Annotated in this window: 101 protein-coding genes and 2 tRNA genes (1 of these 103 cut by a window edge); 68 read left to right on the forward strand and 35 right to left on the reverse strand. The window is 75.5% G+C overall.

The window, feature by feature from the left end; translation table 11 throughout:
* The 3 genes from epsC to GY42_RS02015 form a co-directional block, all read right to left on the reverse strand.
* Positions 1 to 87 carry the start of a serine O-acetyltransferase EpsC gene (gene epsC, locus GY42_RS02005; protein ID WP_046528042.1) on the reverse strand. The gene continues 498 nt to the left of window position 1, outside the view, so only the first 87 of its 585 coding nucleotides appear in the window; it begins with the start codon at positions 85 to 87; the stop codon falls past the left edge of the window.
* Between the two features lie 88 nt (positions 88 to 175).
* The gene (gene cysK / locus GY42_RS02010) at positions 176 to 1,111 is read right to left on the reverse strand and encodes a cysteine synthase A (RefSeq protein WP_046528043.1); all 936 of its coding nucleotides are present in this window, start codon (positions 1,109 to 1,111) and stop codon (positions 176 to 178) included.
* A gap of 514 nt (positions 1,112 to 1,625) precedes the next feature.
* Positions 1,626 to 2,279 (reverse strand): SGNH/GDSL hydrolase family protein, encoded by a 654-nt coding sequence (locus GY42_RS02015; protein ID WP_175578554.1) that lies wholly within the window; start codon positions 2,277 to 2,279, stop codon positions 1,626 to 1,628.
* Between the two features lie 272 nt (positions 2,280 to 2,551).
* Here GY42_RS02015 and GY42_RS02020 point away from each other — a divergent pair.
* Together GY42_RS02020 and GY42_RS02025 are read left to right on the forward strand one after the other, a co-directional pair.
* Positions 2,552 to 2,625 (forward strand) — tRNA-Pro (locus GY42_RS02020).
* A 136-nt stretch (positions 2,626 to 2,761) separates the two neighbouring features.
* Positions 2,762 to 3,217, forward strand: coding sequence for an iron chaperone (locus GY42_RS02025; RefSeq protein WP_046528044.1), 456 nt, complete (start codon positions 2,762 to 2,764; stop codon positions 3,215 to 3,217).
* A 70-nt stretch (positions 3,218 to 3,287) separates the two neighbouring features.
* Here GY42_RS02025 and GY42_RS02030 read toward each other — a convergent pair whose 3' ends face one another.
* Both GY42_RS02030 and GY42_RS02035 read right to left on the reverse strand, forming a co-directional pair.
* Positions 3,288 to 3,761: a hypothetical protein gene (locus tag GY42_RS02030; RefSeq protein ID WP_046528045.1), complete on the reverse strand. Its 474-nt coding sequence runs from the start codon at positions 3,759 to 3,761 to the stop codon at positions 3,288 to 3,290.
* A gap of 148 nt (positions 3,762 to 3,909) precedes the next feature.
* A tRNA-Gly gene (locus GY42_RS02035) sits at positions 3,910 to 3,980 on the reverse strand.
* Positions 3,981 to 4,288: 308 nt separating this feature from the next.
* Here GY42_RS02035 and tig point away from each other — a divergent pair.
* The 6 genes from tig (at position 4,289) to GY42_RS02065 (ending at position 10,455) form a co-directional block, all read left to right on the forward strand.
* Positions 4,289 to 5,641 (forward strand): trigger factor, encoded by a 1,353-nt coding sequence (tig, locus tag GY42_RS02040; protein WP_046528046.1) that lies wholly within the window; start codon positions 4,289 to 4,291, stop codon positions 5,639 to 5,641.
* A 279-nt stretch (positions 5,642 to 5,920) separates the two neighbouring features.
* The gene (locus tag GY42_RS02045) at positions 5,921 to 6,541 is read left to right on the forward strand and encodes an ATP-dependent Clp protease proteolytic subunit (RefSeq protein ID WP_046528047.1); all 621 of its coding nucleotides are present in this window, start codon (positions 5,921 to 5,923) and stop codon (positions 6,539 to 6,541) included.
* 41 nt (positions 6,542 to 6,582) lie between these two features.
* Entirely contained in the window at positions 6,583 to 7,281 is a 699-nt protein-coding gene (locus GY42_RS02050; RefSeq protein WP_046528048.1) for an ATP-dependent Clp protease proteolytic subunit, read from the forward strand.
* A 260-nt stretch (positions 7,282 to 7,541) separates the two neighbouring features.
* Positions 7,542 to 8,819 (forward strand): ATP-dependent Clp protease ATP-binding subunit ClpX, encoded by a 1,278-nt coding sequence (clpX, locus tag GY42_RS02055; protein WP_046528049.1) that lies wholly within the window; start codon positions 7,542 to 7,544, stop codon positions 8,817 to 8,819.
* Positions 8,816 to 9,130: a chorismate mutase gene (locus GY42_RS02060; RefSeq protein WP_046528050.1), complete on the forward strand. Its 315-nt coding sequence runs from the start codon at positions 8,816 to 8,818 to the stop codon at positions 9,128 to 9,130. Before clpX ends, GY42_RS02060 begins: the two co-directional genes overlap by 4 nt.
* A 128-nt stretch (positions 9,131 to 9,258) precedes the next feature.
* Positions 9,259 to 10,455: a baeRF2 domain-containing protein gene (locus GY42_RS02065; RefSeq protein WP_046528051.1), complete on the forward strand. Its 1,197-nt coding sequence runs from the start codon at positions 9,259 to 9,261 to the stop codon at positions 10,453 to 10,455.
* A 59-nt stretch (positions 10,456 to 10,514) separates the two neighbouring features.
* Here GY42_RS02065 and GY42_RS02070 read toward each other — a convergent pair whose 3' ends face one another.
* The 6 genes from GY42_RS02070 to valS all read right to left on the reverse strand — a co-directional run bounded on the left by GY42_RS02070 (position 10,515) and on the right by valS (position 20,669).
* Complete coding sequence (locus tag GY42_RS02070; protein WP_052748172.1) at positions 10,515 to 13,499, reverse strand: glycoside hydrolase family 2 TIM barrel-domain containing protein; 2,985 nt, start codon at positions 13,497 to 13,499, stop codon at positions 10,515 to 10,517.
* A gap of 8 nt (positions 13,500 to 13,507) precedes the next feature.
* Positions 13,508 to 15,328, reverse strand: a complete 1,821-nt coding sequence (locus GY42_RS02075) for an AMP-dependent synthetase/ligase (protein WP_046528052.1) — start codon at positions 15,326 to 15,328, stop codon at positions 13,508 to 13,510.
* A gap of 67 nt (positions 15,329 to 15,395) precedes the next feature.
* Positions 15,396 to 16,172, reverse strand: a complete 777-nt coding sequence (locus tag GY42_RS02080) for an amino acid ABC transporter ATP-binding protein (protein WP_046528053.1) — start codon at positions 16,170 to 16,172, stop codon at positions 15,396 to 15,398.
* Positions 16,169 to 17,008 carry an amino acid ABC transporter permease gene (locus tag GY42_RS02085; protein ID WP_082131323.1) on the reverse strand — a complete coding sequence of 280 codons (840 nt, stop codon included), beginning with the start codon at positions 17,006 to 17,008 and terminating at the stop codon, positions 16,169 to 16,171. Before GY42_RS02085 ends, GY42_RS02080 begins: the two co-directional genes overlap by 4 nt.
* Positions 17,009 to 17,077: 69 nt before the next feature.
* Complete coding sequence (locus tag GY42_RS02090) at positions 17,078 to 17,878, reverse strand: basic amino acid ABC transporter substrate-binding protein (RefSeq protein ID WP_046528054.1); 801 nt, start codon at positions 17,876 to 17,878, stop codon at positions 17,078 to 17,080.
* Between the two features lie 130 nt (positions 17,879 to 18,008).
* On the reverse strand, positions 18,009 to 20,669 hold the full coding sequence (gene valS / locus GY42_RS02095) for a valine--tRNA ligase (RefSeq protein ID WP_046530440.1): 2,661 nt from the start codon (positions 20,667 to 20,669) through the stop codon (positions 18,009 to 18,011).
* A gap of 99 nt (positions 20,670 to 20,768) precedes the next feature.
* Between valS and GY42_RS02100 the strand changes: the two genes are divergently transcribed.
* From GY42_RS02100 to GY42_RS02125, 6 genes are all read left to right on the forward strand, one after another.
* Positions 20,769 to 21,380, forward strand: coding sequence for a uridine kinase (locus GY42_RS02100; RefSeq protein ID WP_046530441.1), 612 nt, complete (start codon positions 20,769 to 20,771; stop codon positions 21,378 to 21,380).
* 169 nt (positions 21,381 to 21,549) lie between these two features.
* Positions 21,550 to 22,566: a TIGR03557 family F420-dependent LLM class oxidoreductase gene (locus tag GY42_RS02105; protein ID WP_046528055.1), complete on the forward strand. Its 1,017-nt coding sequence runs from the start codon at positions 21,550 to 21,552 to the stop codon at positions 22,564 to 22,566.
* Positions 22,563 to 23,366 carry a coenzyme F420-0:L-glutamate ligase gene (locus GY42_RS02110; protein WP_046528056.1) on the forward strand — a complete coding sequence of 268 codons (804 nt, stop codon included), beginning with the start codon at positions 22,563 to 22,565 and terminating at the stop codon, positions 23,364 to 23,366. Before GY42_RS02105 ends, GY42_RS02110 begins: the two co-directional genes overlap by 4 nt.
* Positions 23,363 to 24,883 (forward strand): MFS transporter, encoded by a 1,521-nt coding sequence (locus GY42_RS02115; RefSeq protein ID WP_152667205.1) that lies wholly within the window; start codon positions 23,363 to 23,365, stop codon positions 24,881 to 24,883. The genes GY42_RS02110 and GY42_RS02115 overlap by 4 nt, the downstream gene beginning before the upstream one ends.
* Positions 24,884 to 24,978: 95 nt before the next feature.
* Positions 24,979 to 25,389, forward strand: a complete 411-nt coding sequence (locus GY42_RS02120) for a hypothetical protein (protein ID WP_046530442.1) — start codon at positions 24,979 to 24,981, stop codon at positions 25,387 to 25,389.
* A 131-nt stretch (positions 25,390 to 25,520) separates the two neighbouring features.
* Positions 25,521 to 26,375, forward strand: a complete 855-nt coding sequence (locus GY42_RS02125) for a dienelactone hydrolase family protein (protein WP_046528058.1) — start codon at positions 25,521 to 25,523, stop codon at positions 26,373 to 26,375.
* Between the two features lie 19 nt (positions 26,376 to 26,394).
* Here GY42_RS02125 and GY42_RS02130 read toward each other — a convergent pair whose 3' ends face one another.
* The 9 genes from GY42_RS02130 to GY42_RS19735 form a co-directional block, all read right to left on the reverse strand.
* The gene (locus GY42_RS02130) at positions 26,395 to 27,684 is read right to left on the reverse strand and encodes a DUF418 domain-containing protein (protein WP_046528059.1); all 1,290 of its coding nucleotides are present in this window, start codon (positions 27,682 to 27,684) and stop codon (positions 26,395 to 26,397) included.
* Between the two features lie 105 nt (positions 27,685 to 27,789).
* Positions 27,790 to 28,359, reverse strand: a complete 570-nt coding sequence (locus GY42_RS02135) for an HhH-GPD-type base excision DNA repair protein (protein ID WP_046528060.1) — start codon at positions 28,357 to 28,359, stop codon at positions 27,790 to 27,792.
* Between the two features lie 48 nt (positions 28,360 to 28,407).
* Positions 28,408 to 29,082, reverse strand: a complete 675-nt coding sequence (gene cofC / locus GY42_RS02140) for a 2-phospho-L-lactate guanylyltransferase (RefSeq protein WP_160309388.1) — start codon at positions 29,080 to 29,082, stop codon at positions 28,408 to 28,410.
* A complete protein-coding gene (cofD, locus tag GY42_RS02145) occupies positions 29,079 to 30,062 on the reverse strand; it encodes a 2-phospho-L-lactate transferase (RefSeq protein ID WP_046528061.1) in 984 nt (327 codons plus the stop codon). The genes cofC and cofD overlap by 4 nt, the downstream gene beginning before the upstream one ends.
* Before the next feature lie 25 nt (positions 30,063 to 30,087).
* Positions 30,088 to 30,837: an ATP-binding cassette domain-containing protein gene (locus GY42_RS02150; protein ID WP_046528062.1), complete on the reverse strand. Its 750-nt coding sequence runs from the start codon at positions 30,835 to 30,837 to the stop codon at positions 30,088 to 30,090.
* Positions 30,792 to 31,928: a putative F420-0 ABC transporter permease subunit gene (locus GY42_RS02155; protein ID WP_442856783.1), complete on the reverse strand. Its 1,137-nt coding sequence runs from the start codon at positions 31,926 to 31,928 to the stop codon at positions 30,792 to 30,794. Before GY42_RS02155 ends, GY42_RS02150 begins: the two co-directional genes overlap by 46 nt.
* Positions 31,909 to 32,946, reverse strand: a complete 1,038-nt coding sequence (locus GY42_RS02160) for a putative F420-0 ABC transporter substrate-binding protein (RefSeq protein WP_046528063.1) — start codon at positions 32,944 to 32,946, stop codon at positions 31,909 to 31,911. The genes GY42_RS02155 and GY42_RS02160 overlap by 20 nt, the downstream gene beginning before the upstream one ends.
* A gap of 206 nt (positions 32,947 to 33,152) precedes the next feature.
* The gene (locus tag GY42_RS02165; protein ID WP_046528064.1) at positions 33,153 to 34,493 is read right to left on the reverse strand and encodes an aminotransferase class I/II-fold pyridoxal phosphate-dependent enzyme; all 1,341 of its coding nucleotides are present in this window, start codon (positions 34,491 to 34,493) and stop codon (positions 33,153 to 33,155) included.
* 135 nt (positions 34,494 to 34,628) lie between these two features.
* Positions 34,629 to 36,029: a cellulose binding domain-containing protein gene (locus tag GY42_RS19735; RefSeq protein WP_052748174.1), complete on the reverse strand. Its 1,401-nt coding sequence runs from the start codon at positions 36,027 to 36,029 to the stop codon at positions 34,629 to 34,631.
* A 138-nt stretch (positions 36,030 to 36,167) separates the two neighbouring features.
* Between GY42_RS19735 and GY42_RS02175 the strand changes: the two genes are divergently transcribed.
* The 4 genes from GY42_RS02175 to GY42_RS02190 all read left to right on the forward strand — a co-directional run bounded on the left by GY42_RS02175 (position 36,168) and on the right by GY42_RS02190 (position 41,723).
* A complete protein-coding gene (locus GY42_RS02175) occupies positions 36,168 to 37,124 on the forward strand; it encodes a cyclase family protein (protein ID WP_046528065.1) in 957 nt (318 codons plus the stop codon).
* Between the two features lie 51 nt (positions 37,125 to 37,175).
* Positions 37,176 to 37,940: an SDR family oxidoreductase gene (locus GY42_RS02180; RefSeq protein WP_046528066.1), complete on the forward strand. Its 765-nt coding sequence runs from the start codon at positions 37,176 to 37,178 to the stop codon at positions 37,938 to 37,940.
* Positions 37,941 to 38,028: 88 nt separating this feature from the next.
* Positions 38,029 to 39,912 (forward strand): ABC transporter ATP-binding protein, encoded by a 1,884-nt coding sequence (locus GY42_RS02185; RefSeq protein WP_236686689.1) that lies wholly within the window; start codon positions 38,029 to 38,031, stop codon positions 39,910 to 39,912.
* Complete coding sequence (locus tag GY42_RS02190) at positions 39,909 to 41,723, forward strand: ABC transporter ATP-binding protein (protein WP_046528067.1); 1,815 nt, start codon at positions 39,909 to 39,911, stop codon at positions 41,721 to 41,723. Before GY42_RS02185 ends, GY42_RS02190 begins: the two co-directional genes overlap by 4 nt.
* A 92-nt stretch (positions 41,724 to 41,815) precedes the next feature.
* Here the strand turns inward: GY42_RS02190 and GY42_RS02195 are convergent, their stop codons facing one another.
* From GY42_RS02195 to GY42_RS02210, 4 genes are all read right to left on the reverse strand, one after another.
* Positions 41,816 to 42,574 carry a MerR family transcriptional regulator gene (locus GY42_RS02195; protein WP_046528068.1) on the reverse strand — a complete coding sequence of 253 codons (759 nt, stop codon included), beginning with the start codon at positions 42,572 to 42,574 and terminating at the stop codon, positions 41,816 to 41,818.
* Between the two features lie 78 nt (positions 42,575 to 42,652).
* Positions 42,653 to 43,519 carry a formate/nitrite transporter family protein gene (locus GY42_RS02200; RefSeq protein WP_046528069.1) on the reverse strand — a complete coding sequence of 289 codons (867 nt, stop codon included), beginning with the start codon at positions 43,517 to 43,519 and terminating at the stop codon, positions 42,653 to 42,655.
* An 18-nt stretch (positions 43,520 to 43,537) separates the two neighbouring features.
* On the reverse strand, positions 43,538 to 45,892 hold the full coding sequence (locus GY42_RS02205) for an HAD-IC family P-type ATPase (RefSeq protein ID WP_201775251.1): 2,355 nt from the start codon (positions 45,890 to 45,892) through the stop codon (positions 43,538 to 43,540).
* A 74-nt stretch (positions 45,893 to 45,966) separates the two neighbouring features.
* Positions 45,967 to 46,611, reverse strand: a complete 645-nt coding sequence (locus GY42_RS02210; RefSeq protein WP_046528071.1) for a hypothetical protein — start codon at positions 46,609 to 46,611, stop codon at positions 45,967 to 45,969.
* Between the two features lie 197 nt (positions 46,612 to 46,808).
* Between GY42_RS02210 and GY42_RS02215 the strand changes: the two genes are divergently transcribed.
* On the forward strand, positions 46,809 to 47,321 hold the full coding sequence (locus GY42_RS02215; protein WP_046528072.1) for a phosphoribosyltransferase: 513 nt from the start codon (positions 46,809 to 46,811) through the stop codon (positions 47,319 to 47,321).
* On the opposite strand, the gene GY42_RS02220 is transcribed toward GY42_RS02215, so the two are convergent.
* Both GY42_RS02220 and GY42_RS02225 read right to left on the reverse strand, forming a co-directional pair.
* Positions 47,275 to 48,009, reverse strand: coding sequence for an HAD hydrolase-like protein (locus tag GY42_RS02220; RefSeq protein WP_046528073.1), 735 nt, complete (start codon positions 48,007 to 48,009; stop codon positions 47,275 to 47,277). The two genes, GY42_RS02215 and GY42_RS02220, sit on opposite strands and share 47 nt — an antisense overlap.
* Positions 48,006 to 48,686 carry an HAD family hydrolase gene (locus GY42_RS02225; RefSeq protein ID WP_046528074.1) on the reverse strand — a complete coding sequence of 227 codons (681 nt, stop codon included), beginning with the start codon at positions 48,684 to 48,686 and terminating at the stop codon, positions 48,006 to 48,008. The genes GY42_RS02220 and GY42_RS02225 overlap by 4 nt, the downstream gene beginning before the upstream one ends.
* 312 nt (positions 48,687 to 48,998) lie before the next feature.
* On the opposite strand from GY42_RS02225, the gene ileS reads away from it, so the two are divergent.
* Genes ileS through GY42_RS19570 form a run of 3 tightly spaced genes read left to right on the forward strand, consistent with a single transcriptional unit; the run spans position 48,999 to position 54,296 of the window.
* Positions 48,999 to 52,271 carry an isoleucine--tRNA ligase gene (gene ileS / locus GY42_RS02230; protein WP_046528075.1) on the forward strand — a complete coding sequence of 1,091 codons (3,273 nt, stop codon included), beginning with the start codon at positions 48,999 to 49,001 and terminating at the stop codon, positions 52,269 to 52,271.
* On the forward strand, positions 52,268 to 53,644 hold the full coding sequence (locus tag GY42_RS02235) for a bifunctional folylpolyglutamate synthase/dihydrofolate synthase (protein ID WP_046528076.1): 1,377 nt from the start codon (positions 52,268 to 52,270) through the stop codon (positions 53,642 to 53,644). The genes ileS and GY42_RS02235 overlap by 4 nt, the downstream gene beginning before the upstream one ends.
* Entirely contained in the window at positions 53,637 to 54,296 is a 660-nt protein-coding gene (locus GY42_RS19570; RefSeq protein WP_052748175.1) for a TetR/AcrR family transcriptional regulator, read from the forward strand. The genes GY42_RS02235 and GY42_RS19570 overlap by 8 nt, the downstream gene beginning before the upstream one ends.
* Before the next feature lie 25 nt (positions 54,297 to 54,321).
* Here the strand turns inward: GY42_RS19570 and GY42_RS18025 are convergent, their stop codons facing one another.
* The 4 genes from GY42_RS18025 to GY42_RS18030 are packed head-to-tail and all read right to left on the reverse strand — an operon-like array spanning position 54,322 to position 60,611.
* Positions 54,322 to 55,290: an NAD-dependent epimerase/dehydratase family protein gene (locus GY42_RS18025; RefSeq protein WP_052748176.1), complete on the reverse strand. Its 969-nt coding sequence runs from the start codon at positions 55,288 to 55,290 to the stop codon at positions 54,322 to 54,324.
* Entirely contained in the window at positions 55,287 to 55,931 is a 645-nt protein-coding gene (locus GY42_RS02250; protein ID WP_046528077.1) for a hypothetical protein, read from the reverse strand. The genes GY42_RS18025 and GY42_RS02250 overlap by 4 nt, the downstream gene beginning before the upstream one ends.
* On the reverse strand, positions 55,928 to 59,257 hold the full coding sequence (locus GY42_RS02255; RefSeq protein ID WP_046528078.1) for an aminotransferase class I/II-fold pyridoxal phosphate-dependent enzyme: 3,330 nt from the start codon (positions 59,255 to 59,257) through the stop codon (positions 55,928 to 55,930). Before GY42_RS02255 ends, GY42_RS02250 begins: the two co-directional genes overlap by 4 nt.
* Positions 59,250 to 60,611, reverse strand: coding sequence for a beta-ketoacyl [acyl carrier protein] synthase domain-containing protein (locus GY42_RS18030; protein WP_052748177.1), 1,362 nt, complete (start codon positions 60,609 to 60,611; stop codon positions 59,250 to 59,252). Before GY42_RS18030 ends, GY42_RS02255 begins: the two co-directional genes overlap by 8 nt.
* 380 nt (positions 60,612 to 60,991) lie before the next feature.
* Here GY42_RS18030 and dhaK point away from each other — a divergent pair, with 380 nt between their 5' ends.
* The 27 genes from dhaK to GY42_RS02400 all read left to right on the forward strand — a co-directional run bounded on the left by dhaK (position 60,992) and on the right by GY42_RS02400 (position 87,126).
* Complete coding sequence (dhaK, locus tag GY42_RS02265; RefSeq protein ID WP_046528079.1) at positions 60,992 to 61,987, forward strand: dihydroxyacetone kinase subunit DhaK; 996 nt, start codon at positions 60,992 to 60,994, stop codon at positions 61,985 to 61,987.
* Positions 61,988 to 62,018: 31 nt separating this feature from the next.
* On the forward strand, positions 62,019 to 62,660 hold the full coding sequence (gene dhaL, locus GY42_RS02270; protein ID WP_046528080.1) for a dihydroxyacetone kinase subunit DhaL: 642 nt from the start codon (positions 62,019 to 62,021) through the stop codon (positions 62,658 to 62,660).
* Positions 62,661 to 62,736: 76 nt separating this feature from the next.
* Entirely contained in the window at positions 62,737 to 63,456 is a 720-nt protein-coding gene (gene dhaM / locus GY42_RS02275; protein WP_046528081.1) for a dihydroxyacetone kinase phosphoryl donor subunit DhaM, read from the forward strand.
* Positions 63,457 to 63,496: 40 nt separating this feature from the next.
* Complete coding sequence (locus GY42_RS02280; protein ID WP_046528082.1) at positions 63,497 to 63,895, forward strand: DUF4233 domain-containing protein; 399 nt, start codon at positions 63,497 to 63,499, stop codon at positions 63,893 to 63,895.
* A 47-nt stretch (positions 63,896 to 63,942) separates the two neighbouring features.
* Complete coding sequence (gene ndk / locus GY42_RS02285; RefSeq protein ID WP_046528083.1) at positions 63,943 to 64,377, forward strand: nucleoside-diphosphate kinase; 435 nt, start codon at positions 63,943 to 63,945, stop codon at positions 64,375 to 64,377.
* Positions 64,378 to 64,460: 83 nt separating this feature from the next.
* On the forward strand, positions 64,461 to 68,021 hold the full coding sequence (gene smc, locus GY42_RS02290) for a chromosome segregation protein SMC (RefSeq protein WP_046528084.1): 3,561 nt from the start codon (positions 64,461 to 64,463) through the stop codon (positions 68,019 to 68,021).
* A 150-nt stretch (positions 68,022 to 68,171) separates the two neighbouring features.
* The gene (locus GY42_RS02295; RefSeq protein ID WP_226235952.1) at positions 68,172 to 68,522 is read left to right on the forward strand and encodes a hypothetical protein; all 351 of its coding nucleotides are present in this window, start codon (positions 68,172 to 68,174) and stop codon (positions 68,520 to 68,522) included.
* Positions 68,523 to 68,587: 65 nt separating this feature from the next.
* Complete coding sequence (gene ftsY / locus GY42_RS02300) at positions 68,588 to 69,805, forward strand: signal recognition particle-docking protein FtsY (RefSeq protein ID WP_046528085.1); 1,218 nt, start codon at positions 68,588 to 68,590, stop codon at positions 69,803 to 69,805.
* 182 nt (positions 69,806 to 69,987) lie between these two features.
* Positions 69,988 to 71,295 (forward strand): ammonium transporter, encoded by a 1,308-nt coding sequence (locus GY42_RS02305; RefSeq protein WP_046528086.1) that lies wholly within the window; start codon positions 69,988 to 69,990, stop codon positions 71,293 to 71,295.
* Positions 71,295 to 71,636: a P-II family nitrogen regulator gene (locus GY42_RS02310; protein ID WP_046528087.1), complete on the forward strand. Its 342-nt coding sequence runs from the start codon at positions 71,295 to 71,297 to the stop codon at positions 71,634 to 71,636. The genes GY42_RS02305 and GY42_RS02310 overlap by 1 nt, the downstream gene beginning before the upstream one ends.
* Before the next feature lie 34 nt (positions 71,637 to 71,670).
* Positions 71,671 to 73,467: a [protein-PII] uridylyltransferase gene (locus tag GY42_RS02315; protein ID WP_046528088.1), complete on the forward strand. Its 1,797-nt coding sequence runs from the start codon at positions 71,671 to 71,673 to the stop codon at positions 73,465 to 73,467.
* A gap of 28 nt (positions 73,468 to 73,495) precedes the next feature.
* Positions 73,496 to 75,112, forward strand: a complete 1,617-nt coding sequence (gene ffh, locus GY42_RS02320) for a signal recognition particle protein (protein WP_046528089.1) — start codon at positions 73,496 to 73,498, stop codon at positions 75,110 to 75,112.
* A 7-nt stretch (positions 75,113 to 75,119) separates the two neighbouring features.
* Positions 75,120 to 76,208 (forward strand): amidohydrolase family protein, encoded by a 1,089-nt coding sequence (locus tag GY42_RS02325; protein WP_046528090.1) that lies wholly within the window; start codon positions 75,120 to 75,122, stop codon positions 76,206 to 76,208.
* Between the two features lie 162 nt (positions 76,209 to 76,370).
* Positions 76,371 to 76,721, forward strand: coding sequence for a hypothetical protein (locus tag GY42_RS02330; protein WP_046528091.1), 351 nt, complete (start codon positions 76,371 to 76,373; stop codon positions 76,719 to 76,721).
* A 189-nt stretch (positions 76,722 to 76,910) separates the two neighbouring features.
* Positions 76,911 to 77,342 carry a 30S ribosomal protein S16 gene (gene rpsP, locus GY42_RS02335; RefSeq protein ID WP_046528092.1) on the forward strand — a complete coding sequence of 144 codons (432 nt, stop codon included), beginning with the start codon at positions 76,911 to 76,913 and terminating at the stop codon, positions 77,340 to 77,342.
* The gene (locus GY42_RS02340; RefSeq protein ID WP_046528093.1) at positions 77,342 to 77,581 is read left to right on the forward strand and encodes an RNA-binding protein; all 240 of its coding nucleotides are present in this window, start codon (positions 77,342 to 77,344) and stop codon (positions 77,579 to 77,581) included. Before rpsP ends, GY42_RS02340 begins: the two co-directional genes overlap by 1 nt.
* An 82-nt stretch (positions 77,582 to 77,663) precedes the next feature.
* Positions 77,664 to 78,224 (forward strand): ribosome maturation factor RimM, encoded by a 561-nt coding sequence (rimM, locus tag GY42_RS02345; RefSeq protein WP_046530450.1) that lies wholly within the window; start codon positions 77,664 to 77,666, stop codon positions 78,222 to 78,224.
* A 3-nt stretch (positions 78,225 to 78,227) separates the two neighbouring features.
* Entirely contained in the window at positions 78,228 to 79,007 is a 780-nt protein-coding gene (trmD, locus tag GY42_RS02350) for a tRNA (guanosine(37)-N1)-methyltransferase TrmD (protein ID WP_046528094.1), read from the forward strand.
* Between the two features lie 252 nt (positions 79,008 to 79,259).
* Entirely contained in the window at positions 79,260 to 79,625 is a 366-nt protein-coding gene (gene rplS / locus GY42_RS02355) for a 50S ribosomal protein L19 (protein ID WP_046528095.1), read from the forward strand.
* A gap of 167 nt (positions 79,626 to 79,792) precedes the next feature.
* Positions 79,793 to 80,662, forward strand: a complete 870-nt coding sequence (lepB, locus tag GY42_RS02365) for a signal peptidase I (RefSeq protein ID WP_052748511.1) — start codon at positions 79,793 to 79,795, stop codon at positions 80,660 to 80,662.
* The gene (locus GY42_RS02370) at positions 80,659 to 81,474 is read left to right on the forward strand and encodes a ribonuclease HII (protein WP_046528098.1); all 816 of its coding nucleotides are present in this window, start codon (positions 80,659 to 80,661) and stop codon (positions 81,472 to 81,474) included. The genes lepB and GY42_RS02370 overlap by 4 nt, the downstream gene beginning before the upstream one ends.
* A 25-nt stretch (positions 81,475 to 81,499) precedes the next feature.
* On the forward strand, positions 81,500 to 81,823 hold the full coding sequence (locus tag GY42_RS02375; protein ID WP_046528099.1) for a DUF2469 domain-containing protein: 324 nt from the start codon (positions 81,500 to 81,502) through the stop codon (positions 81,821 to 81,823).
* 123 nt (positions 81,824 to 81,946) lie between these two features.
* A complete protein-coding gene (locus tag GY42_RS02380; protein WP_046530451.1) occupies positions 81,947 to 82,303 on the forward strand; it encodes a YraN family protein in 357 nt (118 codons plus the stop codon).
* Positions 82,304 to 83,821, forward strand: coding sequence for a YifB family Mg chelatase-like AAA ATPase (locus GY42_RS02385; protein ID WP_046528100.1), 1,518 nt, complete (start codon positions 82,304 to 82,306; stop codon positions 83,819 to 83,821).
* Positions 83,818 to 85,080, forward strand: a complete 1,263-nt coding sequence (dprA, locus tag GY42_RS02390; RefSeq protein WP_046528101.1) for a DNA-processing protein DprA — start codon at positions 83,818 to 83,820, stop codon at positions 85,078 to 85,080. Before GY42_RS02385 ends, dprA begins: the two co-directional genes overlap by 4 nt.
* Before the next feature lie 131 nt (positions 85,081 to 85,211).
* Positions 85,212 to 86,138, forward strand: coding sequence for a tyrosine recombinase XerC (locus GY42_RS02395; RefSeq protein ID WP_046528102.1), 927 nt, complete (start codon positions 85,212 to 85,214; stop codon positions 86,136 to 86,138).
* A gap of 73 nt (positions 86,139 to 86,211) precedes the next feature.
* A complete protein-coding gene (locus GY42_RS02400) occupies positions 86,212 to 87,126 on the forward strand; it encodes a FliA/WhiG family RNA polymerase sigma factor (RefSeq protein WP_082131326.1) in 915 nt (304 codons plus the stop codon).
* 8 nt (positions 87,127 to 87,134) lie between these two features.
* On the opposite strand, the gene GY42_RS02405 is transcribed toward GY42_RS02400, so the two are convergent.
* Positions 87,135 to 87,698 carry a M23 family metallopeptidase gene (locus GY42_RS02405; RefSeq protein ID WP_046528103.1) on the reverse strand — a complete coding sequence of 188 codons (564 nt, stop codon included), beginning with the start codon at positions 87,696 to 87,698 and terminating at the stop codon, positions 87,135 to 87,137.
* A gap of 454 nt (positions 87,699 to 88,152) precedes the next feature.
* On the opposite strand from GY42_RS02405, the gene rpsB reads away from it, so the two are divergent.
* From rpsB to dxr, 8 genes are all read left to right on the forward strand, one after another.
* Complete coding sequence (gene rpsB / locus GY42_RS02410; protein ID WP_046528104.1) at positions 88,153 to 89,112, forward strand: 30S ribosomal protein S2; 960 nt, start codon at positions 88,153 to 88,155, stop codon at positions 89,110 to 89,112.
* A gap of 120 nt (positions 89,113 to 89,232) precedes the next feature.
* A complete protein-coding gene (tsf, locus tag GY42_RS02415) occupies positions 89,233 to 90,078 on the forward strand; it encodes a translation elongation factor Ts (protein ID WP_046528105.1) in 846 nt (281 codons plus the stop codon).
* Between the two features lie 138 nt (positions 90,079 to 90,216).
* Complete coding sequence (pyrH, locus tag GY42_RS02420) at positions 90,217 to 90,975, forward strand: UMP kinase (RefSeq protein WP_046528106.1); 759 nt, start codon at positions 90,217 to 90,219, stop codon at positions 90,973 to 90,975.
* A gap of 60 nt (positions 90,976 to 91,035) precedes the next feature.
* Positions 91,036 to 91,593, forward strand: a complete 558-nt coding sequence (frr, locus tag GY42_RS02425; RefSeq protein WP_046528107.1) for a ribosome recycling factor — start codon at positions 91,036 to 91,038, stop codon at positions 91,591 to 91,593.
* A complete protein-coding gene (locus tag GY42_RS02430; RefSeq protein WP_046528108.1) occupies positions 91,593 to 92,435 on the forward strand; it encodes a phosphatidate cytidylyltransferase in 843 nt (280 codons plus the stop codon). Before frr ends, GY42_RS02430 begins: the two co-directional genes overlap by 1 nt.
* A gap of 32 nt (positions 92,436 to 92,467) precedes the next feature.
* Entirely contained in the window at positions 92,468 to 93,598 is a 1,131-nt protein-coding gene (gene rlmN / locus GY42_RS02435; protein WP_046528109.1) for a 23S rRNA (adenine(2503)-C(2))-methyltransferase RlmN, read from the forward strand.
* Complete coding sequence (locus tag GY42_RS02440; protein WP_046528110.1) at positions 93,595 to 94,149, forward strand: DivIVA domain-containing protein; 555 nt, start codon at positions 93,595 to 93,597, stop codon at positions 94,147 to 94,149. The genes rlmN and GY42_RS02440 overlap by 4 nt, the downstream gene beginning before the upstream one ends.
* 31 nt (positions 94,150 to 94,180) lie before the next feature.
* Positions 94,181 to 95,335, forward strand: a complete 1,155-nt coding sequence (gene dxr, locus GY42_RS02445; RefSeq protein ID WP_046528111.1) for a 1-deoxy-D-xylulose-5-phosphate reductoisomerase — start codon at positions 94,181 to 94,183, stop codon at positions 95,333 to 95,335.
* A 36-nt stretch (positions 95,336 to 95,371) separates the two neighbouring features.
* Here dxr and GY42_RS02450 read toward each other — a convergent pair whose 3' ends face one another.
* Positions 95,372 to 96,697 (reverse strand): NAD(P)/FAD-dependent oxidoreductase, encoded by a 1,326-nt coding sequence (locus GY42_RS02450; protein WP_046528112.1) that lies wholly within the window; start codon positions 96,695 to 96,697, stop codon positions 95,372 to 95,374.
* A 252-nt stretch (positions 96,698 to 96,949) separates the two neighbouring features.
* Between GY42_RS02450 and GY42_RS02455 the strand changes: the two genes are divergently transcribed.
* From GY42_RS02455 to GY42_RS02465, 3 genes are all read left to right on the forward strand, one after another.
* Positions 96,950 to 98,263: a M50 family metallopeptidase gene (locus tag GY42_RS02455; protein ID WP_046528113.1), complete on the forward strand. Its 1,314-nt coding sequence runs from the start codon at positions 96,950 to 96,952 to the stop codon at positions 98,261 to 98,263.
* Positions 98,264 to 98,408: 145 nt separating this feature from the next.
* A complete protein-coding gene (gene ispG, locus GY42_RS02460) occupies positions 98,409 to 99,545 on the forward strand; it encodes a flavodoxin-dependent (E)-4-hydroxy-3-methylbut-2-enyl-diphosphate synthase (protein WP_174524314.1) in 1,137 nt (378 codons plus the stop codon).
* Between the two features lie 82 nt (positions 99,546 to 99,627).
* Entirely contained in the window at positions 99,628 to 100,527 is a 900-nt protein-coding gene (locus tag GY42_RS02465) for a GNAT family N-acetyltransferase (protein ID WP_046530453.1), read from the forward strand.
* Here the strand turns inward: GY42_RS02465 and GY42_RS02470 are convergent.
* Complete coding sequence (locus GY42_RS02470) at positions 100,506 to 100,982, reverse strand: hypothetical protein (RefSeq protein ID WP_152667206.1); 477 nt, start codon at positions 100,980 to 100,982, stop codon at positions 100,506 to 100,508. The genes GY42_RS02465 and GY42_RS02470 overlap by 22 nt on opposite strands.
* A gap of 91 nt (positions 100,983 to 101,073) precedes the next feature.
* On the reverse strand, positions 101,074 to 101,964 hold the full coding sequence (locus GY42_RS02475; RefSeq protein ID WP_046528116.1) for an Fpg/Nei family DNA glycosylase: 891 nt from the start codon (positions 101,962 to 101,964) through the stop codon (positions 101,074 to 101,076).
* A 124-nt stretch (positions 101,965 to 102,088) separates the two neighbouring features.
* Here GY42_RS02475 and GY42_RS02480 point away from each other — a divergent pair, with 124 nt between their 5' ends.
* The gene (locus tag GY42_RS02480) at positions 102,089 to 103,882 is read left to right on the forward strand and encodes a proline--tRNA ligase (protein WP_046528117.1); all 1,794 of its coding nucleotides are present in this window, start codon (positions 102,089 to 102,091) and stop codon (positions 103,880 to 103,882) included.
* A gap of 97 nt (positions 103,883 to 103,979) precedes the next feature.
* Here the strand turns inward: GY42_RS02480 and GY42_RS02485 are convergent, their stop codons facing one another.
* Positions 103,980 to 105,056, reverse strand: coding sequence for a DUF4439 domain-containing protein (locus tag GY42_RS02485; protein ID WP_046528118.1), 1,077 nt, complete (start codon positions 105,054 to 105,056; stop codon positions 103,980 to 103,982).
* 147 nt (positions 105,057 to 105,203) lie between these two features.
* Here GY42_RS02485 and rimP point away from each other — a divergent pair, with 147 nt between their 5' ends.
* The 7 genes from rimP to GY42_RS02520 all read left to right on the forward strand — a co-directional run bounded on the left by rimP (position 105,204) and on the right by GY42_RS02520 (position 115,257).
* Positions 105,204 to 105,773: a ribosome maturation factor RimP gene (rimP, locus tag GY42_RS02490; RefSeq protein WP_046528119.1), complete on the forward strand. Its 570-nt coding sequence runs from the start codon at positions 105,204 to 105,206 to the stop codon at positions 105,771 to 105,773.
* A 1-nt stretch (position 105,774) separates the two neighbouring features.
* Complete coding sequence (gene nusA, locus GY42_RS02495; protein ID WP_046528120.1) at positions 105,775 to 106,821, forward strand: transcription termination factor NusA; 1,047 nt, start codon at positions 105,775 to 105,777, stop codon at positions 106,819 to 106,821.
* A gap of 113 nt (positions 106,822 to 106,934) precedes the next feature.
* Entirely contained in the window at positions 106,935 to 107,291 is a 357-nt protein-coding gene (locus tag GY42_RS02500) for a YlxR family protein (RefSeq protein ID WP_442856791.1), read from the forward strand.
* 70 nt (positions 107,292 to 107,361) lie between these two features.
* Positions 107,362 to 110,241 (forward strand): translation initiation factor IF-2, encoded by a 2,880-nt coding sequence (gene infB / locus GY42_RS02505; RefSeq protein ID WP_046528122.1) that lies wholly within the window; start codon positions 107,362 to 107,364, stop codon positions 110,239 to 110,241.
* Between the two features lie 197 nt (positions 110,242 to 110,438).
* The gene (gene rbfA / locus GY42_RS02510; RefSeq protein ID WP_046528123.1) at positions 110,439 to 110,873 is read left to right on the forward strand and encodes a 30S ribosome-binding factor RbfA; all 435 of its coding nucleotides are present in this window, start codon (positions 110,439 to 110,441) and stop codon (positions 110,871 to 110,873) included.
* Positions 110,870 to 111,829 (forward strand): tRNA pseudouridine(55) synthase TruB, encoded by a 960-nt coding sequence (gene truB, locus GY42_RS02515; RefSeq protein WP_046528124.1) that lies wholly within the window; start codon positions 110,870 to 110,872, stop codon positions 111,827 to 111,829. Before rbfA ends, truB begins: the two co-directional genes overlap by 4 nt.
* Positions 111,830 to 111,996: 167 nt before the next feature.
* Entirely contained in the window at positions 111,997 to 115,257 is a 3,261-nt protein-coding gene (locus tag GY42_RS02520; protein ID WP_236686691.1) for a glycoside hydrolase family 9 protein, read from the forward strand.
* The last annotated feature ends 86 nt before the right edge of the window (positions 115,258 to 115,343 follow it).

Consider the following 115,343-nt stretch of genomic DNA (forward strand, 5'->3'; position numbering starts at 1 on the left):
GAGCAGCGAGCGCGCCGCGGGGTCGTGCCGGTGCGCCGCCTGCAGGTCGTCGCGCAGGACGCGCAGGAAGTCGGCGAGCGGGCGCATGGGGTGCTCCGTGGGGCGGTGGGGACGGGTGGTGGGTCCGACGCCGACGCGCCCGGCCGCGGTGGCGGCCGGGCGCGTCGGACCGGTGTCAGTCGAGCAGGTCGGCGTAGAGCACCGAGGACAGGTAGCGCTCGCCGAACGACGGGATGATCGCGACGATCAGCTTGCCCGCGTTCTCGGGGCGCTGCGCGAGCAGCGTCGCGGCGTGCAGCGCGGCGCCCGACGAGATGCCCACGAGCAGGCCCTCCTCGCGCGCGGCGCGGCGCGCGACCGCGACGGCCGTCTCGGCGTCGACGTCGATGATCTCGTCGTAGACGTTCGTGTCGAGGATCTCGGGCACGAAGTTCGCGCCGATGCCCTGGATCTTGTGCGGGCCGGGTGCGCCGCCGTTGAGGATCGGCGACTCGGCGGGCTCGACGCCGACGATCTGCACGCCCGGCTTGCGCTCCTTGAGCACCTGCCCGACGCCCGTGATCGTGCCGCCCGTGCCGATGCCGGCCACGACGATGTCGACCTCGCCGTCGGTGTCGGCCCAGATCTCCTCGGCCGTCGTGCGGCGGTGCACCTCGGGGTTCGCCTCGTTGGCGAACTGCCGCGCGAGGATCGCGCCCGGACGCTCGGCGACGATCTCGTTGGCGCGGTTGACCGCGCCCTTCATGCCCTCCGAGCCCGGCGTGAGGATGAGCTCGGCGCCGAACGCGCGCAGCAGCGCACGCCGCTCCTTCGACATCGTCTCGGGCATCGTGAGGACGACGTCGTAGCCGCGGGCCGCGCCGACGAACGCGAGCGCGATGCCCGTGTTGCCGCTGGTCGCCTCGACGATCGTGCCGCCCGGCTTGAGCTCGCCCGACCGCTCGGCCGCGTCGATGATCGCGACGCCGATGCGGTCCTTCACCGAGTTGGCCGGGTTGTAGAACTCGAGCTTGCCGACGACGGTCGCGGGAGCGCCGTCCGTGATCTTGTTGATGCGGACCAGCGGGGTGCTGCCGACGAGCGCGGTGGCGTCCTCGTAGATGCGTGCCATGGTTCCTCTTCGGTCGGTGCCGGGCCCGTCGCGGGCCGGCAGGGCGGGGGATGAGGTGCGGGTGCGCCGCGGTCGCCGCGCACCGGTGGTGCTGGAGGGGGAGCAGTCCGGGGGACGTCTCCGGGGCGAGCGCTGGGCGAGGGTGCACCGGTGCGGTGCGCGCACGTCATGCGTGCGCCGAGCGGCCAGCGCTCTACCGACAGCGACAACACGTGCACGCCACGCAGGCGCGCTGGACGGGGGCAACGGCGGCGGTCGGCACGCGCATCGCTCTCCTCGTCCGGGGCCCCGCCGCGCGGCGGGCCGTCTGCACGGGCGTCGGCCCGTGGTCGAGCCGACGCTAGCGTCAACACGCGACGCCGCGCAAAGGTTCCCGTGAGACGTGTGTCCGTGATGCGGACGGCACGACGGCGCCGGTGCGACGGGCCGTCGACCGGCGCCGCGCGTGCGCGCGATCGCCTCCGGTCGGCGCCCGCAGGCCGTCCGGTCTCGCGGCGTCGGCCGCGTTCTTCGCTCAGCGGGCGGCGAGCCCCACGGCGTCGAGCCACGCCTCGGCGAGCAGGCCGTGCCCGGCAGGGGTCGGGTGCACGCCGTCGAACGCCCACCGCTCGGGCGACGTGCGTGCCGCGGCCGCCGCGAACAGCCCGTCGGCGGGCACGAGCGTGGCGCCGACCTCACCCGCGAGCCGCCGCACGACGTGGATGCGCGGGTCGAGGTCCTCGCGCCACGCGTGCTCGACGGGCGGCACGGGCAGCAGGAACGGCTCGATCAGCACGAGCCGCGCGTCGAGCCGTTCACGGGTCGCGTCGAGGATCGCGCGGTAGTGCTCCTCGTACTCGTCGACCGACGTCGGCGTGCCCGCGTCGTAGCGGCGCCACGTGTCGTTGACCCCGACGAGGATCGACACGACCGTCGGCTCCAGGTCGAGCGCGTCGGCGGTCCAGCGCTCGCGCAGCTGCCGCGTGGTGTTGCCGCCGATGCCCCGGTTGAGGAACGTCAGCCCCAGGTCCGGCCGCCGCGCACCGGCCAGCGCCGCGACGATCCCGGCGTACCCGTGCCCGAGGCCCCACGGCGAGTCCGGCTGGTCGCGGTCGCGCCCCCAGTCGGTGATCGAGTCGCCGGTCAGGAGCACGCGGTCGCCGCTGCGCAGCAGTGTCGTCGTCGTCACCGGGCGATCCCACCACGCCGCGCACGCGCCGCGAAAGCGCGCCCCGCCCTGCACGCCACCCGTCGGACCACACCCGCCCGCCCGTGTCCCCTCCCCGCGCACCTCCTCTCACCGCGACGGACAGCGCCGCGGTCGACGGACACCGGCACGCCGCTGTCCGTCGCGCCGTGACGCTGTCCGCCGCGGCGGCGCCCGCCGGGGAAGGTCGGGAGACGGGGGAGCGAGGGGCGCCGGTAGGGTGTGCGTGCCGTGCCGCCCCGTGCGCACGAGCGCGGGGTGTGGCGCAGGTTGGTAGCGCGTCCGCTTTGGGAGCGGAAGGTCGTGGGTTCGAATCCCGCCACCCCGACGGTCGACGTCGGTCGCCACGCCGGTCGCCCCGGCACGTCGGCTGCGCACGGGTCTCGTCAGGATCCGAGAAGCGCGCCCTCGCACGTCGTCCCTAGCCTCGGTGCCGACGACACCCACCGAGCGAGGAGCGCGACATGGTCACGAGGGCGACCGACACGGAGGCCGACGGCTTCACGGCCGAGGAGCGCGCGGCGATGAAGGAGCGCGCGGCCGAGCTGCGCGCGCAGAAGGGCCGCCGTGGCGCCGCCGACAAGGCGGCAGCCGCCGAGGCCGACGCGCTGGAGAAGATCGCGGAGATGCCCGAGGCGGACCGCGTGATCGCCGAGCGCGTGCACGCGATCGTGCGCGAGCACGCGCCGGGGCTCGCGCCGCGGACCTGGTACGGCCAGCCCGCCTACGCCAGGGACGGTCAGGTGGTGTGCTTCTTCCAGGCGGCGTCGAAGTTCGGCACGCGCTACGCGACGCTCGGCTTCAACGAGTCCGCCGCGCTCGACGACGGTGCGATGTGGCCGACGGCGTTCGCGATCGCCGAGCTGACCGACGACGTCGTCGAGCGCGTGACCGAGCTGGTCCGGCGCGCCGCCGGCTGACGGTCGGGGACGGCCGCCGCCGCGCCCGCGTCGCACCGGCTCACGCCGGCCCGGGGCGCGTCGGGCCGGCTCAGGCCGGCTCGCGGACGGGGACCAGCAGCTCGAGCTGGTGGTGCCCCAGCACCCGCGCGGCGGCCGGGGAGGTCGTCACGCGGAAAGCCACGGGGCGTCCGGCGGACTCGTCGAGGTCGAACGGAGACGCCTCGACCCACGTGCGCAGCTCGCGCAGCACCCGCTCTCCGTCGGCGTCGTCGCCGTCGCGCGCGACCCCGGCGGCGTACAGCCCCCCGGCGAACCGCTCGACGGCCCAGCCCGCGTCGGTGACGTCCTCGCCCGGCGCGAGCAGCCAGGACCACACGAGCGCTCCGTCGCCGCCGTCCTGCCACATGAGGTCGCGCGGCGCGAGCGCGAGCGGGTCGGTGCGCGCCGAGAACCACGCGTCGAAGCGCGCGAGGGTCGCACCCGGGGCGAACGGGTCGGGGTCAGGGGTCGGGCCGGTCGTGGCGACGCGGCCCGCGGGCAGCTCGATCACGCGGACGTGCACGGACGCCTCCTCGGTAGCGGGTGCGCCCAGGTTCCCGAGGGGCGGCGGGGAGTGCGAGGATCGGAGGTCCCGGGTGCGTCCTCGCGCCGGGCGCCGGGCGAGGACGCACGACGGGCCGTGGGGAGCCCCCGTCCGGCCCGTGCTGCGGAGCGGACGACGGGAATCGAACCCGCGTAGCCAGTTTGGAAGACTGGGGCTCTACCATTGAGCTACGTCCGCACGCGCCCGGCGCTGACCGGGCGGCGCAGCAAGGTTACCGGGTCCGGCCGGGTCCGCGGCCCGCGACGACGTGCGGCCCCGACGATCGGTGCGGCGCGGCCCGCTTTGGCGGTCCGTCCCGCTGGTGCCGTAGCATCGAGGGTCGCGCGTCCGCGCTCCCGGGTGCCTGCACGACGCCGCCCCCCGGGCGGCCGTCGCGGTGCTGCCGGGGGCCGCCGTGCGCGGACCCCGCGACCCGTCGCGGACCAGATCGTGCCACTCCGTCGGACCAGCCGGCGCCCGGCCATGACCAGTTGGAGACCATCGAAGTGAAGAGCGCCGTCGAGACCCTGGAGCCCACCAAGGTCAAGCTGTCCGTCGAGGTGTCGTACGACGAGCTCAAGCCGAGCATCGAGCACGCGTACCAGCACATCGCCGAGCAGGTGACGGTGCCGGGCTTCCGCAAGGGCAAGGTGCCGCCGCGCATCATCGACCAGCGGGTCGGTCGCCCGGCCGTCATCGAGCACGCCGTCAACGAGGGCCTGTCGGGCTTCTACGCCGACGCGGTGCGCGAGAACGAGCTGCGCCCCATGGGCCAGCCCGAGGTCGAGGTCACCAAGGTCCCCGGACTCGTCGCGGGCGACGAGGGCGAGCTGCACTTCACGGCCGAGGTCGAGGTCCGCCCCGAGATCACGCTGCCCGCGCTCGACGGCCTGACCCTCACGGTCGACGACGTCGAGGTCAGCGACGAGGACGTCGACGCGCGCCTCGACGCGCTGCGCGAGCGCTTCGGCTCGCTCGTGGGTGTCGACCGCCCGGCGCAGGAGGGTGACTTCGTCGTCATCGACCTCGCCGCGACGATCGGCGACGAGCAGGTCGACCAGGTCTCCGGCACGAGCTACCAGATCGGCTCGGGCAACATGCTCGAGGGCCTCGACGAGGCGCTCACGGGCCTGTCGGCCGGCGAGACGACGTCGTTCGAGACCGAGCTCGTGGGCGGCGAGCGTCAGGGCGAGAAGGCGACCGTGACCGTGACGGCCACGGGCGTGAAGGAGCGCCAGCTCCCCGAGGTCGACGACGAGTTCGCGCAGCTCGCGAGCGAGTTCGACACGATCGACGAGCTCAAGGCGGACCTGCGCGAGCAGGCCGCGCGCATCAAGGCGTCGAACCAGGCCGTGCAGGCCCGCGACCTGCTGGTCGAGAAGCTCACGTCCGAGGTCGAGATCCCCGTCCCGGCGGGCGTCGTCGAGGCCGAGGTGCACCGTCACCTCGAGTCCGAGGGTCGCCTCGAGGACGACGAGCACCGCGCCGAGGTCACCGAGCAGGCGCAGACCGCGCTGCGCAACCAGATCCTGCTCGACACGCTCGCCGAGCAGCTCGACGTCAAGGTCAGCCAGAGCGAGCTGCTCGACTACCTCGTGAGCGCGTCGCGCCAGTACGGCATGGACCCGAACACGTTCATCCAGACCGTCGACCAGCAGGGCCAGATCCCCGCGATGGTCGCCGAGGTCGCGCGCTCCAAGGCGCTCGCGCTCTCGCTGCGCCAGGTGTCGGTCGTCGACGGCTCGGGGGCCGCGGTGGACCTCTCGGAGTTCATCGGCTCCGACGAGGAGGACGCCGCCGTCGAGCAGGCCGAGCAGGCCGAGGCCGCGCAGGACGACGCCGCGGACGAGCAGGCCTGACGCTCCGCGCACGCACGGCCGACGGCCCCGCGACACCCCCGGGTGGCGCGGGGCCGTCGCCGTCCCCGCCCGCGGCGACGGCCCGCCGCGGGGTCGGGGCGCGACCTGCGCGCAGCCTGCGCGCACCCGCGGACGGCGGCGCTGCGCCGACAGCGAAACGGCGCGTCGCCAGGACATGGGCGGGTGCGCACGGGCGTTAGGGTCACAGCAACGCGCGGCCGGTGGGGCACCCGACGGGTCCCGCCGCCGCGTCAGACGTAGCCAGACGAGGGAGCCTTCGTGAACGAGCAGGTGCCGGCCCTGGCCCGGGCAGATTCTCCGGGCCTCGGGCTCAACGATTCCATCTACAACCGACTGCTGCGCGAGCGGATCATCTGGCTCGGCTCGGAGGTCCGCGACGAGAACGCCAACGCCATCTGCGCGCAGATGATGCTGCTGGCGGCCGAGGACCCCGACAAGGACATCTGGCTGTACATCAACTCGCCGGGCGGGTCGATCACCGCCGGCATGGCGATCTACGACACGATGCAGTACATCAAGCCGGACGTCGCGACCATCGCGATGGGCATGGCCGCCTCGATGGGGCAGTTCCTGCTCTCGTCGGGCGCCAAGGGCAAGCGCTACGCGACGCCCCACGCCCGCGTGATGATGCACCAGCCCTCGGGCGGCATCGGCGGCACGGCCACCGACGTGCGCATCAACGCTCAGCTGATCCTGCACATGAAGAAGGTGCTGGCCGAGCTGATCGCCGAGCAGACCGGCAAGTCCGTCGAGCAGATCAACGCCGACTCGGACCGCGACCGCTGGTTCACGGCGCCCGAGGCGCTCGAGTACGGCTTCATCGACCACGTGGTCACCAGCAGCCACTCGGTCGCCGGCGGCGGCGGGACCGCGGCCTGACGGCCGCGGCGACGCGCACAGAACCAGCGAGGAGAACCTTCGTGAGCATGGAGTCCCAGTTCATCGCCCGCGCCGGCCGGTTGGCCGGCGGCACGGCGCCCGCCTCGCCGTCCGGCCGCTACGTGCTGCCGCAGTTCGAGGAGCGGACCGCCTACGGCTTCAAGCGCCAGGACCCGTACACCAAGCTGTTCGAGGACCGCATCATCTTCCTCGGCGTGCAGGTCGACGACGCGTCCGCGGACGACGTCATGGCGCAGCTGCTCGTGCTCGAGTCCACGGACCCGGACCGCGACATCACGCTGTACATCAACTCGCCCGGCGGCTCGTTCACGGCCCTCACGGCGATCTACGACACGATGCAGTACATCAAGCCGCACATCGCGACCGTCTGCCTCGGGCAAGCGGCCTCGGCCGCGGCCGTGCTGCTCGCGGCCGGCTCGCCCGGCAAGCGCCTGGCGCTGCCGAACGCGCGCGTGCTGATCCACCAGCCCGCGATGGAGGGCGGCGGCTACGCGCAGGCCTCCGACATCGAGATCCACGCCAACGAGCTCATCCGCATCCGCGAGTGGCTCGAGCAGGCGCTGGCCCAGCACACGGGCCGCTCGGTCGAGCAGGTCGCGCAGGACATCGAGCGCGACAAGATCCTCACCGCGGCGCAGGCCAAGGAGTACGGGATCGTCGACCAGGTGCTCGAGAGCCGCAAGGGCGTGCACCCGACGGTCGTCCAGCCGTCGTCCTGACGTCCGACCCTGTCGGCCCCGGTCCCGTCCGCTCGGGACGGCACCGGGGCCGACGCAACCCGGCGCGACTGCGCCATCCGTGCGAACCGGACGTGCGTCGCGGCGTGTTCGGGGCGACACGCCGCGACCCGCCAGCGGAGTTCGGCTGACACCCGGCCCCCGGTGGTGTGCAATGGGGGGACGTGACTCGCGGATCGCGAGGTCACGACGACGGCGCACCGCCGGAACGGCGGAGGGCGACACGAGGGAAGGGGACGCACATGGCGCGGATCGGGGACGGTGCCGACCTTCTCAAGTGCTCCTTCTGCGGGAAGTCCCAGAAGCAGGTCAAGAAGCTCATCGCCGGGCCGGGCGTGTACATCTGCGACGAGTGCATCGACCTGTGCAACGAGATCATCGAGGAGGAGCTCGCCGAGGCGACCGAGGTCGGCATGGTCGAGCTGCCCAAGCCGCGCGAGATCTTCGACTTCCTCGAGCAGTACATCGTGGGCCAGGAGGGCGCCAAGCGGTCGCTCGCGGTCGCGGTGTACAACCACTACAAGCGGATCCAGGCCGGTGAGGGCGCGCGGACCACGGCGGGCGAGGAGCCCGTGGAGATCGCGAAGTCCAACATCCTGCTGATCGGCCCCACGGGGTGCGGCAAGACGTACCTCGCCCAGACCCTCGCGAAGATGCTCAACGTGCCGTTCGCGATCGCCGACGCCACGGCCCTCACCGAGGCGGGCTACGTCGGCGAGGACGTCGAGAACATCCTGCTCAAGCTCATCCAGGCCGCCGACTACGACGTCAAGAAGGCCGAGACGGGCATCATCTACATCGACGAGATCGACAAGATCGCCCGCAAGAGCGAGAACCCGTCGATCACGCGCGACGTGTCCGGCGAGGGCGTGCAGCAGGCGCTGCTGAAGATCCTCGAGGGCACGACGGCGGCGGTGCCGCCACAGGGCGGGCGCAAGCACCCGCACCAGGAGTTCATCCAGATCGACACGACGAACGTGCTGTTCATCGTCGCGGGCGCGTTCGCGGGCCTGGACGAGATCATCACGTCCCGCGCCGGGCGCCGCGGCATCGGCTTCGGCTCGCCGATCCACTCGGCCGACGACGTCGACGTGTACGGCGAGGTCATGCCCGAGGACCTGCTGAAGTTCGGTCTGATCCCCGAGTTCATCGGCCGCGTGCCGATCATCACGACCGTGTCGCCGCTCGACCGCGCCGCGCTCGTGCGGATCCTCACCGAGCCGCGCAACGCGCTGGTCAAGCAGTACCAGCGGATGTTCCAGATCGACGGCGTCGAGCTGGAGTTCGAGGACGACGCGGTGGCCGCGGTCGCCGAGCAGGCCCTGCTGCGCGGCACCGGCGCGCGCGGACTGCGCGCCATCCTCGAGGAGGTCCTGCAGCAGGTGATGTTCGAGGTGCCGTCGCGCGACGACGTCGCCCGGGTCGTCATCACGCGGGAGGTCGTGCTCGACAACGTCAACCCGACGCTCGTGCCGCGCGACGCTCAGGACAAGCGCACGCCGCGCGAGAAGAGCGCGTGACCGCAGACCGTCCCGCGGTGCCGGCCGAGCTGGCGCGCCTGCGGGGAAGCATCGACAACATCGACGCGGCGCTCGTGCACATCCTCGCCGAGCGGTTCAAGGCGACGCAGCGCGTCGGCGTGCTCAAGGCCGAGCTGGGGCTGCCCGCGTCGGACCCGGGGCGCGAGGCCCAGCAGGTCGAGCGGCTGCGCCGGCTCGCGCGCGAGGCCGACCTCGACCCGGTGTTCGCCGAGAAGTTCCTCTCCTTCGTCGTCGCCGAGGTGATCCGGCACCACGAGGCCATCGCGCAGGACCACGCGCAGCGCTCCTGACGGACGCTCGTCCGGACGCGGCAGGAACCGGGGTGGCGCCCGGGCGCGCGATGTCCGATGGTGGGACGGTCAGCCCGGGTCGTGCCGTGCGCGACCGTGGGACCCACGACGCGCGAGGAGACCTGCTCATGCACCTGCACTGGATCAAGCCGCTGCTCGGCCGTCCGGCGCCCTTCACCACCGTCTACCTGGACGCCACCCGTGACGACGCGACCGGAGCGGCTGACGTGCAGGCGCGCTGGAAGGCGCTGCGCCGTCAGCTCGAGCGCGACGGCGCGCCCGCGGCCGTGCTGGACGAGCTCGACGACCTGCTGCGCCGCCCGACCGGCGTGCCGGGCCCGCACGGGCGGGTCGTGGTCGCCGACGCCGAGGGCGTCGTGCTCGATCGCGTCCTGACCGAGCCCCCGGCGCAGTCGAGCGCGACGTGCGGTCCCGTGCCGGTGCTGCTGCCCGCGGCGCGCGCGGCCGACGAGTCGACGTCGTACCTGCTGGTCGAGGTGGACCGGCAGGGCGCCGACCTCACGTGGTCGGACGGCACGGGACGTCGCGCGGTCGACGAGGAGGGCGTCGAGGGCGACCACGACGTGCTGCACAAGGTGCGCGAGGGCGGCCTGTCGCATCGGCGCATGCAGGCGCGCGTCGAGGACTCCTGGGAGCGCAACGCCGAGACCGTCGCGGCCGACCTCGACCGGCAGGTGGCCGAGCGGCGTCCCGAGCTGGTGCTGCTGACGGGGGACGTGCGCGCCGTCGCGCTCGTCAAGGACGCCGTGGGCCAGGCGGTCCGCGACCTGCTGGTCGAGGTGCCCGGCGGGTCCCGGGCCGAGGGCGTCAACCGGGCGGCGTTCGACGAGCGCGTCCAGCAGGCGCTCGCCGAGCACTGCGAGCGCCGGCGGGAGCAGGTGCTCGCCCGGTTCCGGGAGGAGCTGGGGCGCGGCGAGGAGGCGGTGACGTCGCTCGCCGACGTCGTCGCGGTGCTGCAGCGCGGCCAGGTCGCCGAGCTCGTGCTGGGGGAGCCCGCACCGGGGGCGTCGTGGGCGCTCGACGAGCACGAGGTGTGGGTCGGCGACGGTCCGCTCGAGCTCGCGACGTCGCGCGACGACCTCGACACGATCGGTGCGACGGGCGAGCCGCGGCGCATGCCCGCAGCGGTGGCGCTCGTGCGGGCCGCGGTGGGCCAGGACGCGGGACTCACGTTCGCGCCCGAGGGCGGCGTCGAGCTGGCCGACGGTGTCGGGGCGGTGCTGCGGTGGAGCGACGGCTCGACGCCGCGCGAGTCGGTGCTGTCGCAGTCGGGCGACGCGGCGCGCGTGCACAACGTGCCGTGACGCGGCCCCGGTCCTGACGCGGACGGTCACGGCCGCACCCGGGGGTGCGGCCGTGACCGTCAGGAGTGCAGGCGCAGGTGCAGCGTCGCCGTGGCCGGGTGCAGGACCGCGTCGGGCAGCACGCCCGGTCCGCACGCGGCAGACCCGAGGCCGTGCTGCGCGGCGTCGAGGTGCAGCCACAGCAGACCGTCGGGCGCGAGCTCGTGCGGGTGCGCCGCCGCGGTGAGCGCCGTGTCGGACCACGGGCGGGCCGTGAGCTCGACGCCGGGCGCGGTGTGCGTGCCGTGCCGGACGTCGAGCGCGGTGACGGTCAGGGGGCCCGCCGCCAGGTCGAGCCGGGCGTGCGTGACGCCGCGGCGCGCGCCGTACTCCTGCGGGTGCGTGTACCGCGTGCCGAGCGCGTCCACGGTGTGCCGCCAGCGGCCGGGAAGTGCCGCGCGCGCCGAGTCGGCGTACGACTCGTGCGGGCCGAGGCCCGTCCAGTCGACGACGACGTCGCCCGCGCCGGGCTGCTCGAGCGCCAGCAGCCACCCGAGCCGCGCGACCGACCCGGGCCAACGTCCCTCGGGTGCGATGTGCAGCGTGAGGTCGACCGTGCGGTCGTCGACCGCGCGCCACTCGTAGCGGACGCGCAGCGCGCAGTCCGTCGCCGCTCCCGCGGTGCGACCGGTGACGACGAGCGCGTCGCCGTCGCGCCCGACCGTGTCGAGCCGCTCGTGCAGGCGCGTCAGCCCGGCGCGCTCCCAGGCGTCGCCGTCGCCCAGTTCGGCGGTCCACGCCCGGGCGCGGTCGTTGTCGGTGGGGGCGCGCCACGCGTCGACGCGCGCCAGCCGCACCCGCGTGCCGCCGAGCCGCACGACGCGCCCGGCGGCGTCGAGCTCGACGGGCCCGACGCGGTGGCCGCCTGCGGCGGTCGCGGTGGCGGTCGTGGCCCCCGTGCCGGTCGTCGCGGGCGCAGCGCCCCGACGCAGCAGCACGTGGCCCGCACCGAGGTGCCCGGCGGCCACGTCCCGCCCGTCGCGCGGCACCGCGCGCACCACGAACCACGCGGTCGCGGCGGGGGACAGGCCCGGCAGCACGTCGGGCGCGACGTCGTCGACGCGCACCTCGACCGCACCGCCGGGCGTGAGGACCGTCCCGACCTCGCCGGTCGCGACGACCTCGCCGTCCGCGACGACCTCCCACACGAGCCGCGCGTGCGCGGTGCTGGTGAACGCGTACCGGTTGCGGACGAGCAGCACTCCCGGCCGGCCCGGCACCGGTCGGACGCCGACGGGCGCGTAGACCGCCGCGAGCTCCACGAGACCGGGCGAGGGCGTGCGGTCGGGCAGCAGGAGCCCGTCGGCGATGAACGTGCCGTCGTGCAGCTCCTCGCCGAAGTCGCCGCCGTACGCGTGGAACGGCGTGCCGTCGGGCGTCCGGGTCGCGATCCCGTGGTCGATCCACTCCCACACGAACGCGCCCAGGACCCGCGGGTGCGCGTCGACCAGGTCGACGTACTCGGTGAGCCCGCCGGGGCCGTTGCCCATCGCGTGCGCGTACTCGCACAGCACGAACGGCAGCGTGCGCCGCCGGGCGTCGGCCGCCGCGTCGGGCCACGCCGGCTCGTCGCCACGCCCGATCAGCGCGACCTCCTCGGTCGCCGCGTACATGCGCGAGTACACGTCGACGTGCGCGCTGGACCAGTCGCCCTCGTAGTGCACCGGTCGGGTGGGGTCGAGCGCGCGGACGGCGGCGGCCATGGCCGCGACGTTGACGCCCGCGCCGGCCTCGTTGCCGAGCGACCACATCACCACGCTCGCGTGGTGGGCGTCGCGCCGCACCATGCGCTGCACGCGGTCGACCAGCAGCGGCTCCCACGCGGGGTCGTCGGTGGGGTTGCCGCGCCAGCCGAGCACCTCGAAGCCGTGGGTCTCGAGGTCGTTCTCGTCGACCACGTACAGCCCGTGCTCGTCGCACAGGTCGAGGAAGTGCGGGTGGGGCGGCGCGTGGCTCGTGCGGACCGCGTTGACGTGGTGCCGCTTCATGAGCAGCACGTCCTCGAGCATGGTCGCGCGCGTGACCGCGCGCCCGCGCGTCGGCTCGAACTCGTGCCGGTTGACGCCGTAGAGCTTCACGGGCGCGCCGTTGACGGTGAGCACGCCGTCCGCGACCGCGACCGTGCGGAAGCCCGCGCGCAGCGTGACCGTCTCGCCGCCGGTGGACACGACGACGTCGTACAGGCGCGGGTGCTCGGCGCTCCACGGCTCGACCACGCCCACGTCGACCGTCGCCCCCGCCGCGACCTCGAGGCCCAGCTCGGGGACGCGGACGCGCGCGTCCGAGCCGCCCTCGACGTCGACGCGCAGCGTGCCCGTGCCGGTCACGTGGTCGTAGTCGGCGCGCAGCGTCACGTGCTCGACGCCGCCCGCGGGGCGGTGCGCGAGCGTCACGTCACGGAAGATGCCCGAGAGCCACCACTGGTCCTGGTCCTCGACGTACGTGTGCGCCGACCACTGCGTCACGCGCACCGCGAGCAGGTTCGGCCCGGCGTGCACGGCGTCCGTCACGTCGACCTCGGTGGGCAGGCGCGAGCCGTGCGACTGCGCGAGCACGCGACCGTTGACCGCGACCTCGAACCACGAGTCGACGCCCTCGAACCGCAGCACGACCCGCCCGCCCGCGAGCCACGCCGCCGGGACGTCGACCGTGCGGCGGTACTCGCCCGTGGGGTTCTCGTGCGGCACGCGCGGCGGGTCGACGGGGATCGGGTACAGCACGTTGGTGTACGCCGGCCGCCCGTACGGCCACGCGTCGGGGGCCTCAGCGAGCTGCCAGTGACCCGGCACCTCGAGGTCGGCCCAGCCGGGTCCGGCGCCGTCGTCGGCGGGGTCGAGCCCGGTGCCCGCGGTGGGGCTCAGGCGGAAGCGCCACGTGCCCTCGAGGCGCTGCTCGGGCGCGTCGCTCGCGCCGTCGGCGGGGCGGAAGCGCGCGTCGCGCACGCCGGTGGGCGGCGTGAGCGACTCGTGCGTGGGCCTCGGGTCGGGGACGACGGTGTCCGGCACGACCGCGCTCAGTCGCCGTGCCCGGGGCGCGTGTCGACGTACAGCTCGTCGATCACGGGTGCGAAGTCCTTGAGCACCGCGGCGCGCTTCACCTTGAGCGACGGCGTGAGGTAGCCGTTGGCCTCGGTGAAGTCGGTCGTGAGCACGCGGATCTTGCGGATCGACTCGGCGCGCGAGACTGCCTCGTTGGCGCGCTCGACGGCCCGGTCGAGCGCCTCGAGCACCTGCGGGTGCGTCGACGCCGTCGTGACGTCCATCGCGGGCAGCCCGTGCATCGACAGCCACCCGGGCAGCATCTCGGCGTCGAGCGTGACGAGCGCGCCGATGAACGGGCGCTGGTCGCCCACCGCGACGACCTGGCTGACCAGGGGGTGCCCGCGCAGCCGGTCCTCGAGCACCGCGGGGGCCACGTTCTTGCCGCCCGCGGTGACGATGATCTCCTTGCTGCGCCCCGTGATGCGCAGGTAGCCGTCGTCGTCGAGCGTGCCGAGGTCGCCCGTGCGGAACCAGCCGTCGACCAGCACCTCGGCCGTCTCCTCCGGCATGTGACGGTAGCCGCGGAACACGTGCGGGCCCTTGACCCAGATCTGGCCCTCGTCGTCGACGCGCAGCGACGTGCCGGGGAACGGCGGACCGACCGTCCCGACCTTCGTCAGGCCGGGGCGGTTGACCGACGTCGGCGCGGTGGTCTCGGTGAGGCCGTAGCCCTCGAGGATGCGCACGCCGATGCCGCGGTAGAAGTGCCCCAGCCGCTCGCCGAGCGGCGCACCGCCCGAGATCGCGAACTCGGCGCGGCCGCCCAGCGCCGCGCGCAGCTTGGCGTGCACGAGCCGGCCCGCGACGCGGTGCTGCGCGGTGAGCCCCGCCGAGGGGCCCGCGGGCGTGTCGAGCGCGCGCGAGTACTGGATCGCGACCTTGGCCGCCCAGCGGAACAGCTTGAGCTTCGCGCCCGCCCCGGCCTTCTGCTCGGCCGAGTTGTAGACCTTCTCGAACACGCGCGGCACGGCCAGCACGAACGTCGGCCGGAACGACGCGAGGTCGGGCAGCAGGTTGCGCGTGTCGGGCGTGTGGCCCAGCACGGCGCCCGACGGCACGCACAGCACCTGGATGAACCGCGCGAACACGTGCGCGAGCGGCATGAACAGCAGCGTGCGCGAGTGCGGCTGCGCGCAGATCTCCCCGAGGCCCTCGACGCCGTTGCGGGTCAGCTCGACGAAGTTGCCGTGCGTGAGCTCGACGCCCTTGGGGCGGCCCGTGGTGCCGGACGTGTAGATGATCGTCGCGAGGTCGGCGCCGCGCGCGTGCGTGCTGCGGCGGTCGATCTCGACGTCAGCGACGTCGGCGCCGCGCGTCACGAGCGTGCCGATCGCGTCCTCGTCGAGGACGAGCACCTCGGTCAGGCCGGGCAGGTCGTCGCGGACCTGCGCGACGACGGCCGCGTGCGCCGCGGTCTCGACGACCGCGAGCCGGATGCCGGCGTCGGACGCGATCCACCGCACCTGCTCGGCCGACGACGTCTCGTAGACCGGCACGCCCACGGCGCCCGCGGCCCACACCGCGAAGTCGACGAGCGTCCACTCGTACCGCGTGCGCGACATGATGCCGACGCGGTCGCCGGGCTCGACGCCCGCGGCGACCAGGCCCTTGGCGACCGCACGCACCTCGGCGACGAACGACGCGACCGTGACCTGCTGCCACGCGCCGCCGAGCGCGGTCTGCCGCTCGACGAACACGCCGTCGGGGTCGCGCGCGAGCCGGTCCGCGAGCATCGTGCAGATCGACGCGTCGGGCATCGGCGTGGCGAGGGTGGGCGAGGTGGACTCGGGCATGCGCGGAACTCCTGGAGGCGGGGGACGGGACGACCCTAGTGCCCGCGTCGCGGGCCCTGAGAGGACCTCACGCCCCCGGGTGCTGGTGCGTGGGGTCGAGCACGCGCTGCAGGAACGCGCGCGTGCGCTCCTCGGTCGGCGCACCGATCACCCGGTCGGCCGGGCCGGACTCGACCACGACGCCGTCGTCCATGAACACGACGCGGTCGCCGACCTCGCGCGCGAAGGCCATCTCGTGCGTCACGACGATCATCGTCATGCCGGCGTCCGCGAGGTCGCGCATGACGCCGAGCACGTCGCCGACGAGCTCGGGGTCGAGCGCCGAGGTCGGCTCGTCGAACAGCATGAGCATCGGGTCCATCGACAGCGCGCGCGCGATCGCGACGCGCTGCTGCTGACCGCCCGAGAGCTGCGCGGGCATGGCCTGCGCCCGGTCGGCGAGGCCGACGCGCTCGAGGTTCGCGAGCGCGACGCGCTCGGCCTCGGCACGCGAGCGGCGCAGCACGCCGCGCTGCGCGATCGTGCAGTTGTCGAGCACCGTGCGGTGCGCGAACAGGTTGAACTGCTGGAACACCATGCCGACGTGCGTGCGCACGCGGTCGATGTCGACGTCGGGGTCGGTGACCTCGACGCCGAGCAGGTCGATGCGGCCCGACGTCGGCTGCTCCAGCAGGTTGACGCACCGCAGCAGCGTGGACTTGCCCGAGCCCGACGGGCCGATGACGCACACGACCTCGCCGGCGGCGACGTCGAGGTCGATGCCGCGCAGCACCTCGCGCTCGCCGAAGGACTTGCGGAGCCCGGTGACGGAGACGACGGTCGGGGCGGGGGAGGTCGCGCTCACTTGCCGCGTCCCTTCGTCGAGGTCCGGCGCTCGAGCCAGCGCGTGAGCTGGCCGAGCGGCAGGGTGATGAGCAGGTAGCAGGCGCCGGCGACGAACAGCGCGGTGAGGCCGCCCTGCGCGGAGTTCAGCGCGTCGCGGCCGATCTTGGTGAGGTCGTACTCGGTGACGAGCATGCCGAGCAGGAAGACGAGCGACGTGTCCTTGGTGAGCAGGATGATCTCGTTGGTCATCGGCGGCAGCACGATGCGGAACGCCTGCGGCACCACGACCTGCGCGAGCGTGCGGCCGTGCGACATGCCGAGCGAGCGTGCCGCCTCGACCTGGCCCTTCGGCACGGCCTCGATGCCGGCGCGCAGCGTCTCGGCGATGTACGCGGCCGAGACGACCCCCAGCGCGATGGACGCCTTCGCGAGCATCGAGGGGATGTTGACGCCGAACGCGATCGGCACCGCGAAGCCGACCGACAGCACGACGAGCAGCGCGGGGATGCCGCGGAAGAACTCGATGTACGCGGTCGCGATCCAGCGGTAGGGCGCGACCGACGACAGCTTCATGAGCGCGAGCACCGCGCCGAGCGGCAGCCCGACCGCGAACGCGCCGAGCGTGTAGCGCACCGTGTTCCACAGCCCGCGCGGCATGCGCGACGCGAGGTCGGCCGCCACGGTCGGGTCGAAGAGCTGCTCGCCGACCTTCGACCAGTCGGTGAGGAACGCGACCGCGAGCAGCGCCGCGGCGAGCACGACGTACTGGACGGCGCGCGTGAGGCGCGCGCGCGTGCGCGGGCTCGTGCGGCGACGGCCGGGCGGCATCTGCAGGGTCTGCGGTGCGGTGGTCATGCGGGCTCCGGTGGGGGCGCGGGGCGGGACGGGGTGCGGGGTCGGCCGGGGCCGACCCCGCACCGGACGTCACTTGCTGACGGGTGCCGTGCCGACGCGCTCGGTGTAGATCGCGTCGTACGTGCCGTCCTCGTGGATGCGGTCGAGCGTCGCGTTCACGGCGTCGAGCAGCGCGGTGTTGCCCTTCTTGACGCCCAGGCCGTACTGCTCGCCGGTCGGGAACGTGTTCGCGACCTCGTAGCCCTCGGACGTGTAGGCGCCGAGCACGGCGATGTCGTTGACGACCGCGTCGACCTGGCCGGTCTCGAGCGCCTGGATCTGCAGGCCGAGGTCCTCGAACTGCACGGTGGTCAGGTCGTTCTCCTGCGCCCACTTCTCACCGGTCGTGGCCATCTGCACGGCGACCTTCTTGCCGGCGAGGTCCGCGACGTCCTGGAGGTCCGACCCGGCCGGCACGAGCAGGCCCTGGTCGGCGTCGAAGTACGGCTCGGAGAAGTCGAACTTCTCCTTGCGGTCGTCGGTGATGGTGATGCCCGAGGCGACGACGTCGCACGCGCCGGTGTTGAGCGCGGCGCCGGACTGGATCGTGTCGAACGGCGTGGCGACGACCTGGACGTCGACGCCGAGGTCCTTCGCGACCTCGCGGTTGAGGTCGATGTCGAGGCCGACGATCTCGCCGCTGGCGTCCTCGAACTCGAACGGCTCGAACGGCGGGTTCGAGCAGACGGTGAGCACGCCGTCCTTGACGAGCGCGATCTCGGAGCCGCCGGACGCCTCGCCCGACGGGCTCGAGCCGGTGTCGGACGCGCAGGCGGACAGGGCGAGCAGGGCGGCCGCGGCGAGCGCGCCGACGGGGAGGGTGTGACGCATGGTGGTCCTTCCTGGCGGGGCAGAGCGCGCATAACTATACGGCACTCATCATCCCTATTCGCGCTGGGGTCGCCAGGGACCTCCGTCCCGTCGGGTGCGCACCGCCTCGGTGCGCACCCGACGGCGACGGTCAGCGCGCGACGGCCTCGCCCAGGCGCGCGTCCCGTGCGACGACGGTCTCGCCCTCGCCGGTCACGATCTCGAGCGTCCCGGTCGCGCGGCCCGCGTTGCGGACGTCGTCGATCGCGGCCTCGACACCCGCGCGCAGCGCGGCCGGCACGTCGAGCACCGCGTGCTCCACGGGCGTGCGCATCGAGACCTTGGCCTCGGACTTCACCTTGCGCAGCGCCGCCAGCGCGGCACCCGCGCCGGCCACCAGGCCCGGGTCCGTGCCGCCCGCGGCGGCACGCAGCGCGTCGCTCGTCGGCCACGGCGCGCGGTGCACCGTGCCCTCGCGCCACCACGACCAGACCTCCTCGGTCGCGAACGGCAGCACCGGTGCGAACAGCCGCAGCAGCGTGTCGAGCGCGAGCCCCAGCGCGGCCCGCGCCGAGGCCGTGGCCTCCGTCACGTCCGCCGCCGCGGCGCCCGCGCCGTACGCGCGGTCCTTGACGAGCTCGAGGTAGTCGTCGCAGAACGTCCAGAAGAACGTCTCCGACAGCTCGAGCGCCCGCGTGTGGTCGTACGCCTCCAGCGCCGCGGTCGCCTGGTCCACGACGTCCGCCAGTCCCGCGAGCATCGCGCGGTCCAACGGCTGCGTCACGAGCGACGCGTTGAGCGGCACCGGCTCGTCGGCCGGCCCGAACGACAGCACGAACTTGCTCGCGTTGAGGATCTTGATGGCCAGGCGGCGGCCGATCTTCATCTGCCCGACCTCGAACGCCGCGTCGGTGCCGAGACGCGCGCTCGCCGCCCAGTAGCGCACCGCGTCCGAGCCGTGCTCCTCGAGCAGACCCATGGGCGTGACGACGTTGCCCTTGGACTTGCTCATCTTCTTGCGGTCCGGGTCGAGGATCCAGCCGCTGATCGCGGCGTGCGACCACGGCAGCGACCCGTTCTCGAGGTGCGCGCGCACGACCGTCGAGAACAGCCACGTGCGGATGATGTCCTGGCCCTGCGGGCGCAGGTCCATCGGGAACGTGCGGGCGAACAGGTCGGGGTCGTCGAGCCAGCCGCACACGATCTGCGGCGTCAGCGACGACGTCGCCCACGTGTCCATGACGTCGGGGTCGGCGACGAACCCGCCGGCCTGCCCGCGCTGCGCCTCGGTGTAGCCCGGGGGCACGTCGCTCGTCGGGTCGACCGGCAGCGCGGCCTCGTCGGGCACGATCGGGGCGTCGTAGCGCGGCTCGCCCTGCTCGTCGAGCGGGTACCAGACCGGGAACGGCACGCCGAAGAACCGCTGCCGCGACACGAGCCAGTCGCCGTTGAGGCCGCCGACCCAGTTGTCGTAGCGCACGCGCATGAAGTCCGGGTGGAACGCGAGCTCGCCGCCGCGCGCGAGCAGCGCGTCGCGCAGCTCCTCGTCGCGGCCGCCGTTGCGCAGGTACCACTGCCGGCTCGTGACGATCTCGAGGGGCTTGTCGCCCTTCTCGTAGAAGTTCGCCTTGCGCTGCGTCGCGACCGGCTCGCCCAGCAGGTCGCCGGACTCGCGCAGCCCCGCGACGACCGCCTCGCGCGCGCTGAACGTCGTCTTGCCCGCGAGCTCGCCGTACGTCGCGCGGCCCGCCTCCGACGTGATCCAGTCCGGCGTCTCGCGCAGCACGCGGCCGTCGCGGCCCACCACCGAGCGCGTCGGCAGGCGCAGCTCGCGCCACCACTGCACGTCGGTGAGGTCGCCGAACGTGCAGCACATCGCGATGCCCGCGCCCTTGTCGGGCTCGGCCGCGGGGTGCGCCAGCACGGGCACCTCGACGCCGAACAGCGGCGACACCACGGTCGTGCCGAACAGGTGCCGGTAGCGCTCGTCGTCGGGGTGCGCGATGAGCGCGACGCACGCGGGCAGCAGCTCGGGGCGTGTCGTCTCGATGACGACGGCCTCGCCGTCGGGGCGGTGGAACGCGACCTTGTGGAACGCGCCGGGGTAGTCGCGCGCCTCGAGCTCGGCCTGCGCGACCGCCGTCTGGAACGTCACGTCCCACAGGCCCGGAGCCTCGGCCTGGTACGCCTCGCCGCGCTCGAGGTTGCGCAGGAACGCGCGCTGCGAGACGGCGCGGGCCGTCGCACCGATGGTCTGGTAGGTCATCGACCAGTCGACCGACAGGCCGAGCCGGCGCCACAGCGCCTCGAACTGCAGCTCGTCCTGCGCCGACAGCCGCTCGCACAGCTCGATGAAGTTGCGCCGCGACACCGGGACCTGGTCGCCCGGCTTGACGGCCTTGCCGTCGGTGCCCTCGTGCGGCGGCTCGAAGCCCTCGACGTACGGCAGCGACGGGTCGCAGCGCACGCCGTAGTAGTTCTGCACGCGGCGCTCGGTGGGCAGGCCGTTGTCGTCCCAGCCCATCGGGTAGAACACCTCGCGGCCGCGCATGCGCCAGAACCGCGCCACGACGTCGGTGTGCGTGTAGGAGAACACGTGGCCGACGTGCAGCGAGCCGGACACCGTGGGCGGCGGTGTGTCGATCGAGTACACCTGCTCGCGCGTCGCCGTGCGGTCGAACGCGTACGTGCCGGCCTCGCTCCAGGCGCCCGACCAGCGGTCCTCGAGACCGTCGACCGTGACCTTGTCCGGTACCTGGCGGGCGTCGCGTGCGGCCGTCGGGACGTCGGGACGGGAGGTCAGGTCGCTCATGAGCACACATCTTCCCAGATCGTCACCCGCCGTCGCGCACGCGCCCGGCCCGGCGCCGACGCCACGCGGGGCGGGCCGCAGCGTGATGGGGTGGGCGCCGTGCGCGTGCGACCCCTCAGCCCCGACGCGGTGGTCCGGCACGTCCTCGACGCGGTCGTCGCGGTGCCGGGGCGACGGCGCGTGCTCGTCGACGGCGCCGCGCCCCTGCGGCCCGCCGGCCTCGCCGACGCGCTCGTCGACCCCCTGCGCGCGGCCGGGCGTGCCGTCGTGCGCGTGCACGCCGACGACTTCCTGCGGCCCGCGTCGCTGCGGTACGAGCACGGCCGCCGCGACCCCGACGCGTACCTCGAGGACCGGCTCGACGCGGGGGCGCTCGCGCGCGAGGTGCTCGACCCGTTCGCCGTCGACGGCACGTGGCTGCCGTCGCTGTGGGACGCCGCGCGCGACCGCGCGACGCGCGCCGACCGGCAGCGCGCGCCCGAGGGTGCCGTGCTGCTCGTCGACGGCGAGCTGCTGCTGGGCCGGTGGCTCGACGCCGACCTGACCGTGCACCTCACGGCCCGGCCCGCGACGCTCGCGCGCCGCCTCGGCGACGACGCGTGGCAGCTGCCCGCGTTCGCGCGCTACGAGCAGGAGGTCGCGCCGCAGGACGTCGCCGACGTCGTCGTGCGCGTCGACGACCCGCGGCGGCCGGCCCTCGTCGAGCGGTGACGACGCGCCCCGTCCACGCGGGCCGGAGCGACGCGGGCCGGACGGCTCGCGCCGGAGCGCAGCACCCGCCGACCGCCCCGCCCGGACTGCCGTCCGCGTGCACCGGACTAGGCTCGACGGGGCGGCAGCGGGCGACCCCGCACGCGCGGCGAGAACGACGACGAACGGCATGGAGGCGCACGACGTGGCAGGTCTGACGGTCGGGTACGCGGCGATGCTGGAGCAGTTCCACCCCCGCGAGGCGGTCGAGCTCTCGGCGTACGCCGAGCAGCACGGGTTCTCGGGCGTGATGGCCGCCGACCACTTCGCGCCGTGGGTGCCCGCGCAGGGCCAGTCGTCGTTCGTGTGGAACGTGCTGACCGCCGTCGGCGAGCGCACCACGGGCGACCTGGGCCCGGGCGTCACCGCGCCCACGTTCCGGTGGCACCCGGCGATGGTCGCGCAGGCGTCCGCGACGCTCGCCGCGATGTACCCCGGGCGGCACTGGCTGGGCCTCGGCTCGGGCGAGGCGCTCAACGAGCACGTCGTGGCCGGGTACTGGCCCGAGGCGCCCGAGCGCATCAACCGCATGTTCGAGGCCATCGACATCATCAAGAAGCTGTTCTCGGCGTCGCTCGCGGGCAAGGACGTCAAGCACGCCGGGCCGTTCTACAAGCTCGAGTCGACGCGCCTGTGGACCATGCCGGAGGTCGCGCCCGAGATCCTCGTCGCGACCGCCGGGCCCGTGACCGCCAAGCGCACGGGCCGCCACGCCGACGGCATCATCACGGTCGGCGCACCGCTCGAGAAGATCACCGGCCTGTTCGGCAAGTTCGCCGAGGGCGCGCGCGAGGCGGGCAAGGACCCCGACGCGATGCCTAAGGTCCTGCAGCTGCACCTGTCGTGGGCGCCGACCGACGAGGAGGCGCTCGCGAACGCGATGCACGAGTGGCCCAACGGCGGCATGAAGTTCCCCAAGGCCGACATCCGCTCGCCGTTCGACTTCGAGCAGATGGCCAAGCTCGTGCGCCCCGAGGACTTCGAGGGCCGCATGGTCATCTCGTCCGACCCCGACGTGCACCGCGCCGAGATCCAGAAGTACGTCGACCTCGGGTTCGACCGCATCTACCTGCACAACGTCGGCCGCAACCAGCGCGAGTGGATCGAGGTCTTCGGTCGCGACGTGCTGCCGAAGCTGAGCCGGTGACCGCGCACGAGCTGCGCGCCTGGGCGCCCGACGGCCTCCCCGAGGTCGTCCCGGGCGACGACCTCGTCGCGCTCGTCGTCGCCGCCCTGCGCGCCGACCCCGAGCCGTCGCGCGCGCTCGTGGACGGCGACGTCGTGGTCGTCACCAGCAAGGTCGTCTCCAAGGCGGAGGGCCGCGTGGTCGCCGCCGACGACCGCGAGCAGGCCATCACCGACGAGACCGTGCGCGTCGTCGCGACGCGCGAGCACCCCGGCGGCGTGACGCGCATCGTCGAGAACCGGCTCGGCCTCGTCATGGCCGCCGCGGGCGTCGACGCGTCCAACACGCCCGAGGGCACCGTGCTGCTGCTGCCCGTCGACCCCGACGCGTCGGCCCGCGCGCTGCGCGCGGGGCTGCGGGCGGCGTTCGGCGTGCGCGTCGGCGTGCTCGTGACCGACACCGCGGGCCGGCCCTGGCGGCAGGGCGTCACCGACCTCACGATCGGCGCGGCCGGCGTGCAGGTGCTCGACGACCTGCGCGGGCAGGTCGACACGTTCGGGCGCGCGCTCACCATGACCGTGGCGGCCGTGGCCGACGAGGTCGCGAGCGCGGCCGAGCTCGTGAAGGGCAAGGCGTCCGGGCGCCCCGTCGCGGTCGTGCGCGGCGTCGGGCACCTCGTGACCGACGACGACGGGCCGGGGGCGCGCGTCCTGGTGCGGACCGGGCCCGACGACATGTTCCACCAGGGCTCGGCCGAGGCCTACGCGCAGGGCTGGAAGGACGCGCTCGCGGGCGACGGCGCGCCCGGCGCCGCGCGCTGAGGCCCGCGCACGACGGCGCCGGCGTCGCCGCCCGGGCCGACGCGCCGACGCGCGCCCGCGCCCGTAGATTCGCCGACGTGAGCGCCGACGACACGTACCAGCCCGACCCGCGCCGGTGGCGCGCGCTGTCCGTGTGCCTCGCGGTGGGGTTCATGACCCTGCTCGACGTGAGCATCGTCAACGTCGCGCTGCCGTCGGTCCGTGACGCGCTCGGTGCGTCCGAGGCCGCGCTGCAGTGGGTCGTGTCGGGGTACGCGCTGGCGTTCGGGCTCGTGCTCGTCGGCGCGGGCCGGCTCGGCGACGCGTTCGGGCGGCGCGACGTGCTCATCGCCGGGATCGCGGTGTTCGCGCTCGGCAGCCTGCTGGCCGGCACCGCGCAGGACGGCACGTGGCTGGTAATCGCGCGGCTCGTGCAGGGCGTGGGCGGCGGCATCGTCAACCCGCAGGTGTCCGGGCTCATCCAGCAGCTGTTCCGCGGCGCCGAGCGCGGGCGCGCGTTCGGGCGGCTCGGCACGACGATCGGCATCTCGACCGCCGTCGGGCCGCTGCTCGGGGGCGTGATCCTCGCCGTCGCCGGGCCCGAGCAGGGCTGGCGGTGGGTGTTCCTCGTCAACCTGCCGGTCGCGGTGCTCGCGGTCGTCCTCGCGCTGCGGTACCTCGACCCGCCCGCGCGACGCGAGGGCGTGGCCGACCTCGACGTGGTCGGTGCCGTGCTGCTGGGCGTCGGCGTGGTCGGCGTGCTGTGGCCCACGGTGTCGCGCGCCTGGGCGCCGGGCGACCTCGCGCTCGCGGCCGCGGGCGTGGTCGCGCTCGTCGGGTTCGTGGCGTGGGAGCACCGCGTGACGGCGCGCGGCCGGACGCCCATGGTGCAGCCCTCGCTGTTCCGCCGGCCCGGCTTCAGCCCGGGCGCGCTGCTCGCGCTCACGTACTTCTCGGGGTTCACGGCGATCTTCTTCGTCCTCGCGCTGTTCCTGCAGAACGGCGCGGGCTACTCGCCGCTCGAGGCGGGCGCCGCGATCACGCCGTTCGCGCTCGGCTCGGCGGTGTCGTCGGCCGTCGGCGGGCGGCTGGTCGGCAGCCGCGGGCGGCACGTCGTCGTGGCGGGGCTCGTGCTCGTGCTGGTGGGCGTCACCGCGACCGACGTGCTGCTGGCCGTGCGGGGCGTGTCGCCGGGCATCGGGTGGTGGATCGCGCCGCCGCTGCTCGTCGCGGGCGTCGGCTCGGGGCTGGTCATCGCGCCCAACCAGACCGTGACCCTGTCGCAGGTGCCGGTCGAGCAGGCCGGCGCCGCGGGCGGCGTGCTGCAGACGGGGCAGCGGCTGGGGGCCGCGACCGGGATCGCGGTCGTCGGGAGCCTCTACTTCGCCGGTGCGGCCGGGGGCGACGCGGGCGTCGGCGCCGCGCACGGCCTGCGGGCGACGGTCGCGCTCGTGGCGGTCGCGCTCGCGATCGGCGTCGCCGATCTGGTGCGCTCGGCGCGCCGGGCGCGGACCGGCGCGGACCGTCCGGCGTCGTGACCGGCGACGCGATCGGGCCGGACGCGGCGGGAGGCGACGCGGCGGGACCCGACACGGCCGCCGGAGACACGGTCGGGGACGGCGAGCCTTTGCCGGTGCGGGACGTCGTCCTGCTCGTCGACGCCGCGAACGTCGTCGGCGCGCAGCCCGACGGCTGGTGGCGCGACCGCGCGGGCGCGGCGACGCGCCTGCTCGCGCGGCTGGCGGGGCTGCCGGGGCGCGTCGTCGCGGGGTCGGCGGGGGAGCCGTGGCGGGTCGGGCGGGTCGAGGTGGTGCTGGAGGGCCGCGCGCGGGACGCCGTCGCACCCGAGGGTGGCGGGCTGCGCGTGCACCGTGCGCCGCGGGACGGCGACGCCGAGGTCGTCGAGCGCGCCGCGGAGGCCGGGCCCGGGCTCGTGGTGGTGACGGCCGACCGGGGCCTGCGGGCTCGGCTGCCGGGGGTCGAGGCGGTCGGGCCCGGCTGGCTGCACGCGGTGCTCGACGGCGACCCCGAACCCGGTCAGTGACAGGGCGGGCGCAACGTGTCACGACGGTGCGTGACAACAGCGTCCGTCGGCCTCTAGGGTCGTGACCAGGGGCGGGACCGCCCCTGTGGCGCGCCCGCAGAAGGCCGGGCGCCGACCGAGAGGACGATGACGTGACCGCTCGCACCACCCGGCGTCCCCTGGCCGCCGTGATCCTGGGGCTCGCCCTCACCCTCACCGGGAGCCTGCCCGCGCAGGCCGCCGACCAGCGCGGCCCCGACCCGACCGTCCAGAGCATCGAGGCCGCGCGCGGGCCGTTCGCGACCTCGACGTCGCGCGTGTCGTCCCTCGTGTCCGGGTTCGGCGGCGGGACGATCTACTACCCGACCGACACGTCGCAGGGCCTCTTCGGGGGCGTCGTCGTCGCCCCCGGGTACACCGCGGGCGAGTCGAGCATCGCGTGGCTCGGCCCGCGCCTGGCGTCGCAGGGCTTCGTGGTCTTCACGATCGACACGCTCACGCGCGTCGACCAGCCCGCGTCGCGTGGGCGCCAGCTGCTCGCCGCGGCCGACTACCTCACGCAGCGCAGCGACGTCGCCGACCGCGTCGACCCCGCCCGCCTCGCCGTCATGGGGCACTCGATGGGCGGCGGCGGGACGCTCGAGGCGGCCAAGAGCCGGCCCGGCCTCAAGGCGATCATCCCGCTGACGCCGTGGAACCTCGACAAGACGTGGCCCGAGATCACGACGCCCACGCTGATCTTCGGCGCGCAGAACGACTCGGTGGCCTCGGTGGTCACGCACGCGCGGCCGTTCTACCAGACCCTGCCGGCGACGACGCCGCGTAGCTACCTCGAGCTGCGCGGCGCGTCGCACTTCGCGCCGAACCTGTCGAACACGACGATCGCGAAGTACTCGATCGCGTGGCTCAAGCGGTTCGTCGACGACGACCAGCGCTACACGCAGTTCCTGTGCCCGGCGCCCGCCGACACGGCGCTGTCCGACGTGCGGACGAGCTGCCCGTTCTAACGGCACCCGCCCCGGCGGGTCATGCGGCCGGCGCGGCCCGGTACACGAGGCGGCGGTAGAGCGCCTCGGCCGGGCCGCGCCGGCCCGCGGCCTCGAGCGACACCGCGACGACGACGGTCGCGAGCCACACGCCGACGCCCCACGCGACGACCTGAGCGCTGCCCATGCCGACGCCGAGCCCGCCGGCCCACGGCGCGAGCGGCAGCACGAACAGCACGGACTGCAGCAGGTAGCACGTGAGCGAGCGCGTGCCGACGGCGCGCAGCGCACGGCCCACGGGGCCCAGCGTCGCGAGCGTCAGCCCGCGCGCCGCGACGACCCACCCGACGAGCGCCGCGAACGCGACGCCCCCCGCCGCACCCGTGATCAGGTGCAGCGTCCCGGTGCCGAGCACGTCGAGCGCCGACGGGTCCCGCAGGCCTGCGACGGACGACGCGTGCGGCACCGCGCCGAGCACGCTCACGGCGAGCCCGACGACGACGGTGCGGCGCAGCAGCGGCAGGTGGTCGGCGGGTCGCTCGAGGACCTCGCGCCGCGCCGCCCACAGGCCCAGCAGCAGCAGCGGCAGCGCGACGAGCGCGCCGATGGGAGCGGCGATCACGCCCGCCGAGACGCGCGTGAGCACGCCCGCGAGCACGGTCTGGTCGAGGGGCATGGCGATGGCCTCGCCGCCCTCCCACGACGCGGCCATGACGACGAGGCTCTCCATCGCGCCGTTCACCAGCCCGGCGGCGAGCAGGCTGACGCCCGCGACGACGAGCAGCGTGCGGTCGGACGCGCGCACGAGCGTCACCGCGAGCAGCCCCGCGACCCCGTACGCGGTGAGGATGTCACCGCCGAACAGCAGCAGCACGTGCGCGGCGCCGAACGCGAGCAGCACGCCCGCGCGCCGCAGCAGGTCGGACCGGCACGCGGCCCACGGCACCCACGCGGCGGCGCGGCGGCGGACGACGACGCCGATGCCGTACCCGTACAGCAGCGCGAACATCGGCATGGTGCGCCGGTCCACGAACAGCGACACGACGCCGTCGACCACGCGGTCGAGCGTCGACCCGTCGACGGGCCGCGCGCCGATCCCGACCGAGCCGCCGACGACGTGCGCGGTCGCGTTGGCGATCGCGATGCCCAGCAGCGCGAGGCCGCGCGCGACGTCCGGCGCGACGGCACGCGCCGACGCCGGGACGGGGCCGACGTGCGCGGGCGGCGCGGCCGGGGTGGACGCTGCGCCAGGGGCGGGAGCTGCGGCGGGGACGGGCGGCGCTGCGGGCGGGCCGGCGGGCGCACCGGGGGAGGGGAACGGCGTCGTCATGTCCTCATCGTGGCGGCCGCGCAGACGGTGCGCGTCGGCCGCGCGACGGGTCCTGCGCTCCGTCCCGCGGCCGAGGCGAGCGACGTCGTGGTCCGCACGGCCGCGTCATCGCGCGGCCTTCGCGGCCGCCTTGGCGGCGCGCTTGGTCTCGCGCACGCGCGCGAGCGAGTCGGCGTCGACCACGTCGGCGATCGAGCGCGGCTGGTCGTCGCCGTACGCGCCCGCGGCCTCGCGCCAGCCGGCCGGCTGCACGCCGCGCTGCTTGCCGAGCAGCGCGAGGAAGATGCGGGCCTTCTGGTCGCCGAAGCCCGGCAGCGCCTTCAGCCGGCGCAGCACCGTGCGCCCGTCGGGGTCGCCGTCGGTCCACAGCCGCGTGACGTCGCCGTCGTACGCGTCGACGACCTCGCGCGCGACCGCCTGGATGCGCCCGGCCATCGACCCGGGGTAGCGGTGCACGGCCGGGGGCGTCGCGCACAGCGCCGTGAACTCGTCGGGGTCGGCGTCGGCGATGCGCCGCACGTCCCACCCGCCCATGCGGTCGGCGATCTTCGCCGGGCCCGCGAACGCGGTCTCCATCGCGACCTGCTGGTCGAGCAGCATGCCGACCAGCAGCGCGAACGGGTCCGAGTCGAGCAGGCGGTCGGCGGCCTCGTCACCGGTCATCCAGAGCGTCATGCCCCCATGGTCGCGCACGTGCCGCACGACGCGCCCGAGGGCCCGCGGTCAGGCGTCGGACGGTGTGCCGGGGGACGCGAGGTCGGCCGGCTCGTCGACGTCACGGCGCGCGCCGGACGCCGCGGGGACGTCGAGCGGCACGTGCCCCGCGGCGGCGTGCCGGGCCGACGACCCGGGCCCGAACCGCGGGTGCGGGCGGTGCGGCCAGGTCGCGGTGAGCATGGTCGTGCCGGTGCCCGCGGCGTCGGGCACGTGCGCGCGCGGCACGTCGGCCGCGCGCCGCAGCACGTCGTCGACCTCGGCGGGCAGGAGGTCCGGCAGGTCGCCGAGCACCACGACGACGTGCGCGCCCGGCGCCGTGGCACGCACGTGCTCGACGCCCGCGGTCACGGCCACGTCCAGCCCGGCGGCGGGCACGTCAGGTCGGGCCCCTCCGGCCTCCCGACCGGTCTCCCGACCGGTGCCCTCGCCGACGCGCGCACCGTCGGCTGCGACCGGCTCGGGCAGCAGCACGACGCGCGGGTCGGGCACGCCGAGCGGGTCGGCGGCGGGGGAGACGACGACCACGCCCGCGACGTCGCCCGCGCCGAGCAGCGCCCGCACGGTCGCCGTCGCCATGGTGCGCACGAGCCCGGCGCGCGCGTCGTCGTCGAGCGCACCGGTCAGCCGGGACTTGCCGTGCCGCGGGTCCTTGACGGGCACCACAGCCCACCACGCGCTCACGGCGCGCGGCCCACCAGCGTGAGCGCGGCGGCCGCGATGCGCGCGGTCGTCGGCACGTCGGTCATGAGGGTCGGCGCCGCGGCGGCGCGCCAGCCCTCGGCGACCAGGGACGGCACGGCGTCCGCGTCGGCGTCGTCGACGAGCCACGCATCCAGGACCCCGCCGTCCGCGCGCCGGCCGAGGTGCCGCGCGACGGCGCCCGCCTGCGTCGCGACGCCGATCGCCGCCAGGCACGCGTCGGCCATGCCGCGCACGGGCGCACCACCGACCACGGGGCTGACGCCCACGACCGGCGCGGCGGTCGTGCGCAGCGCGTCGCGGACCCCGGGCACGCCGAGGATCGTGCCGACCGACACCACCGGGTTCGACGGCGGCAGCAGCACGACGTCGGCCTCCGTCAGCGCCTCCAGCACGCCCGGCGCGGGCGTCGCGCGCTCGACGCCGACCTGCACGAACCCGCGCGCGGGCACGGCCGCGCGGTGCCGCACCCACCACTCCTCGAAGTGGATCGTGCCGTCGTCGGTCACGACGTGCGTCTCGACCTCGTCGTCCGACATCGGCAGCAGCCGGACGCCGGGGCGCCAGCGCTCCGCGAGCCGCGCCGTCACGCGCGACAGCGGCTCACCGGCGCGCAGCAGCGACGTGCGGGCCAGGTGCGTCGCGAGGTCGAGGTCCCCGAGCGTGAACCACTCCCAGCCCAGGCCGTAGGCGGCCAGGTCGGTCGCGGTGCGCGTCGACTCCTCACGCCGCCCCCACCCCTGGCCCTCGTGCACCGCACCGCCGAGCGTGTACATCAGCGTGTCGAGGTCCGGGCACACGCGCACGCCGTGCAGCCACAGGTCGTCGCCCGTGTTGGCGACGACCGTGACCTGCGCGGTCGTGCCGCCCGCGCCGTCCGGCAGCCGGTCGCGCAGCAGCGCCAGCAGTCCGCGCGTGAACCGCGCGCCGCCGACCCCGCCCGAGAGCACCGTGACCTTCATGCGCCGATCCTCGTGCGTCCGATCCTCATCCGTCCTCCGCGGGGCCGTACGCGATGACGGGGCGGCCCGTCACCGGGTGGGTCAGCACGTGCGCGGCCACGCCGTACACGTCGTGCACGAGCGCGGGCGTCAGCACCTCGACGGGAGGGCCCGCGGCGACCAGCCGCCCGGCGGACAGCACGAGCACGTGCTCGCAGTACGCGGCCGCCAGGTTGAGGTCGTGCAGCGCCGCGACGGTCGTGACGCCCAGGCGCCGCACGAACCCCAGGAGCGCGAGCTGCGCGCTCACGTCGAGGTGGTTGGTCGGCTCGTCGAGCAGCAGCAGCGCGGGCTCCTGCGCGAGGGCGCGCGCGACGTGCACGCGCTGCCGCTCGCCGCCCGACAGCGTCGCCCACGCGCGGTCCGCGAGGTGCGCGGCGGTCGCGGCGTCGAGCGCGCGGTCGACCGCGCCGGGGTCGGGGTCGGTACCCCACACCGACCGGTAGGGCGTGCGGCCCAGCGCGACGACCTCGCGCACGCTCAGCGGCACGGCCGCGTCCGACGCCTGCTCGAGCAGCGCGACCCGCCGCGCGCGCTCCCGGCGCGGCAGCGTGTGCACGGGCACCGCGGGCCGCGGGTCCGACGCCGCCGGGTCGCTCACGAGCACGGCGCCCGCGTGCGGCTCCAGCAGTCCCGCGACCAGGCGCAGCAGCGTCGTCTTGCCCGCGCCGTTGGGCCCGAGCAGCCCCGTCAGTGCACCCGGCGGGGCGTCGCGTCGACGCCGTCGACCACCCACCGGCCGCCCAGCCGCGCGCCCGGGCGATGCTCAGCTCCACGACGCCCCCGCCCGCGGCGCAGCAGCACCGCGAAGACCGGCACCCCGAGCAGCGCCGTGACGATCCCGACGGGCAGCTCGCGCGGGTCGAACACGGTGCGCGCGAGCGTGTCCGCCCACACCAGCAGCACCGCCCCCGCGAGGCCCGCCACGGGCAGCAGGCGTCGGTGCGCGGGGCCCGTCACCACGGACACCGCGTGCGGCAGCACGAGCCCGACGAACCCGATCGCGCCGGACACCGCGACCATCGCACCCGTGAGCAGCGCCACCAGCGTCATCGTGACCCAGCGCGTGCGGTCCACGTGGACGCCCAGCGCTGCCGCGGCGGTGTCGCCGAACGCGAACGCGTCGAGCCGCCCTGCCCCTGCCAGCACGACCGACCCGACCACCACGAGCGCGCCGCCCGCGATCGCCACCGACGCCCACGTCGCGCCCGCGAGCGAGCCCATGAGCCACGACAGGATCTCGCGGTACGAGTCGCCGGTCGCCGTCCAGAACACCACGAACGACGTCGCCGCCGCCGCGAGCTGCGAGATCGCGAGCCCGGCGAGCACCGCACGCGTGGGCGTCAGCGTGCCGCCCGTGCGCGCGAGCGCGAGCGTCGCCGCGAGCGCCGCGAGCGCACCGACGAACGCCGCGACGGGCAGCAGCAGCGCGACCCCCAGCAGCAGCACCGCGACCGCCCCGAGCGACGCACCCGACGACAGCCCCAGCAGGTACGGGTCGGCGAGCGGGTTGCGCGTGAGCGACTGCATGACGGCGCCCGCGACGGCCAGGCCGGCACCGACCGCGGCGGCGGTGAGCACGCGCGGCAGGCGCAGCTCCCACACGATCGCGTCGTGCAGGCGCGGCACGTCGGGTGCGCGCAGGCCCAGGTGCGCGCCGACCGACCGCACGACCTCGCCCACGCCCAGGTCGGCAGGGCCGATCGTCACGGCGACGAGCAGGGTCGCCACGAGCGCCACGGCGCCGACCGCGAGCAGCACCGCGAGCGGCGGCCGCAGCGGCGCCCGCCCGCCCGTGGCGGGTGCGTCAGTCGGCGTCGAGCGCACGCACGGCCTCGGCGACGTCGGCGGCGGCCTGCGCGTTGCGCACGCCGGCCTCGGTCGCGGCGAACGGCACGACGACGTAGCGCTGCTCGCGCACGGCGTCGAGCTGCGACGCCGCCGGGTTCGCGGCGAGCGCGGCCTTCTTGCTCTCGGCGGTGTTCCAGGCGGCGTCGACCAGCACGATCACGTCGGGGTCGGCGGCCACGACCTGCTCCCAGCCGACCGACGTCCACGTGTCGTGCACGTCGGCGAACACGTTGGTGAGCCCAGCGGCGGCCATGATCATCTGCGGCGCGCCGATCCCGGCGCCGACGTACGGGGTGTCGCCGCCCGACGACCACCACACGGCGGTCGTGCCGTCGACCGGCTCGATCGCGTCGAGCACGCCCTGCTGCTCGGCGACCACGGCCTCGGCCGCGTCGGGCACGCCCAGCACCGCGCCGACCTCGCGGACCTCGCCGAACACGTCGTCGAACGTCAACGGGTCCGGCTGGTAGCCGGGTTCCTTGCAGGCCGCGGGGGACACGTACGTGGCGATGCCGAGCGCCGCGAGCGACGCGCGGTCGCCCGCGCCGTCGGCCGTGAGGTTCGACTCCCACCCGGCGTACACGAGGTCGGGCTCCGACCCGAGCAGCGCCTCGGGGCCCGGGACCTTGTCGGACAGGACGGGGACGTCGGCCACGTCGGCCGCCCAGCGCTCGGGCACCGGGCCGTCGGCGAACGCCGTGCCGACCAGACGGTCGGCGGCGCCGAGCGCGAGCACCATCTCGGTGGTGGACGACTTGATGGTCACGACGCGTCGCGGCGGCGCGTCGAACGTGACCTCGGTGCCGCAGTTGTCGACCGTCACGGGCCGGTAGGCGCCCGACGACGCCGTCGACGCGGCCGCGCCGTCGGTCGCGGGGGACGCGGCCGGCGCCCCCGACGCGCACCCGGCCAGCGCGAGCGCGGCCAGCGCGGCGAGCGGGACCAGCCGCGTGCGGGCGCGGACGGACGACGGACGGTGGACGGCGCGGGGCATGGGGTCTCTCTCCGGCGGGGGGCTGCTGCCGCGCACGTCGTCGGACGCGGACGTCGGGGGTGGGGCGCACGTCGCGCCGCGGAGGACCGTCCCAGGCCAGGGCGGTGCGACCCGGCCAGAGAGGGGGCTGGGTTCCGACCCGTCACCCTAGGCGCTGCCCCCGGGTGCCGGGCAAGCCGGGCCGGCGTGGCGTGCGTCGCGCCGTCTCACGCGCGGACCGCGGCGGCCAGCGCGGCCGCGACGCGCTCCGTGTCGGCGTCCGGCAGCACACCCGTGGTCACGCGCACGAACCCGCCGCGCGGCGGCGGCTCCGCCAGGAACGCCCGCCCGCGCGCGACCCGCACCCCGGCGGCCTCGAGCCGTGCCAGGGCCGCGTCCTCGTCGCGCACGCGCAGCCACGCGTGCAGGCCGTCGCCCGGCGGGACGGCCACGCCGTGCCGGGCGAGCGCCGTCGCGAGGGCCTCGCGCCGCGCGCGGTACGCGTCACGGGCGTGCGCGACCGCCGCGACCGCGCGCGCGTCGGTCAGCAGGTCGGCCAGCACGCGCTGCAGCAGACGGCTCGTCCACCCGGGCCCGAGCAGGCGCCGCGCGACGAGCGCGTCGAGCGCGGCCGCGGGCCCGCCGACCGCCGCGATGCGCAGGTCCGGCCCGTGCGACGCCGAGTACGACCGCACGTGCACGACGCGACCGGGCAGCAGCGCCCCGAGGCTCGTGGCGGGCGACGAGGCGACGTCGCCCGCGTGGTCGTCCTCGACGACCCACGGCGGGGCTGCCGCGCGGCGCAGCACGGCGGCCAGCGACCGCAGCCGTGCGGGCGTGGTGCTGACGCCCGTCGGGTTGTGGGCGCGCGGCTGCAGCAGCACGGCCCGCGCACCGACGCGCAGCGCGTGCGCCAGCGCGTCCGGGCGCGGGCCGTGCGCGTCGAGCGGCACCGCGACGCGCTCGAGCCCCAGGTGGTCGAGCAGGTCGAGGAGCGGCGGCGCGCCGGGGTCCTCGACCGCGACCCGGTCGCCGAACCCGACGACCTGCTCGAGCACGCGGCCCAGCGCGTCGACCGCGCCGTCGACGACCGTGAGCCGCTGCGCGGCGAACGGCCACGACGCGCGCAGCAGACGCTCGAGCTCGGGCACCACCGGGTCGTCGAGGTAGTCGGGCGGTCGCGCGGCGCGCGTGCGTGCCGCGACGCGCGCGAGCGCGGGCCGCAGGTCGGGCAGCAGCGCGGCGTCGGGTCCGCCGCCGCCGAGGTCCAGGCACGCGGCGGGCACCCGCGCGAGCTCGCGGTACCGGCGCGGCAGCCGGCTCGCGGGGCCCGGCAGCACGGACGTCCCCGCCCGCCCGCGCGACAGCACCAGCCCCGCGGTCGCGAGGGCCTGCCACGCCCCACCGACGGTCGCCGGGCTCACGCCGAGCGCCGCGGCCAGCTCGCGCACGGTCGGCAGCCGGTCGCCGGGCAGCAGGTCGCCCGCGTGCACGAGGCGCGCGATCGTCGCGGCGATGCCCCGGGGGGACCGGTCGGTGACGCGGTCCGCCAGCTCCTGCGGTGACATGCGCGCATCGTGGCGTGCCCGTGTTGCGGGGGCGTGTCCGGTCGATGTGCGGCGTTCGCGGACGTGCGTCCGGGGCGACGACGGTGCGCGGGCGTGCCCACCGCCGCCGCCCCGGGACGGTCCGTCAGCGCGTCGTCACGCGGCGGCACACGTGACGGTCGCGCCCGCGCCGTCGCCCGTGCCCTGGAAGCCGAACGTCGTGCTGCCGCCGGCCGCGACGCGGCCGTTCCAGTCGGCGTTCGTCACGCTCAGCGGTGCGCCGCCCGTCGACCGCCCGTTCCACACCTGCGTCGCGGTGGCGCCCGACGGCAGGGTCACGGTCACGCGCCACCCGGTCAGCGGTGTCGCCCCGGCGGTCACGGTGACGTCGGCGACGAAGCCACCCGGCCAGCTGTTCGCGAGCCGGTACGTCGCGGTGCAGGCGCCCGCGGGAGCCGTCGGGGACGGGGTCGCGGTGGGGGTGGGGGTCACGGTCGGGGTGACGGTGGGCGTGGGGGTGGGCGTCGGGGTGGGTGACACGGTGGGCGAGGGCGTCGGCTGCGGTCCCGCGTCGGCCCACGCGTCCTGCAGGAACGCGGCGATCGTGTCCCAGCTCGGGTTCGGCGAGCCCTGCGTCACGGTCTCCTGGCAGCCCGTGACCGTGCGCACGGTCTGCTGGCCGTACCGCGCGGCGCTCGTGACGTCGGGGTGGCTGTGCCCCGCGCCGGGCACCGAGAAGAACCGGGTGTCGACGCACGCCGCCTTGAGCGCCGCGTAGAGGATCTCGGTCTGCGCGTGCGGCACGACGTTGTCCGCGCGGCCGTGCAGCAGCAGCATCGGCGGGTCGTCCCCGTCGACGTACGTCAGCGGGTTGGCCTGCCGGGCCTTGTCGGGGCACGACGGGATCGCGCAGCCGAGCAGCTGCGCCTCGGGTGCGGACGGGCTGTCGTGGTCGATCCAGCCGTTCGGGTCCTGCTCCTTGAGCCGCAGGAAGTCGGTCGGGCCGAAGAAGTCGACGCCCGCCTGCACGTCGCTCGACACGCCCGTCGTGCCGACCTGCCCCTCGAGCGCGGCGACGCCGTTGGTGAGCGCGGCCATGCTCGCGACCCACCCGCCCGACGAGTCGCCCATGGTCGCGAACCGCGCGGGGTCGATCCGGTACTGCGCGGCGTTGGCGCGCAGCCAGCGGATCGCCGCCTTGACGTCGTGCACCTGGGCGGGGAACTTCGCCTGCGCGCTCGACCGCACGCTCACGCCGGCGACCGCGATGCCGCGCGCGTTGAGCTGCTGCGCGACCGCGGCCGCGCCGGACTTGCCGTCGTCGGACGACCAGGCGGAGCCGGTGGACCACACGACGAGCGGTGCCGGGCCGGGGCCGTCGGGCAGGTACAGGTCGAGCAGGTGGCCACGGCTGCCCGCGGGGTCCGCGGGCGCGTAGGCGATGTTGGTGACGGTCTGGGCGGCGTGCGCCGGGGTCCCGACCCCGACGAGCGCCCCGGTGGCGGCGAGCACGCCGGCGACGGTGCCGGCGATCCACGAGCCGCGGGTCCTGGTCATGCGACCTCCTCGTCCTCGACACGGTCGTCGAGCCCTCACCGTGCGCCCGGCGCACGGACAGCGGCCACCGCCGAAACGGTTCGGTTCCGACCTCGAAACTCTCGGGGCCCGCGCGGGCGCGAGCGCTAGGGTCGCCGCGTGGTCACCCTGCCGTCCTACGACGACCTGCCCGAGGGCCCGGCCGGCGGCCGCCTCGCCTGGCACGTGTTCGGGGCGGACGACCAGCTCGGGCTGCTCAACCTCCTCACGCCCGAGCGCGTGCGGGAGGCCGCGGCGCTCGTGCGCCGGGGCGCGACGTTCCCGCTCGACCACCCGCTGGACCGCTACCGGCCGCCGCTCCACCCCGATCGCGCGGTCCCCGAGCACCACGTCACGACCGCGCTGTCTGGGCTGCTGCTCGACGACGCGTACGACCGCTTCCACCCGCAGGCCGGCAGCCAGTGGGACGCGCTCGCGCACGTCGGGTACGACGCCGGGGTCTTCTACAACGGCGCGACCCTCGCGCAGGTCACCTCGGGTACGCGCAACACGGTCGACCGCTGGGCGCGGCACGGGGTCGTGGGGCGCGCGGTCGTGCTCGACATGCCCGCGACGTTCGCCGCCGCCGGGGTCGACCACGACCCGTCGTCGACGCTCCGGTACGGGGTCGAGGAGCTGCGGGCGGCCGCCGAGCACGGCGGCGTCACGCACCGACCGGGCGACGTGCTGCTGCTCCACACCGGGTTCGGGGAGTGGTACGCGGCGCAGGACGCGGCGACGCGCGAGCGGCTGCCGGGCGCGGTGACGACGCCCGGCCTCGCGCAGACCGAGGACGTCGCGCGCTACCTGTGGGACCTGCACGCCGTCGGCGTCGCGTCCGACAACTACGCGGTCGAGGCGTGGCCGCCGCCCGCCGGCGGCGTGCCCGAGCCGTTCCGGTTCCTGCACCGGACGCTGATCGGCTCGTTCGGCATGCTGCTCGGCGAGCTGTGGCACCTCGCGGACCTCGTGGCCGACTGTCGCGCCGACGGCCGCCACGAGGGCATGCTGACCAGTGCGCCCCTGCACGCCCCGGGCGGCGTCGGCTCGACGGCCAACGCCCTCGTCCTGAAGTAGCGCCCGCCCGCCCGGCGCGCCCGCCCGCCCGTCTCACCCCTGGAGCCCCGCATGTCCACGTCCACCGACCGTCCCCGCCGCGCGCTCGTCACGGGTGCGTCGTCCGGCATCGGCGCCGCCACGGTGCGCCGCCTGCGCGCCGACGGCTGGGACGTCGTCGCGACCGCGCGCCGCGCCGACCGGCTCGCGGCGCTCGCGCAGGAGACCGGCGCGGACACGGTCGTCGCCGACGTCACGCGCGACGCCGACGTCGCCGCGCTCGTGGCGCACGTGCGGGGCACCGGCGGGCTCGACGCCGTGGTCAACAACGCGGGCGGCGCGCTCGGGCAGGACACGGTCGAGCACGGCGACCTCGAGCAGTGGCGCACGATGTACGAGCTCAACGTGCTGGGCACGCTGCGCGTCGTGCAGGGCGTGCTGCCGCTGCTGCGCGAGCGCGGCGCGGGCGACGTCGTCGTGGTCACGTCGACCGCCGCGCACGGCGCGTACCCCGGCGGCGCCGGGTACACCGGCGCCAAGCACGCCGAGCGGATGCTCGCCACCACGCTGCGCTGGGAGCTGGTGGGCGAGCCGATCCGCGTCGTCGAGATCGCCCCGGGCGCGGTCGCGACCGAGGAGTTCTCGCTCGTGCGGTTCGGCGGCGACGTCGAGCGCGCGGCCCAGGTGTACGAGGGCTACCAGCCGCTCGTCGCCGACGACGTCGCCGACACGATCGCGTGGTGCCTGTCGCGCCCGCCGCACGTCAACGTCGACCTGCTGGTCGTGCGCCCGCGCGCGCAGGCCAACAACACGACGATCGCCCGCACGGGGGTCTGACGCGGGGTCCGGCGCCGGCCCGTCCTTCGCTGCGCGTCGGCGCACCCGCTCCGGGTGCGGTGTCGGCGCACCCACCTAGGCTGACCGGGTGCCACCCCGCGAGACCTCCACGACGCGCGCCCTGCTGCGCCTCGTGCGGTGGGCGCGGCCCGCGCTGCCGCGCGTCGTCGCGGGCGGCAGCGCGACGCTCGTCGCCAGCCTGCTCGCGCTCGCGGTGCCGCAGGTGCTGCGCGGGGTCGTCAACGGCCCGCTGCTGACCGACGGGTCGCGCACCGCCGTCGTGCACGCCGCGCTGCTGGTGCTCGCGCTCGGGGTCCTCGAGGCGTTTCTCGTGTGGTGCCGGCGCGCGCTCATCGCGACGCCCGGCACGAGCGTCGAGCGCACCATGCGCACCGACCTGTTCCGGCACCTGCTCGACCTGCCCGTCGCGTTCCACGACCGGCGGGCCGGCGGGCAGCTGCTGCAGCGGTCGATGGGGGACCTGCACCTCGTGCGCCGGTGGATGGTCTTCGGGCTCGTGCAGCTGGTGGTCTCGGCGACCACGGTCGTGGTCGGTGCCGCGCTGCTGCTCGTCACCACGCCAATGCTGGGGCTGGTGTACCTCGCGGGCGCGGTGCCGGTGATCTGGCTCGGCTTCCGGTTCCGGCAGGACTACAAGGTGGTCGCGCGGCGCGCGCGCGACCAGGCGGGCGACCTCGCGACGAGCGTCGAGGAGTCGGTGCACGGCATCCGCGTGCTCAAGGCGTTCGGCCGCGGCGACGACGCGCTCGACGACTTCGTGCGGCAGGCCGACGAGCTGCGCGGCACCGAGCTCGACAAGGCGCGCGCGCAGTCGCGCATGTCGTTCGCGCTCGCGTGGATCCCCGAGACGACGCTCGCGGTCGCGCTGGGGCTCGGCGTGTGGCTCGCGGCGTCCGACCGCGTGAGCATCGGCGCGCTCGTCGCGTTCTTCGCGACCGCAGCGGTCATGACCAGGCCCGTCGAGAGCCTCGGTCAGCTGCTCGCGATGACGCTCGACGCGCGCGCCGGCACCGACCGCTACCTCGACGTCATGGACACCGTGCCCGCGCTCGCCGACCCCGCGGCCCCCGCCGCGCTGCCGCCCGCACCCGTGCACGGCTCGCGCGTCGAGCTGCGCGACGTGCGGTTCGCGCACGGCGACCGCGCGGTGCTCGACGGCGTCGACCTCGTGCTCGAGCCGGGCACGACGACCGCGCTCGTGGGGCTGACCGGCAGCGGCAAGACGACGCTCCTGCAGCTCGTGCCGCGGCTGTACGACGTCACCGGCGGTGCGGTGCTGCTCGACGGCGTCGACGTGCGCGACCTCACGCGCCACGACCTGCGCGGTGCCGTGGCCGTCGCGTTCGAGGACCCGATCCTGTTCTCCGCCTCGGTGCGCGAGAACGTCCTCATGGGTGTGCCGGTCGAGCGGCTCGCGACGATGCCCGACACCGAGGCGGACGAGCTCGTGCGGGTCGCGCTCGACGTCGCGCGCGCCGGGTTCGTGCACCGCCTGCCGCAGGGCGTCGACACCGTGATCGGCGAGGAGGGCATGAGCCTGTCCGGCGGGCAGCGCCAGCGCGTCGCACTCGCGCGCGCCATCGTGGGCCGCCCGCGCGTGCTCGTGCTCGACGACCCGCTGTCCGCGCTCGACGTGGCCACCGAGGCCGACGTCACCGACGGGCTGCGCCGCGTGCTCGCGGGCACCACGACGCTCGTCGTCGCGCACCGCACGTCCACGGTCGCGCTGGCCGACCGGGTCGCGGTGCTCGAGGACGGGCGCGTGACCGGCGTCGGCCGGCACGCCGACCTGCTCGCGACGCACCCGCACTACCGGTACGTGCTGACGGCGCAGGACGACGACGCGGCGGCGCGCGGCGGCTCGTCCGGCGACGACGCCGGAGGGGACGGACCCGGGTTCGGCGGGGCCACGGGCACCGACCGGGTGACGGCGGGCGAGGTGCCGCGATGACCACGACCGCACCGCGACCGCCCGAGGTCGACGACCACGACGCGGGGCTCACGCCCGCGCAGGTCCGTGCGCGCTCGCTCGGCCTGCTGGCCTCGCTGCTGCGCCCGGTCGCGCGGCGCGCGTGGCTCACGGCCCTCGTGGTCGTGGTCGCCCAGCTCGCCCTGGTCGCCGGGCCCGCGCTCGTCGCGGTCGGCATCGACCGCGGCCTGCCGGCGCTGCGCGGCGGCGATGCGGGCCCGCTGCTGCTCGTCGCGGGCGGGTACGCGCTCACCGCGCTCGTCGCGGGCGTGTTCACCGCCGCGACCGTGCGCATGGCGGCCACCGTGAGCCAGGCCGTGCTGCTCGACCTGCGGCGGCGCGTGTTCCGGCACACGCAGCGCCTGAGCCTGGAGTTCCACGAGCGGTACACGTCGGGCCGGATCATCTCGCGGCAGACGTCCGACCTCGACGCGCTGCGCGAGCTGCTCGACGGCGGCGTCACGACGCTCGCGGCGAGCGGGCTCGCCATGGTCTTCACCGCGACGGGGCTCGTGCTGCTCGACTGGCGCAGCGGCCTCGTGCTGCTCGTCGCGGTCGTGCCCGGCGTCGTGCTGACCCGCTGGTTCCAGGTGCGCTCGCAGGTGCAGTACCGGCGCAGCCGCACGGCCGTCGCGCGGGTGATCGTGCGGTTCGTCGAGACCATGACGGGCATCCGCGCGGTGCAGGCGTTCCGCCGCGAGCGGCAGGTCGCGCAGGTCTACGAGGCGGAGGCCGAGGAGTACCGCGCCGCGAACGCCGAGGCGATCCGCGTCAACGGCGTGTTCGACACGGGTCTGGTGCTCATCGGGAACGTGACGGTCGCGGCGGTGCTGCTGGTCGGCGGGCTGCGCGTGCTCGACGGTGCGCTCGACGTCGGCGTGCTCGTCGCGGCGGTGCTGTACGCGCGGCGGTTCTTCGCGCCGCTCGCGCAGATCGGCATGTTCTACAACTCGTTCCAGTCGGCGACGGCGGCGCTCGAGAAGCTGTCGGGCCTGCTGGCGCAGGAGCCGACCGTGCCGGACCCGGCCCGCCCCGTGCGGCTGCGCGAGCCGGCGGGCGACGTGCGGTTCGCGGGCGTCGAGTTCGGGTACCGCGACGGGCCGAGCGTGCTGCCGCGGCTCGACCTGCACGTGCCCGCGGGGCAGACGGTCGCGCTCGTGGGGGAGACGGGCGCCGGCAAGTCGACGGTCGCGAAGCTGCTCGCGCGGTTCTACGACCCGCGCGAGGGCGCCGTGCTGCTCGACGGCGTGGACCTGCGCGACGTCGACCCGCGCGACCTGCGGACCGCGATGGTCATGGTCACGCAGGAGGCCTACCTGTTCTCGGGATCGGTCGCGGCGAACATCGCGCTCGGGCGGCCCGGGGCCACGCGCGCCGAGATCGAGGCCGCGGCCCGCGCGGTGGGCGTGCACGACCTCGTCGCGTCACTGCCCGACGGCTACGACACCGAGGTGGACACGCGCGGCGTGCGCCTGTCCGCCGGGCAGCGCCAGCTCGTGTCGTTCGCGCGCGCGTTCCTCGCCGACCCGGCGGTGCTCGTGCTCGACGAGGCGACGAGCTCGCTCGACATCCCGGGCGAGCAGCTCGTGCAGGACGGTCTGCGCACGCTGCTCACGGGCCGCACGGCCGTCGTCATCGCGCACCGGCTGTCGACGGTCATGCACGCCGACCGCGTGCTCGTGGTCGACGGCGGGCGCGTCACCGAGGACGGCAGCCCCGCGGCGCTCGTCGCGGCGGGCGGCCGGTTCGCCGAGCTGCACCGTCAGTGGCAGGACTCGCTGCGCAGCGCGTGAGCGCCTTGCCGCCCAGCGCGTGAGCGCCCGGCCGCCCGGCGCGTGAGAACCCGGAAGCCCGGCGCGTGCGCGTCGGACGCCCGGGCGTCTCGTCAGAGGTGCCGCGCGGCGTACGCGTGCAGCGCGTCGCGCACGAACGCCGCACCGGCCTCGTCGTCGCCGTAGTGGCGCGCGAAGCGCGGGTCGGCCACGTACATGTCGGCGAGCCCCATCACGTACTCGCGCACCGGCGTGCCGCCGTGCCCGGGCGTGCCGGGCACGGACGCGAGCCAGGCGACGTGCCGTCGCGCGAGCTCCTGCGCCTCGTCGGACCCGGGGTCGGTGCCGCGGGCCGCGGCGGCGGCCCAGTCGCGGGCCAGCGCGGCGGACCGCTCCTGCCAGCCGGTGCGCTCGTCGTCGCTCATGCCCCGCCACCAGGTGTCGCCGGTCGCGTAGGCGTCGGCGCCCCAGCGCTCCGTCACCTCCTCGCGGTGCTCGCTGTGGTCGAAGCCGTCGAACATCTCCTCGAGCACGGGTGTGCTCCCTCCTCGTCGTGCGGACAGCGTCCGGCGCACCGACGCGGCCTGCCGGGCGAGGCGGTCCTGCTCGGCCGCGAGCCACGCGAGGTGCCGGCGCAGCGCCGTCTCCTCGTCGGTCTCGCGATCGAGCACGCGGCCGATCTCGCCCAGGCCGAGCCCGAGGTCGCGCAGCAGCAGGATCCGCTGCAGGCGCACGAGCGCGTCGTCGTCGTACCAGCGGTACCCGTTGTCGCCGACCCGGCTGGGGGCCAGCAGCCCGATCGCGTCGTAGTGACGCAACGTGCGGCTGGTCGTGCCGGTCAGCCGGGCGACCTCCTGGATCGGCGCCTCCACGGCTCCTCCTCGTGGTGCTCCGTTCGTGGACCTGCTCCACGGTAGGAGCTGACGCGACGTCAAGGTCAAGCGCCGGCCTCAGTCCTCCGGCGGGTGCTCCTTGAGCCAGCGCGAGTCGTCGTTGACGTACGCGTAGTACAGGCCGATGAGCAGCCCGCCGCCCAGGAAGTTGCCGAGCAGCGCGAGGCCGACGTTGCCGGCCGCGAGCCCCAGGTCGAGGCCCTCGCGCAGCCCGACGATGGAGAACAGCACCGTGTTGGCGACCGAGTGCTCCAGGCCCAGGAACGCGAAGATGAAGACCGCGACGATCATGACGAGCGACTTGGTGAGGTCCTCCTTGATGAGCCCGTTGTAGACGAGCAGCATCGCGAGGTTGATGCAGAAGTTGCACAGCACGGCCCGCACCAGCAGGTCCACCCAGCCGGTCGGCCCGTCGGCGACGTACGCGAGCTTGTGCTCGACCGAGGCGACCATCTGCTCCAGCACGGCGCCCTCGGCGAGCGTCGAGAACCGCACGAACACCGCGACGAGCAGGCCGCCGACGAGGTTGCCGAGGTAGCACAGCCCGAGCAGACGCACGGCGCGCGCCCACGACGTGCGCCGGTGGTAGGCGCCGATCGTGACGATCATCATGTTCGACGTCAGCAGCTCGGACCGCGAGTAGTAGATGAAGACGAGCGCCCAGCCGAACGTCAGCGCCCCGGCGATCCGCCCCAGCGGGTACAGCGACGTGCCGCCCAGCACGACCGCGTCGAACGCCGCGATCACGGCGTAGTGCGCGCCGTAGAGCAGGCCGATGATGATCCCGGCCATCGCGGCGCGCATGAGGTAGCGCCGCCCGAGGGCGCCGGACATCGTCGTCTTGGTCTCGAGCGCCTCGAGGACCGTGCTGATGAAGTGCTTGCCGGGGAACAGGCCGGGCAGGCCGGGGCGGGGGTCGCTCACGGTCGACAACCTCCCACATCAGGGGCGTACGGGTGCGCCCGGCGCACCCGCCGCCCGCCGGGCGGCCCACGCCCGGACCGCGACCCGCAGCGCGCGGCGCAGCACCAGGCCGACCGCAGCCCCGCCGCCCGCGACCAGCAGCACGCGCGGGTCGGTCGGGTCGAGCTGGAACAGCCGCTGCCCGAGCGGCAGCGCGACGACGGCGGTCATCGCCCCGACCATCGCGGTCACGAGCGCGACCTTCCACGGTCGCAGCGGCCGCGCGACGTCGACGAGGATGTCGAACGCCACCACGACGAGCGCGAGGAACGCGGCCGTCGAGGTCGGCACGGTGTACGCCGACCCGGTGCCGATCACCGACCGTGCGACCGCGTACGCGCCGTACGCGGCCACGGCCACGGCCACGCCGCCGGGCACCGCGGCGGCCAGCACGCGAGCGACGAACCCGTCACGCGCGGGCTCCCGGTTGGGCGCGAGCGCGAGCACCGCGGCCGGGATGCCGATCGTGAACCACGCGATGAGCGTGACGTGGCGCGGCAGCAGCGGGAACGGCAGCGCGGTCAGCGCGACCACCAGCGCCAGCAGCACCGAGTACACGGTCTTGGAGAGGAACAGCGTCGCGACGCGCTCGATGTTCGCGACGACGCGGCGCCCCTCGGCGACGACGAACGGCAGCGTCGCGAACGACGAGTCCAGCAGCACGAGACGGGCGACGGCCCGCGCCGCGGGGCTGCCGCTGCCCATCGCGACGCCGACGTCGGCCTCCTTCATCGCCAGCACGTCGTTGACGCCGTCCCCGGTCATCGCCACGGTGCGGCCGCGCGCGGCGAGCGCGCGCACCAGCTCGCGCTTCTGGTCGGGGCGGACCCGGCCGAACACGCTGGCGCTGTCGGCCACCCGCCCGAGCTCGTCGGGGTCGGTGGGCAGCCCGCCGCCGTCCACGGCGTCCTGGGCGTGGGGGAGCCCGACCTGCTCGGCGACGGCCGCGACCGCGACGGGCGCGTCGCCCGAGATCACCTTGAGCGTGACGCCTTGCTCCTCGAAGAACCGCAGCGTCCCGGCTGCCTCGGGCCGCACCCGCTGGTCCAGCACGACGAGCGCCACCGCGGTCAGCCCGGCGGGCAGCGCCGTGCCCTCCAGCGGAGCCGTGCTGCGCGTGAGGGCCAGCACGCGGCGGCCGCGCGCGGACTCCTCGGCGGCGCGCGCGAGGGCCGGGTGGTCGGGCAGCAGGCCGTCGGGCGCACCGACCACCCACGTCGCGGCGGGGGTCTGCGCGGCGGCCCAGCGCCGCGCCGACGAGAACGGCACGCGCGCGGGCGCGTCGTCGCCGCGGACGGCGCCGGTCGCCTCGAGGATCGCGTGCATGCTCGCGTTCGGCCGGCTCTCGCCGGCGCCGATCGTCGCGAGCGCCGCCCACGCCTCGTCCTGCGTGCCGTCCAGCAGCACGAGCTCGCGGACGCGCATGCCGTCCTCGGTGAGCGTGCCGGTCTTGTCGAAGCACACCACGTCGACGCGGGCCAGGGCCTCCATCGCGGGCAGGTCCTGCACGAGGCACTGGCGCCGCCCGAGCCGGATCACGCCGACCGCCATCGCGACGCTCGTCATGAGCACGAGGCCCTCGGGCACCATCGGCACGAGCGCGGCGACCATGCCGCGCAGCGCGTCGTCGAGCGGCAGCGAGGTCTGCGTGAGCTGGTTCCACACCATGAGCGCGCCGACGGGCACGAGCACCCACGTCAAGTACCGCAGGATCGTGTCGATCCCGGCGCGCAGCCCCGACGACGGCGCCGAGTACGTCGACGCCTCGCGGGCCAGGCGCGCCGCGTAGGCGTGCTCGCCGACGTGCGTCGCGCGCAGCCGGCCCGTGCCCGCCACGACGACGCTGCCGGACAGCAGCGGCGCCCCGACCGCGGGCGCGAGGGCCTCGGACTCGCCGGTGAGCAGCGACTCGTCGACCTCGAGGCCGCTCGTGCTCAGCAGGTCGCCGTCGACCGGCACCTGGTCCCCGGCGGAGACCTCGACCACGTCGTCGACGACGATCTCGGCCGGGTCGAGCGCGAGCTCGCCGTCGGCGCGGACCACCGTGACGGTCGAGGCGTTGAGGATCGCCAGCCGGTCGAGGGTGCGCTTGGCGCGGATCTCCTGCACCATGCCGACCGCGCTGTTCACGACGATGAGCAGGCCGAACAGGCCGTCGATCCAGTGCCCGGTGAAGGCCACCACGAGGAACAGCACGAAGTAGATCGCGTTGACGCGCGTGAACACGTTCGCGACGACGATGTCCCGCGCGCTGCGGCTCGTGACGCGCTCGACGCGGTTCACCTCGCCGCGGCTGATCCGGTCGGCTACCTCGCTGCTGGTCAGGGGCTCCACGCGCACAGGCTAGGCGCAGCGCCGCCCCGCGGCCGTACGGCCACGAGGCGGCGCGTGCGCGAGGTGCGCGCGGGTCAGCCCGCGGCGGGCCCGCGCGCGGTCAGCGTGAACACGCTGGCGGGGCTGCCCGGCTCGGGCTCGACGGCGAGGCCACCCTCCTGGTCGGCCACGAGGTAGCCGTTGTCGTTCGAGACGTTCACCTGCTCGGGCCGGTCCAGCGCGGTGACCCGCAGCTGCTGGTGCGGGTCCGCGGCGTCGCACTCCGCGAGGCCCACGACGTCGTCACCCGGCAGGTTGAGGCACATGTCCCGGTCGTCGGTCGTCGCGCTCGACCGCACGAGCGACGTGCCCTCGGCGCCCGCGGGCTCGATCACCCACGTGTACGGCACCTCGGACGTCGACGGGTTCTCGAGCGTCGTCACGGCGCCCTCGACGGTCGTGACCACCCAGGTGGACGCGTAGGTCGCGATGTCGACCAGCGTGCTGCCGTCGGTCAGGGCGGCCGGGTCGGTGACGCCCGCGTCGTCCGACGTGGGCGTCGGGGTCGGTGCGTCGGGCGTGGGCGACGTCATGCCGTCGGGCGTCGCGGCGGGGGTCGTCGCGCCGTCGCCGGACGCGTCGTCGGTGCCGCAGGCCACCAGTGCGAGGGCCAGACCCCCGGCGGCGAGGCTCGCCCCGACGAGGCGGGGCAGGCGGGTGCGCGGGGTCGTCGTGATCATGGGTGTCGTCCTTCCGTGGGCGGACACGATCGCGGCTCGATCGCGGGGACGGACGAGCCGTCCCTGTCGTTCTCGTGCGCTTCGAACGTATCGGTGCACGTCACGGGCGCAACTCGCGAGCGGCCGCACCGGTGGGGGCACCGACCTCGTGCGACGCCGTGGTCGGTGCACGGCGTGCGATGCGCCACCATGGAGCCATGACGACGACCGAGGCCGCACCCGGCCAGGAGATGCCCGCCGACCGCGAGGTGCTGGGCTGGGAGCGGTTCGGGGACGCCGTGCGCGAGCTCGCGCAGGCCGTGGCGGACTCGGGGTTCGTGCCCGACGTCGTCGTGTCCGTCGCGCGCGGCGGCCTGCCGCCCGGCGGTGCGCTGGCCTACGCGCTGGGCACCAAGGCCGTCGGCACCATGAACGTCGAGTTCTACACGGGCGTCGACACGACGCTGCCCGAGCCGGCGGTGCTGCCGCCGCTGCTCGACACCGAGGCCGTGCAGGGCCTGCGCGCGCTCGTCGTCGACGACGTCGCGGACTCGGGGGAGACGCTCGCGCTGGTCAAGCGGCTGCTGAGCGAGGACTGCTCCGAGGTCCGCACCGCGGTGCTCTACCACAAGCCGCGCTCGGTGGTCGTGCCCGACTACGCGTGGCGCCAGACGGACCGCTGGATCACGTTCCCGTGGTCGGCCCTGCCGCCGGTGACGCCGACGCGCTGACCTCGGCGAGCGCGTCGAGCACGGCCTCCGCGAGCCCGTCGACGCGCGGCACGACGCCGACCGCGCCCGCGTCCTCGAGCTCGCCCGGCTCGGCGTAGCCCCACGCGACGCCCAGGCACGGCAGCCCGTGCGCGGCGGCGCCGACCGCGTCGTGCGAGCGGTCGCCGACCATGACGACCGGGCCGGTCGGCGTCAGCGCCGCGAGCGCCGCGGCGATGACGTCGGCCTTGGTCGACGGCACGTCGTCCAGCGGTGCGCCGAACACGCCGTCGACGCCTCCCGCGAGGTGCTCGGTCAGGCCGTAGCGCTCGCAGATCGGGCGCGCGAACACCTCGGGCTTGCTGGTCGCGACGGCCAGCCGCACGCCCGCGGCGCGCAGGGCCGCGAGCTGCTCGGGCACGCCGTCGTACACGCTGTTCTGCCACATGCCCTGCTCGCGGAAGTACCCGCGGTACGCCTCGACGGCCTCGGGCACGCGCTCGGGCGGCACGCCGAACAGCGCGAACGACGACGGCAGCGGCGGCCCGACGAACCGGCGCAGCGCCTGGTCGTCGGGCACCGGCAGGCCCAGCGCCGCGAACGCGACGCGCGCGCTCGCCGCGATGCCGGGGTACGAGTCGGTGAGCGTGCCGTCCAGGTCGAGCAGCGCGAGCGGCGCGTCGGCGGGCGCGGCGGCGGGTCCGGTCACGCGGCGCCGTCCGTCAGGCGGGCGAGGACCGCTGCCGGCACCTGCGACGTCGACGTCAGCACCTCGACGGCACCGGCCTCGCGCAGCTCGTCGCCGTCGGCGTAGCCCCAGCCCGCGCCGAGGCACGGCAGCCCGTGCTCGGCCGCGCCGTGCACGTCGTGCTCACGGTCGCCCAGCATGACGGCGCGGAACCCCGCGTCACCGGTCGCCTCGCGCACCCACGCCAGCGCGCGGCCGATGATCTGGCCCTTGGACTCCGACTCGTCGTCCGGCGCCCCCACGAGGTGGTCGAGCAGCGGCGTCAGCCCGGTCTCGTCGCAGATCGGCGCGGCCCACCGCTGCGGCTTCGCGGTCGCGACGACCAGCAGCGCGCCGGCCTCGCGCAGCGCGGTGAGCGCCTGCGGGATGCCGTCGAACACGCGCGTGTCCCACACGCCGACGCGACCGAAGTGGTCGGCGTACGCGGCGGCCGCGTCGTCGAGCAGCTCGGCGGGGACGCCGTGCGTCGCGAGCGACCAGCCGAGCGGCGGTCCCGCGAACGACCGCATGACGGCCTCGCTCGGCACGGGCAGCCCGACGCGCTCGTACGCCGCGCGCACCGACGCCACGATCCCGGACGCCGAGTCCATGAGGGTGCCGTCGAGGTCGAGGAGGGCCACGGGCCGGGGGGAGGTCATGGGACCGATCGTGCCCCACGTGCGCGGGGGGACCGAATCGGTGACGACGTCCGCGACGGGCGTCGATACACTGGGGCGCACAGGCGTCGACCCGGCCATCACCGGTGAGCCTCCGGAAGAACGGGACCCGCCCGGCGGGCGGGTCCTCAGTAGAACCGGACGGGGCAGGCCCGTCACAGCCGTCGTCAGAGTGGTCGGGGCGCGTCCTCGGCAAGCGAGGTGGTACCGCGGTGGTGCCCGGCCGGTCCGGGCGTCGTCGTCCTCGTGGCCGTGCCGCACCTGCCCAGGTGCGCGAGACCAGGAGCACCGACCGTGGCGTACCCGCTGCACCGCACGTCCGACGGCACCGCCGCCAGCGTCCCGCCCAGCCCCGACCTGCCCGCGCTCGAGGGCGACGTGCTGGCGTACTGGCAGGCCGACGGCACGTTCCGCGCGTCGATCGACCAGCGCCCGGCCGGCGAGCAGGGCGACAACGAGTACGTCTTCTACGACGGCCCGCCGTTCGCCAACGGCCTGCCGCACTACGGGCACCTGCTCACGGGGTACGCCAAGGACGTCGTGCCGCGCTACCAGACCATGCGCGGGCGCCGTGTCGAGCGCCGCTTCGGCTGGGACACGCACGGCCTGCCGGCCGAGCTCGAGGCCGAGCGCGTGCTCGGCATCACCGACAAGTCCCAGATCGACGAGATGGGCATCGCCGCGTTCAACGACGCGTGCCGCACGTCGGTGCTCACGTACACGCAGGAATGGCAGGACTACGTCACCCGCCAGGCGCGCTGGGTGGACTTCGAGCACGACTACAAGACGCTCGACCCGAGCTTCATGGAGTCGGTCATCTGGGCGTTCAAGCAGCTGTACGACAAGGGCCTGGCCTACGAGGGCTACCGGGTGCTGCCGTACTGCTGGCGCGACGAGACGCCGCTGAGCAACCACGAGCTGCGTATGGACGACGACGTCTACGCCTCGCGCCAGGACCCCGCGCTCACGGTCGGGTTCCGGCTCGAGACCGGCGAGCTCGTGCTGGTCTGGACGACGACGCCGTGGACGCTGCCGTCGAACCTCGCGGTCGCGGTCGGCCCCGACATCGAGTACGCGGTCGTGCAGCCCGCTCCAAGTAGCGCCTTCGCGGGCGTGACAGTGATCCTCGCCAAGGAACGCTTGGGGAGCTACACGAAGGAGCTGGGCGGCTACGGGTTCGGCCCAGAGTTCGACCCGGATGACTACCTCACTGTCGACGAGATCATCACCGGCGCCGACCTCGTCGGCCGCCGCTACACGCCGCCGTTCGACTACTTCGCGGGCCACGAGAACGCGCACCAGGTGCTCGCGGCGGACTTCGTCACGACCGAGGACGGCACGGGCGTCGTGCACCTCGCGCCCGCGTTCGGCGAGGACGACATGGCCACGTGCGACGCCGCGGGCATCACGCCCGTCGTGCCCGTCGACTCCAAGGGCCGCTTCACCGCGCAGGTAGCCGACTACGCCGGCGTGCAGGTGTTCGAGGCGAACAAGCAGGTCATCGCCGACCTCAAGGCCGGCACGGGTCCGCTCGCGCGCGTCGACGCGGCGCAGCGGGCCGCGGTGCTGCGGCACGAGACGTACGAGCACTCCTACCCGCACTGCTGGCGGTGCCGGAACCCGCTGATCTACAAGGCCGTGTCGTCGTGGTTCGTGCGCGTCACCGCGTTCAAGGACCGCATGGTCGAGCTCAACCAGGGCATCGAGTGGATCCCCGGGCACATCAAGGACGGCCAGTTCGGCAAGTGGCTCGCCAACGCGCGCGACTGGTCGATCAGCCGCAACCGCTACTGGGGCACGCCCATCCCCGTGTGGGTGAGCGACGACCCCGCGTACCCGCGGGTCGACGTGTACGGCTCGTTCGCCGAGCTCGAGGCCGACTTCGGCCGCCTGCCGCGCAACGACCGCGGCGAGCCCGACCTGCACCGCCCGTTCATCGACGACCTGACGCGCCCCAACCCGGACGACCCGACCGGGCGCTCGACCATGCGTCGCATCCCCGACGTGCTCGACGTGTGGTTCGACTCGGGGTCCATGCCGTTCGCGCAGGTGCACTACCCGTTCGAGAACCGCGACTGGTTCGAGCACCACTACCCGGGCGACTTCATCGTCGAGTACATCGGCCAGACGCGCGGCTGGTTCTACACGCTGCACGTGCTGGCCACGGCGATCTTCGACCGTGCCGCGTTCCGCAACGTCATGTGCCACGGGATCGTGCTGGGCGACGACGGCCGCAAGGCCAGCAAGTCGCTGCGCAACTTCCCCGACCCGGTGCTCATGTGGGACAAGTACGGGTCCGACGCGGTGCGCTGGTCGCTCATGTCGTCGACGATCCTGCGCGGCGGCAACCTCGTGGTCACCGAGGAGGGCATCCGCGACGGCGTGCGCCAGGTGCTGCTGCCGCTGTGGAGCACCTACTACTTCTTCACGCTGTACGCGGGTGCCGCGGACGGCGGGCGGGGGTACGCGGCGCGGCGCGTCACGGCCGAGCGCGCCGCGGGCCTGCCGCCCATGGACCGCTACCTGCTCGCGCGCACGGCCGACCTGGGCGCGACGCTCACGGCCCAGCTCGACGCGTACGACATCCCCGCCGCGTGCGAGTCGGTGCGCGAGCACCTCGACGTGCTGACCAACTGGTACGTGCGCACGCAGCGCGACCGGTTCTGGTCGGAGGACGCCGACGCGTTCGACACGCTGTGGACCGCGCTCGAGGAGCTCACGCGCGTCATGGCGCCGCTCGCGCCGCTCGTCACGGAGGAGGTGTGGCGCGGCCTGACCGGTGGGCGCAGCGTGCACCTCACCGACTGGCCGACGGCCGACGAGGCGCTCGTGCACGACGACGCGCTCGTGGCGGCGATGGACGAGGTGCGGGCCGTGGTGTCCGCCGCGCTCGGGCTGCGCAAGGCGCACCAGGTGCGCGTGCGGCAGCCGCTGCGTCGCCTCACCGTGGCCGTCGCCGACCCGGCCGCGCTCGCGCCGTACACCGACCTGCTCGCGGCCGAGCTCAACGTCAAGCACGTCGACGTCGTCGCGGCCGACGCCGAGACGACCGAGCGCTTCGGCATCGTGCAGCGGCTCGCGGTCAACGCGCGCGCCGCCGGCCCGCGCCTGGGCCGGTCCGTGCAGCACGTCATCAAGGCGGCCCGCACCGGCGCCTGGCGCGTCGACGGCGAGACGGTCGTGGTGACGACCGACGACGGCGACGTCGCGCTCGAGCCCGCCGAGTACGAGCTGACGACGGTCGTCGGCGAGGGCGGCGGGGGTGACGTCGCGGCGGCCGTGCTGCCCGGCGGCGTCGTCGTGGTGCTCGACCTCGCGCTCGACGCCGCGCTGCTGGCCGAGGGCTACGCGCGCGACGTCGTCCGGGCGGTGCAGGACGCGCGCAAGGCCGCCGGCCTGCACGTCGCCGACCGCATCGACCTCGTGCTCGGCGTGCCCGCCGACCACGTGGCGGACGTCGAGGCGCACCGCGCGTTCGTCGCCGCCGAGACCCTCGCGGCGTCGCTGACGCTCGAGCCGATCGACGCGGCCGACGTGGCCGTGCACCTGACGAAGGCGGACGCATGAGCGGCGGGGCCGACCACCTGAAGGACGAGGCCGCCCGGGCGGCGCGCGCCGCGGCGGACGAGGTGTACCGCGCGATCCTCGCGCGCGCGCCCGAGCACGACATCGACCCGTCGCTCGACCGCGTGCGGGACGTGCTCGAGCTGCTGGGCGACCCGCAGCGCGCGTTCCGCACCGTGCACCTCACGGGCACGAACGGCAAGACGTCGACCGCGCGCATGGTCGAGCGGCTGCTGCGCGAGCACGGCCTGCGCACCGGACGCTTCACGAGCCCGCACCTGACGCGCGTCAACGAGCGCATCAGCATCGACGGCGAGCCGATCAGCGACGAGCGCTTCGTCGAGGTCTGGCAGGACGTCGCGCCGTACGTGCACATGGTCGACGCGCGCGCGGCCGAGAACGGCGGTCACCGGCTGTCGTTCTTCGAGGTGTTCACGGTCATGGCGTACGCGGCGTTCGCCGACGCGCCCGTGGACGTCGCGGTCGTCGAGGTCGGCATGGGCGGCCGGTGGGACGCCACGAACCTCGTCGACGCCGAGGTCGCCGTCATCACGCCGGTCGCGATGGACCACGAGCGGTACCTCGGCGAGACGCTCGTCGAGATCGCCGCCGAGAAGTCCGGCATCGTCAAGGACGGTGCGACGCTCGTGCTCGCGCACCAGACCGACGACGTCGAGGGCGTGGTCCTCGCCGTCGCGGCGGAGCGCGGTGCGCGGGTCGTGCGCGAGGACGTCGACGTCGCGGTCGTCGAGCGTCAGGTGGCGGTCGGCGGGCAGGTCGTCGCGCTGCGCGGGCTCGGCGGCGTGTACACCGAGGTGTTCCTGCCGCTGTACGGCGAGCACCAGGCGCACAACGCGCTGCTCGCGCTCGTCGCGACCGAGGCGCTGCTCACGGGCGGTGCGGCGCTCGACGGGTCGGTCGTCGAGGCCGCGTTCGCGGACGTGTCGTCGCCCGGGCGGCTCGAGGTCGTGCGTTCGAGCCCGACCGTCCTGGTCGACGGTGCGCACAACCCCGCCGGGGCCGAGGCGCTCGCGGACGCGGTCGAGGAGGCGTTCGCGTTCACGCGGCTCGTCGGCGTCGTGGGCGTCATGGCGGACAAGGACCCCGAGGGCATCCTCGCGGCGCTCGAGCCGCTGCTCGCCGAGGTCGTCGTCACGCAGGCGTCGGGCGCCCGCGCGCTGAACGCCGACGACCTCGCGGAGGTCGCGATCGACGTGTTCGGCGAGGACCGCGTGCACGTCGCCGCGCGGCTGCCCGACGCGATCGACGTCGCCGTGCAGCGCGCCGAGGGCGAGGAGGAGCGCGGCGCGGGTGTGCTCGTGACCGGCTCGATCCTGCTGGTGGCCGAGGCGCGGGTGCTGCTCGGCCGTGCCTGACGCCGCGCCGCCCGCCGCGGCACCGACCGTGCCCGGTGACGCGCGCGGGCGCGCGGCGACGCGGCGCGCGCTGCTGGACGCCGCGTACGGGCAGTTCCTCGAGACCGGCTACCTGCGCACGACGATCGGCGCCGTGACCGCGCGGGCCGGGTACACGCGCGGCGCGTTCTACTCGAGCTTCCGCTCGAAGGAGGAGCTGGTCGGCGCGCTGTACCGCAGCGCGAACGCGCACCAGGTCGCGCGCCTGCGCCACGCGGTGCTCGGCGAGGTCGAGCGCACGCGCGGCGAGGTGCCGGCGGCGGACGCCGTGCCGGCCGCGCTGGCGGGCCTCGCGGGGAGCGTCGGCGCCGAGGCGCGGTGGTTCGGCGTCGTGACCGAGCTGCGCGGCGCCGCCGTGCACGACGCGGCGGCCCGTCGCGTGCTGCTCGACGCGCAGGAGGACCTGCTCGCGGGTCTCGTGACGCTCCTCGACGACGTGCTCGTGCGGACCGGCTCGCGCCTGGACCTGCCGACGCGGGACGTGGTCGCGGTCGGCGTCGGGCTGTACGAGCGCGCGTTCACGGTCGACGAGCCCGACGCCGCGGCGACGGCGACGGCCGTGCGGGCAGCGACCGAGACGTTCGCGGGCGTGCTGCGGGCCGTCACCCGCTGACGCCGGCCCGGCCGCCGCGCCGGCGTCATCCGCCGACGCGGGCGTCCCGCTGCGCGCGCGCGTGCGCGAGGGCGGCGACGTCGGCGACGGTCGTGCGCGGGGCCGACCAGCCCAGCGCGCGCACCACCGAGTCGTCCACGAGCTGCTCGTGCTCGACCTGGTACATCATCTCGGCCTGCTCGCGCGCCGCACCGTTGACGAGGGCCGCGGCGCGCACGACCGGGGAGCGCAGCGCACGCAGGCGCACGGTGCGGCCGTCGGTGCGCACGCGGCCGAGCGCGTCGGCGAGGGTGCGGCCCGTCGTCGGCTCGACGGCCGGCAGGTGCAGCACGGTGTCGGCCCGCATGCTCGGGTCGTGCGCGACCTGCACGAGCGCGGCCGCGACCTCGGTCGTGAGCGCGAACGAGTGGGACGCGTCGGGGTCCCCGAGCCACGGCAGCGCCGGGCGACCGGCGCCGGCCGCCGCGACGACCGCCGGCCACGGCACGATCCCGAGCGACGCGCCCGGGCCGAGGAAGTCCGCGGCGCGGCAGACGACCACGTCGTGGCCCGCGTCGGCGTGCGCCTCGAGCACGTGCCACCCTGCGAGCCGCGCCTCTCCCTTGCGGCTGCACGGGCGCAGCTGCGTCGTCTCGCGCAGCGGCTCGCGCGCGTCGCCGTAGACGTACACGTTGTCGAGGAACGTCAGCGGCAGCCCGGTGCCGCGGCACGCGGCGGTCACGGCCGCCACGAGCGGCGCCCACTGCGCGGCCCAGACCGTCGACCGGTACGGCAGGCCGAGGGTCGCGACGACCGCGCCGCACCCCGTGAGCGCGTCGGTCAGCGCACCGCTGTCGTAGGACGGGACGACGCGCACCGTGACGCCGGCGGGCGCGTCGCGCGGGGCGGTGCGACCGACCGCGACGGCCTCGTGCCCGGCCGCGACGAGCGCGTCGAGCACGAGCCGCCCGACCTGACCCGACGCGCCCAGGACGGCCGTCGGCGCGGCGCTCATGCCGGCACCGCCGCGAGCGCGAGCGCCGCACGGTCGGGCGCGGGCCGCGGGGCGGGCACGCGCACGCCGACGGCGACCGCGACGCGCACGCACACCGCGCGCAGGCGCCCCGCGTGGTGCACGAGGTGCAGCCCCACGCCCTCGCCCGGTACGACGGGCACGCCGTGCGCACCGGGCACGAGCAGCGGCGCGCGGTCGTCCGGTCGCAGCAGGTCCGCACCGCCCGCCTTGACGGCGCACTCGAGCGCGGTCCATGCGCGCACCGCGTCCCACGGCGTCCGCACCGCGGCCCGCTCGGCGGCGGTGAACGCGCGCGACCCGGCCGTCGTGACCTGCGCCCACCGGTCCATCGCGCACGCGTCGACCACGACCGCGGCGGGCGCGACGGCGACGTAGGTCCGGCCGGCCTCGTGCGACGCCGACACCCCGACGCACGCGCCGGCGACGGCGTGCACGTAGCGCGCGGGGGAGAGGACGGCTGCCACGACCTCGTCGAGCGCCGGTCCGGGCTCGGCGCCGGCGGCCAGCGCGGCCGCGGCGACGGCCGCGCGCACGTCGGGGTGGGCCCGCCAGTCGGCCGTCGCCGTGAGGGACAGCAGCTGCACGTCGGCGCCGGGAGCGTGCACCACCGCGGCGCTCACGCCGGCACCCGCTCGGACGTGCGGACCCCGGCGGCGGCCAGGCTCCGGGCGGTGGCGTCGAGCGCGTGGTCGAGCTGCTCGACCGTGTGCTCGCTCGTGAGGAAGAAGCGCACGCGTGCCTGCGCGTCGGGCACCGCGGGGAACACGATCGGGTTGGCGCTCACGCCCTCCTCGGCGAGCCGCCGCGCGACCTCGACGGCGGCGGCGGAGTCGCCGACGACGACCGGGACGACCGGCACGCCGACCGCGGGGCCCACGTCGAGCCCGCGGGCGCGGGCGCCCGCGAGGAAGTGCTGCGCGTTGGCGCGCAGCCGCGCGAGCCGCTCGGGCTCGTCGCGCATCACCTGGATCGCCGCGAGCGACGCGGCCGTGTTCGCGGGCGTGAGGCCGGCGCTGAACACGAGCGCCGACAGCGTGTACCGCAGGTGCTGCACGAGGTCGCGGTGCCCCGCGAGGTACCCGCCGCACGACGACAGGCTCTTGGACAGCGTGCCCATGAGGATGTCGACGTCCGCCGGGTCGACGCCCAGCTCCTCGCACACGCCGCCGCCGTGGGCGCCGAGCACGCCGACGCTGTGCGCCTCGTCGACCATGAGGTGCGCGCCGTGGCGCCGCGCGGACGCGACGAGCGCCGGCAGGTCGGGCAGGTCGCCGTCCATGCTGAAGACGCCCTCGGTGACCACGAGCACGCGGCGGAACCGGTGCCGCCGTGCGCGCAGGGCCTCCTCGACGAGGTCGGCGCGGCCGTGCGGCACGGCGTGCCGCGCGGCCCCCGACGCCGCGATGCCCTGCTGCACGGAGTCGTGCACGAGCGCGTCGTGCACGACCAGGTCGTCGGGGCCGTACAGGTGCGGCACGACACCGGCGTTGGTCGCGTGGCCACCGACCAGCACGACCGCGTCCTGCGTGCCGAGCAGCCCGGCGATCGCGTGCTCCAGGTCGTCGTGCAGCGGGCGGTGGCCGGACAGGATGCGCGCCGCGGAGACGGACGTGCCGTACCGCTCGACGGCCTCCTGCGCCGCCGCGACGACGCGGGGGTGGCCGGTGAGCCCGAGGTAGTTGTACGAGCTGAACGAGACCAGCTCGCGGCCGCCGACGCTCGTCGTCGCGGAGATCCGGCCGTCGTGCGGCAGGTAGTACGGCAGGCCGCCACCCGTGGCGGCGTCGGCGAGCCGGGCCGTGGTCGCGCGCACCTCGGGCAGCTCGGTGAGACGGCCGCGGTCCGGAACGGGAGGTGCGGCCGCCACGGGAGGTGCGGCGGCCACGGGAGGTGCGGCCGCCGCGGTGACCGTGCCGCCCCGGGGGGTCGGCGCGGCGTCGTCCCCGGACGCGGTGGTGCGCGGCGACGCCGCCGGTGCCGTGGCCGCCGGTGCCGTTGGCCCCGCCGGGTCCGCGGGCGCCGCGCCGCGCTCTGCGTCGACCACGGCGCGCGCGACGTCGTCGACGGTCAGGAGCGTCCGCATGTCCTCCGCGGTCGGTCGCCAGGCGGGGTGGTCGCGCGTGAGCCGTGCGGCGACCGTCGTCATCATGAGCGAGTCGAGCCCGAGGTCGGTGCCGAGCCGGGCGTCGCCGCGCACGTCGTCCGGCGCGTAGCCGCCGATCTCGGCGACGCACGCGCGGACCTCGGCGGTCACCGCCGCCGGCGAGATCGCTGGCGTGACGGGCTCGGGTGCGGGGCGCGGCCCGGGGACCAGCGCCGCCGGGGCCGGCGTCGGGGGTGCGAGCGCCGCGGCGACGGGTGCTGCGGGCAGCACGACGTCGGCGGGTGCGCCGCCCTGCGGTCGCGCGAGCGCCTGGGCGAGCACGGCGACCTGGGCGCCGAACAGCGCGAGCAGCTCCGTGCCGCCCGGCACGCCGAGCGGCGAGCCCGGTACCGGGGCCGGGCCGGGCAGCCGGTCCGCGGCCAGCGGGTGGTCGGCGGCCGGCGCGAGGGGCGCCGGGTCGTCCGTGGTGGGGGTGGTGGGTGTTCCGTGCAGCACGACGGTCTCCCGTCCTTCGTCGGTCCGTGGGCACCTGCTGGCCGTCCCGAGGCGTCCGAGCACGACGTGCGCCCGGAGGTCCGGCACGGTGAGGACGAGCTCGGCGAGCGCGGCGAGCGCCGTCGACGTCGAGCCGTCGGGGCCCCCGAGCCCGACGGCGCGCGCCGCCCGGTCGGGGTCGATCTCGTGGAACGTCCGCAGCAGCGAGCCGCCGCCGCTGACCTGCACGACCACGTCGTGCGGGAGCGCGACCGCGGTGCGCACGGCCTCGCGGAAGCGCACGGTCCCGGCGATCTGGCGGCCGAGGCCCGCGAAGGCCTGCTCGACGTCCTCGACCGCCGCGCCCGTCACGGACGACACGCACGTCGCCCCGGTGACGCGCGCCGCGGGGCGGCGCAGGGCCGCGAGCCGGGAGCGCATCGCGCGGTCGGCGTGCGCGTAGTGCGGCGTGTGGAACGCGCCCGCGGTCGCCAGCGGCGTCGACGCCGTGCCGGCCGCCTCGAGCCGCGCGGCGAGCGCGCACAGCGCCGTCAGCGGCCCGCCGAGCACGACCTGCCGCGGACCGTTGTCGCACGCGACGTGCACGCCGGGCGACTGCGCGACGAGCGGTGCGAGCGCGTCGAGCCCGGCGCGCACCGCGAGCATCCCGGTGTCCGGTGCGCCGGTGCGCATGCACGCGACGCGCGCCGCGACCACGTCGAGCACGGTGTCCTCGTCGAGCAGACCCGCGGCGTGCAGCGCGCCGAGCTCACCGACGGAGTGCCCGAGCGTCACCGCGGGGAGCACGCCGATCTCGGCGAGCGCGGCGGTCGTCGCGAGCGCGGTCACGGTGAGCAGCGGCTGCGCGACGGCGGTGTCGTCGACGCCCGGGTCGGTGACGCCGGACGCCCACGCGTCGGACAGGTGCGGACGCAGCGGCGGGCCGTCGAGCCGCTCCGCGAGCCGGTCCTCGAGGCGGCGCACGTGGGCCGCGTAGGTCGGCAGCAGCCGTGCGAGGGCCGCGTGCTCGCCCGTGCGCTGGCTGCCCTGCCCGGGGTAGAGCAGCAGCGCGCGGCCGGGGCCGGTGACGCGGCGGACCGCGACGGCGTGCGTCGTGGGGGACGCGTCCGGCGACACGGTGTCGTCGCGCACCGCGCGCAGCCCCGCGAGCAGCGTCGGCAGGTCGGCGGCGAGCACGACCGCGCGGTGCGGCCCGGGCGGGACGAGCGCGCAGCGCGCCGCGACGTCGCCGACGCCGAACGACGTCGGCGCGTCGGGCCGGGCCACGGCGTCGTGCAGGCGTGCGGCGCGCTGCCGCAGCGCGGCGGCGTCGGGCGCGGACAGCAGGACCGGGACGACGTCAGCCACGGCGGACCACCACCTCGGGGTGCGCGAGCACGGCGTGCGCGTCGGTGCCGCCGAAGCCGAACGCGTTGACCGCGGCCCGGCGGACGGGGGCGGCCTCGTCGGCCGGCGTCGGCACGACGAACGGGGAACCGTCGAGCAGCGGGTGCCACCCGGCGTCGTCCTCGGGCTGCGGCGCCCAGCGCCCGCGCCGCAGCGCGAGCACGACCTTGACGAGCGCGAGCGCCGCCGACGCGGCCATGGTGTGGCCGACGACGGCCTTGACCGAGCCGAGCGGCACGCTGCCCGCGGGCGCGTCGGGCAGGACCTCACGCAGCGTCTCGAGCTCGGTGCGGTCGCCGACGACCGTCGCCGTGCCGTGCCCCTCCACCGCGTCCACGCGACCGGCCGGCCGGTCGCCGCGCGCGGCCCGCACGGCCGCGACCTGCCCCTCGACCGTGGGGGTCATGACCCCGGGGGCGCGGCCGTCGTTGCTGCTGCCGCAGGCCTCGACGACCGCGAGCACGTCGTCGCCGTCGCGCTCGGCGTCCGCGAGGCGCCGCAGCAGCAGCAGCGCGCCGCCCTCGCCGAGCACGAACCCGTCGGCGGCGCGCGTGTAGGGGCGGCAGGCCCCGGACGGGGACAGCGCGCCGATCGCCGAGAACCCGGCGTGGGCCTCGGGCGTGAGCGCGGTGTACACGCCGCCGACGACGCACGCGTCGACCGCGCCCGTGAGGAGCAGCGCTCGGCCGACGTCGAGCGCGGTGAGCCCCGACGCGCACGCCGAGTCCACCGCGAACGCCGGGCCGCGCAGGTCGAACGAGTGCTGCACCGCGGCGGGCACCATGTTGGCGAGGACGCCGGGCATGGTGTGCCCGGTCATGGGCTGCACGGCGCGCGCCCCGGCGGCGTGCACGGCTGCGCGCTGCGCGGCGTCGCCCGTGCCGAGCGCGCCGTCGACCGTCATGGTCGCGAGCAGTGGGGCCGTGCTCACCGCGCGGTAGTCGGTCGAGCTGACGCCGACGACCGTCGCGACCCGTGCACCGGGCCGCCGCACGTCGGTGCGGGCACGCGCGAACAGCTCGGCGGCGAGGCCGAGGACCAGGCGCTGCTGCGGGTCCATGCGCCGCGCCCGCGCGGCCGGTACGCCGTGGCGCCGTGCGTCGAACGCGTACGGGTCGGCGAGCGGCGCCATGACGTGCGCACCGGCGCGGCGGGAGCGCTCGGCGGCGTCGGTGCGTTCCGGCCAGCGGTCCGCCGGGATCTCGCAGAACTGCGGCACCGCGCACTGCACGAGGTTGTCGAACTCGTCGAGATCGTCGGCCCCGGCGCTCCGTGCCGCCGCCGCCGTGACGGCGATGAGCGTGTCCATCGTCATGAGGCCCCCTGACCTGCATCGATACACCGTGTATCGCACAGTAGCAGCGGGATGCCGGAATTGTCATTACTTCGGCGACAATTCATCGCGACGTCACCCGGTGCGTTCGCCGGCATTGTGGGTGACGCCACGAAATGTCGACGCCGACAAATTGCGAGGGGTGAACAATAGATTGTCGGACGCGCCGCGCGGCAGTGACGAAGGTCCCTGCGCCGGGCTGCGGGCCGCGGCGGCCCCGTCGAGCGCGGCACGCCTGCACGGACGTGCACGCCCCCGCCGTCCACCCACGGTTGACGCCGCCCGGGCCGCGGGGTGAGGTGGGAGCCGCGGACGACGGCGTCCGGGCACGTCACGTGCCGCCGAGCGAGGGAGGCAGGGCAGTGAAGAAGCTCATCAACGACCCGCAGGACGTCGTCGCCGAGTCCGTCGAGGGGTTCGGCCTCGCGCACGCCGACGTCGTGACCGTGCACACCGACCCGCTGTTCGTCGCGCGCGCGGGCGGTGCCGTGCCCGGCAAGGTCGGGCTCGTCAGCGGCGGCGGCAGCGGCCACGAGCCGCTGCACGCCGGCTTCGTCGGCGTCGGCATGCTCGACGCCGCCGTGCCCGGCGCGGTGTTCACGTCGCCCACGCCCGACCAGATCGCCCCCGCGATCGCGGCCGCCGACGGCGGCGCCGGCGTCCTGACGATCGTCAAGAACTACACGGGCGACGTCCTCAACTTCGAGACCGCCGCCGAGCTCGCCGACGCCGACGGCGTCACCGTCCGCCAGGTCGTCGTCAACGACGACGTCGCGGTCGAGGACTCGCTGTACACGGCCGGCCGTCGCGGCGTCGCGGGCACCGTCGCGGTCGAGAAGATCGCGGGCGCCGCGGCCGAGCGCGGCGACGACCTCGACGCGGTCGCGGCGCTCGCGCAGCGCGTCGTCGACAACGTCCGCACCATGGGCCTCGCGCTCACGGCGTGCACCGTGCCCCACGTCGGCAAGCCCTCGTTCGACCTCGCCGACGACGAGATCGAGATCGGCATCGGGATCCACGGCGAGCCGGGCCGCGCGCGCGTCGGCCTCGAGAGCGCCGACGCGCTCACCGAGAAGCTGCTGATCCCCGTCGCCGACGACCTCGCGCTCACGTCCGGCGACCGCGTGCTGCTGCTCGTCAACGGCATGGGCGGCACACCGGCGTCCGAGCTCTACGTCGTCTATCGTCGGGCTCGCGCGTTGCTCTCCGGGCGTGGGGTCGAGGTGACCCGCTCGCTCGTCGGCAACTACGTGACATCGCTGGAGATGCAGGGCGCGTCGGTCACGGTGCTCCGTCTGGACGACGAGCTGACCGCCCTGTGGGACGCGCCCGTGCACACCACCGCGCTGCGCTGGTGAGACGGGGCCGGGGAGAGCGGGAGGCCGGGGGATGACGTTGGACGCGGCGTGGGCCGTCGACTGGGTGCGCCGCAGCGCGGCGGCGGTCGCCGAGCACCGCGACGAGCTCGTCGAGCTCGACCGTCAGATCGGCGACGGCGACCACGGCGAGAACATGCAGCGCGGCTTCCGCGCCGTCGTGGCCAAGCTCGACGCGCTCGACGCGCCGCCCGCGACCGTGGGCGACGTCCTGCGGCTCGTCGCGACGACCCTGATGTCGACCGTCGGGGGTGCGGCGGGACCGCTGTACGGCACGGCGTTCCTGCGGGCCTCGAAGGCGGGCGCGACCGACGCGCTCGGCGCCGACGGCGTCGTCGCGATGCTCGAGGCGGCGCTCGAGGGCGTCGTCGCGCGCGGCAAGGCGGCACCCGGCGAGAAGACCATGGTCGACGCGCTGACCCCCGCGGTCGCCGCGGCCGTCGAGGCCGCCGACCACGGCGCACCGCCGTCCGCCGTGCTCGCGGCCGCCGCGCTCGGCGCGCGCGACGGCGCGCAGGCCACCGTGCCGCTCGTCGCCACCAAGGGGCGCGCGAGCTACCTCGGACCCCGGTCCGTCGGTCACCTCGACCCCGGCGCCCGCTCGACCCAGCTCATCCTCGAGGCCGCGGCGTCCGCCGCGGCCGACGCCGACTGAGCGTCACCCCCCGTCCGCACCGACCGGTGCGGCGCACCACGGCACGACGAGGGCGTCGTGCGGAGAGGCAGGACGCGTGACCAACGAGTGGGCGCCCGTGGCGCTGGTGCTCGTGTCGCACTCGCGCGAGCTCGCGCAGGGCGCTGCGCAGGTCGCGGGGCAGATGGCGCCCCGCGTGCTCGTGGTCCCCGCGGGCGGCACCGACGACGGCGGGCTCGGCACGAGCTTCGACCGCGTCGACGCGGCGCTGCGCGAGGCGACCGCCGACGGACGCGCCGCCGTCGTGCTCACCGACCTCGGCTCCGCGGTGCTCACGTCGGAGTCGGTGCTCGAGCTGGCCGACGACGACCTCGCGGCGCGCGTGCGGATCGCCGACGCGCCGTTCGTCGAGGGTGCGGTCGCCGCCGCGGTGACGGCGCACGGCCGCGCCGACCTCGCCGCCGTGCTCGCGTCGGCCCAGGACGCCGCGGCGTCCTTCGGGGCGGCCGCCGGCGCGTCCGAGCCCGCGGCCCCGGTCGCGTCCGGCACGGCGCCGGACGGCGAGGTCCGTGCGACCGCCGTGCTGCGCAACCCGCTCGGCCTGCACGCGCGGCCCGCCGCGCTCGTCGTGCGGATGCTCGCGCCCTACGACGCGGCCGTGCAGGTCGACGGCGTGAACGCCGCGAGCGTGCTCGACCTCATGAAGCTCGGCGCGGTGCAGGGCGACGTCCTGACGATCACCGCGCAGGGGCCGCAGGCGTCCGACGCCGTCGCGCGCCTCGTGTCCGAGGTGGAGGCGGGCTTCGGCGAGGTCTGACCCGGGCGGGACCCGCCCGCGCGGCCGTTAGCCTGGTGCGATGAGCACGCAGCCGCCCGCTCCGCCGCGCCCCAAGCGACCGGCGAAGCAGCAGTTCACGCAGGCGACCCTCCTGCTCGAGGCGTTCCTCGTGTTCTTCGCGACCCTCGTGGCGTACGGCCTGCGCGTGGCCCCGCCGGCGACGGTCTGGACCCTGGGCGGCGTGACCTGCGCCGCGCTGGTCGTCGTCTCCGGCTACGTGGGACGCCCCGGCGGCTACCTCGCGGGCACGCTCGCGCAGGTCGCCGTCCTCGGCTTCGGCGTGCTGGTGCCGATGATGTTCGTCGTCGGCGGCGTGTTCGCGGTCATGTGGCTCGTCGCGCTGCGCCTCGGCGGCCGTATCGACCGCGAACGCGCCGAGTGGGACGCCGCCCACCCGCCCGGCGGCACCCCCGCCTGACGGACGCGGCCCCCGGGCGGCGCCCGGTCGCCGTTAGGGTGACGCCCATGACTGACGCACCCGCACCGCAGCGCACGCTCGTCCTGGTCAAGCCCGACGGCGTGCGACGCGGGCACGTCGGCGAGGTGCTGCGTCGCATCGAGGCGAAGGGCTACACGCTCGTCGCCGTCGAGCTGCGGCACGCCGACGAGGCCCTGCTGCTCGAGCACTACGCCGAGCACGCCGGCAAGCCGTTCGTCGGAGCCCTCGTGGACTTCATGCGCTCGGGCCCCGTGCTCGCGGCCGTGGTCGAGGGGCACCGCGTGATCGAGGGCTTCCGCTCGCTCGCCGGCGCCACCGACCCGACGGTCGCGACGCCCGGCACGATCCGCGGCGACCTCGCGCGCGACTGGGGCACCAAGCTCATCGAGAACGTCGTGCACGGCTCGGACGGCGAGGAGTCCGCGGCGCGCGAGATCGCGCTCTGGTTCCCGGGGCTCTGACGGCGGTCCGCACGCACGCGCCCGGGCCACGCCCGGGGGCGCGCGTGCGCCGCGCGGTGCCGCGCGTTGCCTAGGCTGCGTCCGTGCACCTCAAGACCCTGACCCTGCGCGGGTTCAAGTCGTTCGCCTCGGCGACGACCTTGAGCTTCGAGCCGGGCATCACGTGCGTCGTCGGGCCCAACGGCTCCGGCAAGTCGAACGTGGTCGACGCGCTCGCGTGGGTCATGGGGGAGCAGGGCGCCAAGTCGCTGCGCGGCGGCAAGATGGAGGACGTCATCTTCGCCGGCACGGCGGGCCGCCCGCCGCTCGGCCGCGCCGAGGTCGCCCTCACGATCGACAACGCCGACGGCGCGCTCCCGATCGAGTACTCCGAGGTCACGATCTCGCGCACGCTGTTCCGCAACGGCGGCTCGGAGTACGCGATCAACGGGCGCGGCTGCCGGCTCCTCGACATCCAGGACCTGCTGTCGGACTCGGGCCTCGGCCGCGAGATGCACGTGATCGTCGGGCAGGGCCAGCTCGACGCCGTGCTGCGCGCGACGCCCGAGGAGCGCCGCGGCTTCGTCGAGGAGGCCGCGGGCGTCCTCAAGCACCGCAAGCGCAAGGAGAAGGCGCTCCGCAAGCTCGACGCGATGCAGGGCAACCTCACGCGCCTGGGCGACCTCACGGCCGAGATCCGACGCCAGCTCGGGCCGCTCGGCCGGCAGGCGGAGGTCGCGCGCAAGGCCGCCGTGGTGCAGACCGACCTGCGCGACGCGCGGGCGCGGCTGCTCGCGGACGACCTCGCGCAGCTGCGCGCACGCCTCGAGCAGGAGATCGCCGACGAGTCGGCCGTGCGCGAGCGCCGCGAGCAGGTCGAGGTGCAGCTCGCCGACGCGCGCACACGGCTCGCCGCGCTCGAGCGTGAGGCCGCCGAGGCCGCTCCCGCGGTCAGCGAGGCGAGCGAGCTCTGGTACCGGCTGTCGGCGCTGCGCGAGCGCGTGCGCGGCACGGCCTCGCTCGCCGCCGACCGGGCCCGCCTGCTGGGGACGCCGACCGCCGAGCGCGGCGGCGGCCAGGACCCCGCCGACCTCGAGGCGCAGGCCGAGCGCGTGCGCACGGCCGAGGCCGAGCTCGCGCGCGAGGTCGACGCGGCCCGTGCCGCGGTCGAGGCCGCGGCCGCCGCGCGCCAGGAGGCGGAGCGTGCCGCGGCCGCGGGCGAGAAGGCGCTGGCCGACCTGCAGCGCGCCGCGGCGGACCGCCGCGAGGGCGTCGCGCGGCTCGCGGGGCAGGTCGCGGCACGGCGCAGCCGCGTCGAGGCCACCGAGGCGGAGATCGGGCGCCTGCGGTCCTCGCTCGCGGCGGCCGAGCAGCGCGCGCAGGACGCGACGACGCAGTTCGCGGCCCTCGAGACGCAGGTGGCGGGCGTCGAGGAGGGCGAGGAGGGCCTCGACGCCGAGCACGAGGCCGCGGTCGAGGCGCTCGACGCCGCCGTCGAGCGGGTCACCGCGCTCGAGGAGGCGCTGCGGGCGGCCGAGCGCGAGCGCGACCAGCAGGCCTCGCGCGTCGAGACCCTCGAGCTCTCGTTGTCCCGCAAGGACGGTGCGGGCGCCCTGCTCGCCGCCGAGGGCCTGCCCGGCGTCGTCGGCTCGGTCGCGGCCCTGCTGAGCGTCGACGCGCGCGACGAGGAGGCGGTCGTCGCCGCCCTCGGCGCGCTCGCCGACGCGGTCGCCGTCGAGTCGGTCGACGCGGCCGTCGACGCGATCCGGCACCTGCGCACGGAGGACGCGGGCCGCGCCGCGCTCCTGGTCGCCGGTCCGGCCGCGGCCGCGGCGCGTGAGCTGCCGCCCGGAGCGGACCGAGCCGTCGACCTCGTGCAGGCGCCCGCGGCCGTGCGGGACGCCGTGCACGCGCTGCTCGCCGACGTCGTGGTGGTCGACGACCTGGCCGCGGCGCGCGCGGTCCTCGCGGCGCACCCGGACGTCGTCGTGGCGACGCGGACCGGTGACGTGCTGTCGCGGCACCGCGCCTCGGGCGGGTCGGCGTCGGCGCCCAGCGCGCTGCACCTGCAGGCCGCGCTCGAGACCGCGCGCGAGGTCGGGGCGCGCGCGACGGCCGACGCCGAGCGGCTGCGCTTCGAGCTCACGGCCGCGCGCGACGCGCGGTCCGCCGCGCAGCGGGCCGTCGACGACACGCTCGACCGCCTCAACGAGTCCGACGCGGCGCTCGCGGCCGTCGCCGAGCAGCTGGGGCACCTGGGCTCGGCGGCCCGGGCCGCACGGGCCGAGGCCGAGCGCGTCGAGCGCTCCCTCGAGGCGGCCGGCACGACCCTCGCCGAGGACCACGCGACGCTCGCGGAGCTCACGGCGCGGCTCGCGGCCGTGCAGGAGGCGCCCGAGGACGCCGAGGCGGCCATCGCCGAGGCGACGGCGCGGCGCGACGCCGACGCGGCCGCGGCGACGGCGGCGCGGTCGCGCGAGACCGAGGCGCGGCTGACGCTGCGCACGAGCGAGGAACGCGCGCGGGCGCTCGCCGGTCGGGCGCAGTCGCTCGAGCGCGCGGCGGCGGCCGAGCGCGCGGCGCGCGAGCGGGCGGCCCGGCGCGAGCGCGAGCGTGCGCGCCAGGTGGCCGTCGCGCGCGCCGTGCACGCGGGCGCGGTCCGGACCGGTGAGCTGCTCGACCGTGCGCTGCAGCGCGCCGCGCACGAGCGGGACGCGGCGGAGGCCGCGCGCGCCGAGCGCGACCGTGCGCTGGGCGAGGTCCGCTCCCGGGTCGACGCGCTCGCGCGCGACCTCGCCGAGCTCACGGACGTCGCGCACCGCGACGAGGTCGCCCGCGCCGAGCAGCGCCTGCGCGTCGAGCAGCTCGAGACCCGCGCCGTCGAGGAGCTGGGCCTGGACCCTGACGTGCTGCTCGACGAGTTCGGGCCGCACCGTGACGTGCCGGTCGTGCTCCCGCCGGGCGTCGAGCCCGACCCGGAGGCGGCGACGGCGGTGCCGTACGTGCGCACCGAGCAGGAGAAGCGGCTGCGCGCCGCGGAGCGTGCGCTCGCGCAGCTGGGCCGCGTGAACCCGCTCGCGCTCGAGGAGTTCGCCGCGCTCGAGGAGCGGCACCGGTTCCTGGTCGAGCAGCTCGCGGACCTCAAGAAGTCGCGCGCGGACCTGCTCGAGATCGTCAAGGAGATCGACGAGCGCGTCGAGCAGGTGTTCGCGGACGCGTACCGGGACACGGCGGCGGCGTTCGACGAGGTCTTCCCGCGGCTGTTCCCGGGCGGCGAGGGTCGGCTCGTCCTCACGGACCCGGACGACATGCTGACGACGGGCATCGAGGTCGAGGCGCGCCCCGCCGGCAAGAAGGTCAAGCGGCTGTCGCTGCTGTCGGGCGGCGAGCGCTCGCTGACGGCGGTCGCGCTGCTGGTCGCGATCTTCAAGGCGCGCCCCAGCCCGTTCTACGTCATGGACGAGGTCGAGGCGGCGCTCGACGACGCGAACCTCGGGCGGCTGCTCGAGATCTTCCGGGAGCTCCAGGACGACTCGCAGCTCATCGTCGTGACGCACCAGAAGCGGACGATGGAGATCGCGGACGCGCTGTACGGCGTCACGATGCGGGGCGACGGCGTGACCACGGTCGTGAGCCAGCGCATGGGGGAGGGCGAGTCGGCCTGACGCCGGCGCGCCGCGCACGTTTCATCCCATGACCGGCTCGTGACCTGGTCGGACGCCCAGATCGCGGCGCATGTGAAGGTTTGGCGCGGGTTCCGGCGGGGTCGCGCGCGGTGCCGCGCGTGTCGCGGATGCGCGACGGAGACTTGTCACGTGCTCGTCGTGATGGTCGTCCTCGTCTCGCTCGCCGTCGCCGCCGCCGTGCTGGTGGTGGTGAGCGTCACGACCGAGCACGAACGCGACGGCGAGAGCGGCTGGCAGGCGTTCCGGCGCGGGCTGCGCGCCCGTCGTCACCCCGACGAGGTGCAGCGCGAGGCCGCGCGCGCCGCGGCCGCCGACCCGGTCGACCTCTCGCTCGCGGACTTCCTGCGCGCGACCGCGTCCGAGGGCGACGGGTACCTGCACCCCGAGGAGATCACCGAGGACCTCCAGCGGGCGCGCGAACGCGCCGCGCAGGTGCTGCGCGCGCGTCGCGAGCACGGCGGGGACGTCGCGACCGGCTGACCCCCGCGCGGCCCCCGGGCCGCGTCGGCTCGCCCTCACCGCCGCCCGCCCGACAGACTGTCCACGTGGACCTCAACGATCTCCTGCCGTACCTCATCGGCGCGCCCGTGCTGGTCGCCGGCGCCGTGGCCGCCGTCGTCGTGCGCCGACGCCGCCCGGGCGCCCCGACCGCCGACGAGCGCACCGCGCCGCCCGCCGGGACGACGTCGTCGACGACCGCACCGCCGGAGGCGCCCGCGCCCGACGTCGCGACGCCTGCCGCCACGACCGACGCGGCGGCGCCCGGCGTCGAGGTCCCCGACACGGCCGAGCTCACGACCGCGCCGCCGCTCGAGACGCCCGCGCCGACCGCCGGCCGCCTGCGTCGCCTGCGCGAGCGGCTCGCGCGCTCGGGCTCGCCGCTGGGCACGCGGCTGCTCGGCGTCCTGTCGCGCGACCACCTCACCGAGGACGACTGGGACGAGCTCGAGGAGACGCTGCTGCTCGCCGACGTCGGCGCCGGCCCCACCGACGAGCTCATCGCGGCCCTGCGCACGCGCGTGCGCGTCGACGGCCTGCGCGACGGCGCGCAGGCGCGCGAGGTGCTGCGCGAGCAGCTGCTCGCGCTCGTCGACCCGACGCTCGACCGCTCGCTGCGCACGTCGCCCACCACCGGCGAGGACGGCACGCGCGTGCCGGCCGTCGTGCTCGTCGTCGGAGTCAACGGCACCGGCAAGACGACGACCGTCGGCAAGCTCGCGCGCGTCCTCGTCGCCGACGGCAGCAGCGTCGTGCTCGGTGCGGCGGACACGTTCCGCGCGGCCGCGGCCGACCAGCTCGAGACGTGGGGCTCGCGCGTGGGCGTGCCGACCGTGCGCTCGGACCGCGACGGCGCCGACCCGGCCGCGGTCGCGTTCGACGCGGTGCGCGCGGGCGTCGCGGACGGCGCCGACGTCGTGCTCGTCGACACCGCGGGCCGCCTGCAGAACAAGGCGGGCCTCATGGACGAGCTCGGCAAGATCACGCGCGTCATCACGCGCACCGCGCCCCTGTCCGAGGTGCTGCTCGTGCTCGACGCGACGACCGGCCAGAACGGCCTCAACCAGGCGCGGGTCTTCGGCGAGGTGGCCGGGGTCACGGGCATCGTGCTGACCAAGCTCGACGGCACGGCCAAGGGCGGCATCGTCGTGGCCGTGCAGCGCGAGCTCGGCGTGCCCGTCAAGCTCGTGGGGCTCGGCGAGGGCCCCGACGACCTCGCACCGTTCGACCCCGAGGCGTTCGTCGACGGCCTGCTCGAGGGCTGACACGGCGACCAGGGGCCGGGACGCGCCGTCCCGGCCCCTGGACGCCCGCCCGGCACGAAACGCAACGTTTACGCGCAGGGGCCTGCTGTCACACGTGCGTAACCGCACCGCCCGTCGAGCGAAACGGCACCGCTCCACAGTTGTCCCCGTCCGGCCGCCAGGCTGGCGAGGGGAGAGCAGACATGGAGTGGGACACCGGAGCGGCGGCCTGGATGCTGACGTCAGCATCGCTCGTGCTCCTCATGACGCCGGCGCTGGCGTTCTTCTACGGGGGCATGGTCCGCGGCAAGTCCGTCCTCAACATGATGATGATGTCGTTCGGCGCGATGGGCGTCGTCGGCGTGGTCTACGTGCTGTGGGGCTGGTCGATGTCGTACGGCTCGGACGTCGCCGGGATCTTCGGCAACCCGTTCGACCAGTTCGGCCTGAGCGGCACGCTGTTCGACGCGGACGGCGCGGCGATCGCGAGCCCGCTCGGCAACTACCCGCAGGTGATCGACGTCGCGTTCCAGGTGACGTTCGCGATCATCACGGTCGCGCTCATCAGCGGCGCGCTCGCGGACCGCGTCAAGTTCGGCACGTGGATCGCGTTCGTCGCGGTCTGGGTGACGGTCGCGTACTTCCCGATGGCCCACATGGTGTGGGGCGGCGGCCAGCTCTCGGGCGCCGAGGGCTCGATCGCGGCGGCGATCTTCGGCACCACCGACGGCGCGGCGAACACGGCGCCGATCGACTTCGCGGGCGGCACGGTCGTCCACATCAACGCCGGTGTCGCGGCCCTCGTGCTCGCGCTCATCATCGGCAAGCGCAAGGGCTTCGGCACCGAGGCGATGCGCCCGCACAACCTGCCGTTCGTCATGCTGGGCGCCGCGCTGCTGTGGTTCGGCTGGTTCGGCTTCAACGCCGGCTCGGCGTTCGGCGCCAACGAGACCGCGGGCCTCGCGTGGGTCAACACGACGGTCTGCACGGCCGCAGCCATGCTCGCCTGGCTCGTCACCGAGAAGTTCCGCGACGGCCACGCGACGTCGCTCGGCGCCGCGTCGGGCATCGTGGCCGGCCTGGTCGCGATCACGCCGGCCGCGGGTGCGCTGCGCCCCGTGACCTCGATCGTGCTGGGCGTCGTCGCCGGCGTGCTCTGCGCGCTGGCCGTCGGCCTGAAGTACAAGTTCGGGTACGACGACTCGCTCGACGTCGTGGGCGTCCACCTGGTCGGCGGCCTCGTCGGCACGGTGATGATCGGCTTCCTGGCGGACGAGGGCGGCCTGTTCTTCGGCGGCGGTGCGAACCTCCTCGTCATCCAGGTCGTGATCGCGCTCGTCGCGGTCCTGTTCTCGGGTCTGACCACCGCGGTCATCGGCCTGATCCTCAAGGCCACGCTCGGCTGGCGCGTCTCGCAGGACGTCGAGGTCGGCGGCATCGACCTCGCGGTGCACGGCGAGACCGCGTACGAGAACCTGGGTGGCGCCCGCATCGTGTCGGAGGTGAAGTGATGACGAAGCTCGTGACGGCGGTCATCCAGCCGCATCGGCTGGACGACGTGAAGTCGGCCCTCGAGGCCGCCGGGGTCCGCGGCCTCACGGTCAGCGAGGCCAGCGGCTACGGCCGGCAGCGCGGCCACACCGAGGTCTACCGGGGCGCGGAGTACACCGTCGACCTCGTCCCGAAGGTGAAGATCGACGTGCTCGTCGCCGACGAGGACGTGGCCGGGGTCACCGAGGTGATCGTCCAGGCGGCGCAGACCGGCAAGATCGGCGACGGCAAGGTGTGGGTCGTCCCGGTCGAGGACGTGGCACGCGTCCGCACCGGCGAGCACGGCGACGACGCGCTCTGAGCGCGCTCCGAGCAGGAGGGGTCACGGCTCACCGATGACGAACGGACGGCCGCCCGCGGGGGGCGCGGCCGGGCACGGGTCCCAGCAGCAGGTCCCGCACCCCGCCGGGGTGCGGGACCTGCGTGCTGCACGGCTCGACCTGGCCGCACGGATGACGGGTCCGGGCAGCGACGGCGTCGCCCGCCGCCGCGCGATCGCCGACCTCGTGGTCGGCGCTCTCGCGCGCCTGTGGGACGAGGCCACGGAGGGAAGGGAGCTCCAGGGCGTCGCGCTGGGCGTGGTCGGCAGCGTGGGGCGCGGCGACGCGAGCCCGGTGTCGGACCTCGACCTGCTGCTCGTGCACGAGGGGCGCGGGCACTCGGCCGACGAGCTCGCGCGGCTCGCCGAGCGCCTGTGGTACCCGATCTGGGACGCGGGTCTCGACCTCGACCACTCGGTGCGCTCGCTCGCGCAGTGCCGCCAGGTCGCGTCGAAGGACCTGCCCGCGGCGGTCGGCCTGCTCGAGCTGCAGCCGGTCGCGGGCGACGGCCTCGTCGTCGCGCGCGCGACGTCGGCCCTGCTGGCGGACTGGCGCTCGGCGGCGCGCCGCCGGCTGCCCGAGCTGCTGGCCTCGACGCGGCAGCGCGCCGACCGGCACGGCGAGCTGGCGTACCTCATCGAGCCCGACCTCAAGGAGGCGCGTGGCGGCATCCGCGACGCGGTCGTGCTGTCGGCGCTGGCGGCGACGTGGCTGACCGACCGGCCGCACGGTGCGGTCGACCACGCGTACGCGCACCTGCTCGACGTGCGCGACGCGGTGCAGGTCGTGACGCGCCGGCACACCAACCGGCTGCTGCAGGCGGACCAGGACGAGGTCGCGGCGCTCGTCGGCTTCGACGACCGCGACGACCTGCTCGCGTCGATCGCCGAGGCGGGCCGCGTGATCTCGTACGCGCTGGACACGACGGCTCGCAACGCGCGGCAGGCGCTGCAGCGGCCCGCGCGCGGGCCGATGCTCGTGCGCGGCCGCCGGACTCCGCCGCGGCTGCGGACCATCGCCGAGGGGCTCGTCGAGCACGATGGCGAGCTCGTGCTCGCGGTCGACGCGCGGCCCGCGGACGACCCGGTGCTGTCGCTGCGGGCCGCCGCGACCGCGGCACGCACGGGTCTGGTGCTCTCGCCCGTGACCGTCGCGAGCCTCGAGGCGACGCCGCCCCTGCCCGTGCCCTGGCCGCGTCCCGCGCGCCAGCAGCTGCTGCACCTGCTGGGCGCCGGCGCCGCGCAGGTGCCGGTCTGGGAGGCGCTCGACCTCGCGGGCGTCGTGACGACGTGGATCCCGGAGTGGGCGGGCGTGCGCAACCGGCCGCAGCGGTCGGCGATCCACCGGCACACGGTCGACCGGCACCTCGTCGAGACCGTCGCGCGCGCCGGCCGTGACCGGCGCGCGGTCGACGCGCCCGACACGCTGCTGCTCGCGGCGCTCCTGCACGACGTCGGCAAGCGCGCCGGCGCGGGGGACCACGCGGTCGAGGGGGCGCGGCTCGCGGGGCCGATCGTCACGCGCATGGGGTTCGGGGAGGACGTCGCGGCCGACGTCACGCGGCTCGTGCGCGAGCACCTCACCCTCGCGGAGCTCGCGACCACCGCGGACCCCGACGACCCGGCGACGCTCGCGCGGCTGCTCGACGCGGTCGACCACCGCGCCGACCTGCTCGCGCTGCTGCGCGCGCTCACCGAGGCCGACGCGTCGGCGGCGGGCCCCGCGGCCTGGACGACGTGGCGCGCCACGCTCGTCGACGACCTCACGCGCCGGGCCTCGCAGGCGCTGGCGGGTACCCTGGGACGTCCGTAGCCGTTCCGTCCGACCCCGCGAGGCCAGGTTGTTCGCCACCCTCTCCGACCGTCTCACGTCGACGTTCAAGAACCTGCGCGCGAAGGGGCGCCTCTCCGAGGCGGACATCGACGCCACGATCCGCGAGATCCGGCGTGCGCTGCTCGACGCCGACGTCGCGGTCCCGGTGGTGCGCCAGTTCACGGGCGCGGTGCGCGAGCGCGCGCTGTCGGCCGAGGTCTCCGGCGCGCTCAACCCCGCGCAGCAGGTCGTCAAGATCGTCAACGACGAGCTCGTCGGGATCCTCGGCGGCCAGACGCGCACGGTCGCGTTCGCGAAGCAGCCGCCGACCGTCATCCTGCTCGCGGGTCTGCAGGGCGCGGGCAAGACGACGCTCGCGGGCAAGCTCGCGCTGTGGCTGCGCGAGCAGGGCCACACGCCGCTGCTCGTCGCGGCCGACCTGCAGCGCCCCAACGCGGTGACCCAGCTCCAGGTCGTCGGCGAGCGCGCGGGTGTGCCCGTCTACGCGCCGCACCCCGGCAACCAGGGCTCGGACGACGTGCTTCCGGCCGGTGCGGACCCGGTGGCGGTCGCGCGCTCGGGCCTCGAGACCGCGCGCCAGCGTCAGCACGACGTGCTGATCGTCGACACCGCGGGTCGTCTCGGCGTCGACGCCGAGCTCATGTCGCAGGCCGCCGACATCCGCGACGCGGTCGACCCCGACGAGATCCTGTTCGTCGTCGACGCGATGATCGGCCAGGACGCCGTGACGACCGCGCAGGCGTTCGCCGACGGCGTCGGCTTCACCGGTGTCGTGCTGTCGAAGCTCGACGGCGACGCGCGCGGCGGTGCCGCGCTGTCGATCGCGAGCGTCACGGGCCGCCCGATCATGTTCGCCTCGACCGGTGAGAAGCTCACCGACTTCGAGGTGTTCCACCCCGACCGCATGGCGTCGCGCATCCTCGACATGGGCGACGTCCTCACGCTCATCGAGCAGGCCGAGAAGGCGTTCGACGCCGAGCAGGCCGAGAAGATGGCCGGCAAGCTCGTCGGCGGCGAGGACTTCACGCTCGAGGACTTCCTCGTGCAGATGCAGCAGCTCAAGAACATGGGCTCGCTGAAGAAGATGTTCGGGATGCTGCCGGGCATGGGCCAGATGCGCGAGGCCCTGGAGAACTTCGACGAGCGCGAGGTCGACCGCATCGAGGCGATCATCCGCTCGATGACGCCCGGCGAGCGGCAGAACCCCAAGATCATCAACGGCTCGCGGCGCGCGCGCATCGCGCGCGGCTCGGGCACCACGACGAGCGAGATCAACCAGCTGCTCGAGCGGTTCGAGGGCGCGAAGAAGATGATGCGCCAGATGGCCCGCGGCGGCGGCATGCCCGGCGGCATGCCGGGCATGGGCAACCTGCCGGGCATGGGCGGCAAGAAGTCGCGCGGCCGGCAGGCGCCGCCCAAGCGCGGCAAGGGCGCACGGTCGGGCAACCCCGCGAAGCGGGCCGAGCAGGAGCGGGCCGCCGCGGCGCGCGCGGCGGGCGAGGCGCCTCCCGCGCCGTCCGGGTCGGCGTTCGGGCTCGGCGGCGCCGCCCCGGCGCAGGACGACGCGGCGTTCGACCCGGGCAGCCTGCCCGCGGGGCTGGGCGACCTGTTCAAGGGGCGCTGACCGGCGCGTGATCACGCACCTGCGCGGCACCGTGGTGCTCGGCGACGAGCACGAGGTCGGCGAGGCGTGGGTCGTGGGGGACCGGCTCACGCTCGAGCAGCCGGCGGGGGCGCCCGAGGCGGTGCTCGAGGGCTGGGTGCTGCCCGGGCTGGTGGACGTGCACTGCCACGTCGGCCTCGCGGCCGACGGTGCGGTCGACGCGGCGACGGCCGAGCGGCAGGCGGTCGCCGACCGCGACGCGGGCGTGCTGCTGGTCCGGGACGCCGGCTCGCCCGCGGACACCGCGTGGGTGCACGCGCGCGACGACCTGCCCCGTCTGCTGCGCGCGGGCCGGCACCTCGCGCGACCCAAGCGGTACCTGCGGCACTACGGCCGGGAGCTCGCCGACCCGGCCGACCTGCCGGACGCCGTCCGCGAGGAGGCCGCGCGCGGCGACGGCTGGGTCAAGCTCGTGGCCGACTGGATCGACCGCGACCTCGGTGCCGACGGCGACCTCCGGCCGCTGTGGCCGGACGACGTCCTCGCCGCCGCGGTCGCCGCCGCGCACGATGCGGGCGCGCGCGTCACGGCGCACACGTTCAGCCACGAGGCGCTCGACCCGCTGCTGGACGCGGGCGTCGACTGCCTCGAGCACGCGACGGGCGCCACGCCTGCCCAGGTCGAGCGCATCGCGGCAGCGGGTGTCCCGGTGACGGCGACGCTGCTGCAGGTGGGGCAGTTCGGCGCCATCGCGGCGCAGGGGGAGGCGCGCTACCCGCGGTTCGCGGCGCGCATGCGCGCGATGCACGAGCGGCGGTACGCGCACGTGCGGGACCTGCACGACGCCGGGGTGCCGCTGCTGGTCGGCACCGACGCCGGCGGCACCATCGGCCACGGGCGCATCGCGGACGAGGCGGCCGAGATGGTGCGCGCCGGCCTGCCCGCGCACGACGTCGTCGCGGCCGCGTCGTGGCGCACGCGCGCGTGGCTCGGCGTGCCCGGGATCGCGGAGGGCGCGAGCGCGGACGTCGTCGTCTACGCGGCCGACCCGCGCCGCGACGTCGCCGAGCTGGCGCGTCCCGCGGCCGTCGTGCTGCGCGGGACGCGGGTGCGGTAGCCGTCGCGGTCGAGCGCCCGGACCCCGCCGAGCCGGTCGGTCCGTTGCGGCTCGTTCACTACTTCGACGCGCGTCGGGGTCCCTTCCGGTCGCTCAGCGCGCTGCCACCCGACGAGGCGCGCCGCGCAGGGCGGGACGCCGCGCGCACCGTTCTCGCAGCACATGGTCGTCGAGCCGTGCGCGTGGCTGGCGGGCTGGTACGCGCGACCCGCCGCGGTGGAGTGCGGCAGCGACGCGTTCGACCCGGGGGTGCTGTCGTTCACGTACGGCGACCTGTTCCCGACCTTCAGCCCGCACGTCCGTGACGGCCGCGAGCACCGGGCGCGCGTGTCCACGCTCGACGGGATCCGCGAGCTGCTCGGGCGGATCGGGACGCCGCAGCGGTGGGACGCCGGCCGGCACGGTCCCGAGCGGTACGTCGAGGTGCAGGTCTGGCAGGACGCGGCGACCGTGCTGTCGCGCACACGGCCGCTCGTCGCGGGCCCCGGGACGCCGTCGGGCACCGCCACCTGACCGGCTCCGACGCGGCGCTCGCGCGCGGGATTGGTCGTGCGCGCGCCATCTGGCAGAATGGCCCGCTGTACTCGGCCCGTGCAGCCCCTCTACCTGCCCGGTGCCGCGTCCTCCGGCCCGACCGGCGCGCCCCACCCCACGGGCGGCACCGTGACGCCACCCCGCAGACATTCAGGAGAACACCACCTCGTGGCTACGAAGATCCGCCTCAAGCGCCTCGGCAAGATCCGCCAGCCGTACTACCGCATCGTCGTCGCCGACTCGCGCACCAAGCGCGACGGTCGCGTGATCGAGGAGATCGGCAAGTACCACCCCACCGAGGAGCCCTCGCTCATCGAGATCACCTCGGAGCGCGCGCAGTACTGGCTCGGCGTCGGCGCCCAGCCCACCGAGCAGGTCCTCGCGCTGCTCAAGGTCACCGGCGACTGGCAGAAGTTCAAGGGCCTGCCGGGTGCCGAGGGCACGCTGCGCACCAAGGCCGCCAAGGCCGACCCGAAGGCCGCCGTCGAGGCCGCCGCCGCCGACGCCGAGAAGGTCAAGGCCACGGCGTCCGAGAAGAAGGCCGCCGCCGCGACCGAGACCGCCGACGAGGCGGCTCCCGCCGAGGACGAGCAGGCCTGATGCTGGCCGACGCGCTCGAGCACCTGGTGCGGGGCATCGTCGACCACCCCGACGACGTGCGCGTGCGCTCGTCGTCGCTGCGACGCGGCGAGATGCTCGAGGTGCGCGTGCACCCCGAGGACCTCGGACGCGTCATCGGCCGCTCGGGCCGCACGGCCCGCGCGCTGCGCACGGTGGTCGGCGCGCTGTCGACCGACGGTGCCGTGCGCGTCGACGTGGTCGACGTCGACCGGCGCTGACCAGGACACCCGACGGCCCGGTCCCTCGACGAGGGGCCGGGCCGTCGTCGTCCCCGACGACGCGTCGGGGGAGGGAGTGACGATGCTGCTGACCGTGGCACGGATCGGCCGCGCGCACGGGCTGCGCGGCGAGGTCGCGCTCGACGTGCGCACCGACGCGCCCGACGAGCGGTTCGTCGTCGGCGCGCGGTTCGTCACCGAGCCCGCGTCGGCGGGGCCGCTCGAGGTCGTGCGCGTGCGGACCGCGCAGGGCCGGTGGTACGTGACGTTCGCGCAGGCCGCCGACCGGACCGCGGTCGAGGCGCTGCGCGGCGTCGACCTCCTGGTCGACACCGACGAGGACGAGGACGACGAGGACGGCTGGTACCAGCACGAGCTCGTCGGCCTGCGCGTCGAGCACGTCGCCGACGGACGCGTGCTGGGCGAGGTCGTCGGCCTCGAGCACCTGCCGGCGCACGACCTGCTCGTCGTCCGCGAGCCCGACGGCGCGCGCACGCTCGTGCCGTTCGTCGAGGCCATCGTCCCGGTCGTGGACGTGCCCGGCGGCCGTGTCGTGCTCGACCCGCCCGGCGGGCTCCTCGCCGCCGACGCCGAGCACCTCGTCGTGAGCGACGAGACCCGCGGCGACGCGGTCGAGGGCTGAGCCGTGCGCGTCGACGTCGTCTCGATCTTCCCCGAGTACCTGGCCGCGCTCGACCTGTCGCTCGTCGGCAAGGCGCGCACGTCCGGCCTGCTCGACCTGCACGTGCACGACCTGCGCGACTGGACCGACGACCGGCACCGCACGGTCGACGACACGCCGTTCGGCGGGGGCGCGGGCATGGTCATGCGGCCCGACGTGTGGGGTCGGGCGCTCGACGACGTCATGACGCCCGACGCGCACCTCCTCGTGCCGTCGCCGGCCGGGCGGCCGTTCACGCAGCGGATGGCCGAGGAGCTCGCCGGCGAGCAGCAGCTCGTGGTCGCGTGCGGCCGCTACGAGGGCATCGACGCGCGCGTCGTGGAGCACTACGCGGCCCGGGGGCGCGTCACCGAGCTGTCGCTCGGCGACTACGTGCTCAACGGCGGCGAGGTCGCGGCGCTCGTCGTGGTCGAGGCCGTGGCGCGGCTGCTGCCGGGCGTGGTCGGCAACCCGGCGTCGCTCGTCGAGGAGTCCCACGGTGCGGCCGGGCTGCTGGAGTACCCCGTCTACACCAAGCCCGCGTCCTGGCTCGAGCACGACGTGCCCGACGTGCTGCTGTCGGGCCACCACGCGCGCATCGAGCGCTGGCGTCGCGACCAGGCGCTCGAGCGCACGGCGCGGCGCCGACCGGACCTGCTGACCGCGCTCGACCCCGCGACGCTCGACCGCCACGACCTCGAGGTGCTCGCCGCGTGCGGGTGGGTCGTGACGGACGGGCGCTGGGAGCAGCACCCGCCCGACTGACGCCGCCGTTCCCGGCGGGCCCCTCCGCTGCGGATTCGGTCGCGCGGTCGCGTTGTGGCAGACTGTCTCCTCGGTGTGCGTCCGCCGCCTCTCTGCCGCAGGGGAGGGTGACAGCGACGCGCGGCCCGGGACGGCCACGGCCCCCGGTCCCACCGACCCAGACCCGAACCACGGGCGCGTGCCCTGCCCCGGCAGCGCGTGCGCCCGTCGATCACGCTCCTGACCTGCGGCAGGGCGGGGAAGCGACACGACATGCAGACGCTCGACGCGATCGACGCAGCATCGCTGCGCCAGGACGTCCCGGAGTTCCGCCCCGGCGACACGCTCAAGGTCAACGTGAAGGTCGTCGAGGGCAACCGCTCCCGCGTCCAGGCGTTCCAGGGTGTCGTCATCGCCCGTCAGGGCGCCGGCGTCCGCGAGACGTTCACGATCCGCAAGATCAGCTTCGGCGTCGGCGTCGAGCGCACGTTCCCCGTGCACTCGCCCTCGCTCGACTCGATCGAGGTCGTGACGCGCGGTGACGTCCGCCGCGCGAAGCTGTACTACCTGCGCGCCCTTCGCGGCAAGAAGGCGAAGATCAAGGAGAAGCGCGAGCAGGCTCCGGCCAAGAAGGCCTGAGCCCCGCGCTCCCGGCACGTCGCGACGGGCGGTCACCCCACGGGTGGCCGCCCGTCGTCGTCCCGGAGCGGCGTGACGCGGCACGGCGCGTCCAGGTCCCGCCCAGGTTCGGTCTCGCGGTCCGGGTCCGCACCCACGGGATGTCCGGTCCGTGTCAGAGTGTGTCGGTGAGCCAGCCCCACGCCGAGGGGACGGGACCGACGCCGTCCTCGTCCCGCACGTCCCCCGAGCAGCACGACGTCCGTCCGTCGTGGGCGCCGACGAGCGCGGGCGCACCCGCGTCGCCCGCGGCGGCGGACGGTCCGCGAGCAGAGGAGGAGACCGTGCCCCAGCGGCGCCGGCGCGACCGCGAGCCCCGACGACGCAGCACGGCCTGGTCCTGGCTGCGCGAGACCGCGATCATCCTGGTCAGTGCGCTCGTGCTGTCGCTCGTGGTGAAGACGTTCCTCGTGCAGGCGTTCTTCATCCCGTCCCAGTCGATGCACGACACCCTCGTCGAGAACGACCGGATCCTCGTCAGCAAGCTCACGCCCGGGCCGTTCGACCTGCGGCGCGGCGACATCGTGGTCTTCAAGGACCCGGGCGGCTGGCTCACGCCCGAGGTGCAGAAGCCGCGCAGCGCGCTCGCCGAGGCCACCAACGAGGCGCTGACGTTCGTCGGGCTGCTCCCGCAGGACGCCGGCGAGCACCTCGTGAAGCGGGTGATCGGCCTGCCCGGCGACCACGTGGCGTGCGCCGGGCCCGGCCAGCCGGTGACCGTGAACGGCGTGCCGCTCGACGAGACGTACCTCGCGCCGGGTTCCCAGCCCAGCGAGATGGCGTTCGACGTCGTCGTGCCCGCGGACTCGCTGTGGCTCATGGGCGACAACCGGCAGCAGTCCGCGGACTCGCGTCGCAACATGGGACGGCCCGGGGGCGGCTCGGTGCCGATGGAGAACGTCGTCGGCGTTGCGTTCGTCACCGTGTGGCCGCTCGACCGGTTCACGGTCCTGAGCAACCCGTCCGACGTGTTCGCGAACGTGCCCGACGCCGGATGACCCAGGTCGACGTCGGGCGTGCGGTGCGGGCGCCGCGGCGTGCGGCGCCGCGCACGCCGCCGCACCTGCGGCACGAGCGGGCGCTGCTGCGCACGGGGCTGCGTTACGTCGCGGGGATGGACGAGGTCGGGCGCGGGTCGCTCGCCGGGCCCGTCTCGGTGGGCGTGGTCGTGGTCGACGCGGCGACGCGGTCCGCGCCGCGCGGCGTCGCGGACTCGAAGCTGCTGACGCCCGCCGCGCGCGAGGCGCTGCTGCCCGCGCTGGGCAGGTGGGGCGTCGCGCGCGCGGTCGGCCACGCGTCGCCCGACGAGATCGACGAGCGCGGGATCGTCGCGGCGCTGCGCCTCGCCGGCACGCGGGCCCTGCTGCGGGTGCTCGACGTCGTCGAGCGGGTCGACGCCGTGGTGCTCGACGGCTCGCACGACTGGCTGACGCCGCCCGAGCCCGACCTGTTCGGCACGCAGGACGACCTGTTCGCCGAGCCGCGCGCGTTCGAGCCGCCGGCGGTGCACCTGAGGGTGAAGGCGGACCGCTCGTGCGCGAGCGTGGCCGCGGCGAGCGTCCTGGCCAAGTGCGAGCGCGACGCGTTGATGGTGCGGCACGCCGCCGCCCACCCCGCGTACCGCTGGGACGAGAACAAGGGGTACGCCGCGCCCGAGCACCTCGCGGCGCTGCGCGAGCACGGTCCGACGCCGCTGCACCGACGCTCGTGGCGGCTGCCGGCCGTGCAGGAGCGGCCGGTGGAGGCGAGCGGGCCCGGGTGGCACGCCGAGCCCCTGCTGCCCGACGGGGACCCCGCCGCGTCGTCGTGACCGTGCGATGGGGGATGATGGTCCGGTGAGCGCGGAGGACCTGGAGAACTACGAGACCGACATGGAGCTCGCGCTGTACCGCGAGTACCGCGACGTGGTCGGTCTGTTCGCGTACGTCGTCGAGACGGAGCGGCGGTTCTACCTCGCGAACCACGTGGACCTGCAGGTGCGGTCCGCGGCGGGCGAGGTGTACTTCGAGCTCACGCTGGTCGACGCGTGGGTCTGGGACGTGTACCGCTCGGCGCGGTTCGTGAAGTCCGTGCGCGTGGTGACGTTCAAGGACGTCAACGTCGAGGAGCTGGCCAAGGCCGAGCTCGATCTCGGGTCCGGGAGCGGCTTCCCTCGCTGACGCGCCCGCGAGGACGCCGAGCCATCCCCAGCCCCGGGCACCGCACGGCGTCGCACCGACGGTCGTCGACGTGGCCTCGGCACGCCGCCGCGTGGCGCAGTGTCGTCGCCGGAGGTGGTCGACGTGCGGGCGAAGGACGCGGTCGGGCGGTACGGCGAGGACGTGGCGGCGAGGTTCGTCACGCAAGCCGGGTGGACGGTGCTCGCGCGCAACTGGCGCTGCACGGAGGGTGAGCTCGACCTCGTCGCGCTCGACGGCGACGAGGTCGTCGCGGTCGAGGTGAAGACGCGACGCTCCACCGCCTACGGGCACCCCGCCGAGGCGGTGACGTTCCGCAAGCTGGCGCGCGTGCGACGCCTCACCGCGCGCTGGCTGCGCGAGCACGACGTGCGCGCCCGCTCGGTGCGCGTCGACGTGATCGCCGTCGTCGTGCCGCGCAGCGGTGCGGCGCAGGTCGAGCACCTCGTGGGGGTGGTCTGAGTGCTCGGTCGCACCAGCGCCGTCGCCCTCGTCGGGCTCACGGGGCACGTCGTGGACGTCGAGTCCCACCTCGCACCGTCGCTGCCGGCGTTCACGCTCGTCGGGCTGCCCGACGCGTCGCTCGCCGAGGCGCGCGACCGCGTCCGCGCGGCCGTCACCTCGAGCGGCCTCGCGTGGCCGAACCGCAGGATCACCGTCAACCTGTCACCCGCGACGCTGCCCAAGACGGGGTCCTCGTTCGACCTGGCCGTCGCGATCGCCACGCTTGCCGGCGCCGGTCTCGTCGACGCCGCGTCGGTGGCGGGGTGGGTGCACCTGGGCGAGCTCGGCCTCGACGGTCGGCTGCGGCCCGTGCGGGGCGTGCTCCCGGCCGTCGCCGCAGCCGTCGCCGCCGGCCGGCCGCGGGTCGTCGTGCCGCGCGGCAACGCGGCCGAGGCGGAGCTCGTCCCGGGTGCCCGGGTCCGCGCGGCGGACAGCCTCGCGCAGGTCGCCGCGCACCACGGGGCCGACGTCGAGGTCGCGGAGGTCGAGGCGGTGCCCGACGTCCTGGCGGCGCTCGCGGACCGGGACGAGCTCGACCTCGTCGACGTGCTGGGCCAGCAGGAGGCCCGGTTCGGCCTGGAGGTCGCCGCGGCCGGGCACCACCACCTGCTCATGGTCGGCCCGCCCGGTGCCGGCAAGACCATGCTCGCGGCGCGGCTGCCGGGCCTCCTTCCCGACCTGGACGAGGACGACGCCGTCGAGGTCACGGCGGTGCACTCGGTCGCGGGGACGTTCGATCCCGGCCGGGGGCTCGTGCGTCGCCCGCCCTACGAGGACCCGCACCACACCGCGACGCCCGCGAGCATCGTGGGGGGCGGGTCGGGCATGCCGCGCCCGGGCGCCGCGTCTCGCGCGCACCGCGGCGTGCTGTTCCTCGACGAGGCGCCCGAGTTCACGTCCGCCGTGCTGCAGACGCTGCGGCAGCCGCTCGAGCACGGCGAGCTCGTGCTGCACCGCTCCGCAGGCACGGCGCGGTACCCGGCGAGGTTCCAGCTGGTCCTCGCGGCCAACCCGTGCCCCTGCGGGCACGCCGTCGGCAAGGGGCTGGCCTGCACGTGCCGCCCGGAGCAGCGGCGCCGCTACTTCGGCAAGCTCTCGGGCCCGCTCCTCGACCGGGTCGACCTGCAGCTCGAGGTGCCGGCCGCCCGGTCGCTCGACGCCCCCGGTGAGGCGACCGCCGTCGTCGCTCGGCGCGTGCGCGCGGCGCGGGCCGCGCAGCGCGCGCGCTGGGCAGGCACGTCGTGGCGCTGCAACGGCGACGTGCCCGGGCGCGAGCTCCAGGCGCGGCTCGGCGCCGACCGTCGGCTCGTCGCCGACCTCGACCGCGCCGTCGACCGGGGCACGCTGAGCCTGCGCGGGGCCGACCGGGTGCTCCGCGTCGCGTGGACCGTCGCCGACCTCGCGGGGCGTGACGCGCCCGGGCGGCCCGACGTCGCCCAGGCGCTGCTGCTGCGGACCAGAGGGCACGGGGCGTGAGCGAGGGCGGGACGACGCCGGCGGCGTCCCGGGCGGACGGCGGCGCGGGGCGGCGGGCGCGCGCCGTGTGGAGCGCGCTCGTGGAGCCCGGCGACGAGGTCGCCGGAGCGCTCGTCGCGGCGTGCGGTGCGGCGCCCGCGCTGCACTGGGTCGACACGTCGATCCGCCGCGGGCACCCCGACTGGGACGCGCTCGAGGCGGCGGGCGGCGAGCTCGCGGCACCCGTGCGACGCCGCGTCGCGCGCGCCGTCGAGCGGTGGTCCGCCCGTCGCGCCTCGGTGGACCCCGAGCGGGACCTCGCCGCCGCGCGACGGTGCGGCGCGCGACTCGTCACACCCGACGACGGCGACTGGCCGGCGGGCCTGGACGACCTCGGCGGGGCCTCGCCCCACGCCTTGTGGGTCCGGGGCGACCTTCCTGCACGCGGTGCGCGCGCCGGGGCGGCGGCCGCGGCGGACGACGCGTCGCGGGTCGTCGCGCTGGTGGGGGCGCGGGCCAGCACGTCGTACGGCGAGCGCGTGGCCGTCGACCTGGCCGCCGACCTGGTCCGCCGCGGCTGGTGGGTGGCGTCCGGCGGCGCCTACGGCATCGACGCGGCGGCCCACCGGGGCGCGCTCCTCGCGGGTGGCGGGACGGTCGCGGTCCTCGCCGGCGGCGTCGACCGCGCCTACCCCGTGGGCAACGCCCGGCTGCTCGAGGAGATCGTGGTGTCCGGCGGTGCGGTGGTCAGCGAGGTGCCGCCGGGTGCCGCGCCGACGCGCAGCAGGTTCCTGCAGCGCAACCGGCTCATCGCCGCGCTGTCGTGCGCGACGGTCGTGGTGGAGGCGGCCTGGCGCTCGGGCGCCGCGAGCACCGCGCACCACGCCGCCCGGCTGCTGCGGCCGGTCGGGGCCGTGCCCGGGGCCGTGACCTCCGCCGCGTCCGCGGGGTGCCACCGGCTCCTGCGCGACGGCGTGGCGGTGTGCGTCACCGACGCGGACGAGGTGGTCGAGCTCGCCGGCCCGACGCGGCACCTCGCCCCCGCGGTCGAGGACGAGGGGCCGGCGGGGGAGGTGGACGGTCTCGACCCCGTCGCGCGGCGCGTGCACGACGGCCTGTCCCGCCGTGCGCCGCGCGACGTGGACGTGATCGCCGCGCGCTCGGGCGTGTCCGTCGCCGAGGCGCGTGCCGCTCTCGGTCTCCTGGAGCTCGACGGCCGGGCGCGCCGTCTCGCCGCGGGATGGGTCGTCGTCCCAGGTCATGAGTCGGGGAAGGGGTGAAATAGAACGGCGAACGGAGTAATCCCGACGCCGGATCGGACATTGGCCCCGAATTCGTGCGCGCATTCGACCTGGCGTCGAAATCGCCCCTTGTCGAACGGCGCGGGTCACGCCACCTTAGGGTCATGCACATGGCGAAGATCACGGCGGGAGACCCTCAGCGGGCTCTGCTGCGCAGTGACTTCGCCCTGCACCTGCACGCGCAGCGCGGCGTCTCCGCGAACACGGTGCGCGCGTACCTGGGTGACCTCGACCACCTCCTCGACCACGCGGCGCGGCACGGCGTGACGCAGCTCGCCGACGTCGACCTCGCGCTGCTGCGCGGGTGGCTCGCGGCCATGGTGCAGGACGGGCTCAGCAGGGCCACGCTGGCGCGACGCTCGGCGGCGGCCCGCACGTTCTTCACGTGGGCCACGCGCACCGGCCGCGTGCCGGTCGACCCGACGCTCCGTCTCGGCACGGCTCGTGCGGCGTCCGTGCTGCCCGCCGTCCTGGCCGTCGAGCCCGTCACGCGACTGCTCGACGCGGCGCGCGAACGGGCCGCGGACGCGGACCCGGTCCACCTGCGGGACTGGGCCGCTCTCGAGCTGCTCTACGCGACCGGCGCGCGCGTCGGCGAGCTCTGCGGGGCCGACGTCGACGACCTCGACCTCGGCCAGCTCACGCTGCGCGTGGTCGGCAAGGGCGACAAGGAGCGCGTCGTGCCGTTCGGTCGTCCCGCCGCGCGGGCCGTCGACGCCTGGCTCACGACCGGGCGGCCCCGCCTGGTCCGCGAGGGCTCCGGACCGGCGCTGCTCCTGGGGCGACGGGGTGGCCGCGCCGACCAGCGCCAGCTGCGCGCGGTCGTGCACGAGCTCGCCGCCGCGGTGGGCGTCGACGACGTCGCACCGCACGCGCTGCGGCACACGGCCGCGACGCACCTGCTCGAGGGGGGCTCCGACCTGCGCACCGTCCAGGAGATCCTCGGCCACGCCAGCCTGTCGACCACGCAGCGCTACACCCACGTCTCGGCCGAGCGGCTGCGCTCCGCCTTCCAGCTGGCCCACCCGCGGGCCTGACCACGATGCCCCCCGACCCCGTGCAGGGACCCTCACCCTGCTCGCACCGCACCCCTCACGAACGGAGCCGACGATGACGGCACTGCAGGACGCCCTCGCCGGCGCCGGTACCGCCACGGTCGCACGCACCTACGTCCCCGGGACGGCCCCCGCGGGGATCGTCCCCCAGCAGCGGTCCTCGGCCCCCGCGCGCGGGCTCGCCGCGGTGCCGCAGCGGGCCGACGCGGCGGACCTCGAGGTGCTGTGGGAGCGGTACACCACCACCCACTGCCCGCAGGCGCGCGAGCGGCTCATCCTGCACTTCGTCCCGCTGGTGACCGCCGTGGCCGGCCGCATCGGCATGCGGCTGCCGTCCACCGTCGAGCACGCCGACCTCGTGTCGTACGGCATGTTCGGGCTCATCGACGCCATCGAGAAGTACCGCACCGACCGTGCCGTGAAGTTCGAGTCGTACGCCTCCTCGCGCATCCGCGGCGCGATCATCGACGAGCTCCGGGCGATGGACTGGGTGCCGCGCTCCGTGCGGACCAAGGCGCGCGCCGTCGACCGCGCCTACGGCGAGCTCGAGGCCACCCTGCACCGTGCGCCGACCGAGGTCGAGGTCGCGGAGCGGCTCGAGATCCCGCTGCCCGAGCTGCGCGCGGTGTACTCCCAGCTCGCGTCCGTGAACATCGCGGCGCTCGACGAGCTGCTCGCCGGGAGCGACGACCGGCCCGGTGCCGCCACGCTGGCCGACACGCTCGGCGACCGCCGGGCCGAGGACCCGGCCGGCTCGGTCGAGGCGCAGGAGACGAAGTACCTGCTGTCGCGCGCGATCGAGTGCCTCGGTGAGCGCGAGCGCCTGGTCGTGGTGCTCTACTACTACGAGAGCATGACGCTCGCCGAGATCGGCCGCGTCCTCGGTGTCACCGAGTCGCGCATCTCGCAGATCCACACGGCCGCGATGACGCGGCTGCGCACGCGCCTGCTGGACGCCGAGCGCGCCTGAGCCGTCCGTCAGCCGGCCGGCGCCTCGAGCAGCACGACCGGACCGCGGCCCGGGAGCAGGTCCCACGGGTCGACGTACACGTCGCCCTCCCGCACGCCCCAGTGGACGCCGGGCCCGCCCTCGGTGCCGTGCGGGCTGCCCGCGACCACGCCCAGGGCGTCCCCGGCGAGCACGGCCTGGCCCACCGCGACCGTCGCCGACACGGGTTCCAGGCTGGAACGACGCCCGTCGGGGTGCAGGACCGTGACGACGCCGCGGTCGACGACCCGCCCCGCGAAGGTCACCACCCCGTCGGCCGGGGCGAGCACGGGAGCGCCCGCCGCCGCGGCGACGTCGACCCCGCGGTGCCCGGGGAGCCACGGACGGGGCGGGGGCGCGAACGCGCGCACGACCACGGGTGCCTCGACCGGGGGTCGGTACGCGGCAGGTGGGGCGGGGGGCGGCGGCGCGCCGCCGGCACCGGTGGCGAGCGCCAGGGCGACGTAGGCGCCGACCGTGGCGACGACGGCACCCGTCACCGCCCGTGCGGTGCGGCGGCGGGCGGGGGCGGCGGGCAGGGCGGCTGCTGGCATGCGGTGAGGTTCGCGGGGCGCGGCGCCGGGCGCCGGCGTCGCGCGCGGTCCTGTGGGCAGCCGCAGCGTCGCGAGGGCTGGGGGTGGTTCGCCGCAGCGCGCTGACCCGCGTGGGGGCGATCGCGTCCGCCCCCGGTGTGCCGGTGCGGAGCCCGCGCGCTGGTCGGGTCCGACCGGCGCGTGGGCTAGACTTCTCGGGCGACCGGTACCTGCCGGTCGACTTCGCGTGCCACGACCCCGGTCGTCCACGTCGCCCCCCGCCCCGGCCCGCCGTCGGCAGGGGTGCCGGCGCGGCGGACGGGACGTCGTCCGCAGCGGTCCGGGTCTCGCGCCCGGCGCGGGCGGCGTGCGGCACCAGGGGCACGGCCGACGGCCGCGCCGACAACCGAGACCGCGGGCCCGGGGGGTCCGCACGAGCGCGTGCGCCGCAGGGCGTGCGCCGGAAGGACGTGTCATGGCCGTCGTGACCATGCGCCAGCTGCTCGAGAGCGGTGTCCACTTCGGGCACCAGACCCGCCGCTGGAACCCCAAGATGAAGCGCTTCATCTTCACCGAGCGCAACGGCATCTACATCGTCGACCTCCAGCAGTCGCTGTCCTACATCGACCGGGCCTACGAGTTCGTCTCGCAGACGGTCGCCCACGGCGGCTCGATCCTGTTCGTCGGCACCAAGAAGCAGGCGCAGGAGCCCGTCGCCGAGCAGGCCGCGCGCGTCGGCATGCCCTACGTCAACCAGCGCTGGCTCGGCGGCATGCTCACCAACTTCTCGACGGTCCACAAGCGCCTGCAGCGCCTCAAGGAGCTCGAGCAGATCGACTTCGACGACGTCGCGGCCTCCGGCCTGACGAAGAAGGAGCTGCTCGTCCTGCGTCGCGAGAAGGACAAGCTCACGAAGACGCTCGGCGGCATCCGTGACATGGCCAAGGTCCCCTCGGCCGTGTGGATCGTCGACACCAACAAGGAGCACCTCGCGGTCGACGAGGCGCGCAAGCTCGGGATCCCGGTCGTCGCGATCCTCGACACCAACTGCGACCCCGACGTCGTCGACTACCCGATCCCGGGCAACGACGACGCCATCCGTGCCGTGCAGCTGCTGACCCGCGTGATCGCCGACGCGGTCGCCGACGGCACGCTCAAGCGCCACTCGGGCGGCGCGGCCGCGACGCAGGGCGCCGAGGCCGCGGCCGAGCCGCTCGCCGAGTGGGAGCGCGAGCTGCTCGCCGGCGCCGAGGCGGGCGCGCAGGACCCGGCGCTCGCGCCGGCCGCCGTCGAGGCCGCTGCCGCGCAGGCCGGCGACGCCGAGGCCCCCGCGGGCGAGGCCGCGCCGACCGAGTCGGCCGCCACCCCCGGTGCCGAGGCCGCGCCGGCCGTCGAGGCCGCCGCCGAGGCCGCCGAGGGCACCGAGCAGGCCTGACGCACGGCGCCCTCACGGGCGCCGGGCACCGACCCACGGGTGCGGCGCGGGACACCCCGCGCCGCACCCGGCATGCCGAGGACGATCGGCATGACGAGAACTCGAGGACGGATCGAACTGATGGCGAACTACTCGCTGGCCGACATCAAGGCGCTGCGCGAGCGCACCGGTGCCGGCATGATGGACGTCAAGAAGGCGCTCGAGGAGGCCGGCGGCGACGCCGACAAGGCGCTCGAGATCATCCGCGTCAAGGGCCTTAAGGGCGTGGGCAAGCGCGAGGGCCGTGCGGCCTCCGACGGTCTCGTCGCGGCGCACGTCGGCCCGACCGCCGACGGCGAGGGCCGGACCGGCGTGCTCGTCGAGGTCAACTCCGAGACGGACTTCGTCGCCAAGAACCAGACCTTCATCTCGCTCGCCGACCGCGTGCTCGCGGCCGCCGTCGAGTCGGGTGCGGCCGACGCGGACGCGCTGCTCGCCGCCGAGTCGGACGGCACGCCCGTCCAGACCGTCGTCGACGAGACCGCCGCGACGCTCGGCGAGAAGATCGTCGTGCGCCGCGTCGCGCGTCTCGCGGGCGAGCACGTCGAGGTCTACCTGCACAAGGTCAACAAGGACCTGCCCCCGCAGGTCGGCGTCCTCGTCGCGACCGACGCGGCGGGTGCCGCCGTGGCGCGCGACGTCGCGACGCACATCGCGGCGTTCTCGCCGTCGTACCTGACGCGCGACGAGGTCCCCGCGGACGTCGTCGAGAACGAGCGTCGCATCGCCGAGGAGACGGCCCGCAACGAGGGCAAGCCCGAGGCCGCGCTCGCGAAGATCGTCGAGGGCCGCCTCAACGGGTTCTTCAAGGAGGCCGTCCTGCTGGACCAGGCCTTCGCGAAGGACAACAAGAAGACCGTCGGCCAGGTCGTCGCCGAGGCCGGCGGCACGGTGACGGGCTTCGTCCGCTACCGCGTGGGAGCCTGACCGCGTGACGTCGACGGTGGCCCCGGCCCGCGAGGGTCGGGGCCACCGCCGCACCGGGCGCCCGTGGACCGCCGGGCGACCCGCGTCGACCCAGCGGCCAGCGCGTCGCGACCGGCGCTCGAACCAGGTGGAGGACACGTGAGCCAGCAGCCGTCGACGACGCAGGACACCGCGGCGGGGGAGCCCCCCACCGCTCGGCGCGTGCTGCTCAAGCTCTCGGGCGAGAGCTTCGGCGGGGGTGCCGTCGGGCTCGCCGTGCCCGTGGTCCGACGGATCGCCGAGGAGATCGGCGCGGCCGTCCGCGACGGCGTCCAGGTCGCGATCGTCGTCGGCGGCGGGAACTTCTTCCGCGGCGTCGAGCTCCAGGTCAGCGGCATGGACCGCGCCCGGGCCGACTACATGGGCATGCTCGGCACGGTCATGAACTGCCTCGCGCTCCAGGACTTCCTCGAGCAGGCCGGCGTCAGCACGCGCGTGCAGACGGCCATCACGATGGGCCAGGTCGCCGAGCCCTACATCCCGCTGCGGGCGATCCGCCACCTCGAGAAGGGCCGCGTCGTCATCTTCGGCGCCGGTGCGGGCCTGCCGTACTTCTCGACCGACACCGTCGCCGTGCAGCGCGCCCTGGAGACCCACTGCCAGGAGGTCCTCATGGGCAAGAACGGCGTCGACGGCGTGTACACCGCCGACCCGCGGCGCGACCCCGACGCCCGCAAGCTCGACCACCTGACGTACACCGAGGCGATCGTCAACGAGCTCGGCGTCATGGACACCTCGGCGCTGAGCCTGTGCCGCGACAACGACGTGCCGATGCGGGTCTTCGGGCTCGAGGAGGTCGGCAACGTCACGCGCGCCCTCACGGGTGAGAGGATCGGGACGCTCGTCACCGCGAGCTGACCGACAGCGCCCCACGCGAACGACGGCCCGGCGCCGTCCGAACCACATGAAGGAGCACCGGTGATCGACGACACACTCCTCGAGGCCGAGGAGAAGATGGACAAGGCCGTGGAGGTCGCGAAGGAGGACTTCGCCGCCATCCGCACGGGCCGCGCGAACGCCGCGATGTTCGCCAAGGTCTTCGTCGACTACTACGGCTCGCCGACGCCGCTGCAGCAGCTCGCGTCGTTCAACGTCGTCGAGGCGCGCACGATCCTGGTGTCGCCGTTCGACAAGTCGTCGATGTCGGCCATCGAGAAGGCCCTGCGCGACTCCGACCTCGGCGTGAACCCCACGAACGACGGCAGCGTCGTGCGCGTCGTCCTGCCCGCGCTCACCGCGGAGCGGCGCAAGGACTTCGTCAAGCTCGCCAAGTCCAAGGCCGAGGACGCCCGCATCTCGGTGCGGTCGGTGCGCCGGCGCGCCAAGGAGGAGCTCGACCGCATCGCGAAGGACGGCGAGGCCGGCGAGGACGAGGTCGCCCGCGCGGAGAAGGAGCTCGAGGCGCTGACGAAGAAGCACGTCGAGCTCGTGGACCAGCTGCTCGCCTCCAAGGAGAGCGAGCTGCTCGAGGTCTGATGACTCAGCTCGCTGCCCCGCGCAAGGCCGCGGCGGGCCGGAACCTCCCGGCCGCCGTCACGGTCGGCGTCCTGCTGCTCGTCGCCGTCGCGGCCTCGCTGTTCATCCGCAAGGAGGCGTTCGCCGTCTTCGCGGTGGTCGCCGTGGGTGCGGCCATGTGGGAGCTCGCGCAGGCGCTCACGCGCCGCTCGATCCACCTGCCGCTGGTGCCGCTCGTCGTCGGGTCGGCGGGGATCCTGGTCTCGGCGTACGTCGCCGGCACCGAGGCGCTCTTCGTGGCGTTCCTGCTGACGGTGGGCGGCGCCGTGGTGTGGCGGGTGCTCGACGGCAGCGGCGAGGCCGCGCTGCGCGACGCCTCGGCGGCGACCTTCGCGGCGGCGTACCTGCCGTTCCTCGGTGGATTCGTCATGCTGATGCTCGCCGAGCCCGACGGTCCCGCCCGTGTCGCGCTGTTCATCCTGCTGGGCGTGGCGTGCGACACCGGTGGCTACGTCGTCGGCACGCTGCTCGGCCGCCACCCCCTGGCGCCGTCGGTGAGCCCCAAGAAGTCCTGGGAGGGCCTCGTCGGGTCCGTCGTGCTCACGAGCGTCGTCGGCGTCGTCGGCATCCAGACGGTCTTCCACGGCGACCCGCTCGTCGGGGCGTTCCTCGGCCTCGGCACCGTGGCGAGCGCGACGCTCGGCGACCTCGCCGAGTCCATGATCAAGCGCGACCTCGAGCTCAAGGACATGGGCAGCCTGCTGCCCGGCCACGGCGGCGTGCTCGACCGTCTCGACTCGCTCCTGCTCACGGCCCCGACGGTGTGGCTCCTGCTCTCGGTCCTCCAGCCGGCCGCCGGCTGACACCGCCCACCCACCGGAAGGAGGCGCCGCCGATGAACGCCGCGCCCGTGCGCCTGCAGCTCAGCGCCCCCACCCGCGGAGCGCGCGGCAAGCCGCCGCGCCACTTCGTCGACCTCACGCCCGACGAGCGGGTCGCCGCCGTCGCCGCCCTCGGCGAGAAGCCGTTCCGCGCCAAGCAGCTCGCGACGCACTACTTCACGCACCTCACGGCGGACGCCGCCGCGATGACCGACCTGCCGAAGGCGTCGCGCGACGTGCTCGTGGCCGACCTGTTCCCGCAGCTGCTGACCACCAGCCGCACGCTGTCCGCGGACCACGGCACGACGGTCAAGACGCTGTACCACCTGTTCGACGGCGCCAAGGTCGAGTCGGTGCTCATGCGGTACGCGAACCGCACGACCCTGTGCGTGTCGTCGCAGGCCGGGTGCGGCCTCGCGTGCTCGTTCTGCGCGACCGGCAAGATGGGGCTGCTGCGCAACCTGTCGACGGCCGAGATCGTCGAGCAGGTGCGCGAGGCGGCGCGCGCCCTCGCGGCGGGCGAGGTCCCCGGTGGCGAGACCCGGTTGAGCAACGTCGTCTTCATGGGCATGGGCGAGCCGCTCGCCAACTACAAGTCGGTGATGGCGACCGTGCGGCAGCTCGTGGCCCCTGCGCCCGACGGCTTCGGCATGTCGGCGCGGAACGTGACGGTCTCGACGGTGGGGCTCGTGCCGGCCATGGACAAGCTCGCCGGCGAGGGCATCCCCGTGACGCTCGCGCTGTCGCTGCACGCACCCGACGACGAGCTGCGCTCGGAGCTCGTGCCGGTCAACACGCGCTGGTCGGTCGACGAGGCGCTCGACTCGGCGCGCCGGTACTTCGACGCCACGGGGCGCCGCGTGTCGATCGAGTACGCGCTGATCCGCGACGTCAACGACCACGCGTGGCGCGCGGACCTGCTCGGCGAGAAGCTGCTCGCCCGCGGCGGCTCGGGGTGGGTGCACTGCAACCCGATCCCCTTGAACCCGACGCCGGGTTCGCGCTGGACGGCGAGCGATCCGCGGGTCGAGCAGGAGTTCGTGGCACGCTTGCGTGCGCACGGCATCCCGACGACGATCCGGGACACCCGTGGCAGCGACATCGACGGTGCGTGCGGTCAGCTCGCGGCGGAGGAGGACGAGTGAGCGACGGGATGTTCCGGACGGTGTCCGGCCTGCGCCGGGGGTACGACCCCGACGAGGTCGACGAGTTCTTCTCGCACGCACGGGCCGTCTACGAGCAGGGTCCCGCCGGCACGATGTCCGGTGCCGACGTGCGGACCGTCGCGTTCGACATGGTCCGCGGCGGGTACGTGACGGCGGCGGTCGACGCGGCGCTCGACCGGCTCGAGGCGGCGTTCGTCGCGCGGCACCGCGCGCAGTTCGTGGCCGACAACGGCCAGGACGCCTGGATGGCCCACCTCGGCACGCAGGCGCGCACGCTCTACGGCCGGCTCGGTCGGCCGGACGGCGACCGGTTCGCGCCGCCCGAGGGGCGTCGGCCCGGCTACGAGCCGGCCGACGTCGACGAGCTGTGCCACCGGCTGGTCGCGTACTTCGACACCGGCGCGCCGCTCACGGCGGCCGAGGTGCGCTCGGCGACGTTCCGGCGCCGCAACGGGCGCAACGGCTACGCGGAGGGCCCGGTCGACGCGTTCGTCGCGCGTGCGGTCGAGGTCCTGCTCGGGGTCGAGTGAGCGGGTCGCGCCGGCCGGCGGAGGTGACGGGATGACGCGCACGGTCGTCGTGCTGGGGTCGACGGGGTCGATCGGCACCCAGGCGCTCGACATCGTGGCGGCGAACCCCGACCGCTTCACCGTGACGGGTCTGTCGGCGGGCGGGGCCCAGGTGGACCTGCTGGTCGAGCAGGCGCTCGCGCACGCCGTGCCCGCGGTGGCGGTCGCGGACCGCCTCGCGGCGGCGAGGGTGCGGGAGGCGCTGCCGGGCGTGCGCGTGCTCGACGGGCCGGACGCCGCCGCCGAGCTCGCCGCGTCGGGCGCCGACGTGGTCCTCAACGGCATCACGGGGTCGGTCGGGCTGCTGCCGACGCTTGCGGCGCTGCGTGCCGGCAGCACGCTCGCGCTGGCCAACAAGGAGTCCCTCGTCGTGGGCGGCTCGCTCGTGCACGACGCCGCCGTCCGGTCCGACCAGGTCGTCCCGGTCGACTCCGAGCACTCCGCGATCGCGCAGGCGCTGCGCTCGGGCACGGCCCGCGAGGTCCGTCGCCTGGTGCTCACGGCCTCGGGCGGCCCGTTCCGCGGGTGGTCCGCCGAGCAGGTCGCGGCGGCGACGCCGGAGCAAGCACTCGCGCACCCGACGTGGTCGATGGGCCCGGTCGTGACGGTCAACTCGGCCAGCCTCATGAACAAGGGGCTCGAGCTCATCGAGGCCCACCTGCTGTTCGACGTGCCGGTCGCGGACATCGCGGTCGTGGTGCACCCGCAGTCGGTCGTGCACTCGATGGTCGAGTTCGTGGACGGGTCGACGATCGCGCAGGCGTCGCCGCCCGACATGCGGCTGCCGATCGCGCTGGGGCTCGCGTGGCCCGAGCGCGTGCCGGCAGCGGCCCGGCCGTGCGACTGGAGCGCGGCGACGTCCTGGACGTTCGAGCCGCTCGACGAGGACGTGTTCCCCGCGGTCGCGCTCGCGCGGGCCGCCGTGGCCGCGTCGGCCACCCACCCCGCGGTGTACAACGCCGCCAACGAGGAGGGCGTCGCGGCGTTCCTCGCGGGGCGCATCGGGTTCGGTCAGGTCGTGGCGACGGTCACCCGGGTGCTCGACGAGCACGACGGCACGCCCCGCGACGCGCTCACGCTCGACGCGGTGCTCGACGCCGAGCGGTGGGCGCGCACCCGCGCGCACGAGGTGCTGGCGGTCCGCTGACCGGTGCCCGCCGGTGACGTCGCCCGTCGCGGCCGCTCATCCCCGGCTCGTGCGCGGGCGTGACGCCGGTTGCTCGGTCCGGTCGGACCGGGCCGCGCGCCACGCCGCTGCGGTCAGCATCGCGGTGGCCGCCGGTCCCGGCGGCCACGCGGGGGACCGGTGCCCGACCCAGGGGAGCCGCGTGAGCGCGCTGCTGGTGCCCGTCAGGAGGTCCGCGAGCGTGCGGCCGGCGAGGTTGGCGAGCGCCGTGCCGTCCTCGGCGTGCCCGTGCGTCCACGCCAGCCCCGCCGCCGGGTCGACGCCCACGGACGCGTACCCGTCGCGTGCGACGTCGAGCGGCCATCGCCACGCGTGCGTCACGGTGCGGGCGGCGAGAGACGGGAACAGGTCCACGAGGGCGGCGCGCAGGCGCGCGTGCGCGCCGGAGGGTGCGGGACCGCCGGCGCGTGCGGTCAGCACGAGGCGGTCGTCCGCGCTGCGGTGGCCGTGGACGGCCCGGCGGGAGGCCACCGAGAACGTCGTGCCGTGCGCCAGCCCGAGCTCGTGCCACACCGGGGCCGGGAGCGGCTCGGTCGCGATCGCGACGGCGTCGGTGGCGGCGCCCGCGCGGCCCGTGCCCGGGACCCCCGGGGGCGTCGCGCCGGTGGCGTGCACGACGTGCCGGAAGCGCACGGTGCCCTGGTCGGTCACGACTGCACGGGGCGACACCCGCAGCACGCGCGTGCGTTCCGCCACGCGGACGCCGCGCTGCTCGACCACGCGCGCGAGGCCGGTGGCGAGCGCGCGCGGCTGCACCCGCGCGGAGTCGGGGGTCCAGGCCGCGGTGCGCGTGCCGGCCGCTCGCAGGTGCGTGCCGGCCTCGTCGGCGTCGAGCGGCTCCACCTCGTCGTCCCAGCGTCGGGCGGACGCGACCGCCTCCGCCAGCCGTGCGGACTGCGCGGGGGTGCGCGCGAGCACGAGGTGACCGCCGTACGCGAAGTCGCAGGCGATCTCCTCGGCGGCCGTCACGCCACCCACCTCGACCACCGTGTCGCGCAGCGCCGCGCGGAGCTCGCGCGCGGTGGCCGCGCCGTAGCGGCTCGCGAGCGTCTCGGTCGCGACCGGGAACCGCGCGGCGCACCACCCGGTGGTCCGGCTGCTGGCGCCCTCCCCGACGGTCGACGCGTCGACGACGAGCACGTCGATCGCCGGGTCGGCCTCGAGCAGGTAGTACGCCGTCCAGAGACCCGTCGCGCCCGCGCCGACGACCACGACGTCCGCGGTCGTGTCACCGTCCAGCGACGCCCGGTGCCTGTCGGCGACCCGTCCGGCGCCGTCCGGGTCGCGGACGTCGGCCCACGGCGGCGCGGCCGCCGCCCTCACCGGTCGCACGTGCGGGGGCGGAGGGGTGCGGCGGGCTCGGGCGTCATGCGGCCGATCGTCGCGCGGCTGCGGACGCGGCACAAGGCGGGGTCCGCGCGTGCCCGCCCGGACCGCCCTCCGAGGTGCGGGTGCCGCTCCGCCGACCAGGCGACTTCCCAGCGGACGTCCAGGTCCGGACCTCACCATGGGTCGGCGCAGACGTACGCTGTGCGCGCAGGGGCGGGCCGCCGGGTCCGCGGGAGGTGGTGTCGCGTGGAGGCCCTGGTCGGGGTGCTCGTGTTCGTCGTCGTGCTGCTCGCGTCGATCGCGCTGCACGAGGTGGGGCACATGGTGCCCGCCAAGCGGTTCGGCGTCCGGGTCAGCCAGTACATGGTCGGCTTCGGGCCGACGCTCTGGTCGCGCACGCGCGGCGAGACCGAGTACGGCGTCAAGGCGCTGCCGCTCGGCGGCTACGTCCGCCTCGTCGGCATGTACCCCACCGACGCCGCCGTGGGCGCGCGCGAGCCGCGCAACTGGTTCCAGCGCGTCGCGGCGGACGCGCGCGCCGCGAGCGCCGACGAGATCCACCCCGGTGAGGACCACCGCGCGTTCTACCGGCTGTCCACCCCCAAGAAGCTCGTCGTCATGCTCGGCGGGCCGGTGATGAACCTGTTCATCGCGGTCGTGCTGCTCGTCGTCGCCTACGTGGGCATCGGTGTGCCGACCGCGAGCACGACCGTCGCGACCGTGTCGCAGTGCATCGTCGCCGCCGACGCGCCCGCGGGCACGACGTGCGCCGACGACGACCCGGCCGCGCCGGCCGCGGCGGCGGGCCTCGAGCCGGGCGACCGCATCGTGTCCTACGACGGCGTCGCGGTGTCCTCGTGGGCGCAGGTCAGCGGTCTCATCCGGGACACGACGGACCGTGCCGTGCCGATCGTCGTCGAGCGCGACGGTCGCGAGGTCGAGCTGACCGCGACACCGGTCGTCGCGGACCGTCCCGTCGTCGACGACGACGGTCTCGTCGTGACCGACGCGGCCGGGAAGCCCGTCCTGCGGCCGGTCGGCTTCCTGGGGATCTCGCCCGCGAACGAGATCGAGCGCCAGCCGCTGGGGGAGGCGTTCGCGGTCGCCGCCGACGGCACGTGGCAGACCATGAAGGTGGTCGTGACCCTCCCGCAGCGCATCGTCGACCTCGTCTCGACGACCGTCTCCGGGGGCGAGCGCGACCAGACGTCGATCGTCGGCCCCGTCGGGATCGGCCGGTTCGCGGGCGAGATCGCGTCGATGGACTCCGAGCCCGTCGCGGTGCGCGCCGCGGGCCTGCTGTCGACGCTCGCGATGCTCAACCTCGCGCTGTTCGTGTTCAACCTGCTGCCGCTGCCGCCGCTGGACGGCGGTCACGTCGTGACCGCGCTGTGGGAGGGTGCGCGTCGGCAGGTCGCCCGCGTGCGGGGCGCGTCGCGGCCCCGACCGTCCGACTCGGCGCGGCTGGTCCCGCTCGCGTACACGGTGTTCGTGCTGCTGGGCGGCGTCGGGCTGCTGCTCGTGTACCTGGACATCGTCAACCCCGTCCGGCTCGGCTGAGCGGGCTCCTCGCCGAGCACGGGGCGCACCACGTGGACGTCCCGTGTCGGCCCCGTGCACGTGCTGCCGCACGGCACCGCACGACAGCGCCCGGGAGCCCGGGGGATGGGATGATGGACACGTGAGCACACCGATCAGCCTCGGCATGCCGCAGGCGCCAGTCCCCGTGCTGGCCCCGCGGCGCGCGTCCCGCAAGATCCGCGTCGGCAAGGTCGAGGTCGGCGGTGACGCCCCCGTCTCGGTCCAGTCGATGACGACGACCCCGACGACCGACGTCAACCGGACGCTCCAGCAGATCGCGGAGCTCACGGCCGCGGGCTGCGACATCGTGCGCGTCGCGGTGCCGAGCCAGGACGACGCCGAGGCGCTGCCGGCCATCGCACGCAAGTCCCAGATCCCCGTCATCGCGGACATCCACTTCCAGCCGAAGTACGTGTTCGCGGCCATCGACGCGGGCTGCGCCGCGGTGCGCGTCAACCCGGGCAACATCCGGAAGTTCGACGACCAGGTCAAGGAGATCGCGCAGGCGGCCACCGACGCGGGCGTCTCGATCCGCATCGGCGTCAACGCCGGTTCGCTCGACCCGCGCCTGCTCGCGAAGTACGGCAAGGCGACGCCCGAGGCGCTCGTCGAGTCCGCCGTGTGGGAGGCGTCGCTGTTCGAGGAGCACGGGTTCCGGGACTTCAAGATCAGCGTCAAGCACAACGACCCGGTGGTGATGGTCCGGGCCTACGAGCTGCTCGCCGAGCGCGGCGACTGGCCGCTGCACCTCGGCGTCACCGAGGCCGGCCCCGCGTTCCAGGGCACGATCAAGTCGGCGACGGCGTTCGGCGCGCTGCTGAGCAAGGGCATCGGCGACACCATCCGCGTGTCGCTGTCCGCGCCTCCGGTCGAGGAGGTCAAGGTCGGCATCCAGATCCTGCAGTCGCTCAACCTGCGCCCGCGCAAGCTGGAGATCGTGTCCTGCCCGTCGTGCGGTCGCGCGCAGGTCGACGTCTACACGCTCGCGGAGAAGGTCACGGCGGGACTCGAGGGCATGGAGGTGCCGCTGCGCGTGGCCGTCATGGGCTGCGTCGTCAACGGGCCGGGCGAGGCGCGCGAGGCCGACCTGGGCGTGGCGTCGGGCAACGGCAAGGGGCAGATCTTCGTCAAGGGCGAGGTCATCAAGACCGTGCCTGAGGCGATGATCGTCGAGACGCTCATCGAGGAGGCCATGCGCCTCGCCGAGACGATGGACCCGGTGGAGTCGGGCGACGGCTCGCCCGTCGTCACCGTCGGGTGACGACCCGCGGGGCGTGCGCGTGACCGTCGGCGACGGTGGGCCGGACGCCGCGCCGGGGTGTGACGTGGTGCACAATCAGGGCATGGTGGCTCCGCGTGCGACGGCGCTCGGCGGGCGGACCGGTGCGGTCGTGCTCGCGGACGCCGACGTGCCCGCGGCGCTCGCCGTGTGCGCGGTCGACCCCGTCGCGTCGGTGCTCGCCTCGAGCAGGCTCCTGCAGGCCGCGGAGCAGGGCGTGCGCCGCGCCGGCGGCGAGCTCTGGGGGTACGCCGAGGACGGTGCGCTGCACGCCGTCTGCTGGGTCGGCGCGAACCTCGTGCCGGTCCTCGGCACGTCCGACCCCGACGTCGTGTCGCGTGCGCTGACGGCGTTCGCCGACCTGGGTGCCGCACGCGGCCGACGCTGCTCGTCGATCGTGGGGGCCGCCGAGCCCGTGCTCGGGCTCTGGTCGCGGCTGCGTCGCTCCTGGCCGGCCGAGCGCGAGGTGCGGGCCCACCAGCCGTCGATGGTCCTCGACACCGACCCGCGCGTCGCCCCGGACCCGCGCGTGCGCCGCTCCCGGCCCGACGAGTACGACCTCGTGCTGCCCGCCTGCGTGCGGATGTTCACCGAGGAGGTCGGCTACTCGCCCGCCAGCGGACCCGGCGGCCCGTACGAGGTGCGGGTGCGCCGGCTCGTCGAGGAGGGACGCTCGTTCGTGCTCGTCGACCGCGGCACGTGGCGCCGCCCGCGGGTCGTGTTCAAGGCCGAGGTGCCCGCGGTCGCGCTGGGCGTCGCGCAGGTGCAGGGCGTGTGGGTGGAGCCCGAGCGACGCGGCGAGCGGCTCTCGGAGGGCGGCATGGCGGCGGTCGTCGAGGCGACGCGCGCCGACGTCGCGCCCGTCGTGTCGCTGTACGTCAACGGCTACAACACGCGCGCCGTGCGCGCCTACGAGGCCGTCGGGTTCCGCGAGGTCGGTGCCTACGCGACCGTGCTGTTCTGACGCTTCGTGCCGTTGTTGCGGCCGGCCGCACCCTCGGGTGTCCGCAGCGGCGTCAGCAGGACGACGCCGGGGTCAGGCGTGACCGGCCGTAGCTGCCACCAGCGCAGCAGCGCGGTGCTGAGCGCACCGGCGAGCACGGCGACGGCCACGGCGAGCGCGAGGGCGTCCGCGGCGAGCGAGCGGGCGAGGAGCGACGCCCCGGCGCACAGCGCGACCTGCGCGACGACGAGGGCGACGCCGCCGACCGTGGTGCCCACGGGTCCGCCGTCGACGCGACGACGCCAGGCCAGGTGGCTGCCGGCCGAAACGAAGCCCGTGAGAAGCAGCAGGGCCCACGCCGCGACGCCGTGACCCAGCGCCAGGAGGATCTGCGAGACGACGAGGAGCGCGAGCGTGACGCCCGCGACCACCGCGAAGCGGGCGGGCAGCGCGCGGTCGCGCACGATGGTGCTCACGGCGACCACGCTAGCCGCGCGGACGTCGACGCCGTGGCGGTTCCGTGATCCGGCTGCGGACGACCGTCGGGTGCGTCCGCGGGCCGCGGGGTCAGCGCAGGAGGCGCGACATGCGCCGGTCCGCCAACGGCTTGCCGCCCGTCTGGCACGTGGGGCAGTACTGCAGCGAGGAGTCCGCGAACGACACCTCGTGCACGGTGTCGCCGCACGGCGTCCCGTCCCACCCCGGGCACGGCTCGCCCGTGCGGCCGTGCACGCGCATCCCGCGCCGCTTGGCGTCCTTGAGCTCGGCCGCAGGGCGACCCGACGCCGTCGTGACCGCCTCGGTGAGGACGGAGCGGATCGCGTCGTGGAGCGTCGCGGTGCGGGCCGCGTCGTACGACCGGGTCGGCGCGAACGGGCTCGTGCGTGCCACCAGCAGGATCTCGTCGGAGTAGGCGTTGCCGATGCCGGCGATGGTCCCCTGGTCGCGCAGCAGACCCTTGACCTGCTGGTTGCGCGCCGCGAGCAGCTCGGCCAGCCGCTCGCGCGTGAACGCGTCGGACAACGGCTCGACGCCGAGCGTCGCGATCGGCGGCACGTCGCGCGGATCGGCCACGACGTGCACCGCCAGCCGCTTGCGCGTCCCGGCCTCCGTCAGGTCGAAGCCCGCGCCGTCGTCGAACCCGACGCGCAGCGCGATCGGCGACTTGCCCGGCCGTGCGGGGCGCTCGGGCAGCGCGTCGTACCAGCGCAGCCAGCCCGCGCGCGCGAGGTGCCACACGAGGTGCAGCTCGCCGTCCGCAGGGGTGGCCATCGCGAGGTCGAGCCACTTGCCGTGGCGCTGCACGCCCGTCACGGTGCCGTCGCGCAGCGCGGCCGGCGCGGGCCGGAACGTCTTGAGCGCGCTGATCGCGGCGACCTCGACACGCGTCACGACGCGTCCCACCGTGCGCTCGCGCAGGTACTGCGCGAGCGCCTCCACCTCGGGCAGCTCCGGCACCCGGGCATCCTCCCACCGACGAGGCCGCCACGGACAGGGCGCGGACGGGGCCCGGGCGGGGGAGCGGTCGGGCAGCGGTCGGCGCGTGCGTGCGGCGGCGGCGCGGCGCACTAGGCTCCTGGGCATGCTCCTGCGCATGTCCACGCTGTTCGTCCGCACGCTGCGTGAGGACCCCGCCGACGCCGAGGTGGCCAGCCACAAGCTGCTCGTGCGCGCGGGGTACATCCGCCGCGCCGCCCCCGGCATCTACACCTGGCTCCCGCTGGGCCTGCGCGTGCTCGCGAAGGTCGAGCAGGTCGTCCGCGAGGAGATGGCGGCGATCGGTGCGCAGGAGGTGCACTTCCCGGCGCTGCTGCCCAAGGAGCCGTACGAGGCGACGGGACGCTGGGAGGAGTACGGGCCGAACATCTTCCGGCTCAAGGACCGGCGCGGCGGCGACTACCTGCTCGCCCCCACGCACGAGGAGATGTTCACGCTCCTGGTCAAGGACCTGTACTCGTCGTACAAGGACCTGCCCCTCGCGCTCTACCAGATCCAGACGAAGTACCGCGACGAGGCACGTCCGCGCGCCGGTCTCATCCGCGGGCGCGAGTTCGTCATGAAGGACGCGTACTCGTTCGACGTCGACGACGCGGGGCTCGCCGCCTCCTACGAGGCGCAGCGCGGCGCGTACCGGCGGATCTTCGAGCGGCTCGGGCTCGAGTACGTCATCGTCGCCGCCACGTCGGGCGCGATGGGCGGCTCGCGGTCGGAGGAGTTCCTCACGCCGACGGCCATCGGCGAGGACACGTTCGTGCGCTCTCCCGGCGGGTACGCCGCGAACGTCGAGGCCGTGACGACGGTCGTGCCGGACGCGCTCGACTGGTCCGCCGCGCCCGCCGCGCACGTCGAGGACACGCCGGACACGCCCACGATCGACTCGCTCGTCGCGCTCGCGAACGAGCGCTTCCCGCGTCCCGACCGCGCCTGGACCGCCGCCGACACGCTCAAGAACGTCGTCCTCGCGCTCGTGCACCCCACGGGGGAGCGCGAGCTGCTCGTCGTGGGCCTGCCCGGCGACCGCGAGGTCGACCTCAAGCGCCTCGAGGCCGCCGTGGCTCCCGCCGAGGTCGAGCCCGCCGGGGACGCCGACTTCGCGGCGCACCCCGAGCTCGTCCGCGGCTACATCGGCCCGCGTGCGCTCGGCCCGAACGTGCCGGTCGCCGAGGGCGCCGAGCGCACGGCCGTGCGGTACCTGCTCGACCCGCGCGTCGTGCCCGGCACGCGCTGGATCACCGGGGCCGACGCCGCGGGCCGGCACGTGTTCGACCTCGTCGCCGGCCGCGACTTCACGGCCGACGGCACCGTCGAGGCCGCCGAGGTGCGCGCGGGCGACCCGGCCCCCGACGGCTCGGGGCCCCTCGAGCTCGCGCGCGGCATCGAGATCGGCCACATCTTCCAGCTCGGGCGCAAGTACGCCGAGGCGCTCGGCCTCACGGTGCTCGACCAGAACGGCAAGTCGCAGGTCGTCACCATGGGGTCCTACGGCATCGGGGTCACGCGCGTCCTCGCGGCGCTCGCCGAGGCGAACCACGACGAGCGCGGCCTCGCGTGGCCGGCCGACGTCGCGCCCGCTCACGTGCACGTCGTCGCGACCGGCAAGGACGAGGCCGTGCTCGAGGCCGCGTCGTCGCTCGCCGAGACGCTCGCGGCGCGCGGCGTCGAGGTGCTCTACGACGACCGTCCGAAGGTCTCGCCGGGCGTGAAGTTCGCCGACGCGGAGCTGCTCGGCGTGCCGCTCGTGGTCGTGGTCGGCCGCGGCCTGGCCGACGGCGTGGTCGAGGTGCGCCCGCGCGCGGGCGGCACGGCGGAGCAGGTGCCGGTCGGCACCGCCGCCGACCGGGTCGCCGAGCTCGTGGACGAGCTGCTCGCGGGCTGAGCCCGGCACCGTCGCCGCACGAGGGGCACCCGCGTCGCGCGGGTGCCCCTCGGCGTCGTCCGGACGGCGCGCCGGGGCGCGCGTGCGGACGGGTCCGTCAGCCGACCGGCGTCGTCGCGAGCTCGGCCATGCCGGGGAACGGCACGGCGGCCGCACCCGCGGCCGTCGCGGCGCCGGTCGCCTCGCGCAGGCAGGTCAGCGCGTCGTCGCGCGCGCCCGGCGCCGCCGTCGCGACCGCCGCGGCGCACGCGTCCGCGACGGCCTGCTCGAGCGTGCGGGGCAGCGCGTCGGCGACCGCGGGGTCGTCGAGCGCCGCCGGCAGCGCGTAGGCCGCGCGGCGCGGGTCGGTCGGTCGTCCCGCCACTCCTGCGGCTGCGGCCCACCTGTCCGAGGCCGCCTCGTGGCGTGCCGCGGCGGCGAGCAGCGCCGCGCGGCGGTCGTCCGCCGCGCGCGCCGCGAGCACCGTGAACGTCCACGCGGCCTCGTCGTGCGCGAGCGCGACCGCGGCGGCCTCCGGGACGTCGTCGGGTGCCGGTGAGGTCGCGTCGTCGGGAGCGTCGGTGGCCGGCGCGGACGCGTCAGGTGCGGCGGCGGGCTCCGCGTCGTCGTCCGTCGCGGGCGCGCGGTCGGGGCGGGGGAGCCCGGCCGCGGCCGCGAGCCGGTCGGTGAACGCGTCCCGCGCGACCGCGACCGACCCGACCAGGCGCGCCAGCGCGCCGTCCGGGACCGCGTCGGCGTCCCGCGTCGCGGCGTCGGCGTCGGCCGACAGCGCCGTCAGCAGGGTCGCGACGTCCGCGGGGAGCTCAGGCGCCGGGGTGGGCGTCGCGGCGGGCGACGGGTCCGGCAGCCCCGACTCGTACACGCCGCCGAGCTCCTCGGCGTGCCGCGTCGAGAAGGCGGCGACGTCGTCGAGCACGGGCCGCACGGCCTCGTCGACGCCCTGCGCCGAGAGCGCCGCGGCCGCCGAGGCCAGTGCGAGCGCGTCGTCGACCGTGCGCGCGCGGACCTGCTCGGTCGCGTCGGGCGTCGGCTCGGCCGGCGGCGGCGTCTCGAGGCGCAGGCCGCACCCGGCCAGCGCGAGGGCGCCGGCGAGCAGCAGCGCGGCGGCGCGGGTCGGGCGGGCCGCGCGGGCGCGGTGCCGCGGCGCGGACGGGACGGGGGCGGACGGGTGCATCGGGCGCGATCCTGCCACGTGACGCCGTGACCGACGCGGCACCGGTGCGCGTCGGCCGCGCGCGTCGGGAGTCGTTAGGCTGGTGGGACAACGTCACAGGGTCGCCGCCTGCGCCCCGCAGCAGGAGAGCCGACAGGAGGCCGCGTCATGGTCGCGCCAGGGACCGCACCGCGTGTGCGGGAGGTCGTCGAGGCCGCCGTGACCGGGGCAGGTCTGCTGCTCGACGACCTCGAGGTCGCCCGCAGCGGCGGTCGCACGGTCGTCCGCGTGGTCGTGGACCTCGCCGAGGACGACCCCGGCGCGCTCGACCTGGACCGTGTGGGTGACGTCACGCAGGTGGTGTCGGACGCGCTCGACGCGGTCGACGTCGTGCCCGGCGTGTACACGCTCGAGGTCGGCAGCCCCGGTGCCGAGCGGCCGCTCACGGCCGCGCGCCACTGGCGCCGCGCGCTGGGGCGCACGGTGGTCGTGCGCACGGTCGACGGGCGCAGCGTGACCGGGCGGCTCGACGACGTCGCCGCGGGCGACGCGCCCGCGGTCGTCGTGGTCCCGGTGACGGTGCCCGGCAAGGGCCGCAGGCCCGTCGAGGGTGCACCCGTGACGTTGGCATGGCAGGACGTGCGCGACGCACGTGTGCAGGTGGACCTCGCCGCGGTGCGCGACGACGAGTCCGACGAGGACGCCGGCCGGCACGACGCCGGCGCAGTGAGGGGCTGACGTGGACATCGACATGCAGGCGCTGCGACTCATCGAGCGCGAGCGCGAGATCAGCCTCGACGTGCTGGTGGAGGCGATCGAGCAGGCGCTGCTCTCGGCCTACCACCGCACGCCCGGTGCGCAGCAGCGGGCGCGCGTCGAGGTGGATCGCCGCACGGGGCACGTGACCGTGTGGGCGCGCGACCCGCGCGACCCCGACGCGCCCGAGGACGCCCCCGAGCCGCCCGAGTACGAGGACACGCCCGCGGGCTTCGGGCGCATCGCGACGTCCACCGCGCGCCAGGTCATCGTCCAGCGGCTGCGCGACGCCGAGGACGACCAGGTGCTCGGGCAGTTCCGGGGCAAGGCGGGCGAGGTGCTCGGCGGCGTCATCCAGCAGGGACGCGACCCGCGCACGGTCCTCGTGGACGTCGGCGGGGTCGAGGCCGTGCTGCCGCAGCACGAGCAGGTGCCGGGCGAGCGCTACGTGCACGGCGAGCGCCTGCGCGGCTTCGTGCTCGACGTCGCGCGCGGGCCCCGCGGGCCGCAGATCACGCTGTCCCGCACGCACCCCAACCTCGTGCGCAAGCTGTTCGCGCTCGAGGTCCCCGAGATCGCGGACGGCACCGTGGAGATCACGGCGATGGCGCGCGAGGCCGGCCACCGCACCAAGATGGCCGTCCGGGCCAACGTCGCCGGCGTCAACGCCAAGGGCGCGTGCATCGGCCCGATGGGCGGCCGCGTGCGCGCCGTCATGGCCGAGCTGCACGGCGAGAAGATCGACATCGTCGACCACTCCGACGACCCCGCCGAGATGATCGCGCACGCGCTGTCGCCGGCACGTGTGCTCGACGTCACGGTCGTGGACCGGGACGCGAAGGCGGCACGCGTCGTCGTCCCCGACTACCAGCTGTCGCTCGCGATCGGCAAGGAGGGGCAGAACGCCCGTCTCGCGGCCAAGCTCACCGGCTGGCGGATCGACATCCGGTCCGACGCCGAGACGCCCGCCGCGGGGGCCGACGCGCCGTCCGACGGCCCGGCCGCGGGGGCGCCCGGTCACGTCCGGTGACCCGGCGCGGTAGACTCTCCGAGGCTGGGCCGGACGCCCGGCACTCCTCGCCGTCCAGGCGGACCCCAGATCCCGCACCTCCCGTGCCCGAACCGGGGCCTGTCCGCACGTGCGTGGGGTGCCGACAGACCGGCCCCAGGTCGGTCCTGCTGAGGGTGGTGCTGGCCGACGCCGGGACGGGTACGCCCGTGCTGGTCGTCGACGAGCGTCGCCGGATGCCGGGCCGGGGTGCGTGGCTGCACCCCGACCAGCGGTGCCTCGAGCTCGCCGTGAAGCGGCGGGCGTTCGGACGCGCGTTGCGCGACCCGGGCCCCTGGGGAACCGAGGACGTGGCACGCGCCGTCGCGCGGGCCACGGAGCAGGACCAGCCACAGCACAGCACCACGGTGCCGGGGACCGACCCCGGTGCCGACCGTCGACAGGGAAGCGGGTTGGAAGCCGATGGCGACCCGATGAGCACGCACCGATGAGTACCCAGCGATGAGTACCCGGCACTAACGACGGTCCACCCTGTCCGGGGCGGACCAGGACAGGAGAGATGTGGCCAAGGTCCGCGTCTACGAGCTCGCCAAGGAGCTCGGAGTCGACAGCAAGACCCTCATGACCAAGCTGAACGAGCTCGGTGAGTTCGTCCGCTCGGCGTCCTCGACGATCGAGCCGCCCGTGGTGCGCAAGCTGCGCGACACGTACCCCGCCGCCGGCGGTGGACGTGGCGGCTCGTCGCGCCCGGCCGCGCCCAAGCCCGCCGCGGCGACGCCCGCGCCGGCACGCCCGTCGGCACCGGCGGCCCCCGCGGCCGAGGCACCGGCTGCCCCGGCCCCGGCCGCTCCCGCGGCGCCCGCTCCGGCGGCTCCCGCTGCGCCCGCCGCCCAGGCGCCCGCCGCGGCCGCCCCGGCCCCGGCGCCGGCGCCCGCCGCTCGACCCGCCCCGGCCACGCCGGGTGCGCGTCCCGCGCCGCAGGCACCCGCCGCGCGCCCCGGGGCGTCGCGTCCCGCGCAGGGCGGCGGTGCCTCCGGCGGCGCCCGCCCGGGTGCGCCGCGTCCCGCGGCACGCCCCGGCAACAACCCGTTCGCGCCGTCGCAGGGCATGCCCCGCGGCGGGGACCGCTCCGGCGGCCCGCGCCCCGGTGGCCCGCGCCCGGGCAACAACCCGTTCGCGTCCTCGCAGGGCATGCCGCGTCCCGGTGACCGGCGTCCCGCCGAGGGTGCACCGGCCGCGGCCGCGGGCGAGCGTCCCGGCGGTCCCCGTCCGGGCGGTCCGCGTCCCGGCGGTCCGCGCCCCAACCCGGGCATGATGCCCGGCCGCACCCAGAGCGGTGTCGGTCGCCCCGGTGAGCGCCCCGCGGGCGCCGGCCGCGGTGGTCCCGGCGGCGGTCGTGGTGGCTTCGGCGGCGGCGGTCGTCCCGGTGGCGCCCCCGGCGGCGGTGGCGGCTTCGCCGGCCGTCCCGGTGGCGGCGGTCGTCCCGGCGGCGCCGGTCGCGGCTCGACGCAGGGCGCGTTCGGTCGCGCGGGCGGTCGCCCCGTCCGCGGGCGGAAGTCGAAGCGGGCGAAGCGCCAGGAGTTCGAGGCCATGCAGGCCCCGTCGCTCGGTGGCGTCAGCGTCCCGCGCGGCAACGGCAAGACCGTCATCCGCCTGCGTCACGGCTCGTCGCTCAACGACTTCGCCGACAAGATCGACGCGAACCCCGCCGCGCTCGTCACGGTGCTGTTCCACCTCGGTGAGATGGCGACCGCGACGCAGTCGCTCGACGAGGACACGTTCGGCACGCTCGCGGCCGAGCTCGGCTACGTCATCGAGATGGTGTCGGCCGAGGAGGAGGACCGCGAGCTGCTCGGGTCCTTCGACATCGACCTCGACGCCGAGCTCGAGGCCGAGGGCGACGAGGACCTCGCACCGCGACCCCCCGTGGTCACGGTCATGGGTCACGTCGACCACGGAAAGACCAAGCTCCTCGACGCCATCCGGTCCACGGACGTCGTCGCGGGCGAGGCCGGCGGCATCACGCAGCACATCGGCGCCTACCAGGTGCGTGCCGCGCACGAGGGCCAGGAGCGGGCCATCACGTTCATCGACACCCCGGGTCACGAGGCGTTCACCGCCATGCGTGCCCGTGGTGCGCAGGTCACGGACATCGCGATCCTCGTGGTCGCGGCGGACGACGGCGTGATGCCCCAGACCATCGAGGCCCTCAACCACGCGCAGGCGGCCAACGTGCCGATCGTCGTGGCGGTCAACAAGGTGGACAAGGAGTCGGCCAACCCCGACAAGATCCGCCAGCAGCTGACCGAGTACAACCTCGTGGCCGAGGAGTACGGCGGCGACACGATGTTCGTCAACGTCTCGGCGAAGCAGCGCATGGGCATCGACGAGCTGCTCGAGGCCGTCCTGCTCACCGCCGACGCGTCGCTCGACCTGCGGGCCAACCCCGACAAGGACGCGCGAGGCGTCGCCATCGAGGCGAACCTCGACAAGGGCCGCGGTGCGGTCGCGACCGTCCTGGTCCAGTCCGGCACGCTGCACGTCGGTGACGCGATCGTCGCCGGCACGGCCCACGGCCGTGTCCGCGCGATGTTCGACGAGCACGGCGAGACCGTCACCGAGGCGGGCCCGGCACGTCCGGTCCAGGTCCTGGGTCTCGCGTCGGTGCCGAGCGCGGGCGACACGTTCCTCGTGGCGCCCGACGAGCGGACCGCACGGCAGATCGCCGAGAAGCGCGAGGCGGCCGAGCGTGCCGCCCTCCTGGCCAAGCGTCGCAAGCGCATCAGCCTCGAGGACTTCACGCAGGCGCTCCAGCAGGGCAAGGTCGAGACCCTCAACCTCGTCCTCAAGGGCGACGTCTCGGGTGCCGTCGAGGCCCTCGAGGACGCGCTGCTCAAGATCGACGTCGGCGACGAGGTCGACCTGCGCGTCATCCACCGCGGTGTGGGTGCCATCACGCAGAACGACGTCAACCTCGCCACGGTCGACAACGCGATCATCATCGGCTTCAACGTGAAGTTCGCGGAGCGCGTCGAGGAGCTGGCCGACCGCGAGGGCGTCGACGTGCGCTTCTACTCGGTCATCTACCAGGCGATCGACGACGTCGAGGCGGCCCTCAAGGGCATGCTCAAGCCGGAGTACGAGGAGGTGCAGCTCGGTACCGCCGAGGTGCGCGAGGTGTTCCGCTCCTCCAAGTTCGGCAACATCGCCGGTTCGCTCGTCCGCTCGGGCGAGATCCGTCGCAACACCAAGGCGCGCGTCCTGCGCGGCGGCAAGGTCGTGGGGGACAACCTCACCATCGAGTCGCTCAAGCGGTTCAAGGACGACGCGACCGAGGTCCGCGAGGGCTTCGAGTGCGGTATCGGTCTCGGGTCGTTCAACGACCTGCAGGTCGACGACGTCATCGAGACGTGGGAGATGCGGGAGAAGCCGCGTTCGTGAGGTTCGTTGCCCGGGGGTGAGCGTCGCGCTCGCCCCCGGGCGGCCTCCGGGAGGGGTGCGGCGGGCCTACCGCGGGCCTGGCGGCCCGTGCCAGGCCCACCACGGCCCGCCGCACCCCTCCCTGCGGCCACCCTCGTCAGTGGTCAGGTACCCCCACGCCCCCGGGAGGGGGAGGGCCTGGAAGGAAGGCTGGACAGATGGCTGACACAGGACGGGCGCGCAAGCTCGCGGAGCGGATCCAGCAGGTCGTCGCGCAGATGATCGACACGCGCGTGAAGGACCCGCGGCTCGGGTTCGTGACGGTGACCGACGTGCGCGTCACCGGCGACCTGCAGCACGCGGACGTGTACTACACCGTGCTCGGGGACGACGAGGCGCGTGACGGCTCCGCGAAGGCGCTCGAGAGCGCCAAGGGCCTGATCCGCTCCGAGGTCGGCAAGCAGACGGGCATCCGCCTGACGCCGACGCTCGCGTTCCACCTCGACGCGGTCCCCGAGACCGCGGCGCACCTCGAGGAGGCGCTGTCCGAGGCGGCCCGTCGGGACGCCGAGGTCGCGCGGCTCGCCGCGGGTGCGCGCTACGCCGGCGACGAGGACCCGTACCGCCGCGCCGACGACGACACCGAGGAGTGAGCCGACCCGAGCGGGCGGCCCGGCCGCCCGCCGGGCCGCGCCGTCCCACGGCGGACGACGGCGTGCTCGTCGTCGACAAGCCCGCCGGGTGGACGAGCCACGACGTCGTCGCGCGCGTGCGTCGGCTCGCGTCGACGCGCAAGGTCGGGCACGCCGGCACGCTCGACCCCATGGCGACGGGCGTGCTCGTCGTCGGGATCGGCCGTGCGACGCGGCTGCTCACCTACGTGACGGGCGCGGACAAGGACTACACCGCGACGGTGCGCCTCGGCGTCGCCACGACGACCGACGACGCCGAGGGCGAGACCCTCGCCGTCCACGACGCGTCCGCGCTCACGCGGGACGACCTCGTGGCGCCCGTCGCGGCGCTCACGGGTGACATCCAGCAGGTGCCGAGCAGCGTGTCCGCGATCAAGGTCGACGGGCAGCGCGCCTACGCGCGCGTCCGCTCCGGCGAGGACGTCGAGCTCGCGGCGCGCCCCGTGCACGTCGCACGGCTCGACGTGCTCGACGTGCGGGCGGCCGCCGTGGACGGCGTGACCGTGCTCGACGTCGACGTCGCGGTCACGTGCTCGTCGGGCACGTACGTGCGGGCGCTCGCGCGGGACCTGGGCACGGCCCTGGGCGTCGGCGGGCACCTCACGGCCCTGCGCCGCACGCGCGTCGCCGGGTACGGGCTCGCCGACGCGCGCACGCTCGACGAGCTCGCCGCGACCCCGGAGGACCGCCCCGTGACCGTGCTGCCGCTCGCGGACGCCGCGCGCGCCGCGCTGCCCGCACGGGAGCTCGACGACGCCGACGCGCGCGCGCTGTCGTACGGGCAGGGGATCGCGCCGGGCGACGCCCCCGCCGGCCCCCTCGCCGCGATCGGCCCGGACGGCGCGCTGGTCGCGGTCGTCGAGCGACGCGGGCCGCGGCTGCGTCCCGTGGTGGTGTTCTCGCCCGCCGCGACCTGACACGCGACGACGCGCCCGCCGCGGGCGGGTGCCGGGCTCTTCCGGATCGTCCGGTTCACCCCTACCCTGGCTCGCACGACGAGCGCGGCCCACACCGAGGTGGGAGCGCTCCCGAACCCAGGGGAGACGACGTGGTTTCTCGACGCGCACGACGGACCGCCCACGCGGTGACCGCCCTCACGGCCGCCGCGGTGCTCGCCGGCGCCGGGCTGGCGCCCGCGACGGCGGTGGACGACGACTTCGACGACGGCGCCGGTGCGTGGGTCGCCTACGGCACGGACGGCGACGTGGACACGAGCACGGGCGCGCTGTGCGTCGACGTGCCCGCCGGCTCCGCGCAGTACGGCGTGGGCGTCGTCCTCAACGGCGTCGCCGTCGACGAGGGCACGACCTACACGTTGAGCTACACGGCGAGCGCGTCGACCGACGTGACGATCCGCGCGCTCGTCGGCCAGAACGGCGCACCGTACGGCACGGTCCTCGACACGAGCCCGACGCTCACCTCGGCGCCGACCCCCGTCGAGGAGGTCTTCACGGCGGGCGCGTCGTACCCCGCGACGCCGGGCGACGGCGATCCGGAGGGGCAGATCGCGTTCCAGCTCGGCGGGTTCACGCCGGACGCGTGGACGTTCTGCCTCGACGACGTCGCGTTCACGGGTGACGCCGAGCTGCTGCCGCACACGTCGTTCGCCGAGGGCCTCGGGCCCTGGGGGCTGTACGGCACGGGCGACCCGACGTTCGCGGACGGCGAGATGTGCGTCGACGTGCCCGGCGGCAACGCGAACCCCTGGGACGCGGGCCTGTCGTTCACGGGTCTGCCTATCGAGGAGGGCGAGAACTACGTGCTGACCTTCACGGGTCGCACGGAGCCCGCCACACCCGTGCGCGCGATCGTCGGCGAGGGCGGCGGTGCGTACCGTACGGTGCTCGACCAGTCCGCCGCACCGCTGGGCACGCAGGCCACGACCCTGGCGTACCCGTTCACCGCGGCGCACACGTTCCCCGCCGACGGCGAGGCCGCCGGTCAGGTGGCGTTCCACCTGGGCAAGGCCGCGCCGTACACGTTCTGCCTCTCGGAGGTCTCGTTGACCACGTCCGCCACCCCGCCGCCGCCGTACGAGCCGGACACCGGTCCGCGCGTGCGCGTCAACCAGGTGGGGTACCTGCCGCAGGGCCCGAAGCGCGCGACGCTCGTGACCCACGCGACCGAGCCGGTCGCGTGGGAGCTGCACGACGCCGACGGCTCGACCCTCGCGCAGGGCTCGACGCAGGTCGTCGGTGACGACGCGTCGTCCGGCGAGCACGTCCACGTCATCGACATGGCCGACGTCGACGCGACGGGCACGGGCCTGACGCTGGTGGCCGACGGCGAGACGAGCCACCCGTTCACGATCGCCGCGGACCTGTACGCGCAGCTGCGGTACGACGCGCTCAACTACTTCTACCTCGCGCGCTCGGGCACCGACATCGAGGCGTCGATCGTCGGCGAGCAGTACGCGCGCGAGGCGGGTCACGTCGGCGTCGCCCCGAACCAGGGCGACACCGCGGTGCCGTGCATCGGCCCGCGCGACTACTACGACGGCTGGACGTGCGACTACACGCTGGACGTGAGCGGCGGCTGGTACGACGCGGGCGACCACGGCAAGTACGTGGTCAACGGCGGCATCGCGGTCGCGCAGCTGCTGTCGACGTACGAGCGCACGCTCACGGCCGCGACGGCGCGGCCGGGTGCGCTGGACGACGGCACGCTCGCCCTGCCGGAGCACGGCGACGGCGTCCCCGACGTGCTCGACGAGGCGCGCTGGGAGCTCGACTGGATGCTGCGGATGGTCGCGCCGTCGGGCGAGTACGCGGGCATGGTGCACCACAAGGTCCACGACGAGGGCTGGACGGGGCTGCCGCTGATGCCCGCGGACGACGCGCAGCCGCGCTCGCTGCACCGGCCGTCCACGGCGGCGACGCTCAACGTCGCGGCCGTCGCGGCGCAGGGCGCGCGGCTGTTCGCGCCGTACGACCAGGAGTTCGCCGACACGCTGCTGGCGGCGGCACGGTCGACGTACGACGCGGCGCTCGCGCACCCCGACGTGTACGCGCCCGCGGCCGCGGGCAACGACGGTGGCGGCCCGTACGACGACGCCGACGTCACGGACGAGTTCTACTGGGCGGCCGCCGAGCTGTTCGTCACGACCGGCGAGCAGCGGTACGCCGACGACGTCGCGGCGAGCCCGCACCACACGGGTGACGTGTTCGGCGTGGGCGGGTTCTCGTGGGGGAGCACGGCGGCGCTGGGGCGGCTCACGCTCGCGACCGTGCCGAACGCGCTGCCCGACCGTGACGCCGTCCGGGCGTCGGTCGTCGCCGCGGCCGACGCCTACCTCGCGGCCCAGGACGCGCAGCCGTGGGGCTCGGTGTACTCGCCGACCGGTGGCGTGTACGACTGGGGCTCGAACTCGTCCGTCGCGAACATTCTCGTGGTGACCGCGACCGCGTACGACCTCACGCACGACGCGCGGTACCTGCGCGGCACGCTCGAGGGGCTGGACTACCTGTTCGGGCGCAACGCGCTCAACCGCTCGTACGTGACCGGCTGGGGGACGGTGTCGTCGCAGAACCAGCACTCGCGCTGGTTCGCGGCGCAGCTCGACCCGTCGCTGCCGCACCCGCCGGTCGGGTCGCTCGCGGGCGGGCCCAACTCGATCGCCTCGACGTGGGACCCGACCATGCAGGCCGCGTTCACCGAGGGGTGCGCTCCGGCCACCTGCTACCTCGACGAGATCAGCTCGTGGGCGTCGAACGAGCTCACGATCAACTGGAACTCGGCGCTGTCGTGGGTCGCGTCGTTCGTCGCGGACCAGCGCGACGGGTCGGTCGCCGCGGTCGCCCCGGTCGTCACGACGCAGCCCACCGACGTGACGACGGCGCTCGGGACGACCGCCACGTTCACCGCGGCCGCCTCGGGCGTCCCGGCGCCCACGGTGCAGTGGCAGGTCGGCGACGGCCGCACGTGGCGCGACGTGCCGGGTGCGACGGGCGCGTCGCTCGAGGTCGTGGCGACAGCGGCGGCCGCCGGGTCGTCGTACCGGGCGGTGTTCACGAACGCGTCGGGGACGGCCACGACGCGGGCCGCGCGGCTCGCCGTCGCGGCGGCGGCACCGGTGGTCGTGCGGCACCCCGCCGACGCGACCGCGCGGCTGGGGTCGTGGGCGACGTTCGAGGCCGCCGCGACCGGGTACCCGCAGCCCGCCGTGCGGTGGCAGTTCCGGTGGTTCTCGGGCCCCTGGCTGCCCGTTCCCGGTGCGCACGGCACGACGCTGCGCGTGCCGGTGACGCCGCTCGCGGTCGGCACGCAGTACCGCGCGGTGTTCAGCAACGACGCGGGGCGCGCCACGACGGACCCGGCGCGGCTGACGCTCCGCCTGGGACGCTGACGCGCGAGCCCGAGCGGCCCGGTCGTCGTCCCCGGCGACGACGCTGCGCCCCGCCGGTCGACCGACCGGCGGGGCGCAGCCGTGCG

Source organism: Cellulomonas sp. FA1, assembly GCF_000986825.1.
GTDB classification, from domain to species: domain Bacteria; phylum Actinomycetota; class Actinomycetes; order Actinomycetales; family Cellulomonadaceae; genus Cellulomonas; species Cellulomonas iranensis.

What these genes read in the sequence shown, in the direction of transcription:
- GY42_RS02330 (WP_046528091.1), top strand. Translation starts at nt 76,371, where the DNA reads ATGGTCGTCGAGCCGTGCGCGTGGCTGGCGGGCTGGTACGCGCGACCC.
- GY42_RS02165 (WP_046528064.1), bottom strand. Translation starts at nt 34,493, where the DNA reads ATGTCACCGCAGGAGCTGGCGGACCGCGTCACCGACCGGTCCCCCCGG.
- GY42_RS02025 (WP_046528044.1), top strand. Translation starts at nt 2,762, where the DNA reads ATGGTCACGAGGGCGACCGACACGGAGGCCGACGGCTTCACGGCCGAG.
- cysK (WP_046528043.1), bottom strand. Translation starts at nt 1,111, where the DNA reads ATGGCACGCATCTACGAGGACGCCACCGCGCTCGTCGGCAGCACCCCG.
- cofD (WP_046528061.1), bottom strand. Translation starts at nt 30,062, where the DNA reads ATGAAGGTCACGGTGCTCTCGGGCGGGGTCGGCGGCGCGCGGTTCACG.
- valS (WP_046530440.1), bottom strand. Translation starts at nt 20,669, where the DNA reads ATGAGCGACCTGACCTCCCGTCCCGACGTCCCGACGGCCGCACGCGAC.
- ndk (WP_046528083.1), top strand. Translation starts at nt 63,943, where the DNA reads ATGACTGACGCACCCGCACCGCAGCGCACGCTCGTCCTGGTCAAGCCC.
- ispG (WP_174524314.1), top strand. Translation starts at nt 98,409, where the DNA reads ATGCCGCAGGCGCCAGTCCCCGTGCTGGCCCCGCGGCGCGCGTCCCGC.
- rbfA (WP_046528123.1), top strand. Translation starts at nt 110,439, where the DNA reads ATGGCTGACACAGGACGGGCGCGCAAGCTCGCGGAGCGGATCCAGCAG.
- clpX (WP_046528049.1), top strand. Translation starts at nt 7,542, where the DNA reads ATGGCGCGGATCGGGGACGGTGCCGACCTTCTCAAGTGCTCCTTCTGC.
- GY42_RS02075 (WP_046528052.1), bottom strand. Translation starts at nt 15,328, where the DNA reads ATGCCCGAGTCCACCTCGCCCACCCTCGCCACGCCGATGCCCGACGCG.
- GY42_RS02430 (WP_046528108.1), top strand. Translation starts at nt 91,593, where the DNA reads ATGACTCAGCTCGCTGCCCCGCGCAAGGCCGCGGCGGGCCGGAACCTC.
- GY42_RS18030 (WP_052748177.1), bottom strand. Translation starts at nt 60,611, where the DNA reads ATGACGATGGACACGCTCATCGCCGTCACGGCGGCGGCGGCACGGAGC.
- GY42_RS02085 (WP_082131323.1), bottom strand. Translation starts at nt 17,008, where the DNA reads ATGACCACCGCACCGCAGACCCTGCAGATGCCGCCCGGCCGTCGCCGC.
- GY42_RS02190 (WP_046528067.1), top strand. Translation starts at nt 39,909, where the DNA reads ATGACCACGACCGCACCGCGACCGCCCGAGGTCGACGACCACGACGCG.
- dxr (WP_046528111.1), top strand. Translation starts at nt 94,181, where the DNA reads ATGACGCGCACGGTCGTCGTGCTGGGGTCGACGGGGTCGATCGGCACC.
- GY42_RS02315 (WP_046528088.1), top strand. Translation starts at nt 71,671, where the DNA reads ATGACGAACGGACGGCCGCCCGCGGGGGGCGCGGCCGGGCACGGGTCC.
- tsf (WP_046528105.1), top strand. Translation starts at nt 89,233, where the DNA reads ATGGCGAACTACTCGCTGGCCGACATCAAGGCGCTGCGCGAGCGCACC.
- GY42_RS02215 (WP_046528072.1), top strand. Translation starts at nt 46,809, where the DNA reads ATGACGACGACCGAGGCCGCACCCGGCCAGGAGATGCCCGCCGACCGC.
- rplS (WP_046528095.1), top strand. Translation starts at nt 79,260, where the DNA reads ATGCAGACGCTCGACGCGATCGACGCAGCATCGCTGCGCCAGGACGTC.
- rimM (WP_046530450.1), top strand. Translation starts at nt 77,664, where the DNA reads ATGCTGCTGACCGTGGCACGGATCGGCCGCGCGCACGGGCTGCGCGGC.
- GY42_RS18025 (WP_052748176.1), bottom strand. Translation starts at nt 55,290, where the DNA reads ATGAGCGCCGCGCCGACGGCCGTCCTGGGCGCGTCGGGTCAGGTCGGG.
- GY42_RS02090 (WP_046528054.1), bottom strand. Translation starts at nt 17,878, where the DNA reads ATGCGTCACACCCTCCCCGTCGGCGCGCTCGCCGCGGCCGCCCTGCTC.
- GY42_RS02105 (WP_046528055.1), top strand. Translation starts at nt 21,550, where the DNA reads ATGGAGGCGCACGACGTGGCAGGTCTGACGGTCGGGTACGCGGCGATG.
- dhaL (WP_046528080.1), top strand. Translation starts at nt 62,019, where the DNA reads ATGACGTTGGACGCGGCGTGGGCCGTCGACTGGGTGCGCCGCAGCGCG.
- GY42_RS02400 (WP_082131326.1), top strand. Translation starts at nt 86,212, where the DNA reads ATGACGGCACTGCAGGACGCCCTCGCCGGCGCCGGTACCGCCACGGTC.
- GY42_RS02465 (WP_046530453.1), top strand. Translation starts at nt 99,628, where the DNA reads ATGGTGGCTCCGCGTGCGACGGCGCTCGGCGGGCGGACCGGTGCGGTC.
- rpsB (WP_046528104.1), top strand. Translation starts at nt 88,153, where the DNA reads ATGGCCGTCGTGACCATGCGCCAGCTGCTCGAGAGCGGTGTCCACTTC.
- GY42_RS02235 (WP_046528076.1), top strand. Translation starts at nt 52,268, where the DNA reads ATGAGCGGCGGGGCCGACCACCTGAAGGACGAGGCCGCCCGGGCGGCG.
- GY42_RS02225 (WP_046528074.1), bottom strand. Translation starts at nt 48,686, where the DNA reads ATGACCTCCCCCCGGCCCGTGGCCCTCCTCGACCTCGACGGCACCCTC.
- GY42_RS02305 (WP_046528086.1), top strand. Translation starts at nt 69,988, where the DNA reads ATGGAGTGGGACACCGGAGCGGCGGCCTGGATGCTGACGTCAGCATCG.
- GY42_RS02340 (WP_046528093.1), top strand. Translation starts at nt 77,342, where the DNA reads ATGCTGGCCGACGCGCTCGAGCACCTGGTGCGGGGCATCGTCGACCAC.
- GY42_RS19735 (WP_052748174.1), bottom strand. Translation starts at nt 36,029, where the DNA reads ATGACCAGGACCCGCGGCTCGTGGATCGCCGGCACCGTCGCCGGCGTG.
- GY42_RS02160 (WP_046528063.1), bottom strand. Translation starts at nt 32,946, where the DNA reads ATGCCCCGCGCCGTCCACCGTCCGTCGTCCGTCCGCGCCCGCACGCGG.
- GY42_RS02065 (WP_046528051.1), top strand. Translation starts at nt 9,259, where the DNA reads ATGCACCTGCACTGGATCAAGCCGCTGCTCGGCCGTCCGGCGCCCTTC.
- GY42_RS02370 (WP_046528098.1), top strand. Translation starts at nt 80,659, where the DNA reads ATGACCCAGGTCGACGTCGGGCGTGCGGTGCGGGCGCCGCGGCGTGCG.
- rimP (WP_046528119.1), top strand. Translation starts at nt 105,204, where the DNA reads ATGGTCGCGCCAGGGACCGCACCGCGTGTGCGGGAGGTCGTCGAGGCC.
- GY42_RS02395 (WP_046528102.1), top strand. Translation starts at nt 85,212, where the DNA reads ATGGCGAAGATCACGGCGGGAGACCCTCAGCGGGCTCTGCTGCGCAGT.
- rlmN (WP_046528109.1), top strand. Translation starts at nt 92,468, where the DNA reads ATGAACGCCGCGCCCGTGCGCCTGCAGCTCAGCGCCCCCACCCGCGGA.
- GY42_RS02280 (WP_046528082.1), top strand. Translation starts at nt 63,497, where the DNA reads ATGAGCACGCAGCCGCCCGCTCCGCCGCGCCCCAAGCGACCGGCGAAG.
- GY42_RS02405 (WP_046528103.1), bottom strand. Translation starts at nt 87,698, where the DNA reads ATGCCAGCAGCCGCCCTGCCCGCCGCCCCCGCCCGCCGCCGCACCGCA.
- GY42_RS02485 (WP_046528118.1), bottom strand. Translation starts at nt 105,056, where the DNA reads ATGCACCCGTCCGCCCCCGTCCCGTCCGCGCCGCGGCACCGCGCCCGC.
- GY42_RS02135 (WP_046528060.1), bottom strand. Translation starts at nt 28,359, where the DNA reads ATGACGCTCTGGATGACCGGTGACGAGGCCGCCGACCGCCTGCTCGAC.
- GY42_RS02310 (WP_046528087.1), top strand. Translation starts at nt 71,295, where the DNA reads ATGACGAAGCTCGTGACGGCGGTCATCCAGCCGCATCGGCTGGACGAC.
- GY42_RS02480 (WP_046528117.1), top strand. Translation starts at nt 102,089, where the DNA reads ATGCTCCTGCGCATGTCCACGCTGTTCGTCCGCACGCTGCGTGAGGAC.
- GY42_RS02130 (WP_046528059.1), bottom strand. Translation starts at nt 27,684, where the DNA reads ATGACGACGCCGTTCCCCTCCCCCGGTGCGCCCGCCGGCCCGCCCGCA.
- GY42_RS02210 (WP_046528071.1), bottom strand. Translation starts at nt 46,611, where the DNA reads ATGATCACGACGACCCCGCGCACCCGCCTGCCCCGCCTCGTCGGGGCG.
- GY42_RS02180 (WP_046528066.1), top strand. Translation starts at nt 37,176, where the DNA reads ATGTCCACGTCCACCGACCGTCCCCGCCGCGCGCTCGTCACGGGTGCG.